The sequence below is a fragment of the Rhizobium sp. FKL33 genome, assembly GCF_005222915.1.
Classification (GTDB): Bacteria; Pseudomonadota; Alphaproteobacteria; order Rhizobiales; family Rhizobiaceae; genus Rhizobium_E.
The window spans coordinates 1-105,673 of the sequence record NZ_STFX01000017.1; the positions used below are offsets into that span (position 1 = coordinate 1).

105 protein-coding genes and 2 tRNA genes are annotated in these 105,673 nt (G+C 63.6%); 60 read left to right on the plus strand and 47 right to left on the minus strand.

Annotated elements, in window-relative coordinates:
• Positions 1-231: 231 nt before the first annotated feature.
• Both E8Q41_RS10045 and E8Q41_RS10050 read right to left on the minus strand, forming a co-directional pair.
• Positions 232-308, minus strand: a tRNA-Arg gene (locus E8Q41_RS10045).
• A 132-nt stretch (positions 309-440) separates the two neighbouring features.
• Positions 441-1,883: a HAMP domain-containing sensor histidine kinase gene (locus E8Q41_RS10050; RefSeq protein WP_137155405.1), complete on the minus strand. Its 1,443-nt coding sequence runs from the start codon at positions 1,881-1,883 to the stop codon at positions 441-443.
• A gap of 276 nt (positions 1,884-2,159) precedes the next feature.
• On the opposite strand from E8Q41_RS10050, the gene rpmH reads away from it, so the two are divergent.
• The 5 genes from rpmH to yihA all read left to right on the plus strand — a co-directional run bounded on the left by rpmH (position 2,160) and on the right by yihA (position 6,286).
• Positions 2,160-2,300 carry a 50S ribosomal protein L34 gene (rpmH, locus tag E8Q41_RS10055; RefSeq protein WP_137155406.1) on the plus strand — a complete coding sequence of 47 codons (141 nt, stop codon included), beginning with the start codon at positions 2,160-2,162 and terminating at the stop codon, positions 2,298-2,300.
• 23 nt (positions 2,301-2,323) lie between these two features.
• Positions 2,324-2,719 carry a ribonuclease P protein component gene (gene rnpA / locus E8Q41_RS10060; RefSeq protein WP_137155407.1) on the plus strand — a complete coding sequence of 132 codons (396 nt, stop codon included), beginning with the start codon at positions 2,324-2,326 and terminating at the stop codon, positions 2,717-2,719.
• Complete coding sequence (gene yidC / locus E8Q41_RS10065) at positions 2,703-4,493, plus strand: membrane protein insertase YidC (RefSeq protein WP_137155408.1); 1,791 nt, start codon at positions 2,703-2,705, stop codon at positions 4,491-4,493. The genes rnpA and yidC overlap by 17 nt, the downstream gene beginning before the upstream one ends.
• 118 nt (positions 4,494-4,611) lie before the next feature.
• Positions 4,612-5,574, plus strand: a complete 963-nt coding sequence (locus E8Q41_RS10070; RefSeq protein ID WP_137155409.1) for a DMT family transporter — start codon at positions 4,612-4,614, stop codon at positions 5,572-5,574.
• 55 nt (positions 5,575-5,629) lie between these two features.
• A complete protein-coding gene (gene yihA, locus E8Q41_RS10075) occupies positions 5,630-6,286 on the plus strand; it encodes a ribosome biogenesis GTP-binding protein YihA/YsxC (RefSeq protein WP_137155410.1) in 657 nt (218 codons plus the stop codon).
• A 99-nt stretch (positions 6,287-6,385) separates the two neighbouring features.
• On the opposite strand, the gene E8Q41_RS10080 is transcribed toward yihA, so the two are convergent.
• The 3 genes from E8Q41_RS10080 to E8Q41_RS10090 form a co-directional block, all read right to left on the minus strand.
• On the minus strand, positions 6,386-6,946 hold the full coding sequence (locus E8Q41_RS10080; protein WP_137155411.1) for a fasciclin domain-containing protein: 561 nt from the start codon (positions 6,944-6,946) through the stop codon (positions 6,386-6,388).
• Positions 6,947-7,109: 163 nt separating this feature from the next.
• The gene (locus E8Q41_RS10085; RefSeq protein WP_137155412.1) at positions 7,110-7,832 is read right to left on the minus strand and encodes an anti-sigma factor; all 723 of its coding nucleotides are present in this window, start codon (positions 7,830-7,832) and stop codon (positions 7,110-7,112) included.
• Entirely contained in the window at positions 7,829-8,362 is a 534-nt protein-coding gene (locus tag E8Q41_RS10090) for a sigma-70 family RNA polymerase sigma factor (protein WP_137155413.1), read from the minus strand. The genes E8Q41_RS10085 and E8Q41_RS10090 overlap by 4 nt, the downstream gene beginning before the upstream one ends.
• A 144-nt stretch (positions 8,363-8,506) precedes the next feature.
• Here E8Q41_RS10090 and argB point away from each other — a divergent pair, with 144 nt between their 5' ends.
• On the plus strand, positions 8,507-9,394 hold the full coding sequence (gene argB, locus E8Q41_RS10095) for an acetylglutamate kinase (RefSeq protein ID WP_137155414.1): 888 nt from the start codon (positions 8,507-8,509) through the stop codon (positions 9,392-9,394).
• 61 nt (positions 9,395-9,455) lie between these two features.
• Positions 9,456-10,190, plus strand: coding sequence for a glycoside hydrolase family 16 protein (locus tag E8Q41_RS10100; RefSeq protein WP_137155415.1), 735 nt, complete (start codon positions 9,456-9,458; stop codon positions 10,188-10,190).
• A gap of 29 nt (positions 10,191-10,219) precedes the next feature.
• On the opposite strand, the gene E8Q41_RS10105 is transcribed toward E8Q41_RS10100, so the two are convergent.
• On the minus strand, positions 10,220-11,107 hold the full coding sequence (locus E8Q41_RS10105; protein ID WP_137155416.1) for an AraC family transcriptional regulator: 888 nt from the start codon (positions 11,105-11,107) through the stop codon (positions 10,220-10,222).
• A gap of 205 nt (positions 11,108-11,312) precedes the next feature.
• Between E8Q41_RS10105 and E8Q41_RS10110 the strand changes: the two genes are divergently transcribed.
• Positions 11,313-11,810 (plus strand): AraC family transcriptional regulator, encoded by a 498-nt coding sequence (locus E8Q41_RS10110; RefSeq protein WP_137155417.1) that lies wholly within the window; start codon positions 11,313-11,315, stop codon positions 11,808-11,810.
• Positions 11,811-11,851: 41 nt separating this feature from the next.
• Here E8Q41_RS10110 and E8Q41_RS10115 read toward each other — a convergent pair whose 3' ends face one another.
• The gene (locus tag E8Q41_RS10115; protein ID WP_246660151.1) at positions 11,852-13,345 is read right to left on the minus strand and encodes an MFS transporter; all 1,494 of its coding nucleotides are present in this window, start codon (positions 13,343-13,345) and stop codon (positions 11,852-11,854) included.
• A gap of 141 nt (positions 13,346-13,486) precedes the next feature.
• Between E8Q41_RS10115 and E8Q41_RS10120 the strand changes: the two genes are divergently transcribed.
• Both E8Q41_RS10120 and E8Q41_RS10125 read left to right on the plus strand, forming a co-directional pair.
• Positions 13,487-13,918 (plus strand): MarR family transcriptional regulator, encoded by a 432-nt coding sequence (locus tag E8Q41_RS10120; RefSeq protein ID WP_137155418.1) that lies wholly within the window; start codon positions 13,487-13,489, stop codon positions 13,916-13,918.
• A 69-nt stretch (positions 13,919-13,987) separates the two neighbouring features.
• Positions 13,988-14,260: a hypothetical protein gene (locus E8Q41_RS10125; RefSeq protein WP_137155419.1), complete on the plus strand. Its 273-nt coding sequence runs from the start codon at positions 13,988-13,990 to the stop codon at positions 14,258-14,260.
• 187 nt (positions 14,261-14,447) lie between these two features.
• On the opposite strand, the gene E8Q41_RS10130 is transcribed toward E8Q41_RS10125, so the two are convergent.
• The 3 genes from E8Q41_RS10130 to E8Q41_RS10140 form a co-directional block, all read right to left on the minus strand.
• Entirely contained in the window at positions 14,448-14,711 is a 264-nt protein-coding gene (locus E8Q41_RS10130; protein WP_137155420.1) for a hypothetical protein, read from the minus strand.
• A 388-nt stretch (positions 14,712-15,099) separates the two neighbouring features.
• Positions 15,100-15,528: an RbsD/FucU domain-containing protein gene (locus E8Q41_RS10135; RefSeq protein ID WP_137155421.1), complete on the minus strand. Its 429-nt coding sequence runs from the start codon at positions 15,526-15,528 to the stop codon at positions 15,100-15,102.
• Positions 15,528-16,751 (minus strand): ROK family transcriptional regulator, encoded by a 1,224-nt coding sequence (locus E8Q41_RS10140; RefSeq protein ID WP_137155503.1) that lies wholly within the window; start codon positions 16,749-16,751, stop codon positions 15,528-15,530. Before E8Q41_RS10140 ends, E8Q41_RS10135 begins: the two co-directional genes overlap by 1 nt.
• Before the next feature lie 235 nt (positions 16,752-16,986).
• On the opposite strand from E8Q41_RS10140, the gene E8Q41_RS10145 reads away from it, so the two are divergent.
• The 4 genes from E8Q41_RS10145 to pyrC all read left to right on the plus strand — a co-directional run bounded on the left by E8Q41_RS10145 (position 16,987) and on the right by pyrC (position 21,326).
• Positions 16,987-18,012: a sugar ABC transporter substrate-binding protein gene (locus tag E8Q41_RS10145; RefSeq protein ID WP_137155422.1), complete on the plus strand. Its 1,026-nt coding sequence runs from the start codon at positions 16,987-16,989 to the stop codon at positions 18,010-18,012.
• 261 nt (positions 18,013-18,273) lie between these two features.
• A complete protein-coding gene (locus E8Q41_RS10150; protein WP_137155423.1) occupies positions 18,274-19,356 on the plus strand; it encodes an ABC transporter permease in 1,083 nt (360 codons plus the stop codon).
• Positions 19,356-20,138, plus strand: coding sequence for an ATP-binding cassette domain-containing protein (locus tag E8Q41_RS10155; protein ID WP_137155424.1), 783 nt, complete (start codon positions 19,356-19,358; stop codon positions 20,136-20,138). The genes E8Q41_RS10150 and E8Q41_RS10155 overlap by 1 nt, the downstream gene beginning before the upstream one ends.
• Positions 20,139-20,285: 147 nt before the next feature.
• Complete coding sequence (pyrC, locus tag E8Q41_RS10160) at positions 20,286-21,326, plus strand: dihydroorotase (RefSeq protein ID WP_137155425.1); 1,041 nt, start codon at positions 20,286-20,288, stop codon at positions 21,324-21,326.
• Here pyrC and E8Q41_RS10165 read toward each other — a convergent pair whose 3' ends face one another.
• The 3 genes from E8Q41_RS10165 to E8Q41_RS10175 form a co-directional block, all read right to left on the minus strand.
• Entirely contained in the window at positions 21,327-21,722 is a 396-nt protein-coding gene (locus E8Q41_RS10165) for a type II toxin-antitoxin system VapC family toxin (protein ID WP_137155426.1), read from the minus strand. It abuts the gene before it with no gap.
• A 5-nt stretch (positions 21,723-21,727) separates the two neighbouring features.
• Entirely contained in the window at positions 21,728-21,964 is a 237-nt protein-coding gene (locus E8Q41_RS10170) for a type II toxin-antitoxin system VapB family antitoxin (RefSeq protein WP_137155427.1), read from the minus strand.
• A gap of 62 nt (positions 21,965-22,026) precedes the next feature.
• Complete coding sequence (locus tag E8Q41_RS10175; RefSeq protein WP_137155428.1) at positions 22,027-22,290, minus strand: BolA family protein; 264 nt, start codon at positions 22,288-22,290, stop codon at positions 22,027-22,029.
• A gap of 92 nt (positions 22,291-22,382) precedes the next feature.
• Between E8Q41_RS10175 and E8Q41_RS10180 the strand changes: the two genes are divergently transcribed.
• The 9 genes from E8Q41_RS10180 to apaG all read left to right on the plus strand — a co-directional run bounded on the left by E8Q41_RS10180 (position 22,383) and on the right by apaG (position 31,556).
• Positions 22,383-22,997, plus strand: a complete 615-nt coding sequence (locus E8Q41_RS10180) for a J domain-containing protein (protein ID WP_137155429.1) — start codon at positions 22,383-22,385, stop codon at positions 22,995-22,997.
• A gap of 143 nt (positions 22,998-23,140) precedes the next feature.
• The gene (gene cobS, locus E8Q41_RS10185; RefSeq protein ID WP_137155430.1) at positions 23,141-24,130 is read left to right on the plus strand and encodes a cobaltochelatase subunit CobS; all 990 of its coding nucleotides are present in this window, start codon (positions 23,141-23,143) and stop codon (positions 24,128-24,130) included.
• 10 nt (positions 24,131-24,140) lie between these two features.
• Positions 24,141-26,039, plus strand: coding sequence for a cobaltochelatase subunit CobT (gene cobT, locus E8Q41_RS10190; RefSeq protein ID WP_137155431.1), 1,899 nt, complete (start codon positions 24,141-24,143; stop codon positions 26,037-26,039).
• 34 nt (positions 26,040-26,073) lie between these two features.
• On the plus strand, positions 26,074-27,090 hold the full coding sequence (locus E8Q41_RS10195) for an esterase-like activity of phytase family protein (protein ID WP_246660152.1): 1,017 nt from the start codon (positions 26,074-26,076) through the stop codon (positions 27,088-27,090).
• 213 nt (positions 27,091-27,303) lie between these two features.
• Complete coding sequence (gene sthA / locus E8Q41_RS10200) at positions 27,304-28,725, plus strand: Si-specific NAD(P)(+) transhydrogenase (RefSeq protein ID WP_137155432.1); 1,422 nt, start codon at positions 27,304-27,306, stop codon at positions 28,723-28,725.
• A 115-nt stretch (positions 28,726-28,840) separates the two neighbouring features.
• Positions 28,841-29,197: a DUF805 domain-containing protein gene (locus tag E8Q41_RS10205; RefSeq protein ID WP_137155433.1), complete on the plus strand. Its 357-nt coding sequence runs from the start codon at positions 28,841-28,843 to the stop codon at positions 29,195-29,197.
• Between the two features lie 190 nt (positions 29,198-29,387).
• Entirely contained in the window at positions 29,388-30,269 is an 882-nt protein-coding gene (locus E8Q41_RS10210) for a LysR substrate-binding domain-containing protein (RefSeq protein WP_137155434.1), read from the plus strand.
• A 70-nt stretch (positions 30,270-30,339) separates the two neighbouring features.
• Positions 30,340-31,038 (plus strand): orotate phosphoribosyltransferase, encoded by a 699-nt coding sequence (locus E8Q41_RS10215; RefSeq protein ID WP_137155435.1) that lies wholly within the window; start codon positions 30,340-30,342, stop codon positions 31,036-31,038.
• A gap of 125 nt (positions 31,039-31,163) precedes the next feature.
• Positions 31,164-31,556 (plus strand): Co2+/Mg2+ efflux protein ApaG, encoded by a 393-nt coding sequence (apaG, locus tag E8Q41_RS10220; protein ID WP_137155436.1) that lies wholly within the window; start codon positions 31,164-31,166, stop codon positions 31,554-31,556.
• A gap of 52 nt (positions 31,557-31,608) precedes the next feature.
• Here the strand turns inward: apaG and E8Q41_RS10225 are convergent, their stop codons facing one another.
• The 3 genes from E8Q41_RS10225 to E8Q41_RS10235 all read right to left on the minus strand — a co-directional run bounded on the left by E8Q41_RS10225 (position 31,609) and on the right by E8Q41_RS10235 (position 34,856).
• On the minus strand, positions 31,609-32,601 hold the full coding sequence (locus E8Q41_RS10225; RefSeq protein ID WP_137155437.1) for an Hsp33 family molecular chaperone: 993 nt from the start codon (positions 32,599-32,601) through the stop codon (positions 31,609-31,611).
• A gap of 86 nt (positions 32,602-32,687) precedes the next feature.
• Positions 32,688-33,605 (minus strand): ornithine carbamoyltransferase, encoded by a 918-nt coding sequence (argF, locus tag E8Q41_RS10230; protein WP_137155438.1) that lies wholly within the window; start codon positions 33,603-33,605, stop codon positions 32,688-32,690.
• A gap of 60 nt (positions 33,606-33,665) precedes the next feature.
• A complete protein-coding gene (locus E8Q41_RS10235) occupies positions 33,666-34,856 on the minus strand; it encodes an aspartate aminotransferase family protein (protein ID WP_137155439.1) in 1,191 nt (396 codons plus the stop codon).
• Positions 34,857-35,257: 401 nt separating this feature from the next.
• Here E8Q41_RS10235 and E8Q41_RS10240 point away from each other — a divergent pair, with 401 nt between their 5' ends.
• The gene (locus tag E8Q41_RS10240; RefSeq protein ID WP_137155440.1) at positions 35,258-35,809 is read left to right on the plus strand and encodes a GcrA family cell cycle regulator; all 552 of its coding nucleotides are present in this window, start codon (positions 35,258-35,260) and stop codon (positions 35,807-35,809) included.
• 63 nt (positions 35,810-35,872) lie between these two features.
• On the opposite strand, the gene ppk2 is transcribed toward E8Q41_RS10240, so the two are convergent.
• On the minus strand, positions 35,873-36,751 hold the full coding sequence (gene ppk2 / locus E8Q41_RS10245; RefSeq protein ID WP_137155441.1) for a polyphosphate kinase 2: 879 nt from the start codon (positions 36,749-36,751) through the stop codon (positions 35,873-35,875).
• A 260-nt stretch (positions 36,752-37,011) separates the two neighbouring features.
• Between ppk2 and phoR the strand changes: the two genes are divergently transcribed.
• The 7 genes from phoR to phoB all read left to right on the plus strand — a co-directional run bounded on the left by phoR (position 37,012) and on the right by phoB (position 44,659).
• Entirely contained in the window at positions 37,012-38,208 is a 1,197-nt protein-coding gene (phoR, locus tag E8Q41_RS10250; RefSeq protein WP_170976442.1) for a phosphate regulon sensor histidine kinase PhoR, read from the plus strand.
• A 193-nt stretch (positions 38,209-38,401) separates the two neighbouring features.
• Positions 38,402-39,436: a substrate-binding domain-containing protein gene (locus E8Q41_RS10255; RefSeq protein WP_137155443.1), complete on the plus strand. Its 1,035-nt coding sequence runs from the start codon at positions 38,402-38,404 to the stop codon at positions 39,434-39,436.
• Between the two features lie 86 nt (positions 39,437-39,522).
• Positions 39,523-41,007, plus strand: a complete 1,485-nt coding sequence (gene pstC, locus E8Q41_RS10260; RefSeq protein WP_137155444.1) for a phosphate ABC transporter permease subunit PstC — start codon at positions 39,523-39,525, stop codon at positions 41,005-41,007.
• Positions 41,004-42,326, plus strand: a complete 1,323-nt coding sequence (pstA, locus tag E8Q41_RS10265; RefSeq protein WP_137155445.1) for a phosphate ABC transporter permease PstA — start codon at positions 41,004-41,006, stop codon at positions 42,324-42,326. The genes pstC and pstA overlap by 4 nt, the downstream gene beginning before the upstream one ends.
• Positions 42,327-42,338: 12 nt before the next feature.
• Complete coding sequence (pstB, locus tag E8Q41_RS10270) at positions 42,339-43,157, plus strand: phosphate ABC transporter ATP-binding protein PstB (protein WP_137155446.1); 819 nt, start codon at positions 42,339-42,341, stop codon at positions 43,155-43,157.
• Between the two features lie 39 nt (positions 43,158-43,196).
• Positions 43,197-43,910, plus strand: a complete 714-nt coding sequence (gene phoU / locus E8Q41_RS10275; protein WP_137155447.1) for a phosphate signaling complex protein PhoU — start codon at positions 43,197-43,199, stop codon at positions 43,908-43,910.
• 65 nt (positions 43,911-43,975) lie between these two features.
• Positions 43,976-44,659 (plus strand): phosphate regulon transcriptional regulator PhoB, encoded by a 684-nt coding sequence (gene phoB, locus E8Q41_RS10280; protein WP_137155448.1) that lies wholly within the window; start codon positions 43,976-43,978, stop codon positions 44,657-44,659.
• 68 nt (positions 44,660-44,727) lie between these two features.
• Here the strand turns inward: phoB and E8Q41_RS10285 are convergent, their stop codons facing one another.
• Entirely contained in the window at positions 44,728-45,984 is a 1,257-nt protein-coding gene (locus tag E8Q41_RS10285; protein ID WP_137155449.1) for a hypothetical protein, read from the minus strand.
• Between the two features lie 215 nt (positions 45,985-46,199).
• On the opposite strand from E8Q41_RS10285, the gene E8Q41_RS10290 reads away from it, so the two are divergent.
• The 3 genes from E8Q41_RS10290 to E8Q41_RS10300 all read left to right on the plus strand — a co-directional run bounded on the left by E8Q41_RS10290 (position 46,200) and on the right by E8Q41_RS10300 (position 47,782).
• Positions 46,200-47,159, plus strand: coding sequence for a nitronate monooxygenase family protein (locus E8Q41_RS10290; protein WP_137155450.1), 960 nt, complete (start codon positions 46,200-46,202; stop codon positions 47,157-47,159).
• 111 nt (positions 47,160-47,270) lie between these two features.
• A tRNA-Thr gene (locus E8Q41_RS10295) sits at positions 47,271-47,346 on the plus strand.
• Positions 47,347-47,518: 172 nt separating this feature from the next.
• Positions 47,519-47,782 (plus strand): PilZ domain-containing protein, encoded by a 264-nt coding sequence (locus E8Q41_RS10300; protein WP_137155451.1) that lies wholly within the window; start codon positions 47,519-47,521, stop codon positions 47,780-47,782.
• Between the two features lie 23 nt (positions 47,783-47,805).
• Here the strand turns inward: E8Q41_RS10300 and E8Q41_RS10305 are convergent, their stop codons facing one another.
• From E8Q41_RS10305 to E8Q41_RS10325, 5 genes are all read right to left on the minus strand, one after another.
• Positions 47,806-49,098: a hypothetical protein gene (locus E8Q41_RS10305; RefSeq protein WP_137155452.1), complete on the minus strand. Its 1,293-nt coding sequence runs from the start codon at positions 49,096-49,098 to the stop codon at positions 47,806-47,808.
• Positions 49,099-49,135: 37 nt separating this feature from the next.
• Positions 49,136-49,864: a histidine utilization repressor gene (gene hutC / locus E8Q41_RS10310; protein ID WP_137155453.1), complete on the minus strand. Its 729-nt coding sequence runs from the start codon at positions 49,862-49,864 to the stop codon at positions 49,136-49,138.
• A complete protein-coding gene (locus E8Q41_RS10315; RefSeq protein ID WP_137155454.1) occupies positions 49,848-50,885 on the minus strand; it encodes an alcohol dehydrogenase catalytic domain-containing protein in 1,038 nt (345 codons plus the stop codon). The genes hutC and E8Q41_RS10315 overlap by 17 nt, the downstream gene beginning before the upstream one ends.
• Positions 50,886-50,892: 7 nt before the next feature.
• Entirely contained in the window at positions 50,893-52,215 is a 1,323-nt protein-coding gene (gene hisD / locus E8Q41_RS10320; protein WP_137155455.1) for a histidinol dehydrogenase, read from the minus strand.
• 96 nt (positions 52,216-52,311) lie between these two features.
• Positions 52,312-53,073 carry a glucose 1-dehydrogenase gene (locus tag E8Q41_RS10325; protein WP_246660153.1) on the minus strand — a complete coding sequence of 254 codons (762 nt, stop codon included), beginning with the start codon at positions 53,071-53,073 and terminating at the stop codon, positions 52,312-52,314.
• 308 nt (positions 53,074-53,381) lie between these two features.
• Here E8Q41_RS10325 and E8Q41_RS10330 point away from each other — a divergent pair, with 308 nt between their 5' ends.
• From E8Q41_RS10330 to E8Q41_RS10345, 4 genes are all read left to right on the plus strand, one after another.
• On the plus strand, positions 53,382-53,882 hold the full coding sequence (locus E8Q41_RS10330) for a DUF1003 domain-containing protein (protein ID WP_246660156.1): 501 nt from the start codon (positions 53,382-53,384) through the stop codon (positions 53,880-53,882).
• A 189-nt stretch (positions 53,883-54,071) separates the two neighbouring features.
• Positions 54,072-54,845, plus strand: coding sequence for an amino acid ABC transporter substrate-binding protein (locus tag E8Q41_RS10335; RefSeq protein ID WP_137155458.1), 774 nt, complete (start codon positions 54,072-54,074; stop codon positions 54,843-54,845).
• 85 nt (positions 54,846-54,930) lie between these two features.
• Positions 54,931-55,611, plus strand: coding sequence for an amino acid ABC transporter permease (locus E8Q41_RS10340; RefSeq protein ID WP_137155459.1), 681 nt, complete (start codon positions 54,931-54,933; stop codon positions 55,609-55,611).
• Positions 55,608-56,369, plus strand: coding sequence for an amino acid ABC transporter ATP-binding protein (locus E8Q41_RS10345; RefSeq protein ID WP_137155460.1), 762 nt, complete (start codon positions 55,608-55,610; stop codon positions 56,367-56,369). The genes E8Q41_RS10340 and E8Q41_RS10345 overlap by 4 nt, the downstream gene beginning before the upstream one ends.
• A gap of 12 nt (positions 56,370-56,381) precedes the next feature.
• Here E8Q41_RS10345 and E8Q41_RS10350 read toward each other — a convergent pair whose 3' ends face one another.
• The 4 genes from E8Q41_RS10350 to E8Q41_RS10365 form a co-directional block, all read right to left on the minus strand.
• Entirely contained in the window at positions 56,382-57,596 is a 1,215-nt protein-coding gene (locus tag E8Q41_RS10350; RefSeq protein WP_137155461.1) for an MFS transporter, read from the minus strand.
• Positions 57,596-59,695, minus strand: a complete 2,100-nt coding sequence (locus E8Q41_RS10355; RefSeq protein ID WP_170976438.1) for a TonB-dependent siderophore receptor — start codon at positions 59,693-59,695, stop codon at positions 57,596-57,598. Before E8Q41_RS10355 ends, E8Q41_RS10350 begins: the two co-directional genes overlap by 1 nt.
• Positions 59,696-59,813: 118 nt before the next feature.
• The gene (locus tag E8Q41_RS10360; RefSeq protein WP_137155462.1) at positions 59,814-61,184 is read right to left on the minus strand and encodes a sigma-54 dependent transcriptional regulator; all 1,371 of its coding nucleotides are present in this window, start codon (positions 61,182-61,184) and stop codon (positions 59,814-59,816) included.
• Positions 61,181-63,037, minus strand: coding sequence for an ATP-binding protein (locus E8Q41_RS10365; RefSeq protein WP_246660154.1), 1,857 nt, complete (start codon positions 63,035-63,037; stop codon positions 61,181-61,183). Before E8Q41_RS10365 ends, E8Q41_RS10360 begins: the two co-directional genes overlap by 4 nt.
• A 246-nt stretch (positions 63,038-63,283) precedes the next feature.
• Here E8Q41_RS10365 and E8Q41_RS10370 point away from each other — a divergent pair, with 246 nt between their 5' ends.
• Complete coding sequence (locus E8Q41_RS10370) at positions 63,284-64,621, plus strand: dicarboxylate/amino acid:cation symporter (protein ID WP_137155463.1); 1,338 nt, start codon at positions 63,284-63,286, stop codon at positions 64,619-64,621.
• Positions 64,622-64,682: 61 nt separating this feature from the next.
• Here the strand turns inward: E8Q41_RS10370 and E8Q41_RS10375 are convergent, their stop codons facing one another.
• The 3 genes from E8Q41_RS10375 to E8Q41_RS25525 form a co-directional block, all read right to left on the minus strand.
• Positions 64,683-64,943, minus strand: coding sequence for a hypothetical protein (locus tag E8Q41_RS10375; RefSeq protein ID WP_137155464.1), 261 nt, complete (start codon positions 64,941-64,943; stop codon positions 64,683-64,685).
• Positions 64,944-65,008: 65 nt separating this feature from the next.
• Positions 65,009-65,200, minus strand: a complete 192-nt coding sequence (locus E8Q41_RS10380; RefSeq protein ID WP_137155465.1) for a hypothetical protein — start codon at positions 65,198-65,200, stop codon at positions 65,009-65,011.
• Between the two features lie 10 nt (positions 65,201-65,210).
• A complete protein-coding gene (locus E8Q41_RS25525) occupies positions 65,211-65,384 on the minus strand; it encodes a hypothetical protein (RefSeq protein WP_170976439.1) in 174 nt (57 codons plus the stop codon).
• A gap of 152 nt (positions 65,385-65,536) precedes the next feature.
• On the opposite strand from E8Q41_RS25525, the gene E8Q41_RS10385 reads away from it, so the two are divergent.
• The 3 genes from E8Q41_RS10385 (at position 65,537) to E8Q41_RS10395 (ending at position 68,958) form a co-directional block, all read left to right on the plus strand.
• Positions 65,537-66,583 carry a zinc-dependent alcohol dehydrogenase family protein gene (locus E8Q41_RS10385; RefSeq protein WP_137155466.1) on the plus strand — a complete coding sequence of 349 codons (1,047 nt, stop codon included), beginning with the start codon at positions 65,537-65,539 and terminating at the stop codon, positions 66,581-66,583.
• Positions 66,584-66,653: 70 nt separating this feature from the next.
• Positions 66,654-68,393, plus strand: a complete 1,740-nt coding sequence (locus tag E8Q41_RS10390) for an EAL domain-containing protein (protein WP_170976440.1) — start codon at positions 66,654-66,656, stop codon at positions 68,391-68,393.
• Between the two features lie 115 nt (positions 68,394-68,508).
• Complete coding sequence (locus E8Q41_RS10395; RefSeq protein ID WP_137155468.1) at positions 68,509-68,958, plus strand: hypothetical protein; 450 nt, start codon at positions 68,509-68,511, stop codon at positions 68,956-68,958.
• Positions 68,959-68,963: 5 nt separating this feature from the next.
• Here E8Q41_RS10395 and E8Q41_RS10400 read toward each other — a convergent pair whose 3' ends face one another.
• Positions 68,964-69,692 carry a response regulator gene (locus tag E8Q41_RS10400; RefSeq protein WP_137155469.1) on the minus strand — a complete coding sequence of 243 codons (729 nt, stop codon included), beginning with the start codon at positions 69,690-69,692 and terminating at the stop codon, positions 68,964-68,966.
• A gap of 129 nt (positions 69,693-69,821) precedes the next feature.
• Here E8Q41_RS10400 and E8Q41_RS10405 point away from each other — a divergent pair, with 129 nt between their 5' ends.
• From E8Q41_RS10405 to E8Q41_RS10425, 5 genes are all read left to right on the plus strand, one after another.
• Positions 69,822-70,571, plus strand: a complete 750-nt coding sequence (locus E8Q41_RS10405; protein WP_137155470.1) for a helix-turn-helix domain-containing protein — start codon at positions 69,822-69,824, stop codon at positions 70,569-70,571.
• Between the two features lie 16 nt (positions 70,572-70,587).
• Positions 70,588-72,507: a PAS domain-containing sensor histidine kinase gene (locus E8Q41_RS10410; protein WP_137155471.1), complete on the plus strand. Its 1,920-nt coding sequence runs from the start codon at positions 70,588-70,590 to the stop codon at positions 72,505-72,507.
• Positions 72,508-72,604: 97 nt separating this feature from the next.
• Entirely contained in the window at positions 72,605-73,051 is a 447-nt protein-coding gene (locus E8Q41_RS10415) for a pseudoazurin (protein ID WP_137155472.1), read from the plus strand.
• Positions 73,052-73,173: 122 nt separating this feature from the next.
• Positions 73,174-73,539 carry a YbaN family protein gene (locus E8Q41_RS10420; protein ID WP_137155473.1) on the plus strand — a complete coding sequence of 122 codons (366 nt, stop codon included), beginning with the start codon at positions 73,174-73,176 and terminating at the stop codon, positions 73,537-73,539.
• A 134-nt stretch (positions 73,540-73,673) separates the two neighbouring features.
• A complete protein-coding gene (locus tag E8Q41_RS10425) occupies positions 73,674-74,693 on the plus strand; it encodes an Ldh family oxidoreductase (RefSeq protein ID WP_137155474.1) in 1,020 nt (339 codons plus the stop codon).
• Between the two features lie 4 nt (positions 74,694-74,697).
• On the opposite strand, the gene E8Q41_RS10430 is transcribed toward E8Q41_RS10425, so the two are convergent.
• The 4 genes from E8Q41_RS10430 to E8Q41_RS10445 form a co-directional block, all read right to left on the minus strand.
• Positions 74,698-74,892, minus strand: a complete 195-nt coding sequence (locus E8Q41_RS10430) for a hypothetical protein (RefSeq protein ID WP_137155475.1) — start codon at positions 74,890-74,892, stop codon at positions 74,698-74,700.
• Positions 74,893-75,120: 228 nt separating this feature from the next.
• Complete coding sequence (locus E8Q41_RS10435; protein ID WP_137155476.1) at positions 75,121-75,582, minus strand: Rrf2 family transcriptional regulator; 462 nt, start codon at positions 75,580-75,582, stop codon at positions 75,121-75,123.
• A gap of 138 nt (positions 75,583-75,720) precedes the next feature.
• A complete protein-coding gene (locus tag E8Q41_RS10440) occupies positions 75,721-75,909 on the minus strand; it encodes a hypothetical protein (protein WP_137155477.1) in 189 nt (62 codons plus the stop codon).
• Positions 75,910-76,268: 359 nt separating this feature from the next.
• A complete protein-coding gene (locus E8Q41_RS10445; protein ID WP_137155478.1) occupies positions 76,269-77,456 on the minus strand; it encodes an acyl-CoA dehydrogenase in 1,188 nt (395 codons plus the stop codon).
• Between the two features lie 95 nt (positions 77,457-77,551).
• Between E8Q41_RS10445 and E8Q41_RS10450 the strand changes: the two genes are divergently transcribed.
• Positions 77,552-78,466: a LysR family transcriptional regulator gene (locus E8Q41_RS10450; protein ID WP_137155479.1), complete on the plus strand. Its 915-nt coding sequence runs from the start codon at positions 77,552-77,554 to the stop codon at positions 78,464-78,466.
• 30 nt (positions 78,467-78,496) lie between these two features.
• Complete coding sequence (gene tam, locus E8Q41_RS10455) at positions 78,497-79,264, plus strand: trans-aconitate 2-methyltransferase (RefSeq protein WP_137155480.1); 768 nt, start codon at positions 78,497-78,499, stop codon at positions 79,262-79,264.
• 4 nt (positions 79,265-79,268) lie between these two features.
• Here the strand turns inward: tam and bcsN are convergent, their stop codons facing one another.
• The 4 genes from bcsN to bcsA are packed head-to-tail and all read right to left on the minus strand — an operon-like array spanning position 79,269 to position 86,917.
• Complete coding sequence (gene bcsN, locus E8Q41_RS10460) at positions 79,269-80,243, minus strand: cellulose biosynthesis protein BcsN (RefSeq protein ID WP_137155481.1); 975 nt, start codon at positions 80,241-80,243, stop codon at positions 79,269-79,271.
• Positions 80,243-82,441 carry a hypothetical protein gene (locus tag E8Q41_RS25745; protein WP_137155482.1) on the minus strand — a complete coding sequence of 733 codons (2,199 nt, stop codon included), beginning with the start codon at positions 82,439-82,441 and terminating at the stop codon, positions 80,243-80,245. Before E8Q41_RS25745 ends, bcsN begins: the two co-directional genes overlap by 1 nt.
• Positions 82,438-84,660, minus strand: coding sequence for a cellulose biosynthesis cyclic di-GMP-binding regulatory protein BcsB (locus E8Q41_RS10470; RefSeq protein WP_137155483.1), 2,223 nt, complete (start codon positions 84,658-84,660; stop codon positions 82,438-82,440). Before E8Q41_RS10470 ends, E8Q41_RS25745 begins: the two co-directional genes overlap by 4 nt.
• A complete protein-coding gene (gene bcsA / locus E8Q41_RS10475; protein WP_137155484.1) occupies positions 84,653-86,917 on the minus strand; it encodes a UDP-forming cellulose synthase catalytic subunit in 2,265 nt (754 codons plus the stop codon). Before bcsA ends, E8Q41_RS10470 begins: the two co-directional genes overlap by 8 nt.
• A gap of 267 nt (positions 86,918-87,184) precedes the next feature.
• Here bcsA and E8Q41_RS10480 point away from each other — a divergent pair, with 267 nt between their 5' ends.
• The gene (locus E8Q41_RS10480) at positions 87,185-87,889 is read left to right on the plus strand and encodes a Crp/Fnr family transcriptional regulator (protein WP_137155485.1); all 705 of its coding nucleotides are present in this window, start codon (positions 87,185-87,187) and stop codon (positions 87,887-87,889) included.
• A gap of 6 nt (positions 87,890-87,895) precedes the next feature.
• On the opposite strand, the gene moeB is transcribed toward E8Q41_RS10480, so the two are convergent.
• A complete protein-coding gene (gene moeB, locus E8Q41_RS10485) occupies positions 87,896-88,651 on the minus strand; it encodes a molybdopterin-synthase adenylyltransferase MoeB (RefSeq protein ID WP_137155486.1) in 756 nt (251 codons plus the stop codon).
• Positions 88,652-88,854: 203 nt separating this feature from the next.
• Between moeB and E8Q41_RS10490 the strand changes: the two genes are divergently transcribed.
• Together E8Q41_RS10490 and E8Q41_RS10495 are read left to right on the plus strand one after the other, a co-directional pair.
• Positions 88,855-89,757, plus strand: a complete 903-nt coding sequence (locus E8Q41_RS10490; RefSeq protein ID WP_137155487.1) for a DMT family transporter — start codon at positions 88,855-88,857, stop codon at positions 89,755-89,757.
• A gap of 118 nt (positions 89,758-89,875) precedes the next feature.
• Positions 89,876-91,408 (plus strand): altronate dehydratase family protein, encoded by a 1,533-nt coding sequence (locus E8Q41_RS10495; RefSeq protein ID WP_137155488.1) that lies wholly within the window; start codon positions 89,876-89,878, stop codon positions 91,406-91,408.
• A gap of 16 nt (positions 91,409-91,424) precedes the next feature.
• On the opposite strand, the gene E8Q41_RS10500 is transcribed toward E8Q41_RS10495, so the two are convergent.
• The 5 genes from E8Q41_RS10500 to E8Q41_RS10520 form a co-directional block, all read right to left on the minus strand.
• Positions 91,425-92,135, minus strand: a complete 711-nt coding sequence (locus tag E8Q41_RS10500) for a GDSL-type esterase/lipase family protein (RefSeq protein WP_170976441.1) — start codon at positions 92,133-92,135, stop codon at positions 91,425-91,427.
• An 88-nt stretch (positions 92,136-92,223) separates the two neighbouring features.
• A complete protein-coding gene (locus E8Q41_RS10505; RefSeq protein WP_137155507.1) occupies positions 92,224-92,631 on the minus strand; it encodes a DUF2177 family protein in 408 nt (135 codons plus the stop codon).
• Between the two features lie 22 nt (positions 92,632-92,653).
• Positions 92,654-93,028 carry a DUF2147 domain-containing protein gene (locus E8Q41_RS10510; protein WP_137155490.1) on the minus strand — a complete coding sequence of 125 codons (375 nt, stop codon included), beginning with the start codon at positions 93,026-93,028 and terminating at the stop codon, positions 92,654-92,656.
• Between the two features lie 49 nt (positions 93,029-93,077).
• Positions 93,078-93,872: a DUF1365 domain-containing protein gene (locus tag E8Q41_RS10515; protein ID WP_137155491.1), complete on the minus strand. Its 795-nt coding sequence runs from the start codon at positions 93,870-93,872 to the stop codon at positions 93,078-93,080.
• A complete protein-coding gene (locus E8Q41_RS10520) occupies positions 93,869-95,230 on the minus strand; it encodes an NAD(P)/FAD-dependent oxidoreductase (RefSeq protein WP_137155492.1) in 1,362 nt (453 codons plus the stop codon). The genes E8Q41_RS10515 and E8Q41_RS10520 overlap by 4 nt, the downstream gene beginning before the upstream one ends.
• Positions 95,231-95,413: 183 nt before the next feature.
• Between E8Q41_RS10520 and E8Q41_RS10525 the strand changes: the two genes are divergently transcribed.
• From E8Q41_RS10525 to E8Q41_RS10535, 3 genes are read left to right on the plus strand one after another with little or no spacing between them, the layout of a single operon-like run.
• Positions 95,414-96,235, plus strand: a complete 822-nt coding sequence (locus tag E8Q41_RS10525; protein WP_137155493.1) for a DUF1295 domain-containing protein — start codon at positions 95,414-95,416, stop codon at positions 96,233-96,235.
• On the plus strand, positions 96,232-97,269 hold the full coding sequence (locus E8Q41_RS10530) for a cyclopropane-fatty-acyl-phospholipid synthase family protein (protein WP_137155494.1): 1,038 nt from the start codon (positions 96,232-96,234) through the stop codon (positions 97,267-97,269). Before E8Q41_RS10525 ends, E8Q41_RS10530 begins: the two co-directional genes overlap by 4 nt.
• Position 97,270: 1 nt before the next feature.
• On the plus strand, positions 97,271-97,801 hold the full coding sequence (locus E8Q41_RS10535; RefSeq protein WP_137155495.1) for a hypothetical protein: 531 nt from the start codon (positions 97,271-97,273) through the stop codon (positions 97,799-97,801).
• Positions 97,802-97,804: 3 nt separating this feature from the next.
• Here the strand turns inward: E8Q41_RS10535 and E8Q41_RS10540 are convergent, their stop codons facing one another.
• Entirely contained in the window at positions 97,805-98,524 is a 720-nt protein-coding gene (locus E8Q41_RS10540; RefSeq protein WP_137155496.1) for a response regulator transcription factor, read from the minus strand.
• The gene (locus tag E8Q41_RS10545) at positions 98,521-99,744 is read right to left on the minus strand and encodes a GAF domain-containing sensor histidine kinase (RefSeq protein WP_137155497.1); all 1,224 of its coding nucleotides are present in this window, start codon (positions 99,742-99,744) and stop codon (positions 98,521-98,523) included. The genes E8Q41_RS10540 and E8Q41_RS10545 overlap by 4 nt, the downstream gene beginning before the upstream one ends.
• Positions 99,745-100,018: 274 nt before the next feature.
• Between E8Q41_RS10545 and E8Q41_RS10550 the strand changes: the two genes are divergently transcribed.
• The 5 genes from E8Q41_RS10550 to E8Q41_RS10570 all read left to right on the plus strand — a co-directional run bounded on the left by E8Q41_RS10550 (position 100,019) and on the right by E8Q41_RS10570 (position 105,378).
• Positions 100,019-101,035, plus strand: a complete 1,017-nt coding sequence (locus E8Q41_RS10550; RefSeq protein WP_137155498.1) for an ABC transporter substrate-binding protein — start codon at positions 100,019-100,021, stop codon at positions 101,033-101,035.
• A gap of 70 nt (positions 101,036-101,105) precedes the next feature.
• Complete coding sequence (locus E8Q41_RS10555; RefSeq protein ID WP_246660155.1) at positions 101,106-102,557, plus strand: sugar ABC transporter ATP-binding protein; 1,452 nt, start codon at positions 101,106-101,108, stop codon at positions 102,555-102,557.
• Positions 102,557-103,498: an ABC transporter permease gene (locus tag E8Q41_RS10560; RefSeq protein WP_137155508.1), complete on the plus strand. Its 942-nt coding sequence runs from the start codon at positions 102,557-102,559 to the stop codon at positions 103,496-103,498. The genes E8Q41_RS10555 and E8Q41_RS10560 overlap by 1 nt, the downstream gene beginning before the upstream one ends.
• Entirely contained in the window at positions 103,495-104,442 is a 948-nt protein-coding gene (locus E8Q41_RS10565; protein ID WP_137155500.1) for an ABC transporter permease, read from the plus strand. Before E8Q41_RS10560 ends, E8Q41_RS10565 begins: the two co-directional genes overlap by 4 nt.
• A 15-nt stretch (positions 104,443-104,457) precedes the next feature.
• On the plus strand, positions 104,458-105,378 hold the full coding sequence (locus E8Q41_RS10570; protein ID WP_137155501.1) for an SMP-30/gluconolactonase/LRE family protein: 921 nt from the start codon (positions 104,458-104,460) through the stop codon (positions 105,376-105,378).
• Positions 105,379-105,673 lie beyond the last annotated feature (295 nt).

Here is a 105,673-nt window from a genome sequence, read left to right on the forward strand (position 1 = left end):
CGCCCCGAGACCCGCGACAGTTGGCTTTGCCACTGCCGCTGAGCTGAACCGGACAGCAGTGGGACAGGCCCGAGCATGACGGCGGAGAGGTTGGAAGGATAACGTCGAGGAGCGGCGAGACGAACGCAAAAGTCTGAAGATGAGCTTCTATTTGTGAAACTGCAATAACAGCGTGGCCGCCATGTCAGCGAGCGACAATGAGCGCTATCAAGATCACGAAATCAGAGAAAGTGGCGCACCCGAAGAGATTCGAACTCCTGACCCCCAGATTCGTAGTCTGGTGCTCTATCCAGCTGAGCTACGGGTGCTTGCCCCAGCGCCGTGTGTGTCCGGCGGTGTGCGGCTCTACTACTGCGGGGCTTTTGGGATTGCAAGCGTCTTTTTCAAAAAAATGCAATAAAAGCGGGGAGTGGGTGCGCGGGCGGCGGGCGAAAAAGGGCTCAAAGCCCTGCGCGATGCGGGATTTCCACCCGGAAGAGGCAGCCGGGATCGGGCTTTTCCACAAGCGCGATCATCCCGCCATGGGCGAGCGCGATGTCGCGGGCGATGACGAGGCCGAGGCCTGCGCCGCCGGCGCGGGTGGAGCCGCGGAAGGCGGAGAACAGGTGGTCGCGGGCTTTGGCCGGCATGCCCGGGCCGTTGTCGTCGATGTCGAGCCGCAGCCGATCGCCGACGATGGAGGCCAGAACACGAATCTGCTTTTCCGCTGCGTCATGAGGTTCGAGCGCCTGCATCGAGTTGCGGCAGAGATTGTAGATCACCCGGAACATCTGTTCGGGATCGGCCTCGATTTCGAGCGAAGGCTCGATGTCGCTTGCGAAGCGGATCGGCCCGTCCACGGTCAGGCCGAGGATTTCGCCGACATCGTCGACGAGGGGGGCAAGCGCAAAGCGGGAGATCTGGGGAGCGGCCTCGCTCGCCCGGCCGTAAGCGAGCACGTCGGAGGAATAGCTGATGGCGCGGCCGAGCGTGCGCACCAGTTTCGCCGACAGGCCGCGGCCGACGGGATCGCCGAGTTCCGCCAGGCGATCCGACATCAGCTGCGCCGAAGACAGGATGTTGCGCATGTCGTGATTGATCTTGGAGACGGCTAGGCCGAGATCGGCGAGGTTCTTCTGCTGTTTGAGCGTGCGCTGCAATTCCGTCTGCATGGCGGCGAGATGGCGGGCGGCGACGGAAAGCTCGTCGCGCCCCTCGGGCGGGGTCATGATCGCGCCGGGATTGCCGGGATCGGCGGCGAAACCCTGCATGCTCGCCGTCATCCGGCCGATCGGCCGGATCAGGATGCGGTTGATGGTGAAGAAGATCAGCGCCGCCGTGGTCAGCGAGATGACGATCGAGAAGAACAGGATTTCGCGGCAATAGACCAGCATGGCCTGCCGCAGCGCCCGGTCGCTCATCACCAGTTCGATCTCCATGCCCGATGCGCCGATGGGGCCGCGGACGCTGAACACCTGGCCGCCGCCCCAGGCCAGCGTTTCGAAGGCGTCATAGGCGTCCGCGAAAAAGTTCTTCGTCGAGAGGTCATATTGCGCATTCACCGCCGGCGGCACTTCCGACACCACGATCATCCGGGTCAGCTCTTCCTTGTGGAGCGCGATCGCCTTGGTGCCGGTGGCCATCAGCGTCGAATCTTCGAGCGAGCGCGGCAGCTTGATGTCGGGCAGGCCGTCGATGACGATGGCGGCGGCGGCGGCGGTGTTCAGCCGGTCTCTCAGCCAAGACAGCCGCATGTCGGTGACCGAGGGCACGAAGATCATGATTTCGGCCAGCATCACGAAAATGACGGTGAGGATGAGGATGCGGGTGGAAAGTCGCGCAGCGGGCGGGGTCTCCGCGGCCGCATCGAATGCAAGGCTGCGGACGGGGGCCTGTGCGGTCATTCCATCCCGGGCCAATCGCCGCTCCGTCGCTTCGCGTTTTCGTTCGGGGCCATTAGGCCTTCCGTGTTCCCGCCCATCATGTAGAGGTCTGGGCGGAATGCGCAAGCCCGCCGGCCCCTCGAAAGTCGGTGGAGCGGTTGACTTCCTTGGCGTCTCTCCCTATAAGCCCGGCCACGTTCGGGACGCCCGCGTCCGCGCAAGCGGCCGAGGCGTATCCGTGCGACATCCAAAAAACACGCTCATCAAGAAGGGCCGCACTCCGCGGTAATTAAATAAATGGCAACAAAGCGTACCTACCAGCCGTCCAAGCTCGTTCGCAAGCGTCGTCACGGCTTCCGCGCTCGTATCGCAACCAAGGGCGGCCGCAAGGTCATCAGCGCTCGCCGCGCTCGCGGCCGTAAGGTCCTGTCCGCTTAATCAGCGGCAGGCCTGAAGGACCGATGACGAACCGAAAAGATGTTCGCACTGCCGGTCGGCTGAAGAGCCGGCCGGAATTTTTGCGTGCGCGCGAGGGCGAGAGGCGCAAGGGCCGTTTCTTCATCGTCGAGGTCCTGGACCGGAAATGCCCAGAAGACGCGCCGCGCGTCGGCTTCACCGTCACCAAGAAGCAGGGCAATTCGGTGGAGCGCAACCGCATCCGCCGGCGCCTCAGGGAAGCGGTGCGACTGAAGGCGCAGTTTGCAATGCAGCCGGGACACGACTATGTGATTGTGGCCCATCGGGAGGCGATGTCCGCCTCCTTCGATGATTTGAGCAAAACCCTTATCGCGCGCATCTCCAGCCGGCAGGACAAGAAGAGCCGGCCACCGGGAAAGAGTGATGGAAAACAACCGTAATTATTATCTCGCGATCGTTCTGTCCGTCCTGATCGTCTTCGCCTGGCAGTTCTTCTACATGGGTCCGAAGATGGAAGCCCAGCAGAAGATCGAGGAGCAGCGCCAGGCCGAACTCGCCAAAGAGCAGAAGGCCAATCCGGCCGCGGCGCAGACGCCCGCGCTCGACCAGTCGGGCCAGCCCATTCCGGGCGCCAACGGCCAGGCCGTGGCGGTGGTGACGCGCGAACAGGCGCTCTCCCAGACCAGCCGCATCGTCATCGACACGCCCGCGCTGACCGGCTCGATCAGCCTGGCCGGCGCCCGTTTCGACGACCTCCGGCTCAAGAATTATCGCGAGACGATCGACAAGGACAGCCCGATCATCACGCTTTTGAGCCCCGGCAACACCAAGGACGGCTATTTCGTCGAACTCGGTTTCCTCGGCGCGCAGAACCTGCCGGGCATGACCACGAACTGGACCGTGGAAGGCAACAATCGCCTGACCCAGACCACGCCGGTGACGCTCACCTACACCAATCCCGAAGGCGTGACCTTCACCCGCAAGATCTCGGTCGACGAAAAATACATGTTCCAGATCGAGGACAGCGTGAAGAACGGCTCGGCCGCGGCTCTGTCGCTGACCCCTTACGGTCGCGTCGTCCGCTACAATCAGCCTACCCACGCCTCGGCCTGGGTTCTGCATGAAGGCTATGTCGGCGTCATGGACGGCAGCCTGAAGGAAGAAACCTTCGGCAACGCCACCAGCGAAGCCGCCAAATTCGAAGCGCCGCAGGGCGGCTGGTTCGGCATCACCGACAAATACTGGGCCGCCACCATCGTGCCCCAGAAGAATTCCGCCTTCACCTCGCAATTCTCTCACGTGGAGACCGGCCAGCCGCTGTATCAAGCGGATTACCGCGAAAACGCCGCCACCAGCGTGGCTGCGGGCGAGACCAAGAGCTTCTCGACCATGGTGTTCGCCGGCGCCAAGCAGGTGCCCGTCATCGAGGGCTATGAGAAGACCTACGGCATCCAGGACTTCAACAAGCTGATCGACTGGGGCTGGTTCTATTTCTTCACCAAGCCCATGTTCTACCTGATGGACTGGTTGTTCCATTACTTCGGCAATTTCGGCCTCGCCATTCTCGGCACGACCGTCATCGTCAAGCTGATCTTCTTCCCGATCGCCAACCGGCAATACGCCTCGATGGCCAAGATGAAGACGCTGCAGCCGAAGATGGAGGAGCTGAAGGCCAAGCATGGCGACGACCGCATGGCGCTGCAGCAGGCGATGATGCAGCTCTACAAGGAAGAGAAGGTCAATCCGGTGGCCGGCTGCTGGCCGGTGCTGCTGCAGATCCCGGTGTTCTTCGCGCTCTACAAGGTCATCTATGTGACGATCGAAATGCGGCACGCGCCGTTCTTCGGCTGGATACAGGACCTGTCGGCGCCGGATCCGACCACGATCTTCAACCTGTTCGGCCTGATCCCCTGGACGCCTCCGCATGCGCTGATGCTCGGCGTCTGGCCGATCATCATGGGCATCACCATGTTCGTGCAGATGCGGATGAACCCGACGCCGCCAGATCCGACCCAGGCGATGATCTTCAACTGGATGCCGCTGATCTTCACCTTCATGCTCGGTTCGTTCCCCGCCGGCCTCGTCATCTACTGGGCCTGGAACAACACGCTGTCGGTGCTGCAGCAGGGCATCATCATGAAGCGCCACGGCGCCAAGATCGAGCTGTTCGACAATCTCAAGGGACTGTTCAAGCGAAAGCCATCATCGGCGTGAATGCGTCTTGAAAAGAATTGATCGATCGCAAATGTCGCAACCGGGGCTTCGCCCCGGTTGCTTTCGTTTATGCTGGGCTTAAACGGGCGAAGGGCAGGGACGACGAATGGACAAGAACATGGCGACTGCGCCGGTCGCGCAAGAGGGAACGGGCGCGCTGCTGGTGTTTCTGTCGGCCGTGGCCTGGAGTTTCGGCGGCGCGCTCGCCCGCTATCTCGATATCGCCGACAGCTGGACCGTGGTGTTCTGGCGCGGCCTGTTCGCCGGGCTGTTCCTGCTGGGCTTTCTGCTCTTGCGCGACGGCCCGCTGAAGACGCTGTCGCTCTATCGCAATATGGGCGTTCCCGGACTGCTGGTCGCTTTCGGCTTCGCCGTGGCCTCGTCCTGCTTCGTCATCGCCATCTCCTACACCACGGTCGCCAATGTCGTGCTGATTCAGGCCGGCGTACCGCTGTTTGCAGCGCTGATCGCCTGGATCCTGTTTCGCGAACGCGTTACCTTCGCCACCTGGCTCGCCATTGTCGCGGTGATCGCCGGCGTTGCGATCATGGTTGCCGGCGGCCCGCTGCTCGCCGTGCTGGCGGGGGATGAGGCGCAAGGCGCGGGCGCCGGCGCCGGCGCAGATTATCCCATGGCCTGGTTCGGCAATCTCCTGGCGCTGGCCATCGCCATCGTTTTCGCCATGACAACTGTCGTCACCCGGCGCTTTCCCAATGTCCGGCAGACGCCGGGCGCAAGCCTCGGCTGTTTTGCGGCCTGCGCCTTTGCCGCCACGCAGGCCTCGGGCTTTGCGGTGACGCCGGGCGAATTCGGGGTGCTTTTCGTGTTCGGCGCGCTCAATCTGGGTCTCGGCATGGCGTTGTTCGTCACCGGCGCACGGCTGATCCCCTCGGCTTTCGCCGCGCTTTTGGGGACTGCCGAAACCATGCTCGGCCCGGTCTGGGTGGCGATCTTCCATGGCGAAGTGCCTGGGCCGGAAACCGTGGTCGGCGGCCTGATCATCCTGGCGGCGCTGATCTTCTACCTTTCGAAAGCGCTGAAACGGCAGGCTCCGGCGCCGGCGATCGCCGCCAAGCCTTGACTTATGCGGGGAATAGCCCAAAAGGCGTGGTTTAGCCGCAAGACAGGATAGAACCATGGCCGACACGCAAGCCGACAAACTCAGCCGCATCTTCACGCGGCCCTGGGTGTTTATTCGCGGCGTGCCGGCGATGAAGTTCCTGCCGCCGGAAGGCCCTGGCGAAATCGCCTTCGCCGGCCGTTCCAATGTCGGCAAATCCTCGCTGATCAATGCGCTTGTCGGCCAGAGCGGGCTTGCCCGCACCTCCAATACGCCCGGCCGCACCCAGGAGCTCAATTATTTCGTGCCGGACGGCTATACGGGCGAAGCGGGCGACCTGCCGCCCTGCGCCATGGTCGACATGCCGGGCTATGGCTACGCCCAGGCGCCCAAGGCGCAGGTGGACGCCTGGACCAAGCTGGTCTTCGATTACCTGCGCGGCCGCACCACGCTCAAGCGCGTCTATGTGCTGATCGACAGCCGCCACGGCATCAAGAAGAATGACGAGGACGTGTTGAAGCTCCTCGATCTCGCCGCCGTCTCCTATCAGGTCGTGCTCACCAAGACCGACAAGATCAAGGCGGGCGAACTCGAGCAGCTCAAACTCGACACGCTCGCACAGCTCGCCAAGCATCCGGCCTCCTATCCGGAAATCCTCGCGACCTCCTCGGAAAAGGGCGTCGGCGTGGACGAAATGCGGGCGGCGATCCTGCATCTCCTGTCTCTCGGCTGATAAGCGCAAAAAAGCCGCCCGGGAGGCTCGGGCGGCAAGAAGGCGGGTCCGGGTTGCGCGAGACCCAAAGGGGAGGACCCGCGCGCGACTGCTCGGGCTTTAGCCCTTCGGCAGCAGCACCTTGTCGATCACGTGAATGACGCCGTTCTTCTGTTTGACGTCGGCGATGGTGACGGTGGCGGTGCCGCCGGTCTCGTCGGTCAGCTGGATCTTGCCGCCCATTTCAGTGGCCTTCAGCGTGCAGCCGCCCACGGTTTTGACGTCGTGGGAGCCGCCGTCATCCTTGATCATCTTGTCGATCGCAGCGGACAGGGCGTCTGCCGCAACCACATGGCAGGTCAGCACCTTGACGAGCTGATCCGTGTTCTCGGGCTTCAGCAGCGTGTCGACCGTGCCGGCCGGCAGCGCGGCGAAGGCTTCGTTGGTGGGGGCGAAGACGGTGAAGGGGCCCGCGCCGTTCAGCGTGTCGACCAGGCCGGCGGCCTTGACGGCGGCGACCAGCGTGGTGTGATCCTTGGAGTTGACGGCGTTTTCGACAATCGTCTTGTTGTCATACATCGGCGCGCCGCCGACTTCCGGGTTGGAAGAGGCATAGGCCACGGCGCCCGCTCCGATCACGGCGGAGAGGAGGGCGGCAGTGCGAAACGTGGTCTTGAGCATGGATCTTTCCTTCCTGTTGAACATCACGCCGGACGTCCCGCCGGCGTCATCCCTCATTGGGGGACACTGCGAACTACGGAAGGGAGAAAAATGAGTTTCAGCGGTGGGGAGATTTTTTTATGTCGCCTTCGATCGCTACCCAGACGGGCTGCGACAACGCCGATTATAGCGTCACCGCGCGTCCTGCCGCAATCACCGGTCCCGTCGGTTTGCCGTCCGGTGAGCCGCCGAGCGGTTCCACCGTGATGGCGATGGTGCGGCCGGCGGTGAAATTGGCGCGCAGCGAGGTCGGGATGACGATGTCGCCGCGGCCGGTTTCCGGCAGAACGCCGACCGAAAGCGGCGGCTTGCCGTCCTCGATCACCCAGACTTCGAGCGATTTCGGTCCGTCCTGACGCAGCGCCGCCGGGATGACGCTGAGGCGGCCGGTGCCGAAGTCATAGGTGGCGACGAGGTTGAAGCCGTTCTTTTCGCTCGCCAGTTCCGCCACCAGCGGGCGGGCGGGCTGCCCAATCCCGAGCGGCGGCAGACGATGGGCGACGCCGAGCCAGCCAGCGGCGACTACGCCCGCAACGGCGAGGCCGCGCCAGAGGAGCAGCGAATTCCAGATGCGCGCGAAACGGCCCTGTCCATTGGCGTCTTCCGCCTCGAACAATTGCGCCTCGATGCGGCGGAACACATGCGAGGGCGGCGCTTCCGCCTCGTAATCGTCATTGAAATCGGCGAGATTGGTCTGCCAGCGGCGCACCTGCATGGCGAATTTCGGATCGATGGCCATGCGGGCTTCGACGCGCTTGCGATCGGCTTCCGACAGGACGCCGAGCACATATTCGCCCGAGATGATCTCATCCCGGCTGCGGTCCCAATCCTGCGGCTTGTCGCTCATTGCCCGAGGCACTCTCTCAATTTCAGCAGGCTGCGGCGCAGCCAGGTTCGCATCGTATTTAGCGGCACTCTATAATGATCCGCCAATTCCTGATAGCTTCGACCTTCGACATAGGCTTTGCGGACGGCGTCTCTCCTATCCGATTCGAGGGTCTGCATGCATCTCTGAATTCTCATCCCTTCGCTTCTCAAAAGCGCCAGTTTCTCCGGGTCCGGATCGGGGCCCGCCAGGTCATAGGCTTCGTCGATCGAACTCGCCTCCGGTCGCCGCGCCCTCAGCGCGTCGATCGCGTGATTGCGCGCCACGGCGGCGAGCCAGGTTTCAGCGGAGCCGGCCTCGCGGTTGAAGCGGTCGGCGCGGCGCCAGACCTTGACGAACACCTCCTGCAAAGCATCCTCGGCTTCCTGCCTGTTTTTGAGGATACGGAGGAGGATCCCGAAAAGTTTCGGGCCGCTTGCGTCATAGAGCGCGGAAAACGCCTTGCGGTCGCCAAGGGCGACCCGGCCGAGCAATCCGTTCAGATCATGCATCATCTCGTCCATTCGATGGTGAGCAGGATGCGCCTCCCCCGCGCGACGCCTGACGAAATTACGGCTTCATGGTCGGCGCGGATCATTCCATCTGTCACGAAGTTGGGCTAAAGAGGCTCGATTTCAGTCCATGCGAGGCCTTTCATGTCCTACACCGAAAGCGAGATCCAGGCGCGGCTCCTGGCCCAGGCGTTGCCCTTCATGCAGCGTTACGAGAACAAGACCATCGTGGTGAAATATGGCGGCCACGCCATGGGCAATCCGGAACTGGGCAAGGCCTTCGCCGCCGATATCGCGCTTCTGAAGCAATCCGGCGTCAATCCGATCGTCGTGCATGGCGGCGGACCGCAGATCGGCGCCATGCTCGCCAAGATGGGCATCGAATCCCGCTTCGAGAATGGTTTGCGCGTCACCGACCAGAAGACGGTCGAGATCGTCGAGATGGTGCTGGCCGGCTCGATCAACAAGGAGATCGTCGCGCTGATCAACCAGACCGGCGAATGGGCGATCGGGCTCTGCGGCAAGGACGGCAACATGGTCTTCGCCGAAAAGGCGCAGAAGAAGGTCAAGGACCCCGACAGCAATATCGAGCGCATTCTCGACCTCGGCTTCGTCGGCGAAGTCGTCGAAGTCGACCGCACCCTGCTCGACCTGCTCGCCCGCTCCGAGATGATCCCGGTCATCGCGCCCGTGGCGCCGGGCCGCGACGGCGCGACCTACAACATCAACGCCGACACATTCGCCGGCGCCATCGCCGGCGCGCTAAGCGCCTCGCGCCTCTTGTTCCTGACGGACGTTCCGGGCGTGCTCGACAAGAACGGCAATCTGATCAAGGAATTGTCGGTCGCCGAAGCGTATGCGCTGATCGCCGACGGCACGATTTCCGGCGGTATGATCCCCAAGGTCGAGACCTGCATCGAGGCCATCCAGGCCGGCGTGCAGGGCGTGGTCATCCTCAATGGCAAGACGGCGCATTCCGTGCTGCTCGAACTGTTCACTGAAACCGGCGCCGGCACGCTGCTGGTTCCCTGATCAGCCTCGCTTCAGCCATTTCCGATATCCAGCGGCGGATTTCGCCGCTGGAGATTATCCGATGAGGCCCTTTCTTCTCGCTGTTGGCCTGATGGCCGCCTTGGTCGCGACGCCTGTCGAGGCTGCCAAGCGCATCCGCTTTTCCGGCTATGATTTCACCATCAAGGTTGGCGCGGGCCTCGGCCCTGGTCCCAATCGCTGGGCCGCAAGCCAGGTGAAGGTCGACGGCCAGGGGCGGCTGCATCTGCATTTTTCAAAGAATGCCGAGGGCCGCTGGACGGCCGGAGAGGTCCAGAGCGTCAGTCGCCTCGGCTTCGGAACCTATGAAATGGAGTTTGAAGGCGATATCGGCGGCCAGGACAAGAATGTCGTCTTCGGCTTCTTCAATTATCCCGCCGCCGATGTCGGCCCCGACACCACCAACGAGATCGACGTGGAATTCGCCCGCTGGGCCGACCGCGCCAACAAGCCGCTCAACTTTACGGTCTGGCCCGCCAAGGACGCGCTCAACCAGACAGGAAAGGCCTTTGCATGGCCGCGCGGCGTCACCCGCAGCCGCCACACATTTGTCTGGAGTCGAAAGTCAGTGGACTACAAGTCTGAACTCCTGAGCAGCAACGGCGACATCCTGAAAACAGTCAAATGGCGCTATGCTCCCACTGATTTCAAGGATCGCATCGGCTCCCAGCCCATGTCGATCTTCTTCAATCTCTGGGGTTTCCGTGGCAAAACGCCGAGTGACGGCAAACCCGTCGAAGCAATCATCACCAAATTCAAGTTCACGCCCGAAAAGTAAGGACTTGTCACAAGATGACGCTGGCTCGTTCAGCCTGAGGCTCGACGCCGAAACGCGCCCGGCGCCTTGCCGGTGTTCTTCTTGAACGCCCGGGTAAAGGCGGCCTGCGAGGAAAAGCAGCAGGTCTGAGCGATCTCGGCGAGAGAAAGAGACTCGTCGCCCAGCATCGTCTTGGCGAATTCCAGCCGCCGGGCGCCGATATAGTCGCTGGGAGCCTCGCCCAACGCCGCCTTGAAGGCGCGGGCGAAATGCGACCGGCTGAGGCAGGCGATCTCGGCCAATTCGCTTACAGTCAGATTTTCAAACAGATGGGCTTCGACATAATCGATCACGCGCCTCATGCGGCGATGATCGAGCGCCGGAGCCTGCTTTTCCGGCCGGATCGAGCCCAGATAGGCGTCGCAATAGCGGCTGCGCAAATGGGTGCCGAGCGCGATCGCCAGTTGTTCGACCAGCAGCGATCCCCCGGAGCTTTCCTCACGAAGCTCGGAGGCGATCCGAAAACAGATCTGCCGAATGAGTTCGTCGTCCACGTCCGCGGCGTAGGCCAGCCGCTTGAGCGCCGAGCCGCCATCTTCGTCCGGGGTGACATCGGGCAAATAGAGGTGGAACACCAGAGGAAGATCCTCGGTGAGCACGATCTCCTCCTCGCGCACGCCGGCCGGGCAGAGCCAGATCGTGCCGCTGCGGGCGGTGGAGCTTTGTGGCCGGCTGTCGCCGCGACGGTGGACCCTGCCGCTTCTCGCGCCGTCGACGGCGAAGGTGATCTCGGTCTGTTGCGCGCAGAAATCGGGGATCTGTCCTTTGGGGTGGCGGCGCAGTTCGGCGGCGATATTGCTCCAGCCCCGCCCCTTCGAGGTGGCCAGCAATCCTGCCTGAGGAAATTTCCGGCTGCCGTGATCGTAAAGCCTGTCCATGACGCCCGTCCGTTCCCCGCTTCGCTCATCCGGCTATTATTGATCCTAGCATATCGGACGAATGCAGCACATGGCGTAAAAAATTCGGCACATCGAGGAAAGACGGCAAGGTGGGAAATGGCGAAATTCGCACCCTCTTCGCCCTCACGTCCAGCATCCTGCTCCTGAGCGCGGGCGAAGCCGCAGACCTGACAGGAGAGGTTCCATGGATTCGCACGTTTCGCTGCATGTCTATTCGATATTGCTGTCAGCCGCCGAGACGATCGGCAACGATGACGAAAAGGCTGTCTCGCTCATCCGGGAAGCCAAGAGATTGCTGGAGCTTCGTTCAGGCGACAGGCGCGCCGCATCCGCGCAAGACGCCGCGGTTGGCTTGGCGAGATGGCAAATGAAGAAGATCGACCTCTATCTCGAGCGTCATCTCGCCCAGACGATCGCGGTGGGGGATCTCGCCGCCGAAGTCGGTCTCTGCGTCAGCCATTTTTCGCGGCTGTTCCGGGCGACCTATGGCGTCTCGCCCTATCGCCATGTGCTCATGCGCCGGGTGGAGGCCGCCAAGCGCCGTTTGCAGCTGTCGAATGCCACGCTCTCGGAGATCGCGCTTGGTTGCGGCTTGTCCGACCAGGCGCATTTCACCCGCGTCTTCCGCCGCTTTACCGGCGTCACCCCGTCGGATTGGCGACGACACAGCCGCAACCATTAGCCTCCCCAGACTCATGGTGTCTGCCAAGCGCCCGGCGCGCTTCACTCAACGGCGACGGGGCCGCCATGGCCGTGCCGGCCTTGCGGGGCCGGCTTGAGGAGAAGGGCGAGAAGCGCGACGACGCAATAGCAGGCGGTGTTGTAGAGCACGGCGGTGGACAGCGCGGTGCGATAGGCGGCGTGCTGGTCGGCTGCGCCGGCCAGGCTTGCCCCGAGCGCGGCGAAGAAGATCTGCGAGATGATCGCAACGCCGAAGGCCCCGCCGATCTGCTGGATCGATTGCAGCGCGCCTGAGCCCGAGCCGGCGTCTTTCGGCGGCACGCCGGCAAGCGCCGTCTGGAACAAGGGCGAGATGGCGAGGCCCGTTCCCAGGCCGCCCAGCGCGAGCGGCAGGATAAACCGCGCCTGATCCAACGTGTCCCCCAGCGTTCCCACGGTCTGCCTGAGCAGGATCATCGCGCAGATCAGCGATGTCGCGCCGAAGATGATGCGGCTGCGGGCGAACTTGCCGCCGGAGCGGCCGGAAATCACCGAAGCGACCAGCACGCCGACCGGGAAGGGAATGGTGGTGACCCCCGACGCCAGGGGATCGAGTCCATAGCCGCTCTGCAGAAAGACAGCGAGAATGAAGAAGAAGCCGGGCAGGGCGGAGAAGAACACCATCGCGCCCACGGAGGCGGCGATGAAGTTGCGGTTGCGCAACAGGCCGAGCGGCACGAGTTCGGCGGCGCCGGCCGCATTCTGCCGCCGTTCCCACCAGACGAAGGCGCCGGCGAGCGGAATGGCGAGCGCCATCACGACGAAGATCCAGGACGGCCAGCCGAAGCCGCGTCCCTCGATCAACGGGAAGATCAGGCAGAGGATGGCCGCACCCGCAAGCGCGATGCCGCCCCAGTCGTTGCGGAGGCCGGGATTGCCGGGGATCGTCGGGATGATTTTCGCCCCGGCCCAGAGCGCCAGCGCCCCGATGGGGAGGTTGATGAGGAAGATCGGCCGCCAGCCGAGACCGAAGAGATCGGCATGGATCAGCGAGCCGCCGGCCACCGGACCGGCGACGGAGGCGAGACCAGCGGTGAGCCCGAACAAAGAGAAGGCCATGGCCCGCTCCTTCGGCGGAAACATCACCTGGGCGATCGCCAGCACCTGCGGCGTCATCACGGCGCCGCCGACGCCCTGGATGATGCGGGCCCCGATCAGCATCTCGATATTGGCGGCCATGCCGCAAAGCGCAGAGGCGAGCGTAAAGCCGCCGACGCCGAGCATGAACATGCGCTTCTTGCCGATGATGTCGCCATAGCGGCCGAACGGCAGCAGGCCGAGGGCGAAAGACAGGATATAGCCTGCCACCACCCATTCGATGCCGCTTTCCGTCGCGCCGAGATCGGCGCGCATGCTGGGCAGCGCCACATTGACGATGGTGACGTCGATCATGTTCATGAAGCTGGCGATCAGCAACACGCCCATCGCCGCCCAGCGGCGGTCATGGGCGCGTGTCTCAGCAGGGCCGGCGGGGCCGGGTCGTGTGGCGTCAGTCATGGCGGGAATCCTCTCCTCTGCGCCGGGACAAGACAGGGGAAAGCGCGCGAGGTCAAGGCTGCGCATCCGGCCATCGGCGCGAAAGCCTCGCACAGTCGCAAGCGTCTACAACAGCGCCAGCACACTCTCACGGCGGCGGTCATGGACTATAAGCTGACGGAATCGGCAACCTATCTGACCAGCCTGCTGGCCAGGGCGTTTTCGCGCTCGCTGCAGGAGCGGGCCGCGGCGCTCGGCTTCTCGCCCGGCCAGTTCCCGGTGCTCTGCGCGCTCTGGGAGGAGGATGGGCTGACCCAGAGGCAGATCCTCGATCGGCTGGCGATCGAGCAGGCGACGCTCGCCAACACGCTGCAACGCATGGAGCGGGACGGCCTGATCCGCAGGCAGGCGCATCCGAGCGACCGGCGCGCCACGCAGAATTTCCTGACCGACCGGGCCAGGGAGATGGAGACGGAGGCGATCGACGCCGCGCTCGCCGCCGACGCCGATCTCTTCAAGGGGTTCCGCCGCTTCGAAAAGGAATTGATGCTCGAATATATGCGCTGGGCGCTGGCGAATTCCGACAGATCGTGATCCCGGCGCATCTCCCTCCGGGAACGACGGCGACGGCGGGGCGTTCTCCTCAAAACGAAGGAGACATCCATGGCCGTCACCAAAACCGCAACCCCAGCCGGCGTCGGCGCCGCCCAGACCGAGCGCGATCCGGGTCTCGGCGCGCCTGTCGACGTTGCGGCCAGGGGCGATGAAAACGACAAGCGCTTGGGCGGGCCGATCGCCAATGGCGCATCGGACAAGAACGCCCATCAGCGACGCACCGGCGGAAGCGCCAATGACCCGATGGCGGCTATGAACAGGATGCGCCGCGTCTCGAGACTGGATCCTATCCGGAGCCGCTTGACGAACTGGCGCGCGTGAATTTCGAAGCGAAGCGGGATGACGGAAAAGACCGTGAAGCGCCGGATTTGCGCGGTGGCGATCAACCGGTGATGCGGTCTGAACGCGAGATCCGAATCAAGAACGAGGCGCTGGAGTCCCGGCGCAAAGTCTAGCCGGGTTCTGATGAAGATCCGCGTGCGGATGAGGCGACGCGCCGGCGCCGTCCTCAGTTCATGAATTCGAAATAGCTGCTTTCGATGGCGTTGCGCGAGGCGGAAGCCAGTGCTTCGTCGTCGGACTGGCGGTTTTCCTGGGCCGCCCAGAGCGCATTGGCGAGACTGGCGCTGAGCACGGCGTTGCTGCCGGTCAGGGCGTTGTCGCGGCGGTCGATTTTCTGCGTGAGCGTTTCGGTCGACACGTCCTGCTGCGGGGTCAGTTCATAGGCGCGCGGCGCTCGGCCGTATCCGCCGACATTCGTGTTGATTTCCATAGTTCAGGCCCACCTTAAATCGTTAACCGATGTTAACTTTCGAGGCTTGCACGGAGCTTGCGCCGGACAATTGGGAGTTTTGCCGCGTCGCCACAAACGCGATCCCGCGCGGGACCGCATGGTTCATGCCCAGCGCTGGCGCGCTGGCTGGACCTTATGGTGATAAACCGGGAAAAGGGGGGCGGACAAAGGCTCGGAGAGGGGGAAGGAGCCTTTGTCCGTCAATGCCTGGCAGGGGCGGGGGACGAGCCATTCAACCAGGCGGCGGGCGTTCGTCATGAGCGCCACGCGACTGATTTGTGGTTCGAATTGCGGCTTTTCAAGGAACGCGTCGATTACAAATCGGTAACCTTGTCGTGAGGCGGTCGTGAGCGCCGGAGGACCGTGATCAGGGGTAGATCACGCCCTTGCGCAGGATGATATTGCCATAGAGCCGCGGCTCCGACGTCTGCACGATCGTATGGGCCTGACGGACGCGCTCGTAGAAATCCTGCGGCGGAAGCGGCGCGACCGTCCGCTCCGGCTCCCATTTGGCGCAAGTCTCGATCATCTCGGCGTGAACGGGATCGACGGCGTCGAGATCGCCGCGCACGGTGGCGCGGAATATGCCGCAGTCGACGAAATCATCGACGGGCATCAGCGAGAGAATGGCGTCGAGAATGCGGATGACCCCGTGACCATCGGCCCTGACCAGCCGGCGGGCATGTTCCAGTCCGGGATAGTTGCCGTCTACGAGCGCGATTTCGTCGCCATGCCCCATGGCGCGCAGGGTCGACAGCAGATCGGGACTCAATACGGGGTCGACGCCTTTGAGCATCAGGCCAGCTCCTTGAACAATACGCTTTGATCGATGTGGTAACGGGAAAACAGCGGCAGGCTGGCGGCGCCGATGGCGCGGGCGGAGGCCCCCACCAGACCCGCCTCGATCACCGGGGCGGCGATGCCCTGGAGATTGACGCGCGCCATCGCCTTGCGGGTGGCTTCGACGATCCTGCCTTTCACCGAGGGGCTGAAGCCGCCGTCGATGATGACGGCTTCGAAATCGATGACAGAGCAGACCGAGGCCGCCGCGAAGGCCAGCGCCTCGCCTGTTTCGTCGATCCATTCGCCTTCGATCGCGCCGAAATCGTCCCAGCGGTCCGGCTCGAGCCAGATGGAGGAGGGATCGCGGCCGGCCCGCACGAGCTTTCGCTCGAGCTGGATGATCGAGGCGTGGTCGATCAACTGGTCGGTGTCGGCGTCCTCGGCGCGAAACGGCATCGAGCCGAAGGCGCCGGCATTGCCGGTCCGGCCGGGATAGAGCGCATGATTGAGCGCCACGCCGCCGCCGATGAAGGTGCCGATGAAGAAATAGGCGAAATCCGCGTAGCGCGGCCCATGGCCGAAGGCGAGTTCCGCCGCACAGGCGGCGGTCGCGTCATTCTGCACCACCACCGGCAGATCCAGGGCTTCGCCGAGAAGTTCCGCGACATCTGTGTTGCGCCAGGCGTCCATATCCGCCTTGGGCGCGCCGAGCGCTTCGACCCAGTTCCACAATTCGAAAGGCAGGGCCACGCCGAGACCGGACACCTTGCGCCATAGGCTGTCCGAGAGTTCGCCCCGGATGCTGGCCACCGATCTTTTGACGAAATCGACGATCTGCCCGGGCGTCGGATAGCGATAGGCTTCGCTGCGGCGCATGCGCACCGCGCCGATGAAGTCCATCAGGATCAGTTCGCAACTGCGCCGACCGACTTTCAGGCCCAGCGAAAACACCCCGTCGGCGTTCAGGCTCATCGGAATCGAGGGCTGGCCGACGCGACCGCGCTGCGGCAGGCCGCGGCTCAGCAGGCCATCCTTTTCGAGCGCGCGCATGATCACCGACACCGTCTGCGCGGACAGGCCGGTGCGGCGGGCGATCTCCGCCTTCGACAAGCTGCCGTGACGACGCACCAGCGATAACACGAGACGTTCATTATAGGCGCGGACGCGGGTCTGGTTGGCGCCGCCCATAGGGTCGACGACAGACGCTTCCGCCGTCCGTTGTTCGGTCAGATTCATATCCGCCATGCCCTTTCTCCTCCCGGGCGTGACTATAACAAGTGCTCCGGACGATGCCACATCTAATAAATAAATCAACTCGATTTATTAATTGACACCGCTTTTGTTTGGTGATTATCTGATGCTCGGCGGTCGCACGAAGCGGGAGGAGCTTTGGGTCGTACCCGATAGTGCGGCGCTCGAAAAGGGCGTCGGATAGTCCGGCGCCGGAGGTCAATTTCCTTGGGAGGAAATCATGAAGTCATCCATTCTTGCCGCAGCTTTCGGCGCCCTCGCGCTCGGCGTCGCCTTCTCGGGTTCCGCGCAGGCTGCCGACGTGTCTGCGTGCCTCATCACCAAGACTGACACAAATCCATTCTTCGTCAAGATGAAGGAAGGCGCTGAAGCCAAGGCCAAGGAACTCGGCGTGACGCTGAAGGCCTATGCCGGCAAGGTCGACGGCGATTCCGAAAGCCAGGTCGCCGCCATCGAAACCTGCATCGCCGATGGCGCGAAGGGCATCCTGATCGCCGCGTCCGACACCAAGGGCATCGTTCCGGCCGTGAAGAAGGCGCGTGACGCAGGCCTGCTCGTCATCGCGCTCGACACGCCGCTCGAGCCGATCGACGCCGCAGACTCCACCTTCGCCACCGACAACCTTCTCGCTGGCAAGCTGATCGGTCAGTGGGCCGCCGCCACCCTCGGCGACGCCGCCAAGGACGCCAAGGTCGCCTTCCTCGATCTCACCCCGTCGCAGCCCTCCGTCGACGTCATGCGCGACCAGGGCTTCATGATCGGCTTCGGCATCGACCCGAAGGACCCGAACAAGATCGGCGACGAAGACGATCCGCGCATCGTCGGCCATGACGTGACCAACGGCAATGAAGAAGGCGGCCGCACCGCCATGGAAAACCTTCTCCAGAAGGATCCTGAAATCAATGTCGTTCACACCATCAACGAGCCGGCCGCCGCTGGCGCCTATGAAGCCCTCAAGGCTGTGGGCCGCGAGAAGGACGTGCTGATCGTGTCCGTCGACGGCGGTTGCCCGGGCGTGAAGAATGTGCAGGACGGCGTCATCGGCGCGACCTCGCAGCAGTACCCGCTGATGATGGCGGCGCTCGGCGTGGAAGCCATCAAGAAGTTCGCCGAAACTGGTGAGAAGCCGAAGCCGACCGAAGGCAAGAACTTCTTCGACACCGGCGTGGCTCTGGTGACCGACAAGCCGGCCGCCGGCGTCGAATCGATCGACGTCAAGACCGGCATGGAAAAGTGCTGGGGTTGATCTGAACATCGACGGTCCGGGCTCTGCGCCCGGACCGTCTCTATGAAAGACTGTTTTGTCCTCGATCAGGCGGACCTTGCGGGCATTGACGCTCGCATGCGAGGCGAAACAGGATTGGAGCCGCGCCGCAAGGCGGGGTTCTCCCGAACCGGATGCGAACGACGCCGGTCGGCAAGCCCTCAGGGCGCGCAGTGAAAAACCGCGACGACATCCGGCCGCAGCCGGAAAACGCGCGCAACCAGAACAATGGGAGGAAGGAAGATGAGTGAGCCTCGCGCTGTCTCACAGCCGTCTCAGGAATTCGAAAAAGTCCTGTCGCAAAGCTCGACGCAGCTTGCGAGTTTCGACACGCATGACAAGACGCCGCTACAGAAACTGCAGCATTTCCTGCATTCCAGCCCGGCCGCTGTGCCGCTGATCGTGCTGGTGTTGTCGCTCGCCATTTTCGGCGCGATCCTCGGCGGCAAGTTTTTCTCGGCCTTCTCGCTCACCCTCATTCTCCAGCAGGTCGCCATTGTCGGCATCGTCGGCGCGGCTCAGACACTGGTGATCCTCACCGCCGGCATCGACCTCTCGGTCGGCGCGATCATGGTCCTGTCCTCCGTGGTCATGGGCCAGTTCACCTTCCGCTACGGCTTGCCGCCGACTTTCGCCGTGATCTGTGGTCTCGCGGTCGGCGCGGCCTGCGGCTTCATCAACGGCCTGCTCGTCTCGCGCATGAAACTGCCGCCGTTCATCGTGACGCTCGGCATGTGGCAGATCGTGCTCGCCTCCAACTTCCTTTATTCGGCCAATGAGACGATCCGCGGCCAGGATATCGAGCAGAATGCCCCGATCCTGCAGTTCTTCGGCGAAAACATCCGCATCGGCGGCGCTGTGTTCACCTATGGCGTCATCGCCATGGTGCTGCTGACCGGGCTGCTGTGGTATGTGCTCAACCGCACCGCCTGGGGCCGCCATCTCTACGCCGTGGGCGACGACCCCGATGCGGCCGAACTCGCCGGCGTCAACGTCAAGCGCATGCTGACGACCGTCTACACCTTGTCGGGTCTCATCTGCGCCTTCGCGGGCTGGGCTCTCATCGGCCGCATCGGCTCGGTGTCGCCGACCGCCGGCCAGTTCGCGAATATCGAATCCATCACTGCGGTGGTGATCGGCGGCATCTCGCTGTTCGGCGGGCGCGGTTCGATCCTGGGCATGCTGTTCGGCGGCCTGATCGTCGGCGTCTTCTCGCTGGGCCTGCGCCTGATCGGCACCGACCCGCAATGGACCTATCTCCTCATCGGCGTGTTGATCATCACCGCCGTTGCGATCGACCAGTGGATCAGAAAGGTGGCTGGCTGATGTCTCGCGAACCCATTCTCACCGCACGCGGCCTCATCAAGCGCTATGGCAAGGTGACCGCTCTCGACAGCGCTGATTTCGATCTCTATCCGGGCGAAATCCTGGCGGTCATCGGCGACAACGGCGCCGGCAAGTCCTCGCTGATCAAGGCGCTTTCGGGCGCCGTGACCCCCGATGACGGCGAGATCCGTCTGGATGGCCAGCCTGTTCGTTTCCGCTCGCCGATCGAGGCGCGCAAGGCCGGCATCGAGACCGTCTATCAGAACCTCGCTCTGTCGCCGGCGCTGTCCATCGCCGACAACATGTTCCTCGGCCGCGAGATCCGCAAGCAGGGTCCGCTCGGCTCGGTGTTCCGCATGCTCGACCGCAAGGCGATGGAAAAGGTGGCGCGCGACAAGCTCTCCGAGCTCGGCCTGCTGACCATCCAGAACATCAACCAGGCGGTGGAAACGCTCTCGGGCGGCCAGCGCCAGGGCGTGGCCGTGGCCCGCGCCGCAGCCTTCGGCTCCAAGGTGATCATTCTCGACGAACCGACGGCTGCGCTCGGCGTCAAGGAATCGCGCCGCGTGCTGGACCTGATCCAGGATGTGAAGGCGCGCGGCCTGCCGATCGTGCTCATCTCGCACAACATGCCGCATGTCTTCGAAGTGGCGGACCGCATCCATGTCCACCGCCTCGGCAAGCGCCTCTGCGTGATCAATCCAAAAGACTACACCATGTCGGACGCCGTGGCCTTCATGACCGGCGCGAAAGCGCCGCCGGAAGCCGCGTTGGCCGCCTGATTTCCTTCCAAGGACTTTTTGAACGCCCGCCTCCACAGCGGGCGTTTCTTTTTGTCCGCCGAACTTCTCGCGGTCTCAGGCGTTGCGCGCTCTGCGGCGTCGCGTTATGGCCGTGTCCATCCCTTCTCTCTTTCGGAACCTCTGACGATGACCGAGATCACCCTGCGCCGCCCCGACGACTGGCATCTGCACCTGCGCGACGGCGATATGCTCAACGCGGTGCTGCCCTATACATCCAGGCATTTCGCTCGCGCGATCATCATGCCCAATCTGGTCCCGCCCGTGGTGACGACGGCCGACGCGCGCGCCTATCGCGACCGCATACTGGCCGCAAAGCCGGAACATCACCATTTCGAACCGTTGATGACCCTCTACCTGACTGAGGGAACAGATCCGGACGATCTCGAGGAGGCGCACCGCTCGGGGCTCGTGACGGCAGCCAAGCTCTATCCGGCCGGCGCCACCACCAATTCCCATTCCGGTGTGCGCGACATGGACAAGGCCATGCCGGTGTTCGAGCGCATGGCCAAGATCGGCCTGCCGCTCTGCGTGCATGGCGAGGTGACTTCCTCGGACGTCGATATTTTCGACCGTGAAGCCGTGTTCATCGAAACGGTGCTCGATCCCCTCCGGACGCGCCTGCCGGAACTGAAAGTGACGATGGAGCATGTGACGACCCAGGACGGCGTCGACTATATCGCCGCCTCCAAGGCCAATCTGGCCGGCTCGATCACCACCCATCACCTGATCATCAACCGCAACGCCATCCTCGCCGGCGGCATCCGGCCGCATTATTACTGCCTGCCGGTCGCCAAGCGCGAAAGCCACCGTCAGGCGCTGCGCAAGGCGGCGACCTCGGGCAACGCCAAATTCTTCCTCGGCACCGATTCCGCCCCGCATGTCGATCCGCTCAAGGAATGCGCCTGCGGCTGCGCCGGCTGCTTCACGTCGATCAATACGATGAGCTGCCTGGCGCATGTGTTCGAACAGGAAAATGCCCTCGACAAGCTCGAAGCCTTCGCCTCGCTCAATGGTCCGGCCTGGTACGGTCTGGCGCCGAACGAGGAGCGCATCACGCTGGTCAAGCGCGCGGAGAAGGTGGAGTTCCCTTCGAAGATCGAAACCGCGGCGGGACCGGTGACGGTGTTCGACCCGATGTTCGACATCTATTGGGAAGTCACGCCCTGATCAGGCGCGCTCGATGTCCGTCCGGCTGAAATCTTCGCCCTTGAACATGAGCGGCAGCCGGTAGTGACGCGCGGCCGCATAGGCGAAGCAATCCCCGAAATTCAGCGCCGCCGGATGCCGCCCCTTGCCGAAATCGCGATGGGCGGCGATGGCGGTCGGGGTCATATCGGCGGAGATGGGAACCAGGGCGATCGACGCTTCGGTCAGGAGAGTTTGGACGAAGCCATAGGCGTCGTCATGGCTGAGTTTGAGGATACGCGCCACATTGATAGCGGCTTCCCAAACAGCGAGCGGCGAAGTCGCACGCTGTGGCGCGTCCTTCATCTTCAGTGCGAAAGCGGCGGCTTCAGCTTCATCCGTCAGCATGGCGCAGAGCGCGGAGGCGTCTATGAACATCGTCGTCACTCATAGAGGCTGTCTCTGAAGGACTTGTCGACCGGAAACCCCTCGTCGGGATTGCCCGTGGCGCGTGCGCGCCGGCAGAGAGCGACGACAATATCAACCAACGCGTCGTCGCCTTCGCGCCGCAATTCATTGCGGAGTGCCTGGCGGACAACCTCTTCCTTCGACTGCTGGCGGCGTTCCGCCAGCGCTTCGGCTAGAGCATCGATTTCTATATCGGCGCCATCAAGTGCCATTACCCGCCTCCGGTTCAGACCGGAGAATAGCACAGGCGATGGGCTTGATCCAATCGTCTCGACTAACCCTTGCCCACCTCGATCGCCAGCGCGTGCAGTCCCTCGTCGAATCCGAAGGCGAGCGCGGCGTTGATGGCGCGGTGCTGGTTGACCCGGCTCATGCCGGAAAGCGTCTCGGCGGTGATGCGGATGCGGAAATGGGTCTGGCCCGTGGCGGCGGCTTCCGGGTTGTGGCCGGCATGCATGCGGCTCTCATTGACGACCTCCAGCCGAGAGGGCGAGAATTCGGCTTTGAGCGCCGCTTCGATCTTGTTTTGGAGGGTCATGGCCAACTCGCGAAAAATACTCTCACAAAGCCAAGAACTTTCCGATTTGTCAATTCTTGAAAGCGGATGGGCCGAAGACCCATAATGAGCGGATGAAACTCGACTCAAAATACTTCGACTCGATCCGGTCCAAGCGCTCCAAGGGTGCGCGGGTCGAGGAAAAACCCGACAAGCCGACCTGCCAATGGGACGGATGCGACGCGCCCGGCGTCCATCGCGCCCCCGTGGGCCGCAACGCCGAGGGCAAGTATTTCATGTTCTGCTTCGAGCACGTCAAGGAATACAACAAGGGCTACAATTACTTCTCCGGCCTGTCCGACACCGAGGTCGCCCGCTATCAGAAGGAGGCGGTGACCGGAAACCGCCCGACCTGGACCATCGGCGTCAACAAGAACGCCAAATGGGCGCCGACCATGAACGATGCGCGCGCCAGCGCCGCCCGCATGCGCGATCCGTTCGGCTTCGCCGCCTGGCGCCAGACCAAGCCCGAGCCGCGCGAACGCAAGCTGAAGCCGCTCGAAGGCAAAGCCTTTGAGACGCTCGGGCTCGCCAGCAACGCCACCTCGAGCGACATCAAGTCGCGCTACAAGGAATTGGTGAAGAAACACCATCCTGACGCAAATGGAGGCGATCGCGGCTCGGAAGAGCGCTTCCGTTCTGTCGTTCAGGCTTATCAGTTGCTCAAACAGGCGGGCTTCTGCTCCTGACCCAGTCAGCGAACACGTATAACGACCCGCGTCGCGGCGCTTTTTCAGGCGTCCGCGAGCATTGATTAATTCGTCGCCTCGGCCTAGGACAATGCCCGAGGAATTTTGCGGCCGAACTCCCCGACGGCCGCGTTGGAGAGATGATGAGCAAGATTGACGTAGATATTGTGAAGCTTCCCGACACCACCGTTTCCGTGCGGGACGTTTTCGGCATCGATTCCGATATTCGCGTGCCGGCCTATAGCGAAACCGACGCCCATGTGCCGGACCTCGATCCGGATTACCTTTTCGACCGCGACACGACGCTGGCGATCCTGGCGGGCTTCGCCCATAACCGCCGCGTGATGGTCTCGGGTTATCACGGCACCGGCAAGTCGACCCATATCGAACAGGTCGCCGCCCGCCTCAACTGGCCCTGCATCCGCGTCAACCTCGACAGCCATGTCAGCCGCATCGATCTCGTCGGCAAGGACGCGATCGTGCTGAAGGACGGCAAGCAGATCACCGAATTCAAGGACGGCATCCTGCCCTGGGCCTATCAGCACAATGTCGCGCTGGTGTTCGACGAATATGACGCCGGCCGTCCGGACGTGATGTTCGTGATCCAGCGCGTGCTGGAATCGTCGGGCCGCCTGACGCTGCTCGACCAGAGCCGCGTCATCCGTCCCCACCCGGCCTTCCGCCTGTTCGCGACGGCCAACACCGTCGGTCTCGGCGACACGACCGGCCTCTATCACGGCACGCAGCAGATCAACCAGGCGCAGATGGACCGCTGGTCGATCGTCACCACGCTCAACTATCTGCCCTTCGAGCATGAAGTGAACATCGTCACCGCCAAGGTGAGGCAGCTGGAAGCCGGCAAGGGCCGCGACACGATCGCCAAGATGGTGCGCGTCGCCGAACTCACCCGCGCCGCCTTCATCAATGGCGATCTCTCGACGGTCATGAGCCCGCGCACCGTGATCAGCTGGGCCGAAAACGCCGCGATCTTCGGCGACGTCGCCTTCGCCTTCCGCGTGACCTTCCTCAACAAATGCGACGATCTCGAGCGCGCGCTGGTGGCTGAACAGTATCAGCGCGTCTTCGGCGTCGAGCTCAAGGAAAGCGCGGCCAATCTGGTCCTGAGCGCCTGAGGTCGATCCGATGGCTGGACCGGGCGACAATTCCAAGGCGAGGCCGGGCGCGGCCGTCGATCTCGAACCCTTCCGCCGGGCGCTGACGGGCTGCATCCGCTCGGTGGCGGAATCGGCTGAAGTCGAGGTGGCCTTCGCCAATGACCGCCCGGGCTTCGCCGGCGACCGCATGCGGCTGCCGGAGCTTTCCAAGCGTCCGACCGCGCAGGAACTCGCAATCGTGCGCGGGCTCGGCGATTCCATGGCGCTGCGCAAGGCCTGCCATGACGAGAAGCTGCACACGCAGTTTGCGCCGCAGGGGCAGGACGCCCGCGCCATCTACGACGCGGTCGAGCAGGCCCGCGTCGAAGCGCTCGGCGCGAGCCGCATGGCCGGCATGGCCGCCAATCTCTCCTCCATGCTGTCGGACAAATACGCCCGCGCCAATTTCCGCGGCGTCTCCCAGCGCCAGGACGCGCCGATCGAAGAGGCGATGTCGCTCTATGTGCGCGAAGCCCTGACCGGCGAGAGGCCGCCGGAAAGCGCCGGCCCCGTTCTCGATCTCTGGCGCGACTTCTTCAATGAGACCGCCGAGCGCGAGGTCGGCTCGCTGAAGAACGTCATCGACGACCAGGAGGGATTTGCCCGGGTCGTCAGGTCGATGCTGGCCTCGATGCAGCTCGCCGAGGATATCTCCAACGAAACGGCCGAGCCCGACGAGGATGAGTCCACGTCCGAGGAAGAGCAGCCGCGCAGCCAGGAGCAGAACGAGGAAGAAAACGAGGAAGAGGCAGGAACCGAAGAGGCTCCCGCCGAGGAGAACGAAGCCGCCGACGAACAGCTCGAACAGGGCGAGACCGACGGCGCCGAGATCTCCGAAGACGACCTCATGGAGGAGTCCGATGAGGATTCCGAGACCCCCGGCGAGGTCAAGCGGCCCAACAATCCGCTGTCGGATCTCAACGAGAAGGTCGACTACACCGTTTTCACCCAGGAATTCGACGAGGAAATCTCCGCCGATGAGCTGTGCGACGAAGCCGAGCTCGATCGTCTCCGGGCGTTTCTCGACAAGCAGCTCGCCCATCTCCAGGGCGCGGTCGGCCGTCTCGCCAACAAGCTGCAGCGCCGGCTGATGGCGCAGCAGAACCGCTCCTGGGATTTCGATCTCGAGGAGGGCTATCTCGACAGCGCCCGGCTGGTGCGCATGGTGATCGACCCCATGCAGCCGCTGTCCTTCAAGATGGAGCGCGACACAAAATTCCGCGACACCGTGGTCAGCCTGGTGATCGACAATTCCGGCTCGATGCGCGGTCGCCCGATCACGGTCGCCGCCACCTGCGCCGATATTCTCGCTCGCACGCTGGAGCGCTGCGGCGTGAAAGTCGAGATCCTCGGCTTCACCACCAAGGCCTGGAAGGGCGGCCAGAGCCGCGAGAAGTGGCTGGCGAGCGGCAAGCCGCCGCAGCCGGGCCGCCTCAACGATCTCCGCCATATCGTCTATAAGTCGGCGGACGCCCCCTGGCGCCGCGCCAAGCGCAATCTCGGCCTGATGATGCGCGAAGGCCTGCTCAAGGAAAACATCGACGGCGAGGCGCTGATCTGGGCGCATAACCGCCTGCTCGGCCGGCCCGAACAGCGCAAGATCATGATGATGATCTCCGACGGCGCGCCGGTCGACGATTCCACCCTGTCGGTCAATCCCGGCAACTATCTGGAGCGGCACCTGCGCGCGGTGATCGAGGAGATCGAAACCAAGTCGCCGGTCGAGCTTCTGGCCATCGGCATCGGTCACGACGTCACCCGCTATTATCGCAAGGCGGTGACGATCATCGATGCGGACGAACTGGCGGGCGCGATGACCGAGCAATTGGCGGCATTGTTCGCCGACGAGGCGGAACAGGCGCGCGGCGCAAAGCGTAAGGGCCGGTAAGCCGGCCCTGAACCCTTACGGATAGGAAGCCGCCTTGGCGTCGAAAAAACTGCTCTCGCTTCTGGCTTACCTGCCCTTCGTCATCGCCGGGCTCGGCTTTCCCATGGCCTTCGGCGGACGACCTGCGGAGACCGGCCAGCTCTTGCCGGTCAAGGCCATGGCGATCTCGGAATTCCGACCCGGCGCGGGCAAACTGTTCGGCCGACTGGAGTTCATGGGCGGATTGTCGCTTGCAACGCCCAAGGGCGAAATGGGGGCCGTCTCCTCCATCCGCCTCATCGATGGCGGCAAGCGCTTCATCTCGGTGATGGACACCGGCCATTGGGCCACCGGCGCGATCGATCGCGACGGCAAGGGCGCGCTCTCGGGTGTTTCCGATTACCGCATCTACGACATGCTCGGCCGCAATGGCCGGCCCGGCGACAAGCAGCATATGGACGCCGAAGGCATGGCGCTCGATGAGAGCCATGTCTATGTCAGCTATGAGGGCGATCACCGCATCGACGCCTATCCGCGGCCCGGTTTCGAGACGGCCAAGCCGGTGTCGACCGAGCGCCCTGTGCTCACCGCCGGCCGGCTGAGAAACAATGGCGGCATGGAAACCTTGCTGAAGGCGCCGGATGACAGCGCGCTCCAAGGCGCACTGTTCTACGTCGCGGAGCGCAGCTACGACCGCATGGGCAATTTCATCGCCGGCGTGCAATCGGGTTCTTTGAAGGGCAATTTCTCGATCGAACGGGCGGCGCCCTATGACGTCACCGACGGCGTCGTGCTGGACGATGGCAGCTTCCTGCTGCTCGAACGGAAGTTCGGTCTGCAGTCGGGCATCGGCATGCGCATCCGCCGCTTCAAGCTCGACGACATCAAGCCCGGCGCGCTGGTGAAAGGCGATGTCGTGATGGAAGGCGTGTTTCCCGCCCAGATCGACAATATGGAAGGCATCGACGCCTACAAGGCCGACGATGGTTCGACGCGGCTGATCGTCATCTCCGACGATAATCACAACCTGCTCGAACGCAATCTGATGCTGGAATTCAAGCTGATGCCGTAAGGCGCGGCGACGCCATTTCTTTGCATTTGCGAAATTATGGATGCCGCACTGCGGGAAAAGGTCTAAGATGGACAGTGCAGGCGCTTCGGCCGCCTGCCGCATTCGGCGCCGCGCTCAGGCGCGCGTCTATCATTCAGTAACATTGCGTTGCTAAGCTTGCACAACGGCCTGCGCTCTCGCAGCGCAGCAAGATTCGAAAATCGGGGCGGCAAGATGATGAATTATGACCTGATCGTGATCGGCAGCGGACCGGCGGGACGCCGGGCCGCGATCCAGGCGGCGAAACTCGGCAAGAAGGTGTTGGTCGTCGAAAAGGGCACCCGCGTCGGCGGCGTCTCCGTCCACACCGGCACCATCCCCTCCAAGACCCTGCGCGAGACCGCGCTCAACCTCACCGGCTGGCGCGAACGCGGCTTCTACGGCCGCTCCTATCGCGTCAAGCAGGAGATCAGCGCCGAGGATCTGCGGCGCCGCCTGCTCATCACGCTCGACCATGAAGTCGAGGTGCTGGAGCATCAGTTCGCCCGCAATCGCGTCCATCACCTGCGCGGCCGCGCCGAATTCGTCGATCGCAACACGCTGTCGATCGAGAAGAACGACGGCGAAGTGCTGCGGGTGACGGCGACCTCGATCCTGCTCGCCATCGGCACGCGGCCCTATCGTCCCGAGAACATTCCCTTCGACGGCGAAAAGATCATCGACAGCGACGAGTTGCTGGAAATTCAGGAGATTCCGCGGTCGATGATCGTCATCGGCGCAGGCGTCATCGGCATCGAATATGCGACGATCTACAGCACGCTCGATACGGTGGTGACGGTGATCGAGCCGCGCGCCAGCATGCTGGATTTCATCGACAAGGAAATCGTCGAGGACTTCTCCTACCAGCTCCGCGACCGCAACATGAAGCTGCTGTTCGGCGAAACGGCCGAAAAGGTCGAGCGTGAGCCGAACGGCAAATGCAAGGTGACGCTGGCGAGCGGCCGCTCGCTGCATGCCGACATGGTGCTCTACGCCGCCGGCCGCTCCGGCGCCACCGCCCAACTCAATCTGGAAGCCGTCGGCCTGAAGCCGGATTCGCGCGGACGCATCAAGGTCAATCCGGAAACCTTCCAGACCGACGTGCCGAACATCTACGCCGCCGGCGACATTGTCGGCTTCCCGAGCCTCGCCTCCACCTCGATGGAGCAGGGTCGTATCGCCGCCCGGCATGCCGTCGGGGCGCCGGCGTCGGATCCGCCGCAATTCTTCCCCTACGGAATCTATGCCGTGCCGGAAATCTCGACCTGCGGCCTGACCGAAGAAGAGGTCAAGGCGCGCCACATTCCCTATGAATGCGGCATCGCCCGTTTCCGCGAGACCTCGCGCGGCCATATCATGGGCCTCGACAACGGCATGCTGAAGATGATCTTCTCGCTGAAGACGCGCCGTCTGCTCGGCGTCCATATCGTCGGCGAAGGCGCGACCGAGCTCATCCATATCGGCCAGGCGGTGCTGAACCTGAAGGGCACGGTGGATTACTTCGTCGAGAACACCTTCAACTATCCGACCCTCGCCGAAGCCTACAAGATTTCTGGCCTCGACGCCTGGAACCGGATGGGCGAATTGCACGAGCAAATCGTCGAAGCGGCGCAGTAATCGCGCCGTTATATGTCCCGCTAATCTTGCGCGTTTCGACGCGCGAGATATGAATAATGCCGGATGCCGATCCGTTTACTCCATCGACAGGCAATCGGCACCACAGGGGGACGCCATGACATTTCAGGATGCAGTCAAATCAGTTCTGACCACCAATTACGCCACGTTTTCCGGCCGCGCGCGGCGCTCGGAATATTGGTGGTATGTGCTGTTCGTCTTCATCGCTTCGCTCGTGCTGGGTTTCATCGACCAGGAAGTCATCGGCATGGGGCTTCTCGGCGGCATATTTGGTCTTGCGACCCTGATCCCCGGCATCGCTGTCGGCGTGCGTCGCCTGCATGACCGCGACATGTCCGGCTGGTGGCTGCTGATCAGCCTCGTGCCGTTGATCGGCTGGGCGATCCTCATCTATTTCCTGGCGACGCCGGGCACTGCGGGGGAAAACCGCTTTGGGCCGGAACCCGTAGTCTGACGCCGGCTCCGCGATCGGGCGCGACAGCGGCGGGCGAGCGGTGAAGGTCAACAGACGGATCGTCTCCATCAGCACATCGTGAATGGCGGTCAACATGGCGTATCTCCTTTCGCCAGTGTTATCCGCCGGTTGCCGCGCGGGCTCAAACGACTATAGTCGGGCCTTCAGATAACCTGAGGTTATGAGAGCCATGAAGCGCGCCCGCCTGCCTTTGACCGCTTTGCGCGCCTTCGAATCCGCCGGCCGGCTCGGCGGGTTCTCCAGGGCCGCCGAAGAGCTCTATGTCTCGCAGGCGGCGATCAGCCGGCAGATCCGCGAGCTCGAAAGCCTGATCGGCCAGCCGCTCTTCACCCGCATTCATCGCGGCGTCGAACTGACGGAGAAGGGTAGGGCGTTGCTCGCCGATGTGACGCTGAGCTTCGACAGGATCGATGCGGCGCTCGCCGATGCGGGCCAACAGCTGGCGGGTTCGGTGAAAGTCAGCGCCGAGCCGACCTTCGCCGCGCTTTGGCTCGCGCCGCATATCCAGGAGTTCAGGCATCTCCATCCCGAGATCGATGTCGAGATCGACGCTGATCCGCGCCTCGCAGAATTTCGCGGCGGCGGCCTCGATCTTGCGGTCCGCCATAGTCGCGGTGAGACAAGGTGGGCGAGGGTGGAATCAAACAGACTTATGCAGACACGCAGCCGGCCGGTCATGACGAAGGACTTCATCGACCGACATCACATCGCTTCCGCAGCCGACCTCGCCCTCCATCCACTCCTGCACGAAGAAAGCCGGAGCGGATGGAGCGATTGGTTTCGCATCGTCGGCGTCGAGCCGCCGGCGGAAAAGGGCACGGTGTTCGCCGATGGCGGCATGGCGCTTCAGGCGGCGTTGCGCGGCCATGGCGCGGCTCTGTTCGATCCACGGATGATCGACGGAGAACTGGTCTCGGGCGCGCTGGTGGCGCCTTTCAATAGGGAATGCGATTGCGGCGCCTATTTCATCGTCGCGCGCTCGTTCGCCGCTCTGTCGCCCGCCGCCCGCGCCTTCGCCGACTGGATCGAAGCGGCCTTCGATGAAGTTTGAACCGCTTCGGCTTCCATCCCGCCGAGCTTCCTGCTAAGCGCGGTCAGTCCACCCCAGCAGGAGCCCGCCAATGTTTTCCAACGCCTTCAACGACAAATCCACGAATGCTCGCCTGATGGCGCGGATGCTCTGGGAAATCAAGGCGGTGCATTTCCGGGCGGACGACCCCTACAAGCTCGCTTCGGGCATGCGCAGCCCCGTCTATATCGACTGCCGCAAGCTTCTGTCCTATCCGCGCATCCGCTCGGCGATCATGGATTTCGCCGCCGCCACCATCACCGCCGAAGCCGGCTTCGAGGCCTTCGACTGCATCGCGGGCGGCGAGACGGCCGGCATTCCCTTCGCGGCCCTTCTCGCCGACCGGCTGTCGCTGCCGATGATCTACGTCCGCAAGCAGCCCAAGGGCCATGGCCGCACTTCGCAGATCGAAGGCGAGATGAAGCCCGGCGCGCGCGTGCTGGTGATCGAGGACCTGACCACCGCCGGCGGCTCGATGTTCACCTTCATCGAAGCGGTGCGCAAGGCGGGCGGCGTGGTCGATCACGGCATGGCGCTGTTCTTCTACGGCATCTTCCGGGAAGCCGAGGCGCGCTTCGCCAATGGCGGCGTCAAGCTGCACCATATCGCCACTTGGCGGGACGTGCTCGCGGCGGCGCGCGAGCAGGACCTGTTCGATAAAGAGACATTCGCCTCCGTCGAAACCTTCCTGAATGATCCTTTGTCCTGGTCTGCGGCCCATGGCGGCGTTTCCGAATTGCCAACCGCCTGAATTTGCCGCATTTCTCTCAATGTGTAATCGGCGCGGCCTCGAAGGCTACGCCGAATATTGACCTTTGCCCGATAAAGACGTTAGGAAATTTATACCATGAAAATTGCGTATCTCGGATGACCGGCATGTATCAAGCGACGACCAGGGGCATTGAAGTCACTGTCGAGCCTTATTATCTGGCCGAGCAATCGGATCCGGCCGACAGCCGCTATGTCTGGGGCTACAGGATCGTCATCGCCAACAATTCCGTCGCAACCGTCAAGCTGATGAACCGCTACTGGCACATCACCGACGAGAATGGCCAGATCGACGAGGTCACCGGCCCCGGCGTGGTCGGCGAACAACCGGTTCTCGGACCTGGCGACACCTATGAATACAATTCCGGCTGCCCGCTCGACACGCCCTCGGGCATGATGTTCGGCCACTACCAGATGCTGGCCGACACAGGCGAAATGTTCGATGTGGCGATCCCCGCCTTTTCGCTGGATGCGCCGGGCCTGCAGCGGACGCTCAACTGAGCCTCAGGCCAGGAAAAACGCGCGCCTCGGGTCCCAAAGCGCGCGTTGGTGATCAGTTGGCGACGATGAACTCTTCCGGCTTGAAGCGATACTGCGTCGCGCAGAATTCGCAGGTCACCCGGATTTCGCCGTCTTCGATGGTCGAGGCGATCTCTTCGGCCGAAAAGCCCGTGAGCACGCTGCGGATCTTGTCTTCGGAGCAGCTGCAGCGGTCATAGACCGGTTGGGCGTCATAGACGCGCACGCCGCGCTCATGGAACAGCCGGAACAGCAGCCGTTCGACGCCGACATCGGGGTCTGTCAACTCTTCCGGACCGGCGGTTGCGGCCAGGGTCTGGGCTTCCGCCCAGGTGTCGTCTTCCTCGAAGTCATGGCCATTGTCGCCGTCGCCGCCATGCAGGTCTCTCTGGCGCATGCGCTCGGGCGCTTGCGGCAGGAACTGCACGACGAGGCCGCCGGCCCGGTAGCTGTGGCGCGGCTTGCCGTCGGCGTCGCGGTCGAACAGCTCCGCCGAGGCGAGCTTCACCTTGGTCGGGATCTGCTCGGACTGGCGGAAATAGGCTGCGGCCGCCTCTTCCAGCGTCTCGCCGTCGAGCGCCACGATGCCCTGATAGCGCTGCGTATGCGCGCCCTGATCGATGGTGAAGGCGAGAACACCCTTGCCCAGCAATTGATGCGGCTCGGTCTCTCCGGCCTTCACGGCGGCGTCGAGCGCGTCCTCGTCGAAGCGGGCGTAAGCGCGCACGGCTTCCGGCGCGGTGAAATCCGCGACCAGGAAGTTGACCGGCCCGTCCGTCTGGGTCTGCACGATCAGCTTGCCCTCGAATTTCAGCGAGGTGCCCAACAGCACGGTGAGCGCGATGGTCTCGGACAGCAGCCGCGCCACCGGAGCGGGGTAGTTATGGCGCGACAGGATGGCGTCGGTCAGCGGGCCGAGCGTGACGGCGCGGCCGCGCACATCGAGCCCTTCCACCTGAAACGGCACGACCCGGTCATCGCCGGCGAAGGGGGCGGCGCCCCCGGGATTGGAAATGTCCACTGTCATGATGGTCTCGATCTTGCGGCATGCGATGTCATGCCCTTCGTTTGAAGGGAGGTAAATAAGCGATCACCGAACCGTTTCAAGAGTGTTCAGATGGCGCCGAGGCACCAGGCGAGCACCGATTTCTGCGCATGCAGACGGTTCTCGGCTTCATCGAACACCACCGATTGCGGCCCGTCGATCACCTCGTCGGTCACTTCCTCGCCGCGATGGGCGGGCAGGCAATGCATGAACAGCGCCTTGGGATCGGCCTTCTTCATCAGTTCCGGATTGACCTGGAACGGCATGAACACATTGTGGCCGCGCGCCTTGTGCTCCTGGTTCATCGACACCCAGGTGTCGGTGATCACGCAGTCGACGCCGTCCACGGCGCGTTCGGCGTCATGGCAGAGCATGATCTCGCCGCCATTGTTGCGCGCCCAGTTGAGATATTTGTCGTCGGGCTCGGAGCCGAGCGGCACGGCCATGTTCATGCGGTAGCCGAAGCGGGCCGAGCCCTCGACGAGCGAATGCAGCACATTGTTGCCGTCGCCGGTCCAGGCCAGCGTCTTGCCCTTCACGGGGCCGCGATGCTCCTCGAAGGTCAGGATGTCGGCCATGATCTGGCAGGGATGCGTGGAGTCGGTCAGGCCGTTGATGACAGGCACGGTCGCATGTTCGGCGAGTTCGAGCAGTCGGTTGTGATCGGTGGTGCGGATCATGATGGCGTCGACATAACGCGACAGAACCTTGGCGGTGTCGCCGATCGTCTCAGCACGGCCGAGCTGCATTTCCGTGCCCGACAGGAACAGCGTCTCGCCGCCGAGCTGGCGCATGCCGACATCGAAGGATACGCGGGTGCGGGTCGAGGGCTTTTCGAAGATCATCGCCAGCATCTTGCCGGCCAACGGCTTGCCGGCCGTGCCGTCGCGGGTGGAGGCCTTGCGGGCCTTGGCGTCGTCGAGGATGTGCCGGAGGTCGTCTGCGGAAACGGCGGAAAGATCGAGAAAATGCCGGTGGGAAGTCATCATGAGGTCCTTGGACTGCGAAAAAGAAAGACTAGCGGGAAAGGAAGAGGCGACCAAGCCTCATCGCAGCTTTTCCGCGCGCAGTTTTTCCGCAGCTTTTTCGAGCCGCGCCAGGCCCTCGCGGGCTTCGTCAGCCGTGGTGATCAGAGGCGGCAGCACGCGCACGACATTGTCGCCCGCCATCACCGTCAGCACATGTTCGGACCGCAGCGCCTGCAGGAGGTCGGCAGCGGGAACCTTGGCCTTGATCCCGATCATCAGGCCCCGACCGCGGATTTCCTCGATCACGTCGGGGAAACGGTCCTTCAGGCCTTCCAGCCCCTGGCGGAACTGCAGGCCGAGACCCTTCACATTCTGCAGGAAGCCGTCCAACAGCACGACGTCGAGCACGGCGTTGCCGACCGCCATGGCGAGTGGATTGCCGCCATAGGTCGAACCATGCGTGCCGGCCACCATTCCGGACGCCGCGTCCGCCGTCGCCAGGCACGCGCCCATCGGAAAGCCGCCGCCGATGCCCTTGGCGACCGCCATGATGTCAGGCGTCACCCCCATCTGCATATAGGCGAACAGCGTGCCGGTGCGGCCGACCCCGCATTGCACTTCGTCGAAGATCAGCAGCAGGCCATGTTCGTCGCACAGCGCGCGGATCTCCTTGAGGAATTCCGGCGAGAAGGTGCGCAGGCCGCCTTCGCCCTGCACCGGCTCGAGCAGAATGCCGGCCGTGGCGTCGGTGATCGCCGCCTTGACGGCGTCGAGATCCTCGAAGGGAACCTGGTCGAAACCCGGAGCCTTGGGGCCGAAGCCGTCGATATATTTCTGCTGGCCGCCGGCGGCGATGGTCGCGATGGTGCGGCCGTGGAAGGCGCCTTCGAATGTGATGATGTGGTAGCGGTCGGGCTGGCCCTTGGAATAATGATAGCGACGGGCCGTCTTGATCGCGCATTCCAGCGCTTCCGCACCGGAATTGGTGAAGAACACCTTGTCGGCGAAGGTGTTCGCGATCAGGCGCTCGCCGAGCTTTTCCTGACCGGGGGCCTGGTAGAGATTGGACGTGTGCCACAATTTCTCGGCCTGCGCCTTCAGCGCCTCGACGAGATGCGGATGGCTGTGGCCGAGCACATTGACCGCGACGCCTGCGGCGAAATCGAGATAACGCTCGCCGCCTTCGGTGATCAGCCAGACGCCTTCGCCTCGCTCGAAACGGAGGGGCGCGCGGGCGTATGTCTCGTAAAGGGGCGAGGTAGCGGCCATGGCTGTCATCCTTCCGTCATGTTTCAGGCAGGCGGCGCTTGTGTTTTCCACAAGCGAAAACGAAAAATGCCGCCCTATCGGGCGGCGCGGGCAAATTGCACATTTCCCGTGGTTCCGTCAACAAAAACCCTTAATTGGCGACCATCGGAACGCCTCGAACTGACGTTACGTGCGTCTCGAAACGGGCCAGCGCGAATCTGATTGACAAATCAATCTTGGGGATAACTCGAAAAACGATTCCCCCGGAATCGCCGCGGCCTTGTCACGGAGTCACGGGGTCACTACCTTACAAACAGATTACTAGACCTGCATGCGGCGGAACTAGTCACCGGAAATGTAGAGCGTTTCGAGCTTCGGCGACGCCGGGCCTCGGTGAGGGATTCCGCAGAAGGAACATCCCAATGGATAACAGCGTAAACTGGACTGACGAACGCGTCGAAAGGCTGAAAAAGCTTTGGTCCGAAGGCTTGAGCGCCAGCCAGATCGCCGCCCAGCTGGGCGGCGTCAGCCGCAATGCGGTCATCGGCAAGGTTCATCGCCTCAATCTTCCCGGCCGCGCCAAGTCGGGCGGCGCAGCACCGTCCCGGGCCCCCAAGCGTCCGGCCGTGGCGCAGCCGACCGCGGCCCGTCCGGCGCAGACTTCTTTCGCGCAACAGCGTCCGGTCACCCGCACCGTGGCGCGCCCGGCGGGCGCGACCATGCTGAAGGAAGAAGTGGAAATGGATGCGATGGAGGTCGTCGAGACCTCGTCGGACAACAATGTGGTCGTGCCGATCTTCCGGCGCGTGCCGCTCATCCGTCTCACCGAGCGCACCTGCAAGTGGCCGCTGGGCGATCCGCTCAAGGAAGATTTCTGCTTCTGCGGCAACGACTCCCCCGACACCTCGCCCTATTGCACCTTCCATCAGCGGCTGGCCTATCAGCCGTCCGCCGAGCGCCGCCGCGTGCGCTGACCGGCGAATGTATGGAGATGATCAAAAGCGGCCCCTGGGCCGCTTTTGTCGTTTCGGGGCAGGTTATTTCAGGATCTTCGGGCCGCCGAGGATCTTGTCGTCGATCTCGCCGATCGCCTTCTTGTCCTTGCCCTTGTAGTCGAGCGCGCCGAGCACGGAGCGGATGATGTTGAGCCGTGCGCGGCGCTTGTCATTGCCGCGCACCACGGTCCAGGGCGCATGGTCGGTGTGGGTTTCCTTGAGCATGCGGTCGCGCTTTTCGGTGTAATCGTCCCATTTCGTCAGCGCCGCGATGTCCATCGGCGACAGTTTCCAGCATTTCAGCTTGCTGTGACGGCGGTCATGGAAGCGCTTGAGCTGCATCTCCCGGCCGATATCGATGTAGAATTTGAAGAAATGGATGCCGTCGCCGGTGATCAGCTTTTCCAGCCGCGGCGCGCTTTCCAGAAAATGCTCGTAGTCTTCGGGCGCGCAGAAGCCCATGACCGGTTCGACGCCCGCGCGGTTGTACCAGGAGCGGTCGAAATTGACGAATTCGCCCCGGGTTGGGAAGGTCGAGATGTAGCGCTGGAAATACCACTGCCCCTTTTCCGTCTCGGTCGGCTTGGTCAGCGCCACGACGCGGGCGTTGCGCGGATTCATATAGGACATGATCGCCTGGATCGCCCCGCCCTTGCCGGCGGCGTCACGGCCTTCGAACAGGCAGATCACCCGGGCGCCGGTGTCCTGCTGCCAGAACTGCACCTTGACCAGTTCCTCCTGCAGTTCTTCGAGCGTCTTGGCGTATTCGACCTCGTCGAGCTTCTTCTTGTAGGGATATCCGCCCGACCCCAGCGCTCCGGCTTCGATCCAGTCGGGCAATTCTGGGTTCTCGATGTCGAACACGCGCCGTTCCCCGCCGATATCGAGGGGAACGGGCTTGTGAACTTCGTCTTCGGCCATGCGGCTTCCTCCATGCAAACTGTCTGAAATGTGAGACTGGACACATGCGCCTTGCGATTTCAAGTTCGCCATGAAAAAACCTGTCACAATCCAGCGTTAGGAAGGGAGACCGGCTCTAAGCCAGGTGGCGATTCTGTGAGACGCTCGCGGCGGTCAGACATGCACGATGTATGTCGTCCGCCAGCGAAAAGAACCGCAAGACCTGGGGAAGACGAGATTTCGGCATGGGAAAACAGATGGGAAAAGCGGTGAAGGAATGGATGGCGCGCCACTTTTTCAGTCTGTTGATGGCTGCCGCCGGCGTGGCGGCGCTCATTGCGGCGGGAACGAATTCCTGGATCGCGGTCGCCGTGATGACCCTCGCCGTGCTGCCGAGCCTGGCGGCGCGCGCGCCGGTCGTCGCCCCGCCCCCTGCGGTCGAGACGCTGATCGACACCGATCCGCTGCGTGAGGTCAAGGCCGCCTTTGCTGGTTTTGACAGCCCGGTCTATGTTCTCGATCTCAAAGCCAACGTCCTCTATCAAAACCCGTCCGCACGCCACATTTTCGGTCCGATCGATCAGGGCCAGCATATTTCGGTGAAGGTGCGGATGCCGGTGGTGGCCGACATGATCCGCGATGCGCTCGCCAGCGGCCGTAACGGGCAGGTGGAATTCGCCGGGACCGTGCCGTCCGAAAGCGTCTATCTCGTCCGCATGGTCCGGGCCGAGGCGACCGACGGCGCCGGCGCCTTCTATGTGCTGATTTTCCGCGATATTTCGGAGGCGCGCCGCATCGACCGCATGCGCTCGGATTTCGTCGCCAACGCCTCGCATGAACTGCGCACGCCGCTCGCCTCCCTGCGCGGCTTCATCGAGACGCTGCTCGGTCCCGCCAGGAACGACGCCAAGGCGCAGGAGCGCTTTCTGAATATCATGCTGGAGCAGGTCACCCGCATGAGCCGCCTCGTCGACGACCTCATGTCGCTGTCGCGGCTGGAGCTCAAGGCGCGGCTCGCGCCCGGCGACGAAGTGGATCTCGTACCCCTGCTCGGCTCGGTGACGGACGCCTTGTCGCCGCTGGCCGGCGATCTCGGGGTCGATATTCGGCTGAAGCTGCCGGAGGAGCCGGTGCTGGTGATGGGCGATCGTGACGAACTCACCCAGGTCTTCGAAAACCTGATCGAGAACGCCTGTAAATATGGTCAGGAAGGCAAGGTGGTCGATGTCACGCTCGAGCCGCCCGCCAAAGGCCAGGCGGTTCAGGTGAGCGTCGTCGACTATGGACCCGGCATCGCAGAAGAACATGTGCCGCGTCTGACCGAGCGCTTCTACCGCGCCAATGTCGAGAGCAGCCGCTCGAAAAAGGGCACCGGCCTCGGCCTGGCGATCGTCAAACATATCCTCACCCGGCACCGCGCCCGGCTGGTGATCAAGTCGGAATTGGGCAAGGGCAGCACATTCACCGTCCGTTTCTGACACAAAAGCCGGAACACCCACGGCGAACACAGAAAAAATATTGAAATTCCAATAAATTAGGCTGTCACAAATCTTTCACTGAATTGACATAAAAGCGGTGGTGTCCGGGGTCTAATGAGGTGCCGGCCGGACAGGAAAAGGCCGAGGGCGCCGCGCCAGGCGCGATCCATCAAGCCCGAACGGGAGAACCACTATGAAACTCGCACACACCACCATGGCGGCGCTGGTCGCCTCCGTCGCTTTCGCAGGCGCTTCTTTCGCCGCCGACCAGATCCACGTCGCCGGCTCTTCGACCGTTCTTCCCTATGCGAAGATCGTTGCCGAAAACTTCGCCGAAACCTATCCGAACTTCAAGGCTCCGGTCGTCGAGTCCGGCGGCTCCTCCGCTGGCCTGAAGGAATTCTGCAAGGGCGCCGGCCCGGAGACCATCGACATCGCCAACTCTTCGCGCGCGATCAAGAAGTCCGAAATCGAAACCTGCGCCGCGAACGGCGTCAAGGACATCACCGAAGTGAAGATCGGTTATGACGGCATCGTGTTTGCGACCGACAAGTCGGCCGCCGACATGGCCCTGACCCCCAAGGACGTCTACCTCGCCCTCGCCGCTGAAATTCCGGTCGATGGCAAGATGGTCAAGAACCCGAACGCCAAGTGGAAGCAGGTCAACGCCTCTTTCTCCGACGTCGACATCCAGGCCTTCATCCCCGGCGAAAAGCATGGCACCCGCGAAGTGTTCGAGCAGAAGCTCCTGCTCGCCGGCTGCAAGGAAACCGGCGCGATGGAACTGATCGAAAAGGCCGGCGCCGATGAAAAGGCTGCTGAAAAGGCCTGCGTCGCGATCCGCAAGGACGGCAAGGCTGTCGATATCGACGGCGACTACACCGAAACGCTGGCTCGCATCGACGCCAACAAGACCGCCGTCGGCGTGTTCGGCCTGTCCTTCTACGAAAACAACGCCGACAAGCTGAAGGTCTCGACCGTCAACGGCATTCAGCCGACCGTCGAAACCGTCGCCAAGGGCGAATATCCGGTGTCGCGTCCGCTGTTCTTCTATGTGAAGAAGGCGCACCTCGACTCCGTTCCTGGCCTCAAGGAATATGTCGAATTCTTCACCTCCGACCAGATGATCGGCCCGGACTCGCCGCTCGCCGAATACGGCCTGATCCCGGCTCCGGACGCCGAGCGCGAAGCTGTTCGCGCCGTCGTCAAGGAATGGAAGAACATGTAATCGCCTTTCGACCGGCGGCGAAAGCCGCCGGTCGTTCCGCCTGTAGTCCTGGGGGCATGAGGCCCTGAACTCGGTTAGGAATGACAATGGGTAGCGCCTTAACTCTCCTGATCATTCTGCTCATCGGTGCAGCCGCGTATTTTCTGGGCAGGTCCCGGGCGCTGACCGTCGCGGCGGGTGATGAATCCAAATTGCACTCGCGGCCGGGCTATTTTGGCGCCCATGCTGCGATTTTCGCTATTTTGCCAGCACTGTTGATTTACGCAGCCGGCGTCGTGATCGGCGGCAACATCGTCGAGCGCTCGACCTATGCAGCGCTTCCGTCCGACGTTCAGTCCATGACCGTTCCCGAACAGAACGTCGTCTATCACATGATCACGGGCATCGCCGGCGGTCTGTCGCGTCTGACGCCCGAGGAAGGCGCCCAGATCCGCGAAAATATCGACAGCGCCAAGCAGATCCTCGGCGCGAAGGGCGTTCCGCTCGCCCAGGCTCCGCAGCCCTATATGATCGACGCCGCCTATGTTTATGCCGCATCCGCGGGCCGGGCAGCGACGATTGTCGGCATTCTCGCCGTTCTCGCGTCTCTCGCCGGCGGCGCCTATTCGGTGTCGCGCGTGTCGCTCGCCTTCCGGGCGCGCAATCAGGTTGAAATGGTGATGCTCGGCGCGCTGATCCTGTCGTCGACGATCGCCATCCTCACGACATTCGGCATCATCGGTTCGCTGATCACCGAAACCATCCACTTCTTCACTGTCGTGCCGCCGATGGACTTCTTCTTCGGCACCGTCTGGGATCCGCGCTTCTCGGCTGCCGGCGACGCGAATTCGGCTGGTCAGTTCGGCCTGATCCCGCTGCTGCTCGGCACGCTCTACATTGCCCTGGTGGCCATGCTGATCGCCGTGCCGATCGGTCTCTTCGCCGCGATCTACATGTCGGAATACGCCTCCAACCGGGTGCGCTCCACCGTCAAGCCGCTGCTCGAAATTCTCGCCGGCATCCCGACCATCGTCTACGGCTTCTTCGCCCTGGTCTCGGTCGGTCCAGGTCTGCGCGATTTCTCCGCGGCGCTCTGGGGCGCGCTGACCGGCAATGGCGTGCCATTCATCGAGGCGCAGAGCGTTCTGACCGCCGGCTTCGTGATGAGCATCCGTCTCATCCCCTTCGTCTCCTCGCTGTCTGACGACATCATCACCGCCGTGCCCCGCGCCATGCGCGACGGCTCGCTCGGCCTCGGCGCAACGCGGTCCGAGACGATGAAGAAGGTTATTCTGCCGGCTGCGCTGCCGGGCATCGTCGGCGCGTTGCTGCTGACCGCCTCGCGCGCCATCGGCGAAACCATGATCGTGGTGCTGGCCGCCGGCGTCGCCGCCAACCTGCAGTTCTCGCCCTTCCAGCCGATGACCACCATCACCGTCAAGATCGTCAACCAGCTGACGGGCGACCTTGAATTCACCTCGCCGCAGACGCTGGTGGCCTTCGCGCTCGGCATCACGCTGTTCGTGCTGACGCTGGCGCTCAATGTCTACGCGCTCTACATCGTGCGCAAATACCGGGAGCAGTACGAATGACCGACGCGATCCTGACACAGGGCGGCGTGAGCGCCGCCGTCACCTCCGGCCCGCGCGACATCGGCATCAAGAAGCGCCGCGCCGCCGAATCCCGCTTCCGCGCCTATGGCGTGATCGCCATCACGCTCGGCCTGTTCTTCCTGGTCATGCTGCTGGTCAGCATCGTCTCGAAGGGCTACACCTCCTTCTTCCAGACCATGATCACCGTCCCGGTCGAATTCTCCGAACAGGTCATCGACCCCAGCAACGAGCGGGCGACCAATCCGCAGGTGCTGGTGACGGCGAATTACCCGGTGCTGGCCCGCAATGCGGTCGCCAAGCTCGCCGGCGTCGACACCAAGGACCGCAAGGCCATGGCGGCGATCAAGGATATCGTCTCCGACAGCGTCCGCGTGCAGCTGCGCAATGTCGTTGCCGCCAACCCGCAGGTCATCGGCCAGACCGTGCCCGTCACCTTCCTCGCCGCCGCCGACATCGACTCCGCCTATAAGGGGCAGATCGACCTGACGGTGCCGGAAGCCGACCGCAAGGTGAAGGACAGCCAGATCGCCATCATGGACAAGCTGAAGGCCGAGGGCGCCATGCAGCTGAAGTTCAACCCCGACTTCTTCACCTCCGGCGCGTCCTCGCGTCCCGAGGCGGCGGGTCTCGGCGTGGCGATCATCGGCTCGATCTTCACCATGGTGATCGTGCTGGCGCTGGCGCTGCCGATCGGCGTCGCCGCCTCGATCTATCTCGAGGAATTCGCGCCGAAGAACCGCTGGACCGACCTGATCGAGGTCAACATCAACAACCTCGCCGCCGTTCCCTCGATCGTCTATGGTCTGCTCGGCCTCGCCATCTTCATCAACATGTTCGGCATGCCGCGTTCGGCCTCGATCGTCGGCGGTCTCGTGCTGGCGCTGATGACCCTGCCGACCATCATCATTGCCACGCGCGCCGCGCTGAAGGCGGTGCCGCCGTCGATCCGCGCCGCAGCGCTCGGCCTCGGCGCTTCCAAGATGCAGTGCGTGTTCCACCACGTGCTGCCGCTCGCCATGCCGGGCATCCTGACCGGCACCATCATCGGTTTGGCCAATGCGCTCGGCGAAACCGCGCCGCTGCTTCTGATCGGCATGGTGGCTTTCGTGGTGGACTTCCCCGCGACCCCCTTCGATCCCGCAACCGCTCTGCCCGTGCAGATCTATATGTGGGCCAATGAAGCCGAGCGCGCCTTCGTGGAGCGCACCTCTGGGGCGATCATCATTCTGCTGATCTTCCTGATCCTGATGAATCTGGGCGCAATTCTGTTGCGTCGGCGCTTTGAACGCCGCTGGTGAGGAGCCGAGACAATGAATATGCTGACCGATATCGAAGTTGAAAAAGCCCTGGTAAAACCGATGAGCGATACGCCCGAACTGAAGATGATCGGCAAGGATGTTTCCGTCTATTACGGCGAGAAGCGCGCCCTGTTCGACGTCAATCTCAACATCCGCAAGAACACGGTCACCGCTCTGATCGGTCCGTCGGGTTGCGGCAAGTCCACCTTCCTGCGTTCGCTCAACCGCATGAACGACACGATCGACGGCTGCCGCGTCACCGGCAAGATCACGCTCGACGGTCAGGACGTGTACGCGGCTCATCTCGACGTCGTCGAACTGCGCGCCCGCGTCGGCATGGTGTTCCAGAAGCCCAATCCCTTCCCGAAGTCGATCTACGAGAACGTCGCCTACGGTCCGCGCATCCATGGCCTTGCCCGCACCAAGCAGCAGCTCGACGCGATCGTCGAGCAGAGCCTGCAGCGCGCCGGTCTGTGGAACGAAGTCAAGGACCGTCTGCTCGAAGCCGGCACCGGCCTGTCCGGCGGCCAGCAGCAGCGCCTCTGCATCGCCCGCGCCGTGGCCGTCAGCCCGGAAGTCATTCTGATGGACGAGCCCTGCTCGGCGCTCGACCCGATCGCCACCGCCAAGGTCGAGGAACTGATCCACGAATTGCGCGAGAACTTCACGATCGTCATCGTGACCCACTCGATGCAGCAGGCCGCCCGCGTGTCGCAGCGCACCGCCATGTTCCATCTCGGCTATCTGGTCGAGGAGAACGACACGGACAAGATCTTCACCAATCCGGATGACCAGCGCACCCAGGATTATATCATGGGCCGCTTCGGCTAATCATTGTGACGCCGGCTCCGCCGGCTGGAGGATACATTCATGGGCGCATCCCATATCTACTCCGTCTTCGACGAAGAGCTGAAATATCTCGCCCGCCGCATCGCGGAAATGGGCGGCATGGCCGAACAGATGGTGTCCGACGCGGTTCGCGCGCTCGTCAACGCCGATGCGGCGCTGGCCCAGCGCGTCATCTCCCAGGACGTGGTGATGGACGACGCCGAGCGTGAGATCGGCGAACAGTCCGTGCTGATGATCGCCAAGCGTCAGCCGGTCGCCGCCGACCTGCGCGAGATCATCGGATCGCTGCGCATCGCCTCCGATCTCGAGCGCGTCGGCGACCTCGGCAAATCCACCGCCAAGCGCGTCATCGCGGTCCAGAGCACCGGCATTCCCCGTCCGCTCGCCCGCGGCATCGAGCATCTCTCCGAACTGGCGCTGACCCAGCTCCAGGACGTGCTCGACGTCTATGCGACGCGTTCGGCCGAAAAGGCCGAAGCCATCCGTCTGCGCGACGAAGAGATCGACGCAATGTATACCTCGCTCTTCCGCGAGATGCTGACCTATATGATGGAAGATCCGCGCAACATCACGCCCTGCACGCATCTCCTGTTCTGCGCCAAGAACATCGAGCGCATCGGCGATCACGCCACCAATATCGCCGAGTCCATCTACTACATGACCACGGGCGCGCAGCCGGTGGGCGAACGTCCCAAGGACGACAACACCGCCACCGTCGTGCAACAGCCCGCCTGATGACCCGAGACCTGCGCGCCCGGCTCGCGCCGGGCGTCGCTCGACTGCGAATGGAGTAAGAACTCATGCAGCCCCGTATCATGGTGGTCGAAGACGAAGAAGCGCTCGGCACCCTGCTCAGCTACAATCTCGAAGCCGAAGGTTACGACGTCGAAGTGATCGCCCGCGGCGACGAAGCCGATATCCGCCTTCAGGAGCGCGTTCCCGATCTTCTTCTGCTCGATTGGATGCTGCCGGGCGTCTCCGGCATCGAATTGTGCCGGCGCCTGCGCATGCGACCCGAAACCGAGCGCCTGCCGGTGATCATGCTGACGGCGCGCGGCGAGGAAAGCGAACGCGTGCGCGGCCTGTCCACCGGCGCCGACGACTATGTCGTCAAGCCCTTCTCCACGCCGGAACTGATGGCCCGCGTCAAGGCCATGCTGCGCCGTGTCAGGCCGAACGCCATCTCCTCGGTGCTCAAATGCGGCGATGTCGAACTCGATCGCGAGACCTATCGCGTGCATCGTCGTTCGCGCGAAGTCCGGCTCGGGCCGACCGAGTTCAAGCTGCTCGAATTCTTCATGTCGTCGCCGGGCCGGGTGTTTTCGCGCTCGCAACTGCTCGACGGCGTCTGGGGGCACGACATCTATGTCGACGAGCGGACTGTCGACGTGCATGTCGGCCGCCTGCGCAAGGCGCTGAACCTCACCAATATGCCCGATGTCATCCGCACCGTGCGCGGCGCGGGCTATGCGATGGAAGCCTGATCCATTCTGGCTCGAAGATCTGTCGAAGCGCCGGCGAAAACCGGCGCTTTTCGTTTGAGCGTTTCAACTCACGAACCCGGCAGCACGCGGACGCCGTAGAGTTTCAGCTTGCGGCCCTTGCCCATCACGTCGCTGTTGATGATGATCTGGCCAGCCTCCGAAGGCGCCATCTTGCCGTCGAAGGTGACATGGATCAGTTCGTCGGCCCGCTCGTTGCCGACGGTGAAGCGATGACGGCCGCAGCCGCCCATCGCGCCGAAGGCGCATTCGACATAGATCTGCGTCGGCGCGTCGCCATCGGCCTTGACGGTGAGGGCGATGGTCGCGGTCTTGCCGGCAAGCGTCTGCAGAAGCTCTTCCGGCGTCTCCACCGTTACCTCGCCATTCTTGCCGGACGCGTTCGAGGCGATCGTCACGCCGTCGCCGTCGCTGTCGCTGAAGGAGGCGACGAGCGCCGCTGCGCGCGGTGAAATCGCATTGGCTTCCTTGCCGGTATAGACATTGACCCAGTCGCCGGAGAAACGGCGCAAGGGATCCAGCGGCTCGGACTGCTGCGCCGCCGGCGCGGCGGTCTGCAATTCCTTGGGCACCAGATCGAAATTGCCTTCGCCCTTCAGCGCCACGTCGATCATGCCGGTGGCGTAGACCCACCAGACGCCGAAGCCGATGGCGCCGAGGAAACACGAATACACGAAGAGCGATATGAAGAAGGAGGCGACGCCGCCTCGCTTCCGGCGCTGCGATTTTTCGACCTTGGCCTTGTTTTTGCGATGTTTGATTTTGCCGACCTTGGCGTGCTCATGCGCAATCGGCGCGCTGGCCTGGGACCGGCGATCATCCGCCACCAGCCGCGCCATGGGCTCGTTGACGCGCGGCGCGACGTCGTCGAGCGATCCCGCATCGGCGCGTGTCTCGCGCGCTGCGCGGTCGTCGCGGTCGAGTTCGATGTTCGGCGCGGCGCGGCCCGTCGCGGGCGCCGCATCGAGATCGGGCGCATTCACGGAGAAATCGTCGTTGGCGTCGCGACGGGGAGATCGCGGCTCCGGCGCGATCTCCGGCTCGGGATCCGGTTCGCGCTCGATCAGCACTTTTTCGAGCCGCGCCATGGCGCGTAGTCTCTCGCGCTCTTCCTCCTCGATCGTCTGGATCGTGGCGTCGAGCCGCTGGCGTTGCCGGGCGATGACCTCTTCGTCCTCGACCTCCTGCTTGGCGAGGCCGGCGTCGAGCGCGTGCCGGGCGGATTGATAGATGCGGGCGCGGATCTCCGGATCGGAGCGATCGGCGCGTTCGAGCGCGTTGCGGATAGCGTGTTCGAGACCGCTCACTGTCGTCTTAATCCCGTGCTCGTTACAAAAACCGTGCATTTCGGTAAACATTCCCCGCCGCACTTGCAAGCGCGCTTCAGGGCCCGATCCCCGGCAAACACCGGCAATGCAGCCAAAAAAGGGCGGCGTGAGGAGTTGCGAGAAAATTCAAGGTTGAACAATTCCTCCGGCTTGGCCTATCATGGCGGCAAAACAGGTCCATCATGGGAGTGAATATGAGCCTGCCCGCTATCCTCACCGACAATCTCCGCCTGCCGGTCGTCGCCTCGCCGCTGTTCATTATTTCGCATCCAGAACTGGTGATCGCCCAATGCAAGGCCGGCGTAGTCGGTTCCTTTCCGGCGCTGAATGCGCGGCCCGCCAGCCAGCTCGACGAATGGCTGGCCGAAATCACCGAAACGCTCGCCGCCCATGATGCCGCCAACCCTGCGCGCAAGGCCGCGCCCTTTGCGGTCAATCAGATCGTGCACACGACCAACAAGCGGCTGGAGCAAGATCTGACCCTTTGCGTGAAATACAAGGTGCCGATCGTCATCTCCTCTCTCGGCGCGGTGCCCGAGGTCAACCAGGCGATCCACTCCTATGGCGGCGTGGTGCTGCATGACGTGATCAACAATCGCCACGCCAACTCCGCCATCCGCAAGGGCGCCGACGGGCTGATCGCGGTGGCGACCGGGGCAGGGGGCCATGCCGGCAAACTTTCGCCCTTCGCGCTGATCCAGGAAATCCGCGAATGGTTCGACGGCCCGCTCCTGCTGTCGGGCGCGATCGCCAATGGCGGCGCCATCCTCGCCGCCCAGGCCATGGGCGCTGACATGGCCTATATCGGATCGCCCTTCATCGCCACCAAAGAAGCCCGCGCGGTGGACGCCTACAAGCAGATGATCGTCGAAAGTTGCGCCGACGACATCGTCTATTCCAACTATTTCACCGGCATTCACGGCAATTACCTAAAGGGCTCGATCCGCGCGGTCGGCATGGATCCCGACCACCTGCCGGAAGCTGAACCCTCCAAGATGGATTTCGAAAAGGCGACCGAAGGCCCCAAGGCCTGGAAGGAAATCTGGGGCTGCGGCCAGGGCATCGGCGCGGTCAAATCCGTTCTCCCCGTCGCCGACCTCGTCGATCGCTTCGAGCGCGAATACAAGGCCGCCCGCGTGCGCATCTGCGGCTGAGACCGCCTTCGCTTTTTTCCGCGAAAACCGTCCGCCCGCGTCTTGCATTCCTGAAACTTTGATTGTATCAGCCCGTCATCGCCCGAACAGGCGATGACGGCGCTTCGCCGGGCCGCTTTAGCTCAGTCGGTAGAGCACATCATTCGTAATGATGGGGTCACGTGTTCGAGTCACGTAAGCGGCACCATTTTCCCTGACAATGTCCATTGATATCGCTGGCTCTCTGCGTGCCGCGTGCATGTTCGACAAAGTCCTGCGTTGAGCAAAACTGCTGCAAGCGGCTCAAATTACCTTAATTTTATGCGCTTATAATGTCTGCCGGAACGATGCAGCGCAGAGCATGTGCGACGAGGGTGGCGATGGCGGCGGAGCAGGGCGAAGACAAGCGCAAGACGCCGAGGCTCAAAGCATTCAAGGCCGGGCGTATCGTGTTTCATCATGGTGGGTCGACGATCGATTGCACCATTCGCAACCTGTCGGACGCCGGCGCAAAGCTGACGCTGGAACAGGCCCTGCTCGCGCCGGATCGGTTCCAGCTTCAGTTCCAGGATGGGACGATGCGGCCTTGCACCGTTCGCTGGCGCAAGCTCACCGAGATCGGCGTCAGTTTCGACGACGCCTGAGCCGGGCGCGATCCGTTCTGGCCTCAGTCCGGCGTCACCGCATCGAGAAAGCGGCTCAACCGATCGCCGTCTCCGAGCGGCTCCGATCCCATCTGCAGCGCCACCGAAAAGGCGATCGCCGAGGAGATGTCGTTATGCGAGGCGGCGCCGGCGCGGAGGTTCATCACAAGCGTCGGGCAGAGGAACAGCGCCAGTTTCAGCGTTTCGCGCCAGTCGTCCGGCAGCATGTCCCGGCTTTTGAGCAGCGCGAGCAGCGGCCGCCACAGCCGTTCGGCCTTCGTCTCCAGCAGCGCCTGCCGGACGGGGCTCAGATCCCAATCCGTCTCGAAAGCCAGGACGCCGTCGCGATAGGATGCGCTTGCCGAATAGCGCTGCGCCGCTTCCTGGGGGTCATAGAGCCATAGGGGATGGGCGAAGATATTGTGGAAGGTCGCCTTGGCTTCGGCGAGTAGCGTCGGCACATGCTCGCCGGCGAAAGCGGGGTCGAAGAAGGACAGGCTGGCGCCGCCCGCCTCGCGGCGTGAATACCAGACATTGGCGTTGTGCGCGTCGCCATGGGCGACCACGCCGCCCGCGTCGGCCAGACGGATCGGGTTCAGCCTCTCCGCAGCGCGGGCGAAGAGCGCGCCGAACGTGTCGCGATAGGCCTGGTCGTTGACCGTCACCTGCGCTGTCGAGAACGTCTCCCAGTCGAGGCTTGCGCCTGGGAACCGGAAGGTCTGGCCGATATAGAAATCGCGATAGCGCCCGCCGGGCGCCTGTCGCGTCGCGGGCTCGATCATCCGTTCGAAAAACAGCCGGTTGATCGGCTCGGCCTGGGCTTGAGCCGGGGTGATCGGATTCAGCGTCTCGTGATAGACGGCCAGCAGTCGGTCGTTCAACTCGCCTTCGGCAGCGACTGCCTCGGCGTCCGCGCGCGCGTCAGGCGCAAGATCGAGACCGCGCAGCACGTCGGAAAAGCGCGGATCGGAGCGCCTGGCATAGACGAGGATCTGCTCACCCGGCAGAACCGACATCATCACAGGTTGATCGACCGGCAAACCGGCCCGGGCAAGAATGTCGGCGCGGTAATATTCGCCCGTCATCGCCTCCTCGCCCTCCTCCTGATGGAATTTGAAGAAATAGGCCTGGCCATCCGCCTCGAAGAAGCCGTTCAGCGAATTGAGGCTGTATTGGTCGTGATTGATGGCCAGATTTTCCGGCGCGATGTCGAAGAGTTCGGACAGGAGCGCCGTCAGTTGCGCCAGCGCGCGCGGCTCGTCGCTGCGGGCCAGCGCGCGGATTTCGGCGGTGCGGCTTTTCGGCGTTTCGGACATGAACCGCTCCTAAAAAGATGGTTGGGATGACAACGGCTTATCGGAAGGAGCCGGGTGCATAACGGCTGCCGAGCGTATAGCGGCTGCTATAGGTGAAGCGGTTGACGGTGGCGACCGTCGAGCCCGTCCAGGTGCGGCGATGCAACAGCAGACAGGGCGCGCCGGCTTCGAGCGCCAGCATCCGGGCGGTCTCTTCGTCGGCGGTGATGGCGGCGATCACCTGTTCGACTTCGGTGAGCGGCGTGCTCTTCTGCAGGAAGTCATAGGTCGTGATCGCGGAAAAATCCTGCTTGTCGTAATCGGGGGCGAGGTCGGAATTGACGAAGCGCTCCTCGATCATCACGGGCATGTCGTTCTCATGATGCAGGATCATCGAATGGCCGACGGCTTTGCGCGTGGCGAAATCGAAGGCGGCCAGCAATTCCTGGCTGGGCTGCAGGCTTTCGAGCAGCAGGATGTCAGCCCGGTAGCGCGCCCCGCGCGTCCGGATCTCGCTGGCGATGTCGACGATTTCGATCAGCGTCGAATAGGGTTTTGGCGGCGCGACGAAAGTGCCGACCCCCTGGATGCGGACGAGATGGCCGTCCGAGGTGAGTTCGCGCAGCGCCCGATGCACGGTCATCCGCGACACGCCAAGCATCGACACCAGCTCGTGCTCGGACGGCACGCGCTGATCCTTGCCCCAGGCGCCGCTGATGATATGGTCGAGTATATACTCCTTGACCTTTTCATAGAGCGGGCCGGCCGTTTCAGGCAGGTTGGCCATGATCGCCTCCCAGTTCCGGGATGATGATGGTCTTCAGCCCTGCGGCGTGTCCGTCCAGTAGCCGGCGATAGGCGTCGGGGGTTGCATCGAGCGAAATGCGCGTTTCGATCAGCTGTCCGAGCGCGTCGGCGAGATCGGGCATCATCGCCACCGCCTCCGGCAATTCGTCTTCGAAGGCATGGCAGCCGATCAGCGCGATCTCGCGCTCCACCAGCAGGTTGGGATCGAGCGTGAGCTGGCCATGGGAGATGCCGACCAGCGCCAGCGCCCCGCCGCCGGAGAGCAGGTTGATCAGCGCGTCAAGCGCGCCAATGCTGCCGGTGGCGTCGAGCGCATAGCGCAGAGGCCGTCCGTCGAGCGCCGCCTCGATCAATGCGGCGTCGAGATCGACGCTGCGGGCGCCGGCGACATCGCCCACCAGCGCGGCCCGCGCCGTATTGCGCTCGGCGATCAGGATCGGCCCGTCATGCAGCCGGGAAAGCAGCAGCGCCGCCAATCCGCCGATCGGACCGCAGCCGGCGACCAGAACCGGCTCGCCGCCGGGCAGGCGCAGCCGCTTGACCGCATGCAGCGCCACCGCCAAGGGTTCGGCCATGGCGGCGATCTCGGGGGCGAGAGCCGAGGGGCATTGCGTCACCAGCCGGGCAGGCAGCACGCATTCCTCGGCGAAGCCGCCATCGCAGACCTCGCCGACAAAGCCGAGCTTTTCGCAGACATTGCGGCGGCCGGAGCGACAGGCGGCGCAGTCGCCGCACCAATAGCGGCTGTCGGCGGCGACGAGATCGCCGACTCTGAGACCCATGACATCAGCAGCGATTTCGGTGATCACGCCTGCAAATTCATGGCCCGCCACCGAGGGCGATCGGCTGATCCACTGGCCGGTGCGGAAATTATGAAGGTCGGAGCCGCAGATGCCGGCGGCCTTGACAGTGATCCGCACCGAGCCAGAAACGAGCGGCCCCGGCGCCGGGATGTCCTCGACGCGCAGGTCGCCCGCTTTGTAGAGCCTGACCGCCTTCATACCGGCCTCACTTCGGCAAATAGGCGTCGCGGACAGACGACACAGCGAGCTCATGCGAGGAGAAGCCTTCGTAGCGCGCCAGCAGCCGGGCATTATGGGCGAATTCCGGATAGGCGGAGGCGGTGACATAGCCGATTGACGAGCGCTTGACGAAGTCGGTGACCGACAGCGGCCCATAGGTGCGCGCCCAGCGGCTGGTCGGCAGCACGGCGTTGGGGCCGAGACCGAAATTGCCGATGGAGACAGGCGTATGCGGCCCCATCAGGATTTCTGCCGCCTCGGTGATCTTGCCGAGATGGGCGAAGGGATCGGTCGACAGGATTTCCAGATGTTCCGGCGCGTAATCATTGACGAAGCGATAGCTCTCTTCGAGCGACGGCGTCAGCACGATGCCGCCATAGGCGCCGCCGAGCACGGCGGAGGAGAAGGCCACCCGCTGTTCGGTCATGCGCGCCCAGTGTTCGGGCAGCGCCGCTAAAGCTTCCTCCGCCACCCGGCGCGAATGAGTGACGAGATAGGCTGAGGAGTCGGGGCCATGTTCGGCCTCAACCAGCAGGTCGAGCGCGGCGAGGCCGCCATGCACGGTGTCGTCGGCGAAGATCACCGCTTCGGAAGGGCCGGCCGGCAGGCCGGGATCGATAACGCCCGAGAGCAGACGCTTGGCGGCAACCACCCAGGGGCTGCCAGGGCCGACGATCTTCAACGCCGGCTTGATGGTTTCGGTGCCATAGGCGGCGGCGGCCACTGCCTGGGCGCCGCCGCATTTGTAGACGGTTTCGACGCCTGCGAGCCGCGCCGCGATCAGCGTCGCCGCATCCACGGAGCCGTCGGGCGAGGGCGGCGTGAAGATCGCCAGCTCCGGCACGCCTGCCACGACCGCCGGAACGGCGGTCATCATGGTCACCGACGGGAACGCGCCCTTGCCGCGCGGAATATAGAGCGCCACCGACTTGATCGGCGTGAAGCGGTCGCCGGCGAATGCGCCGGGGCGCATTTCCTTGAGCCACATGGCTTCGGGCTTCTGCTCTTCGTGGAAGCGCCTGATGTTGTCGATGCCGAAGCGGATTGCCCCGATCACCTCTTTGTCGACCAGGTCGAAAGCGGCGTCGAATTCGGCTTCCGTCGCCTTCAGGCGGTCTTCGGTGATGTCGGCGCGATCGAGTTCGCGGCCGAAGCGGGCGAGCGCCGCGTCGCCTTCGGTGCGGACGGCTTCGATGATCGGCCGCGCTCTGTCCATGAAGCTGGAGAGATCGGCTTCGGAGCGGCGCAGGAGCGCCGCGCGCTGGCTGGCGTCGAGGCTGGCGAGTTCGTGAAAGGAAACCTTGGTCATGGGAATGCCCTTGCAGACTGTTCTGGGAAGATGTCTATACATGTCTCGGCAGGACGTCAATGGAATGCCTAAAATTCCATCCTGCCTCTTGATTGATCAGATGGAGGCGAGATAGCCGCCGTCGATGGGAATGCAGACCCCCGTTACATAGCGTGACGCGTCGCTGGCGAGGAAGATGACGCTGCCTGCCACATCCTCCATCGCGCCGAAACGGCGTTGCGGGATCTTCTGCAACATGGAGGCGGCCCAGTCCTCGTTCTCATAGAAGACGTCGGTCATGGCGGTGCGGAAATAGCCGGGCGCGATGGCGTTGACCCGGATGCCGAGACCGGCCCATTCGGCGGCGAGCGCATGCGTCATGCCCATCAGTCCCGATTTCGACGAGCCATAGGGGGCAGCGGTGGGGACGCCGACATAGGAGGTCAGCGAGCAGAGATTGACGATCGCCCCGCCCTTCTCCATCCGCCGCGCCGCTGCCTGCGCCATGAAGAAGGCGCCCTTCAGATTGGTGTCGACGATCCGGTCCCAAAGCGCCTCGTCGACATCGAGCGAGGGGCGGATTTCCTCATAGCCGGCATTGTTGACGAGAATGTCCACCCCGCCAAGCGCCTCAATGGCCCGATCGACCGCAAGGGCGCAGGTGGACGCTTCCCGCACGTCGAGCGCAACCGCCGCCGCCTTGCGCCCGGCAGCCTCGACCGCAGCAACCGTATCCGTCAGCGACTGGACGTCGCGCGCCGTGACCACGACATCGGCGCCCGCCTCTGCGAGGCCGATCGCAATGGCCTGGCCAATGCCTCGGCTTGCGCCGGTGACGATTGCCTTGCGGCCGGTGAGATCGAATTGCCTGAGCGACATGGCGGCTTTCCCTGTTCTAGCAGGCGTGCAGGCTAAAACGGCGCCGGGCCTCATGCAAGGCCTTTGCTGTACATGCCTATACAACCGAAGCCGCATTTCCGGCGCGACTGTTGCGCCTGACCCGTTCGGCAGGAGCAAGAAAAGTCGATTTCATCACGTGTTATTCGCATTCGCGGCTTCGAAAGCGGAACAGCTTCGAAAGATCGGCGTTGTGGGTTCGCCAGGCAATTGGAGCCCCGCGCATGACCCAGCACATCGCCGCGACCCGAGCAGACGCCAGTTTTCCGAAAGGCGAGTTGCAAGACGACATGTCGGCCGTCCTCGATAGAAACATCGAAGCGCTCATCCGCAAGAAGGCGGACGACATTCGAAAGCAGTCGCAGGAAAGCCGCATCGCCGCAGCCATCAGCGCCTTTGCCGGCAGCATGACATTCGTCTATCTGCATATCGCGATTTTCGGGGCGTGGATCCTCGTCAATCTCGGCTGGCTGCCCTTCATTCCACCCTTCGATCCCACATTCGTGGCGCTGGCGATGATCGCTTCGGTGGAGGCGATCTTCATATCCACCTTCGTCATGATCAATCAGAACCGGATGGCTGCGCTGGAGGACAAGCGCTCGGAACTCAGCCTGCAGATTTCGCTGCTGGCCGAACATGAGACGACGCGGCTGATCAGTATGGTCGAGGCGATTTCGCGCCATCTCGATGCGCCTGCCGCAGTCGCCGACCACGAACTCGAAGATCTCAAGAAGAACATGCCGCCGGAACAGATCCTTGCCGAAATCGAAAAGAAGCAAGACCGAGACTGATGCGGGCGACTTCAGGACTGCGTCCCAATCCGGTCCGGTCCGGGAGGATGACGAGATGGATCGATCGCATCCATCGCTGTTGTTGATAAAATATTTTGCATTTGCTCAGAAATTCGGCGGAATTCTCCGCTCCCTTTCTGTCCTGCGCATGCGAAAACACTGCTGCAACGCAATATTCTGGAGTGTGAGATGAACTGGTTGAAAACAATCGCCGCCGCGGCCCTTCTGCAGGCTGGCCTTTTCGCGGGCGCGCAGGCCGGGGAGAATCTCGACGCCGTGAAATCCGCAGGTGTGCTCCGCATCGGCACCGAAGGCACCTATGCGCCCTTCACCTTCCATGACGCCAGCGGCAAGCTCGTTGGCTTCGACGTGGAAATCGGCCAGGCCATCGCCGCCAAACTCGGCGTGAAAGCCGAATTCGTCGAAGGCAAGTGGGACGGCCTGATCGCCGGCCTCGACGCCAACCGTTACGACGCCGTGATCAACCAGGTCGGCATCACCGAAGCCCGCAAGCAGAAATATGATTTCTCCGAGCCCTATATCGCCTCCAAGGCGGTGCTGATCGTCAAGCAGGGCAATGACGAGATCAAGGGTTTCACCGATCTCAAGGGCAAGACGTCGGCCCAGTCGCTGTCCTCCAATTTCGGCAAGATCGCCGAGCAGAACGGCGCCGAACTCGTCGGCACCGACGGCTTCGACCAGTCGATCCAGCTCGTGCTGACCGGCCGCGCCGACGCCACCATCAATGACAGCCTGTCCTTCCTCGATTTCAAGAAGCACAAGCCGGATGCGCCTGTCGCCGTGGTCGCCGAACAGAAGGACGCCGATTATTCGGGCGTGATCATCCGCAAGGGCGAGCCGGAACTGCTGGCCGCGATCAACAAGGCGCTCACCGACATCAAGGCCGACGGAACCTATCAGAAGATTTCCGACACCTATTTCGGTCAGGACGTCTCCAAGTAATCGTCTCCCAGACGATGTGATCTGATCAACGCATGCGCAAGCGCCCGGCGATCTCCGTCGGGCGCTGTTTCACGAGGATAAGACCGTGCCGCATTGGCTGCAATTGATGGCGGATTCGCTGCCGACCCTGCTTTGGGCGGGGTTGATCTTCACCATTCCGCTCACTTTGCTTTCCTTCACATTCGGAATGGCGCTCGGTCTTGCGACGGCGGTGGGGCGCCTGTTCGGCCCGGCGCCGGTGCGCGCCATCGCCCGCTTCTATGTCTGGATCATCCGGGGAACGCCGCTTCTGGTGCAGCTCTTCGTGATCTTTTACGGCCTGCCGAGAATCGGCATCCTGCTCGACGCCTTTCCGGCGGCGCTGATCGGCTTCACGCTCAATATCGGCGCCTATAGTTCCGAAATCATCCGCGCCGCCATCTCCTCGGTCCCCAAAGGACAGTGGGAAGCCGCCTATTCCATTGGCATGAACTGGCGCCAGGCGATGACCCGCACCATCCTGCCGCAGGCGTCCCGCGTCGCGGTGCCGCCGCTGTCCAACACCTTCATTTCGCTGGTCAAGGACACCTCGCTCGCCGCCGCCATCACCGTGCCCGAACTGTTTCAGGCCGCCCAGCGCATCGTCGCCACGACTTACGAGCCGCTGATCCTCTATATCGAGGCGGCGCTGATCTATCTCGTGTTGAGCTCAGTGCTGTCAGCGCTGCAGGCCCGGCTGGAAACACGCTTCGCCCGCTATGGCGGCATGATGGAGGCTCAGCGATGATCGAACTCCGCAATATCGAAAAACGCTTCGGCGACGCCGTGATCCTCAAAAATGTCAGCATCAGCGCGCCCGAAAGCGGGGTGACCGCGCTGATCGGTCCTTCGGGCGGCGGCAAGAGCACGCTGTTGCGGTCGATCAATCTCCTCGAACAGCCGACATCGGGCGTGGTGCGCATCGGCGCCGATGAAATCACCTTCTCGCAGGACAAGCGTCCCGGCTGGGCTGAAATCCAGAAAATCCGCCGACAGACCGGCATGGTGTTTCAGAATTTCCAGCTCTTCCCGCATCGCACGGCGATCGAAAATGTCATGGAAAGCCTGCTGACGGTGCTGAAATGGCCCAAGGATAAGGCCCGCGCCCGCGCCGTTGAACTGCTGGCCAAGGTTGGCATGGCGGCCAAGGCCGATGCCTGGCCCGCCACGCTTTCGGGCGGCCAGCAGCAACGCGTCGCCATCGCCCGCGCGCTTGCGCCCTCGCCGAAGGTGCTGCTCTGCGACGAGCCGACCTCGGCGCTCGATCCAGAACTCGCCGCCGAAGTGGTGGATGTGCTGGGTCAGCTCGCCAGGGAAGGCACGACCATGGTCATGGCCACCCATGATCTTCGCCTCGCCTCCAAGATCGCCGACAAGGTGGTGTTCCTGGAAGCGGGCAATGTGGTGGAGACCGGCCCCGCCCGCACGATCTTTGATGCGCCTGCCCACGAGCGCACCAAACGCTTCGTCTCCGCCATCATCGGCGGCGGTGACTATTCGATCTGACGGCGGTTTATCTCAGACCTCGCGGCAGAGCCTGATGATGATGGGCACAGCCGCCGCGGCGATCGCGGTGGCCAGTCCGAAATAGACCGTATAGCCGAGACCTTCGGCGATTTGTCCCGCCGCGACGCCGCCGATGATGCTGAGGCCGGAATCCATGCATTGGAACAAAGTGAAATCGACGCCCGCCTGGCGGGGATCCGACCAGCGCATGAACAGCGCGTAAAGCGCAGTGAAGCCGAGCGCCAGCATGGCCGACGAGCTGAGCAACGCAGCGCCGACCATCAGCCAGCGCGGAATGATGGCGGGGTCGCTCGCGGCGATGGTGAACAGGCTAAACGCGACGATCTGAAATCCAAGGCTGATCAGCAATGCGGCGCGGGCGCCCATGAGGCGGATCACCACGCCGCCGATCAGCGCGCCTGCTGCGCCCAGAAACAGCGAGCCCATGCCGTTGATCAGGCCGATATCCGACAGGCTGAAGCCGAGATCGACGAGAAATGGCGACAGCATTTGCAGGCCGAGCTTCTGGGCGGCGACATAGACGGCTGAGACGATCAGGCCCTTGCGGATCTCCGGCCGGGCGAGCGCTGCGCGGATCGATGGCGTGTGGGACCGCGCGCCTGACTGCGCAAGCCCACGGGTGATCAGGAAGAAGGGCAGGCCGAACAGCGCAAGCGATGCGGACATGGCGACAAGCGCGCCGCGCCAGTCGATGACGTCGACCAGCACCAGAAACAGGCCGCCGCCGATCGCCGCGCCGAGATAGGCCCCGCCGACCTGGGCGGTGTTGCCCCAGGCGTGATCGGCCTCGCGGAGATTTTCGACCGCGAAACCGTCGCAGGCGATATCGACCGTGGCGGCCGCGAAAGCGGTCAGGGCGAAGGCGGCGATGGTGACGGGCGAGAGAACGGGGCCCGCAAAGGCGACTGCCAGGAGAGCGACGATCGAGATCAGGCCGCCGATCAGGATGATCGAGCCCGAACGATTGCGACCGGAGGCGGGCAGGCGGAAGCGTTCGATCGCCGGCGACCACAGGAATTTCAGCGCCCAGGGCAGGGCGATCAGCGACAAAAGCCCGATCTGGTCGAGGCTTGCGCCCCGGTCGCGCATCACCGCCGGCAGGCCGGTCCAGGTCACGCCGCCGATGACGCTCTGGCTGATATAGAGACCCCCGATCGCCGTGGTGACGGCGACCGGGGAGAGTTTTGGCTTCAGGCTCGCGCCCATCAGAAGCGATACCGCAGCGAACCCATGATCGAGCGGCCTTCATCGCGGTAGCAATAGCCCGCCGAGCATGTCTGCTCGCGCTTGTTGAAGACGTTCTTGGCGTTGATCTGCAGGCTCAGGCCTTCCATCTTCTTGTCGATCGCCGCGAAATCATAGGAGACCGAAGCGTCGACCAGCGCGCGGGCGGAGTTCTTGAAGCTGTTGATGTCGTCGCCATAGCTCTCGCCGATGAAGCGGACGCCGGCGCCGGCGCCAAAGCCCTTAAAGGTTCCGTCCTGGACCTTGTAGTTGCCCCACAGCGCGAAGATATGGTTCGGCGTCGCCGACAGCTCATTGCCGTCGGTGCCTTCGGCGCCGTCGACGATCTTCATGCGCAGATAGGTGTAGGAGGCGATCCAGCCAAAGCCGTTGTCGAGGCTGCCGTTTGCCTCGATTTCGAAGCCGCGCGAATTCAGGTCGAGCTGGCGCTGTTTGTTGACGCCGGTCGAGGCGTCGAACACCACGCCGTTGTCCTGGTCGATGTCGAACACCGAGGCGGTGACGACGGCGTTCATGTCGGGGATTTCCTGCTTAACGCCGATTTCTATCTGCTCGGCTTCGGTCGGCCGCGCCACCCGCTTTTCATCGCTCGTCACGTCGTCATAGACGAAGCCGATATTGGGCGAGAAGGAGGTCGAGTAATTGGCGTAGGGCGTCGTGCCCCACTGGCTTTCATAGGAGAGGCCGACGCGCCAGGAGAAGGCGTCGTCCTTCTGGGTGGTCTTGACCGAAGACGCGTCCCAGCTGTCGGTGCTCACCCAGTCGTAGCGACCTGAGGCGAACAGCGTGAAGTCGTTCCACTTCAGCTGGTCGTGCACATAGGCGCCGACGCTGTCCATGTCCTGCTTGCCGGAAAAGGGCGCGCCGGCGGCCTCCATCGAGGCGGCGGAGGTGTAGTCGACGCCGCTATAGGCCGTGTAGGTCGCCCAGGAATAGTCGACGCCCACAAGCGCGGTGTGTTCGACCGGTCCGGTGTCGAACTGGAACTCCGCCGAATTGTCGACGGTGAAGTTCTTCATATGCTCCTTGTAGAGGCCCCAATAACGGGCGAGATCGGTTCCCGAGGCGTAGTGGCCGCTATATTGCAGGTCGGCGTCGGACTCGTCATAGCGGAGGTTCTGCCTGAGAGTGACGACATCGCTCAGTCGGTGCTCGATCTCATAGCCGATGCGGCCCTGTTCCTGGTCGAAATCGTTCCAGTTCTTGTCGCCTTCATAGAGGTGCGACACCTGGCCATAGGAGGGGTTATAGAAGGCGGCGGTGCCGCCGACGCGGAACTTCGAATATTCGCCGAGCAGGGTGATCTTGGTGTCTTCGTTCGGCTTGAAGGTGATGGCGGGCGCCAGATAGAGCTTGTCGTCGGGGTAGAAGGGTAGCTCGGTATTGCTCAGCCGACCCATCGAGGTGAAGCGATAGAGCAGGTCCTCGTTGCCTGCGACTGGACCGGAGAGATCCATGCCGACCTGATAGCGGTCATGCGTGCCGACCTGGGCCTCGATTTCGCGGAATTCCTCGTCCTTGGGACGCTTAGTCACCACATTGACGATGCCGCCCGGACCGGAGACGCCGTACAGCGAGGAGGCCGGACCCTTGAGGATCGTCACGCCTTCGATGCCATAGGGCTCGGTCTTGAACCAGGCGGAGGGGCCATTGTATTGGCGCAGCCCATCGCGGAACTGGCCATTGTAATAGGCCTGGAAGCCGCGCAGGAAGAAGGCGTCATAACGGCTGTCGGCGCCATAGCTGTTGGGATTGGCGCTGGCCGTATAGCCGAGCGCTTCATTGAGCGAGCGCGGCTTCTGGTCTTCGATCTGGTCCTGCGTCACGACCGAAATCGCCTGCGGGATCTGGATGAGCGGTGTGTCCACCTTCGAGCCGATGCGGTCTTCCTTGGCGACGTAGCCGTCCTGCACAAGGATGTCGTCGCTTTCGGATTCGATCACCAGCTTCTTGAGCTCTGTCGGCTGGCTGTCCTGCGCTGCCGCCCATTGCGGCGCGATCAGCGCGGCCCCGCTCATCAGCCAGATCGTGGTCGCTCGAATGGTGAAATGTCGCCCCATATCCTTCACTCCTTAGTCATGTTTTGACTGATTTGCGAAAGATGATGAAAACGATCAACTTATGGGCTCGATTTTCATGTGAACATGATCAAAATTGTCCGGAATTTTGACATATTTGTCACGGTTTAAAATCAGCCCGCGCATTGTCCGGGACGTAATCGGTGCGGTTGATGCCATGTCTGGTCAGCTTGTCGTAAAAGGTCTTGCGGGGTATGCCGAGCGCCTCGATCGTGCAACGCACGTCGCCGCCATGGTCGATAAGCGCCTTTTTGATCTCTTCGGCTTCATACTGCTCCAGCCGCTCGGGCAGGCTGAGCGTCTGACGTAACGAAGCCGAAGCCGCGACGGATTGGTCCGTTTCGAGGCCCAGCACGAAACGCTCGGCGAAATGATGGAGTTCGCGCACATTGCCCGGCCAGGACCGCGCCTTGAGATCGGCGGTCAGCCCGGCGGGACTATCCGGCGTCTGCCGCCCGAAACGCGCCGACGCCTTGGCGACGAAATGCGAAAACAACAGCGGAATGTCCTCTGCCCGTTCCCGAAGCGGCGGGATCGACAGCGTCACCACATTCAGCCGGTAATAGAGATCCTCGCGAAAATCCTTGCGGGCCGTGGGATCGCCGAGATCCACTTTCGCCGCCGCCACCACGCGCAGATCGACGGGCCTGACCTCGTTGACGCCGAGCGGCGAGATCTCCCGCATCTCCAGGACGCGCAGCATCTTCACCTGGGTGGCCAATGGCATGCTTTCGATTTCGTCGAGAAACAGCGTGCCGCCGCTCGAATATTCGATCCGGCCGACGCGACGTTTTTGCGCGCCGGTGAAGGCGCCCTGTTCATGGCCGAACAATTCGCTTTCGATCACGCTTTCCGGCAGCGCGCCGCAATTGAGCGCCACGAACTGGCCGCGACGGCGCTTGCTCCAGCGATGCAGCAGGCTCGCCACGACTTCCTTGCCGCTGCCGGTTTCGCCCCGCACCAGCACGTCGACATCGGTGTCGGCGATCTGGCGGATCGTGCCGCGCAGCCGCTCCATGGCCGGCGTCTGGCCGATCAGAGGGAGGTCGTCGGCGCTTTCCTCGAGACTGCGGCGCAGCGCCCGATTCTCCAGAATGAGCGCGCGCTTTTCCAGCGCCCGCATCAGGCTCTGCACCAGCCTGTCGGCCGCAAAAGGCTTGGCGATGAAATCGTAGACGCCGTTCTGCAGCGCCGCCACCGCCATGGGGATGTCGCCATGGCCGGTCATCAGGATCACCGGCAGATCGACATCGCGCGCCTTGATCGCGGCGTGCAGTTGCAGCCCGTCCATGCCCGGCATGCGGATGTCGCTGACCACCACGCCGGCGAAATCCTGCGTGATCGCCGCCAGCGCCGGCGCGGCCGCGCCAAACGCCATGACGTCGAGGCCAGCGAGTTCAAGCGTTTGCGTGAGCGCCGCTCTGAGATCGGCGTCGTCATCGCACAGGATCACGGAGCGGGTTGAGGTCATGCCTGATCCTTTGACAGGTGAATGGTGAAGCAGCTTCCCGCCGGGCCGGTTTCGACCGAAATCTCGCCGCTATAGTCGGCGAGGATTTCCTTGGAAATCACCAGCCCCAGGCCCAGTCCGCGCGGTTTCGAGGTGTTGAACGGCGTAAACAGCTGTTCGAGAATGTCGGGCGCGACGCCCGGCCCGTTATCCGCCACCAGAACGGCGACGCGTTCGCCGCGATCTTCCGCCCGCACGCTGACGCGCGGCGCCGGCGTATGTTCGATGGCTTCGAGCGCATTCTGCATCAGGTTGATCAGCACTTGTTCGAGCCGGATGCGGTCGACCTTGAGGCGGATGTCGGGCTCCGGCTTTTCGAGGATCAGTGCGTCGAGCCGATGGGAAAACCGGCTCTTGAGCAGCATCAGCGCGCCCTCCATTGCCTCGCCGAGGCTAACGGCGGCAGCCGGTCCGCGTCCCTTGCGCGCCAAAGCCTTGAGGTCTTCGGTGATGGCGCCGATCCGTTCCGTCAGGCCGGCGATCGCCTCCATATTGCCGCTGGCCTTGTCGAGGCTGCCGCGATCGAGAAACACGCGGGCATTGTCGGCATAGGCGCGGATGGTCGCGACCGGCTGGTTGATTTCATGCGCCACCCCGGCGGCCACTTGGCCGAGGATCGCCAGCCGGTTTGCCGCCACCAGATCCTGCTGCACCACCTGCAGCCGCTTTTCGGTGTCGTGGTGATCGGCGATCTCGGCCTCCAGCCGGTCGCGCGCCAGCGTGAGGTCGCGGGTGCGGGCCTCGACCCGGGCTTCGAGCGCCGCGCGTTGCGCCTGCGCGGCAGCGAGCCGCGCCGCCGCTCGGCGGCGTCGTTCGAAGAAAATCCCGGTGAGCGCGATCAGCGGCGCAAACAGCGCGAAGGCCGCCAGCATGTTCTGCCGCGCCGCCGCCGGCACGGGATCGGTGGAGACCAGATATTCCAGCACCCAGGGCGTCGTCGGCGCCTGGGCGCGGAGCCTGAGATAGGAGCTCTCCCGCCCGTCCGGCAAGGCGACGCGGATTTCAGCGGCGTCGCCGGTGATACGGTCGTCCTTGCGGAAGGGCAGGGGCGTCAGCGGCGCGTCGCCGAATTGCAGGCTCTCGCGAATGGCGGCGATCCGGTCTCCGGGCAGCGTCGTCATGGTTCGGAAACGCCAGTCGGGAACCGTGGTGATCAGCGCCACGCCGCGACCGTCGACCACCAGCGCCGGCCGTCCACTGTCGCGCCAGTCGGCTTCCAGCCGGTCGAACTCCATCTTCACCACCACCACGCCCAGCGACCGTCCGGCTCCGTCGATGCGGCGGGAAATATAGAGGCCGGGCCGGCGCGACACATTGCCGAGCGCGAATTGCTCGGCGACGCCCGTCGACATGGCGCTGCGGAAATAGTCGCGGAATCCGTAATTGCTGCCGACGAAGGAATCCGGTTGCCGCCAGTTGCTCGACGCTACGGTCTGGCCCGAATGCGCGATCACGTAGATCACCGACACCTGGCTGCCGCCCACCAGGCTTTCGAGCTTGCGGTTGACGCGGTCGATCCCTTGCGGTTCGGGCGCTGCGAGCATGTCGCGGATCTCGCGATCCTGCGAGAGCACCAGCGGCAATGCGCGCGGCCGCTCGAGCACCGCCCGCAACAACGCCACCTTGAGATTGGCTTCGGTCACGCCCTGGCGCTTGAGATCCTGCGTCGCGGTGACCCGGCCATAGACGCCCGCAGCATAGATCACCGCGATCAGGGCGAGGACGCCGGTGATGGCGAACAGGCTCAGCGCCCGCCGCGCGGATCGCGCCTCGGCCATCGACTGATCATGTCCGTCTCTATCCCTCTCGATCATCCAGTTATTGTGCGTAAATCCGCACGAATATCAAGGATCTATGTGTGAAAATCCGCATGAGGCGATGGCCGATCCTGGGGAAGGTGTCTGCAATAGTGAATTAAAACAATGATGTAGTCCAATTCACGCATCTTGGCACGCCCCTTGCAATTCCTCTGGCGGACGCCCGGAAAGGCCGTCGACCCGTTAACGTCTCTGCCCCGGGAGGCCGCTCGAAGCGGTTGGGGCGCGCTGGAGGATACGCACATGCATGCATCTTTCGCATCGGCTGAAGAGCCGGTCGCCAAGCGGCCGTTCTATCGCCAACTCTATGTCCAGGTTCTCGCGGCCATCGCCGCCGGCATCCTGCTCGGTCATTTCTATCCGGAGCTCGGCGCCAGCCTGAAGCCGCTCGGCGACGCCTTCATCAAGCTGGTGAAGATGATCATCGCTCCGGTGATCTTCCTCACCGTCGCCACGGGCATCGCCGGCATGTCGGATCTCAAGAAGGTCGGACGCGTCGCGGGCAAGGCGATGATCTACTTCCTCACCTTCTCGACGCTCGCGCTGGTCGTCGGCCTCATCGTGTCCAATATCGTCCAGCCCGGCGCCGGAATGCATATCGATCCGGCCTCGCTCGACGCCAAGGCGGTGCACGACTACACGGAGAAGGCGCATGATCAGTCGATCGTCGGCTTCCTCATGGGCGTCATCCCGAAGACGATCGTCGGCGCCTTCGCCGAAGGCGACATCCTGCAGGTTCTGTTCTTCTCGATCCTGTTCGGCGTCTCGCTCGCCATGGTCGGCGACAAGGCCAAGCCGGTCACCGATTTCCTTCAGGCCGTCACGGCGCCGATGTTCAAGCTCGTCGCCATTCTGATGAAGGCCGCCCCGATCGGCGCTTTCGGCGCCATGGCCTTCACCATCGGCAAATACGGCATCGGCTCGATCGCCAATCTGGCGATGCTGATGGGCACCTTCTACGTCACGTCTTTCCTGTTCGTGGCGGTCGTGCTCGGCGCTGTCGCCCGTTACAACGGCTTCTCGCTGCTCGCGCTTCTTCGCTACATCAAGGAAGAACTGCTGCTGGTGCTCGGCACATCCTCGTCGGAAGCGGCGCTGCCGGGCCTGATGAACAAGATGGAGCGCGCCGGCTGCAAGCGCTCGGTCGTGGGCCTGGTCATCCCGACGGGTTATTCCTTCAATCTCGACGGCACCAACATCTATATGACGCTGGCCGCTTTGTTCATCGCCCAGGCAACCGACACGCCTCTGTCGCTCGGCGATCAGGTTCTGCTGCTTCTCGTGGCGATGCTGAGCTCCAAGGGCGCGGCTGGCATCACCGGCGCGGGCTTCATCACGCTCGCCGCCACGCTCTCGGTCGTCCCGACCGTGCCGGTGGCCGGCATGGCGCTGATCCTCGGCATCGACCGCTTCATGTCGGAATGCCGCGCGATCACCAACTTCATTGGCAATGCGGTGGCGACCGTCGTGGTGGCGCGTTGGGAGAACGAGCTCGACGTCGAGACGTTCAACGCCGCGCTCGCAGGTCATCCGCAGCCCGTTGAAGACTTCATCGAAGCGCGGCCCGTTCCTGCCGAGTGATCTCAAGTCTCCCAAGACGCGGCAAGAGGAAGGCGGTCTCCCCGGAGGCCGCCTTCATCGTTCAGGGATGCGGCCAATAGGCGTCGTCGGTGAAATCTTCGGGCGGCGCGGCGAGCGCCGAGAGAGTCTGCGCGACGAATTCGATCTGCATCCGCACCCGGTCGATCGCCTTGGGTATGGGCTCGTCGGTCGCCAGCTTCCTGATCCGGTAGGCGTCATAGCCCAGCGAGGCGATGCGCCGTCTGGCCTCGTCTTCGATGGTTCGGGACGGAGAGCGTTGCGGCCGGCTCTCCAATCCGCCTTGAATGATCCTGAAATTCATGCGCCCCTCGCATGGTCGTCAAAGGGGCATCATGGACGCGGCGCCTTGCGCGGCGCTCGACGAGCTTAGGGATCGATCTTGGCCTCCGGCGGGCGTTCGATATGGATGCCCCCGCTGCTCTGCCTGTCGACGGGCGGAATGTCGCGTTCAGCCAGTCTGTCGGTCATCACCTCGCGCCGGCCTTCTTCCTGCAGCCTCTGGCTGCCGAGGATTTCGGCCGTGAACTGTTTGAAAAAACCGCGGATCTTCAGCAACATATCGGCCTCCTCAGGTCGCGCCGCCGGGGCTCTGCTCGATGGCGTGCGGGCTCGGTTGGGTCGGCGCTGCGCTGTCGGAGCGAAAGAGATCGTTGCTCGAAAACATCGCGACCAACAGGATAACAGCCACCACGGCGGCGAAGAAGAACCACAGCGCCCGGTTAGATCCGCGTTCATTCTGCATTTTTCGCTCCTTTTTCACTATGAGCGACTAACCGGCGAGACGGTGAGGCGTTCGACACATCTTGCAATCGGCCCTGGATGTCGTCCGAAAGACTTTGGAACGCGCCGCCGCCGTGATAGGACTGCTTCGTAAGCATCAGGAAGTGAATCAGCATGCGCGCAATGTATTACGAACGTTTCGGCGAGACACCGGAAGTGCGGACGCTCGCCGATCCGACGCCGTCTCGGTCCGGCGTCGTCATAGAGGTCAAGGCGGCTGGCCTGTGCCGCAGCGATTGGCATGGCTGGAAAGGTCACGACCCCGATATTCATCTGCCGCATGTCCCTGGTCACGAATTCGCCGGCGTCATCGCCGCCGTCGGCTCCGAGGTGAAAGCCTTCCGTCCCGGCGACCGGGTCACCGTTCCCTTCGTCTCCGGTTGCGGCCATTGCCGCGAATGCCGATCCGGCAATCAGCAGGTCTGCGAAGAGCAGTTCCAGCCGGGCTTCACCCATTGGGGATGCTTCGCCGAATATGTTGCGATCGACTATGCCGAAAACAATCTCGTCCGGCTGGACGAGCGAATCGATTTCGCCACCGCCGCCAGTCTCGGCTGCCGCTTCGCCACCTCCTTCCGCGCCGTGGTCGACCAGGGTCGCCTCCGGGGCGGCGAATGGCTCGCGGTGCATGGTTGCGGCGGCGTCGGCCTCTCGGCGATCATGATCGGCGCGGCGCTGGGCGCCAATGTCGTCGCCATCGACATCGCCGAGGACAAACTCGACTATGCCCGCCGCCTCGGCGCGTCCGTGACGCTCAATAGCCGCGAAGTCGACGATATCCCGTCCGCCGTGAAGGATGTCACCCAGGGCGGCGCGCATGTCTCGATCGATGCGCTCGGCCATCCGCAGACCTGCTTCAACTCCATCGCCAATCTCCGGCGGCGCGGCCGGCATGTCCAGGTCGGCCTGATGTTGGCCGATCACGCCCGCCCGATGATCCCGATGGCGCAGGTGATCTCGCATGAACTGGAAATCTACGGAAGTCACGGCATGCAGGCCTGGCGTTACGAGGATATGCTGGCGATGATCCTGTCGGGACGGCTCGATCCTTCGGCGCTGATCGGCTCCCGCCTGACGCTGACGGAGGCTGCGCAGGCTCTCGTCGAGATGGATCGCTTCGCCGACAAGGGCATTCAGGTGATCGAGAAATTCGCCGCGTAAAAATTGACAAAGCGCAAAGACGGTGATGGATCGGTCACTTATTGATAGAACAATAAGGTTTGAAACAGGGATGACGGGTTCGTTGGTTGAGCTCCAGCAGATGAAGTCGCCGGCGAGCGTCGAAGACGAGGCGAAGCGGATTGAAGGCGTGCGTCGCCTTCTGGCTCTCGGTTTGCGTGACGACAAGAGCCTTCAGGCCATCGTCACCGCGCTCGCGACCCTGTTCGGCGCCGCGAACGCCATCCTCACCCTCGTCGATCGCGATCGGTTGATTTTCGTCGTGCAAGAGGGTCGCCGCCGCCAGGAATTGCCGCGCAAGGGCTCATTCTGCGCGGCGACCATCCAATCGACCGAGGTCCTGGTCGTGCCGGATGGCGACGCCGATCTGCGTTTCGCCGACCGTCCGATCGTCGATGCGCAGCCGCGCATGCGCTTCTATGCCGGCGCGCCGTTGATCACGCGGGACGGCCATGCCGTCGGCGCGCTTTGCGTCGTGGACCCCAAGCCCCGGCCAGGAATCTCCGAGCATCAGAAAAACGCGCTGACGGTTCTGGCCACGCTCGCCATGGACCGCATTTCCGAATTGGAAGACGCCTGGAGCCGGGCGAGCGCGCTCGATTGTTTCGAGACCGAGACGCGGCCGATGCTGGCGGTCAATGCCGCAGGCGCCATCGAATACGCCAATGGCGCCGCCGCCGGGCTGCTGGGGCGCGCGCAAGCCGAGCTTTGCGGTCTGGCCTTCGACGCCGTCATCGCGCCGGGACCGCTCAACGCCGGCTGCGAGACGCTGATGTCGGTCTATGCGCATGGCCGCGACAGCCATATCAGCAAGCCCCTGTTCCGCACCGCCAATCTCGGCGGCGGCCGCGAAAGGCCGGTCGAAATATCCGTGCAGTCCTGGGCGGCTCCCGACGGCGCCGGCATGATCGCCTTTCTCGAGCCCGCCTCGGCGCTGGCCGCGCCCGCCCAGACGCTCGGCTTTGTCCGATCGGCGGCGGGCCGCAACACCCAGGCCGATCTGGCCCGCGCGCTTGATCACGACGAATTCCTGCTCCATTATCAGCCGCAGGTCTCGATCGAGACCGGCAGGGCGCATGCGGTCGAAGCGCTCGTGCGCTGGAGCGATCCGCAACGCGGCCTCCTTTTGCCCAAGGCCTTTCTGATCGACGTCGAGGAAAACGGCTTCGCGCTGCCGCTCGGCTGGTGGATTCTCGACGAGGCCGCGGGCCAACTCGCCGAATGGCGGCGCCAGGGTCTGCCGCTCGAGCGGGTCAGCGTCAACCTCTTCACCGCCCAGTATCGATCCGACGCGCTGGTGCGGCGCGTCCTGAACGCTTTGTCGGTCAACGATCTCGCGCCCGAGATGATCGAACTCGAAGTCACCGAAACGATCGCGCTGCTGAACGACGAATGCGGTTTGCGTTCGCTCCGCTGTCTCGCCGATCTCGGCGTTCGCATCGCCTTCGACGATTTCGGCACGGGCTACGCGTCCTTGAGTTCGCTGCAGCAGTTCCCGCTGACGACGTTGAAGCTCGACCGCAGCTTCATCCAGCATATCCAGACCAATCGCAGCGATGCGGTCATCACCAAGTCCATGATCGCGCTCGCTCGCGATCTCGGCCTCGAAAGCGTGGCCGAGGGCATCGAAACGCCGGGCCAGCACGACATGCTGGCCGAGATGGGCTGCGCGGTGGGCCAGGGTTTCCTCTATGGCCGGCCGGTGGCGCAGGAGCATCTGCCGGATCTCATCTTGCGCCGTGAGAACGACGCCCTGGCGGCGGTCGTGAACACTTCCTTTTTTCATGCCTGATTTTTGCTTGATTTGACATTGATCAAACAAGAAAACGCCATGGCGCCCCAGGATGTCATGATGCCGCGCAGTCTGCGCGACGACCTATTGTTCGAGCCCATCTGCGGGAGCAGGCATGGCAGCCTATTCAGTGAGACCCATCGCGGAGTCCGATATACTTTCGACGCAACTGCTCGTCGAGGGTGGCCGTATCGGCGTCGGAGCCGAGGAATGGCGCATTTTCATTCGCCGCATCATCGAATGGCGCGGCGCCACCGGCCTGCATGACGAGGTGCATGTGGCGGTCGATCTGGGCGGCGTGATCAAGGGTCTCGTCGTGTCGCAAGCCATCCAGAGCCTGCTCTATGGCCGCACACTCGACGCGCCGGTGTTCCTGACCGCGAGCGCCATCGATGAGGACGGAGTGATCATCGCTCTCCTGGAGAAATTGTCGGAGCGGGCGCGCGCTGCGGGCTGCCGGCAGACGCGGATCTGGTCGCCGGGCGGTCAGGCCTGGCGACGCGTAGCCGAAAAGGTCGAGGGGGCGGTCTCTTTTGAAGGGCTCTGCGTCAATGTCGCGGTTTGACCGTTTCAGAATTGGTCCAGCCTGGATGTGAAGACATAGCCCACGCCCCGCACGGATTTGATAATCTGCGGATTGGCGGGGTCCAGCTCGATCTTCTTGCGCAGCCGGGCGATCTGCGCGTCGATGGTGCGGTCGAAGGCCTCGAGGCTGCGGCCGCGAGTCAGGTCCATCAGCCGGTCCCGGCTCAACACGCGGCCGGCATTGCGGGCCATCACCGCGAGCATGTCGAATTCCCCGGTGGTGAGATCGATCATCTGCCCGTCCTGCCGGGTGAGCGAGCGCCGCGACAGGTCCAGCGTCCAGCCTTCGAAGATCACCTGGTCGCTCTCGGACGGCGTTTCCTGCCGTGCGGGGGCGCGTCTGCGCAGCACGGTGCGGATTCGCGCCAGCACCTCCCTGAGGTGGAAAGGCTTGCTCATATAGTCGTCGGCGCCGAGCTCCAGCCCGACGATGCGGTCGAGCACGTCGTCTTTGCCGGTCAGCATGATGATCGGCGTTTCGGAGCGCGCCCGGATGTCGCGCGCCAGCTCCAGCCCGCTTTCGCCGGGCAGCATCAGGTCGAGCAGGATGATGTCGAAGGCGTTGATTCTCAACGCGTCCCGCATGGCCCCGCCATCCGCCACCGCCGTGACGCGATAGCCCTCGTCTTCGAAATAGCGAGACAGCATCTGTCGGATTCGGGGGTCGTCGTCGACGACGAGAATGTGCTCCTTCTGACTGGACGGCCCGGTCATTCTCTTATGGCTTTCCGTTGGAATCGGCTTGTTACAATCCGTTACACAATTGCACGTTTCATAACAGACAAATCGTCCGCGTGTAACGGGGCGCATGGATATTGGCGACAACAGACGAGGAGAATTCACATGTTGTCGGAAGCCGTTTCCCATCGCCGCCCCCTGAATGCCGCCAAGAACATGGCGCCTGATGTTACGCTGTCGTCGATCTTCTCCGACCGGCCGACCGAATCCTTCGCCGCCGGCTCGGGTTTGGTCTGGGAGGGCGATCCCGCCAATCATGTGTTCGAAGTCGTCGAAGGCGTTCTGCGCATCTTCCGGATCATCGGCGATGGCCGCCGCGCCATCACCGGCTTTCTCTATCCAGGCGACATCCTCGGCGTCTCCATGCGCGACCGCTATCTCTACAGCGCCGAAGCCGTCAATTCGGTCAAGGTCCGCCGCTTTTCGGCCACCTCGTTTCAGCAGGCCATCAATCTGTCGCCGGAACTGCGGCCACAGTTTTTTGCCAAGCTCTGCGACGAAATGGCTGGCGCGCAGGAACAAATGGTGATGTTATCGCGCAAAAACGCCGAAGAGCGGATCTGCACCTTTCTGTTGCGCCTGGCGGACAAGGGTGCGAAGGATCGCTGCGACAATCTGGAGATCGAAGTGCCGATGACGCGTCTGGACATGGCCGACTATCTCGGTCTGACCATCGAGACCGTATCGCGCACGATCACCAGCCTGATCGGTCGAGGCGTCATTTCCCAGCGCGGCCGTCACGACATGCGCATCAACAAAATCGCCATGCTCGCGCGCCTTGCCGGCGATGGCGATTGCATGGGAGCCAACGGATCCGGCGGACCTTATGCGCGCCAGGCCGTTTGGCCTGCCTGAGCCTGAGAGGACGTCGATGTCGCCAGCCCCGCATTCGCCCACCACCGAGGCGGCATTGAACGAAATGATGCGGCTGCTCGATCAGTCGAGCGTCATCGTCCACACGATGCAGGGCGTCATCCGGCGCTGGTCGTCGGGCTCGGAGCGCCTGTTCGGCTGGACCGAGCAAGAGGCCATCGGCCAGGAAGTGCAGACCCTTCTTCAGACCGTGCTGTCGAAACCGCGCGAGGTCATCCGCGCCGCGCTTCAGGACAATGGCGTCTGGACGGGTGAGCTGGTGCACAAGCGCCGCGACAAGTCGCCGGCGCCCGTGTCGAGCCAGCTCGTGGTGGTGTCGCTCGAAGGCGACAGCGAGCCGCTCGTCATCCAGATCATCACCGAAATCAGCGAGATCAAGGATATCCAGGTCGATCTCGCCGCCCGCGAAGCGCATCTGCGCTCCATTCTCGACACGGTTCCCGAGGCCATGGTGGTGATCGACGAGGTCGGCCGCATCACCTCCTTCAGTTCGGCGGCGGAGCGTCTGTTCGGCTATGCGGCCGAGGAGGTCGAGGGGCAGAACGTGCGCATGCTGATGCCGAACCCGCATCGCGACGCCCATGACGGCTACATTTCGAACTATCTCCGCACCGGCGAACGCCGCATCATCGGTTTCGGACGGGTGGTCAACGGCCAGCGCAAGGACGGCACCACCTTTCCGATGGAGCTCGCCATCGGCGAGGCGATCGCCAATGACCGGCGCATCTTCACCGGCTTCATCCGTGATCTCACCAGTCGCCACAAGATCGAGGAGGAGCTGAGACAGGCGCAGAAGATGGAAGCGGTCGGCCAGTTGACCGGCGGCATCGCCCACGACTTCAACAATCTCCTGACCGTCATCAGCGGCAATCTCGAAATGCTGGAGTCGCGCCTGTCCGATTCCGGTCAACGCAGCCTGCTGCGGGAAGCGCAGGAGGCGGCGGAAGACGGCGCGAAACTCACAGGCCAGCTTCTGGCCTTCGGACGCCGCCAGCCGCTCAGCCCCAAGCTTGCCGATATCGGCCAGCTCGTCTCCGGCTTCGCCGATCTCCTTCGCCGCGCCGTGGGCGAAAGCATCGAATTGCGGCTGGTCATCAAAGGCGGTCCGAACCAGACGCTGGTCGACGGTTCGCAGCTGCAGAACGCCCTTCTCAATCTCGCGCTGAATGCGCGCGACGCCATGCCGCGCGGCGGCGTGCTGACGCTGGAAATCGGCCGTGTCAGGCTCGATGTCGACTATGCTCAGATGTACCCGGAAGTGCGCACCGGCGATTATGTGGCCATCTCCGTCACCGACACCGGAGTCGGCATGAGCGAGGAGGTCAAGGCCCGCGCCTTCGAACCCTTCTTCACCACCAAGCAGGTGGGCGCGGGCTCCGGTCTCGGCCTCAGCATGGTCTATGGCTTCGTGAAGCAGTCCGGCGGCCATATCCAGATCTATAGCGAGCCCGGTCTCGGCGCGAGCGTCCGGCTGTTCCTGCCGGTCGTCGGCGCGACGGAAGGACCGGGCGACGATGTTCGCTCGGGAAGCAGCGCGCCCCAACCGGCGCCGCGCGGTTACGAGACGATCCTGGTCGTGGAAGATGATCCCCGGGTGCGCCGCGTCACCGTCGGCCGCCTCTTGTCCGCCGGCTATGACGTGGTCGAGGCCGGCAATGGGCCGGAGGCGATCGAAATTCTGGAGACCCATCCGGATATCAGCCTGCTCTTCACCGATATCGTGATGCCCGGCGGCATGCATGGCGGCGAACTCGCGGAAATCGCCCGCAAGCTTCGCCCCGAATTGAAGGTGCTGTTCACCTCCGGCTATGCCGAGCCGAGCATCGCCGGCCGCGAACTGGTCAATGAGGAAAGCTGGCTGAAGAAGCCCTACACCGCCAACGAACTGGCGTTGCGTCTTCGCCAACTTCTCGATTGATCCCGGAAATGGCCGGCAGTCGTTTGCGCCATGTCAAGGCGCAGGCGATTTCGCCTGCCTATTCAGCCTTTTGGCAATATGCTGAAAGGAAATCGAAATGCATGCATTCGTCAAAGCCGCCGCTGGCGCCGTTCTCTTCGCCTCCTTCATGGCCGGCTCGGCTTTCGCCGCCGATGTCGAGGTTCATATGCTCAACAAGGGCAAGGACGGCTCCATGGTGTTCGAACCCGGCTTCGTGAAGGTCGCTCCCGGCGACAGCGTCACCTTCGTCCCCACCGACAAGAGCCACAACGCCGAAAGCATCAAGGACATGATCCCGGCTGGCGCGGAAGCCTTCAAGGGCAAGACCAACGAGACGATCAAGGTCACCTTCACCACCCCCGGCGCTTACGCCGTCAAATGCATGCCGCATGTCGGCATGGGCATGGTGGCGCTGGTGGTGGTCGGCGATGCGCCTGCCAATATCGACGCGATCAAGACGGCCAAGCTGCCCAAGAAGGCGCGCGAACGCCTGAATGCCGAAATCGCCGCCGCCGGGCTCTGAATTTCGTCTCCGGGGCGTCGTCTTGCCGTCGCCTCGCCCAGATTGATCCGCATGATCGCTCCTGCCGTAGCAAAACGGCGAGACGCAGCGTAAACTGCCGTCAGCGATTCAATGGATGCGGCATGCGGATCATTCTCATCATTCTCGGCTGGCTTTGTGTGGTTTTGGGCGTCATCGGTATTTTCCTGCCGCTCTTGCCGACCACACCCTTCATCCTGCTGGCGGCCTGGCTGTTCGCGCGCGCCTCGCCGCGCTTCGAACGCTGGCTCTATGAGCATCGCATCTTCGGCCCGCCGCTGCACGCCTGGCGCGACAACCGCGCAATTCCCCGCCGGGCCAAGGTCTTCGCCATTTCCATGATGGCGTTGAGCTTCGCGAGCATCCTCCTCATTCTGCATCCGCCGCTCTGGGTGATGCTGATGGTCGGCGCCTTCCTTTCGGCCTGCGCCTTGTTCGTCGCGACCCGCAATGAAGGCCGCGCCGGCTGACGCTTCTGCCGCAATGCCCTCGAATGCGCCGATTCCTGGCAAATCCCGCGGATTGATTCGTCTCCGGGGCTTGAAGCCGTCCCTCCCGCCGTTTATCGCCTTGCAGGACTTTGGACGTCTGACAGGAGAGCACAATGAGCGGCGTGGTGAAATTGAGCGTGGACAAGGCGTCCGACCTGATCTTCGACGCGCTGATCGGCGCAGGCGTAGCCGCCCGCAACGCCCGCTACTTCTCCGACGCCATTCTCGAGACGGAACTGTCGGGGCTCGAAGGCCATGGACTGGATTGGCTGCCGACCTATTGCGCCCATGTCGAAAGCGGCAAGGTCGACGGCGCCGCCAATCCCGCCGTCAAGCGCATGTCGCTCGTCTCCTTCCGCGTCGACGCCAAGAATGGTTTCGCCCATCCCGCCATCGAGAAGGGTTTCTCTCACCTCGTGCCGGCGGCGCAGGAATATGGCGTGGCGGCCATGGCCGTGCACAATTCCTATAACGCCGCCACGCTGGGCTTCCACACCGGCTATCTCGCCCAGCAGGGACTGGTCGCGCTCGGTTTCGCCAATTCGCCGGCGGTGATGGCCCCGGTCGGCGGCCGCAATCCGGTGATCGGCACCAATCCCTTCTCCTTCGCCGCTCCTGGCCGCAAGGGCCGCGTCGCCTTCCTGGTCGACATGGCCTCCTCGGCCTCGTCCTGGACCGCCGTGAAGCAAGCCGCCGAAAAGGGCGAGGCCCTGCCGCCCGGCGTCGCGTTCGAACGCGGCGGCCAGCCGACCACTGACGCCAAGGCGGCATTGGACGGTCTGCTCGCGCCTGCGGGCGGTCCCAAGGGGTTTGCGCTCGGTCTCGTGGTGGAAGCCATGTCGGCGGCGCTCGCCGGCGCCAATCGCGGCGTCGAAATGGGCTCGATGACCGACGACGACGGTCTGCCGGTCGGCTCCGGTCAGTTCTTCATCGCGCTCGAGCCGAAGATGTTCTCGGGCGGCCTGTTCGAAAAGCAGATCGAGCGCCTGATTGCGTCCGTGACGTCTCAGCCTGAAGCGCGCATGCCCAACGATCGTCGCGCCGCCAATCTGAAGCGCGGCCTGAAAAACGGCCTGACGATCGACAAGGCGCTCTACGAGCGCATCAAGGCCTATACCGAGCGCAATATCTGATCGCTCAGAAGAAGCGATAGGCGTAATGGAACAATGGCGACGGCTCCTGGACGTCATCGTCCGGGGAGGGACCGGTCGTGTCCCGCGTCGCCGGTTTCGCATCCTTGTCATCGACGGACTTGGTCGCTCTGACGGCCTTCTGTTCCGATTCCTGCTTGGGAATGAAGAAACCCAGTGTGAAGCCATTCATGCTGATCATTGCCGATCTCCTAGCGGATGATGAACAATGTCATAATGCCGCCATAATTGCTGCTGTAAAGCGCAAATTTGGCGTATCGCGACGCCTGAGGGGCGTCTACGCTGTGGCCGGCCTCCTCAAGCGTCGGTCGGAGATCCCTTTAACACTCGGTTAACCTCTGAAAACGTCAAGGAAAAAGCCGCATGGCCAGCAGGCGAAGCGGCTTGGGATTCCATCCATAGAAAAAGCTCAGGACGCTTCTTTTTCCAGCATCAATCCGGTGTCGGATTCGGCGTAATCGCCGGACACCAGCCGCTCAAGCGTCATGTTGTCGAGGATTTCGGCGACGGCGTCGCGGACTTCCGTCATCGACTTCCGCACCAGGCAAGCAGCCGGATCGGGACAATCGTCGCAGGATTCGAAAGCGGTGCGGCTGGCGCAACGGATCGGCGCGAGCGGTCCGTCGATGACGCGGATGGCGTGACCGACGCGTATATCGGAGGCGGGACGCGACAGCGAGTAGCCGCCGGTCGGACCCTTCTTGGAGCGCACGATTCCGGCATTGCGCAGTTCCAGCAGGATCGTGTCGAGAAACTTCTTAGGTATATTGTTGGCCAGCGCAATTTCGCCGCTGAACAAGGTTTCGCCCGGAGGCAGCTTCGCCAAGGCGATCAGCGCCTTCAGCCCGTATTTTCCCTTATTCGTCAGCATCCCGCACCAATCCAACCACGAACGCCGCCTTCATAGAACGGCACACGCCATCTATGAAGGCCTCTTATCTTAATTAAGGCGCCGACAGTTGTTTTTATATGAAATCACGCGAAAAAATGTGCTTTTTCACGACGATTCTCATGCAGCGCTGCGTCTGTGCAGCGCTCCGAGTTGCGAGATCGCATTTTTGATGGCCGCCATCGACGGAAACACCTGTCCGTCGACGCCCATGGCGTGAAATTTAACTGCGAGAAATCTCAGTGATTCCCCATCACGAATGGCGATTCCGACTGGCTCACCGGCCAGTTCGACGACCTGTTTCTGCATGATCCGTCTCCATACCCGGGTCCACAACGTGGGTCTGCCCGGCTTGTTCCTGCGTTGAATGTGGTCATTTCAAACCATTCCGCGCATTCGACAGGAGATCGTGACAACGAGGTGAGACTGTAAGCCTTGGCGATTGTTCCCTGGCATGGCGTCATCCTTTCCCGTTCCGCTCCGGACCATCCGAAGACAGGGAGAGAATAGCAGAGATTCGCAAATACACAAATTTAGTAGAATTCCAAAAATCAACCCTGGGGGATTATTTGTCTAAATTCCAGCCGCCGAGCGGAAAATTACCTCGACGAAAAGCGAATGGCGGCCGCAAGGGCCGCCATGGAAGGTGCTGGATGAGCAGGGTCGGATCAGAAGAAGGCCTGAATGCCCGTCTGCGCCCGTCCGAGGATCAGCGCATGGACGTCATGCGTGCCCTCATAGGTGTTCACCGTCTCCAGATTCTGCGCATGACGCATCACGTGATATTCGATCTGGATGCCGTTGCCGCCATGCATGTCGCGGGCCTGGCGGGCGATGTCGAGCGCCTTGCCGCAATTGTTGCGCTTGACGATCGAGATCATCTCGGGGGCGAACTTATGCTCGTCCATCAGCCGGCCGACGCGCAGCGAGGCCTGCAGGCCCAGCGCGATTTCGGTCTGCATGTCGGCGAGCTTCTTCTGGAACAACTGCGTGCCGGCGAGCGGCTTGCCGAACTGGTGGCGGTCGAGGCCATATTGACGGGCGCGCAGCCAGCAATCCTCGGCGGCGCCCATCACGCCCCAGGAAATGCCGTAGCGGGCGCGGTTGAGGCAGCCGAACGGACCCTTGAGGCCCGACACATTCGGCAGCAGCGCGTCTTCGCCGACTTCCACGCCGTCCATCACGATTTCGCCGGTGATCGAGGCGCGCAGCGACAGCTTGCCGCCGATCTTGGGGGCGGAGAGGCCCTTCATGCCCTTTTCGAGAATGAAGCCGCGGATCTGGCCGTCATGCGCCTCCGACTTTGCCCAGACCACGAAGACGTCGGCGATCGGCGCGTTCGAGATCCACATTTTCGAACCGCGCAGGCGGTAGCCGCCATCGATCTTCTCGGCGCGTGTCTTCATGCCGCCGGGGTCCGAGCCGGCGTCGGGCTCGGTCAGGCCGAAGCAGCCGATCAGCTCGCCCGAGACGAGGCCCGGCAGATATTTGTCCTTCTGCGCTTCCGAGCCATAGGCGTAGATCGGATAGATCACCAGCGAGGACTGCACGCTCATCATCGAGCGGTAGCCGGAATCGATGCGCTCGACCTCACGCGCCACCAGGCCATAGGCGACATAGGAGGCTTCCGCCGCGCCGTATTTCTCCGGCAGCGTCACGCCGAGCAGACCGGCTTCGCCCATCAGCTTGAACAGGCCGGCGTCGGTCTTCTCCTCGAGATAGGCTTCGCTCACGCGCGGCAGCAGTTCCGCCTCGGCGAAGGCCTTGGCGCTGTCGCGGATCATCCGCTCTTCGTCGGACAGTTGGTCGTCGAGCAGGAAAGGGTCTTCCCAGTTGAAGGCGGACATGGCGCTCATCTCTCACTCCTGAAAATTTTGCCCGAACATGCCTTTCCGCGTCCTGCGCGACAAGCCATATTTACTCTGCCGGATATCAGATTTAGGAATAACCGATGTCCATGACCCAGCGCCGCCTCCTGCCGTCCACCGCTGCTCTCGCCGCCTTCGATTCCGTCGCCCGGCTCGGCAGCTTTTCGGCGGCCGCCGATGAATTGTCGCTCACACAGGGCGCGATCAGCCGGCAGATCGCCATTCTCGAGGAGCAGCTGGGCGTGCGCCTGTTTCACCGCAACGGCCGCGGCGTGGTGCTGACGGACACCGGCAAGACCTATGCCGAGGGCGTCGCCGAAGTGGTGCGCAAGATCAGGCTTTTGTCGCTGGAAGCGATGTCGAATTCGGCGGGAAACCGCCTCAGCCTCGCCATCCTGCCCACCTTCGGCACCCGCTGGCTGATGCCGCGCATTCCCGATTTCGTGGCGAGAAATCCCAAGGTCATCATCAATTTCGCCACCCGCATCCGCCGTTTCGATTTCGAAGCCGAGGAGATCGACGCCGCCATCCATATCGGTCAGCCGGATTGGCCGGGCGCCGATTGCCAGTTTCTGATGCATGAGGATGTGATCCCCGTCGCGAGCCCGGATTTTCTGGCGCGCAATCCGGTGGTCAGGCCGGAGGACATGATCAACCTGCCGCGCGTGGAGATGGCCTCGCGGCCCGGCGCCTGGGAGCACTGGTTCGGCAGCCTCGGCGTCGACATCCGATCGAGCGGCGGCATGCGGTTCGAGCAGTTTTCCAATGTCGCCCAGGCCTGCATCGCCGGCCTCGGCGTGGCGCTGATGCCGGTGTTTCTCATCGAGGCGGAACTGGCGAGCGGCCAGTTGGTCAAGGCCTATGATCACAAGGTGCGCAGCCAGAGCGCCTATTATCTGGTCCGCCCCCTCGCGAAAGTCTCATATCCGCCGGTCAAGGCGTTTTCGGATTGGCTGATCGGCCAGGTCCGAGCCTTCGAGGCGGAGCGTCAACAGTAAAGCCGGCGGCGGCCGGCCAAGGAGGTTCACATGGCCTGGTCGGCAGAGCGCTATCTGATATTCGAGGATGAACGGACGCGACCGGCTCGCGAACTCCTGTCGCGCGTCCCGGAGATCGGCGAGGCCTCGGTCTTCGATCTCGGCTGCGGCCCCGGCAATTCCACCGAATTGCTGGTCGACCGTTTCGGCGCGAGCCGCGTGTCCGGTCTCGACAGCGACGACGACATGCTGAGCGCCGCCCGGCGCCGGCTGCCGGACACGCCGTTCCTCAAGGCCGATCTCGCCGACTGGCGCCCCGAAACGCTCGCCGGTCTGCTGTTCGCCAATGCGGTGTTCCAGTGGCTGCCCGATCATCCCGCCCTTCTCGAGCGGCTGATGGATGATCTCGTCCCCGGCGGCGCGCTCGCCGTGCAGATGCCGGACAATCTCGATGAGCCCAGCCATCTGATGATGGAGGAGAGCGCCCAGGCCGGCCCCTGGCGCGCGAATTTTTCCGCGAGCGTGCGCCGCTCTCCGTTGCCCTCGGCCGAGAGTTACTACAATCGTCTCGCGCCCAAATCGGCGCGCGTCGATCTCTGGCGCACCACCTATTATCACATAATGACGGGTCCCGACGCGATCGTCGACTGGGTGCGCGGCACAGGCCTTCGGCCCTATCTCGATCGGGTTCCGGAGGAGATGCGTGCCGATTTCCTCGCCGATTACACGGCGCGCATCGCCGGCGCCTATCCCGCCCAAGCCGATGGCCGGGTGTTGCTTGCCTTTCCCCGGCTGTTCATCGTCGCTGTCAGGGCGTGAGGGATCATTCCGGAAGAGGCACGGGCGCCGCAGGCGAGGCCGGAGCCGCCACGGATGTCTCTGCCGGCTTGGCGGTTGCGCTCGCGCCGTCCTCCGGCAAGGGCACCAGCGCTGCGGCTTGCGTGACGGGTCCCGCCTGTTCGCCGCCCGGAACCGTCACCGGCGCCGACTCAGTGTCCTGACGCCAGTCGTCGCTTGTTTGTTGAGGCTCGACCCGCGCCGTGCGGATGCGCGGCTTGGACACAACAGGCTTGGTCGCCGCCACAGGCGTGATGATCGCCAGCTGCGGCGCGATGGCGGCATTGACGCCGCTGCCCGCCGCATAGCGCAGCATGTCGATCGTCGCGCCGCTGATCGGCCGCATCGAAAGGCCGTCCATCAAAAGACGGATCTGGGCCTCGTTCAGCGCCGGATCGCAATAGCGCAGCCGGATCTGCGCGGCGATGCGCTCATCGGTCAGGCCGGCAAAACCGGTCTTGTCGCCGGCATTGACGCTTTTGATCCGCTGCCAGGCATAGAGGCAGGCGCCGCCGCCCGGCAGGCTCGCGGTCGCATAGCCATAGCGTCCGTTGATATTGGCGCCGAGCACCGCGCCCATTTCGGGGGAGACGCCGGCGGGCAGCATGGCGCGCATCTCTCGGCGCACCTCCGCTGCGCTCGGTGGCTGCAAGAGGTTCGCCTCCTTCGGCGGCCCCGCCATCACCGTCAGCAGGTTTTCGCCCGAAAGCGCCGTGCGGTTGGCGTAGACGATCTCCTGTCGGAAACGGTCGCCATCCAGCGATTGCCGCACGAGCAGGGCGGGGCCTGCGAGTTGCGGCAATTGCGCGGCGGCGAATTGCGGCGCGACCGTCGACACCGACGATTGCGGCTTGGCGGAGACGGCCTGCGTGGTCAGATAGGGATCAGGTCCAGCCATCGAGCAGCCGGCCAGCAATGAGAGCGCAGCGATTACAGCGCCATGATGAAAAAACCTGGCCATCAGCGTCCTCCCGTCGGTCCACCGGTCGCGGCGGCCAGCCCGCGCCGCACCCCGCTGTCATCGACATAATCGGCGAGCGTTTCGAAGATCGCCTTTGCCTCGGCCTTGTTGCCGAGATTGTAATGCGCCCAGGCGCGCAATTGCGTCATGCCCACCGGCTCGGGGGCGAGCCGGATGCGTTCGTTGAGCGCGTCGAGCGACTGGCGGTAATCTTTGCGGTCGAAGGCGGCGCGCGCCATCTGCCAGTAGATTTCCAGCCGGATTTCCTTGTCGCGGGCGGCGCCGAGCGGATAGAGCGAGATCACCGATTGCGCCTCGCTGGTCATCTGATTGCGCAGAAGCGTCAACGCCAGGCCGTAAGCCGCGTCGCTCTGGGTCTTGCCGCCGCCGGAAAGGGCTGCGCTGAAGGCGGCCTGCGCTTCGGAATTGCGCTTCAGGCCCATCATGCACCAGCCCTTGACCAGTTGGTCGCCCGGCCTCAATCCTTGCGAGGCTTCGCGCGATGCGATCGCCGCGACGCAGTCGCCATAGCGTTTCTGTCCCAGAAGCGCGTCGAAGCCGCTCGCAGCCACGACACGGCTGCCGCGCCTCGGTTCCGTCCGCACGGGTTCTTCCCGTCGGGGAGCCGCCTCGATGAAATCAGGTTCGCGCGTCTCGGTTTTCGTCTCGACCGCGCCCACCTGCATCCGGTCGATGACGGGCCGCACGGCGGCGCGTCTTGCGCCCTTCTTGACGAGATGCACGTCGTCCCAGATGGTCGGATAGGTCTTGCCATAGGCCTTGTAGAGCGCCACCAGCGCTGCGCGATCGCCCAATTGCCCTTCCGACAGCGCGAGACCCTTGAGCCGCGCTTCACTCGGCTCCCAGGCGAAAGCCTTGTCGAACCAGGCGCGGGCGGCGGGAAACTGGCCGCTGTTATAGGCGTACCAGGCGAGGATTTCGGCATGCGGCCCGCTCTTGGCGGCCAGGATCGCCTCGGCATAGGCGGCCACGGCCTCGGGTTTGACGCTGTCGGCATGCGGTCCGGAGATGCGGGCCGCCAGCGCATTCATCAGGAAGACGGGGTCGGAAATCAGCGCATCCTTGTAAGCGACGGCGAGTTCGTATGCCTCCTGATCGCGCGCCTGTCCCATCAGCGCCAGATAAAGACCCTTGGCGTGATCGACGGTCGGCTCGGCCTCGATGGCGCGGCGGAACCAGGCGCCGGCATTGGCGGGCTCCTTGATTTTCAGATAGTACCAGCCGAGAAGCGAGAAATCAGCCGGCGCCTTGCCCTCCGTCGCTGCTGCCGACAGCGCGTCGATATCGGCCTTCGGCAGAGGCTCGGTCTTCGTCTCGTCGGTATTGAACTCCGCCACAGCCCTGCGGGTGAGGTCGGTGGTGACGCTTGCGAGGCCGGCGCTGATCACCGGATCGGCGGCGAAGACTGCCATCACGCCGCGCACATCGTCCGGGGAAAAGTCGCGGGTGGATTTCTTGATCGTCGCGACGATGGCCGCCTTGGAGATCTGATGGGCCGGATCGCGGAACATCAGCGCGCGATAGAAACGCGCCAGCCTGTCGCGATCGCCGAGCGCCGAATAGGCGTCGATCATGTCCCAGACCAGATCGACCTCTTTTTCGGTCGCCGGATCGATCGTAGCGCCGGCGGCGGCGGCGCCCTGCCAGTTGCGGGCCTTGACGGCCGCCGTCACCGCAAAACGCATCTTCTTGCGCGCCAGTTTTGTCTGGAAATCGGCGCTCGGCTTCCATTCCGGGCGCTCCGCAATAAGTCGCGCCAGTTCCGCATCGATGCCGGCGAAGTCATCTTTGCCGTAGAGCGTCCAGAGCTTGCTCTCGTCCACCGGCTTGGCCGCCGGCTGGTAGAGATCGGCGGGCATCTCGAAGCCGGGATATTTATATTGCAGCCGGGCGAATTCGGCCTTCAGCCGCGCCTCTTCCTTGTTGCGGGCATAGTAGTAGAGCGCGGCGAGCTCCACCGCGTTCGGCCCCTCGACAGCCTGGGCAGGCGCTGCTGCCGCTTGCGGAGCAGCGGCTGGAGCCACGATCTTGGCCGCCTCCGGAGCTGGGGCCGCGACCGCAGGAGCTTGAGCCGACGGCGCTGCGGTCAAGAGCGGGCTGGCCGGATCGGCGGCATGAACTGCATTGGCCGACAGGCAGAGAGCGCAGACGCTCGCAAACAGGATGGAACGGGTCATGCGTCGCTCCTTGTGCCCTTGCGTTGAACGACGAAACCCAGCCAGGCGGCGAAGACGCCGATCAGCGCGATCACCAGTCCGACATAGATCTTGAAATTGTCCGACAGCCAGGCGGCGGCGATGCGGCGATAATTGCCGACGCTCTGCTCGGTCACGTCGCTGAACCGGGGCGCTGCGCTGTCGAGCGCGGCAAGCGTCGCCGCATCCGAGGAGATGGCGGCCGCGCCGCCCGAAAGCCGCGGCCAGATCTCCGAACTCGCCAGCCTCTGGACGCCGAACGCCAGGTCTTCGGGCGTGTTGGCGCGGATTTCCGTCGTCGCGCCGTCGCCGGCGGAGGCCGTCTGCGCAATGGTCACCAGAGCGTTCTGGAGGTCCGGCGCGCCTGATGTTTCCGACTGATAGTTCAGCCAGCGCTTGAAGCGGGCGCCGAGCCTGTCCGCCATCGCGCCGAAGCGGCTCGACCAGGAGAGTTCGGTGTCCGCGTCGCTTGCCGATTGCCGGAATGCGGCGATCAGTTGGTCTTCACCGCCGGTCGCAGCAATGTCGATCGCGCCGGTTTCCTCGAAGCTCACCGAGGAGGGAGCCGCGCTCCCGATAGCGTCGTTCTGTTCCTGAGAATCGCTTGAACCGATCAGCACCAGCGCGTCGCCCGCAATCGGCCCACTCGGCTTGCCGATCCTGAAATCGGCGTTGATGGGAGATTGCGCCGATTGCGCGAGCCGGGTCAGAAGCGTCAGCGCTGCGCCCGCCGCCTGCGGCGTCGCCTGATCGAGATAAACCGGGAAGGCCTTGCCATCCCCATAGGGATAGGCCGTGCCCGCCATGGCGCCGAGATCGGGCAGGCGGGTGACGCGGGCGAGTTCGGGAACGCTGATGCTGGTCTTGTCGAGCAGCATATAGCGCGGCTTGTCGTCCTCGCGGGCGTCGGGCGCGCAAGCCTGGTCGGAGGCGCGCGGCAGTTCCGCCAGCATTTCCACCCGGTTGACGCCGGGCCGGAAGGCGCGCAGCGGCAGTTCGATCAGCTTTTCGTCGAAATTCTGGCCGTCGGTGTCGCGAAACGGAAAGGCGTTGACCACGACGTCATTGACGCGCACCAGCATCTGCGATTGCGGCTCAAGCCCGGGCGCGGTCGCCGCGCTCAGCTTGAGCGCCACCGAGCCGTAATCGGCGGGATAGAAGTCCGCCGGCATCCTCATCTCGAAACGCGTCCGCATCATCCGCCCGGAGAAGGTTTCGCTGCGGATGCCCATGTCTTTCAGCGTCGCTGTCTGGCCGGCGTCGAGCGTGACGTCCGCGAAGCGCTTGCGGGCGTTGAGATCGCGCAGGCCCGCCATCATCTCCTTCTTCACCGTGGCGACCAGCAGATCGTGAAGGCCGGCGGCGGACGGCGCGCGGAAGGTCAGCGCGATGCGACCCGGCTCCCCGCCCGGTCCGACGCTGACGCCCGCGTCTCCGGAAATCATCAGATAGAGATCAATGCCCGGACCCTGGCCCGGACGATCAGACAGGCTCACGGCGAGATCCGGCCGTCCCAGATAGAGGCCGACGGCCTGCGCCACGCTCGATGCGGCGTTCATGAGACCGGCGTCGTTCTTGGCGGAGGTGACGATGCGCAGGTCGGTCGCGCCGTTTTCCAGCCGTCCGGCCTTGGCGAGATCGGCCAAATCGGTGACGATGCCGGGATCGATCGGCTTGAAGCCGCTGCGCGCCGGGTTCACGTCGGTCCAGAGCTCGTAGCTCGCCTGCAGAGAGCAATCCACCCGGTGATGCTGGGTCACCTTGAGACGCACGACATTGTAGCCGGCGCGCAGCATGCCCGGCGCAGCTTTGAAAGTCTGGGCGGTGAAATCGAAAGGCGAGCCGATCCGGAAGTCGCCCGCCGGCTTGCCGTTGATCTCGACGCTGGCAAGACCGGTGTCCGGCAGCACCGAGACCGCGTTCTTGTAGGCGAGCACGACGTCGCCGCCGGCTTGCGCCTCGGCCTTGCTGGCCCAGAAGGTGAATTCCGCCGTGTCGCTCTCGCCGCTCAGGCGAAACCGCGTCGAGGCTTCGATAAAGGGCGTGAGACCATTTCCGGCGGCAGCGATCGCGGCCTTCGGTGCGGCGGCCTGGGCAGGCGCGGCGCCCGAGGGCAGCAGCGGATTGTCTGAAGCCATGGCCTGCGCCGACAAAGCGGACGCGAGGAGGGCGGCGCTGATGACCGTTGTCGACTTACGCACGGGCGCCTCCTGCAACTTTAGACAGTTCGGCCTCGATCTCCACCGGCGTCATCTTGGCGCTGACGGGCGTGATCTGGATGGGCGCATCGGGTTCGGACGCGACCTCGCTCTCGCCGATCCAGCCCAACGAATAGCGCAGCGCCCTGAAGGTTTCCGAGAAGGTCCAGGCGGCGAATTTCAGCGTGCCGGCGAAGAAGCCCAGCCGCACCTGCCGCCGGTTCAGCCGGTCCTGCAGCACGGCCTGTTTCGAATACATGAGGTCGGCGATCACGGCGAAGGTCGACGGCGTCCGTTCGCGATAGGCGAAGCCCCAGGCGGTCGGCGCATCGCTGGAACGGCGCACGCCGCGCAGCACCATGTCGGCCGAAATCGCCTCGCCGCCGCGTCTCAGTTCGAGCTGGCCGGAAAGCTGGCCGATCTCGGCGCTCTGAGGTTCACCGTCGAGGAATTCCACCGCGACCCCGCCGCTCGAGGCGTCGCGCACGATCACCGAATGCAAGGTCTCGCCGATGCGCATCAAGGCGTGACGCTTGACCGGCAGGCGCTGGTTGCGCCTGAGTTCGCGCCGTTCGGCCACCACGCCGAGCGCTGCGCCCGCCAGCGCCAGATTGATGAGGTTCCAGCCGGCCACGATCATCAGCAGATCGCCCGACAGCGGCTCGGTCATGTAGCGGAAGCCGGAATAGAGAGCGGCGACCAGCAGGATGAAGAAGATGGCGAAATAGGGCTTGGCGATCGGGCTCATGCCGGATTTGTCCAGCGTCTGGCCTTTTGCCGTCACGTTGAAGGTTGGCTTGCGCGGATTGCGCACCACCGACACGATCGAGCCGAACAGCATCACCGACTGCACATATTCATAGAGCTCGGACACCCAGGGCCAGCGCACCCGGCCGTAGAGATAGCTCTGCAGCGCATAGGACGCGACCAGATAGGTGAGCGCATAAGACGCGAATTCGGTGATGTTGGACTGGAACACTTCCAGCGAGAAGAAGATGTAGAGCAGCGGCGAGAACATGAAGGCCAGCCGCGACAGCGGAAACAGCCAGAACAGGTTGATGCCGGCATAGCAGATGCGTTGCTGCATCTTCAGCCCCTTGGCCAGGAAGGGACGATTAAGAATGAGGATCTGCAGCATCCCCTGGCACCAGCGCGCCCGCTGGCCGATGAAGGACACGAAGGTCTCGGGCTGCAGACCGGCGATCAGCGGCTTGTCGACATAGATCGAATGCCAGCCTTGCGAATGCAGCGCCAGGGCCGTCTCGCAATCCTCGGTGATCGACTGGCCGGCGAAACCGTTGGTGGTCTCCAGCGCCTTGCGCGACAGAACCGCCGCCGAGCCGCAGAAGAAGGACGAATCCCATTTGTCCAGCCCGCGCTGCATGATCGAATAGAACATCTCGTTCTCCGACGGCATGCGGGCGAATGTCTGCAGGTTCTTTTCGAGCGGATCGGGATTGAGGAAGTAATGCGGCGTCTGGACGAGGAACAGCTTTTCCGTTTCACGGAAGAAGCCCACGGTCTCCTTGAGGAAATCCCGGACCGGCGCATGGTCGGCGTCGAACACCACCACCAGTTCGCCCTTGGAGATCTTCAGGCCTTCGTTCAGGTTGCCGGCCTTGGCATGGCTGTTTTCCTTGCGGGCGTGATAGATCACGCCCATGGCGTCGCACAGCGCCTTGAGTTGCTCATGGCGATGGATGGCGGCGAGCGCCTTGCGCGGGTCGCGGTCGTTGCGCTTGGCGTCCGTGCCGCCGTCGTCGAGCAGATAAATGGTCAGCTTGTTCTTGGGATAGGCCATCGCCTTGGCTGCGGCGAGCGTCACCGCGAGCAGTTCGGCGTCCTCGTTATAGCTCGGCACGAAGACGTCGACGGTCGGCAGGTCCTCGATCTTGGGCAGGCTCGGCGACTGCCGCTTCAGGGGATCGGCGAGCATGAACAGCGAGACGAACAGCATCGCCAGGCAGTACATTTCGGCGAGATAGAGCAGGAAGCCGGGAATGAAGTTCCAGGGCTCGTAGATGCTCGGCAGCGTGTCGACCGTGCGCCAGTAGCCGTAGCGCAGCGCCAGCAGGCCCACGAAGCCGAAGGACATCATGCGGAAGATCTTGTTGTCAGGGCGGCTCATGGTGAAGAACATGCAACCAAGCGCGCCGAAGCTCAGCACCAGCTGCGCCTGAAGGCTGATCGGCAAAAACAGCAGCGATAGCCCCGCTATGCCGGATACTATTCCCAAAATCGAGAAAAACACGCGCGCCATTGGCTCTCCATGCCCCATCACTCAAGAGGCCTTCATGGCCCATTCCGAGACAGCATGATCCTATGTCGGCAAAAGCTCCCTAAAAGGTAAATCGGCTGGAAAGGTTCATCGGAGACGGCTAAAACAAAGCGAAGTGGTAAAGCTTCGGTTAATTCGGCGCCTCTAACAGAGAATCGCGCAAGACCTTGTAAAACCATTGTAAACCATAAGTAATTTCCTCCGGCGTCCGCGGTGCGGCGCCCCTCGCCAGCATCAACGGAGCCCCGCATGGCCGAAAGTCCCAAAAGCGTCGCCTTCTGGCGATCCTTCCCGATCTTCGAAGAGTTCACCGCTGCTCTGATCGAGGAGGTGCGCAGCCTTGCCCAGCAACGCAGATGGACGGCGGGGGCGGTCATCTTCCAGCGCGGCGACCCCGGCGATTACATGATCCTCGTCGCATCGGGCCGCATCAAGCTGTCGCTCATCACGCCGCAAGGCCGCGAACTGACGCTCCGGCATATGGAGGAAGGCGGTCTGCTCGGGGAAATGGCCGTCATCGACGGCGAGCCCCGGTCGGCGGATGCGACCGCGTCGGTGGCGACCGAAGGCTATGTCATTTCCAAGGGAGATTTCTCAGCCTTCCTCGCCAAGACCCCCGCCGCCATGCAGGCGGTCATGCGCTTTCTCTGCCGCCGTCTGCGCGAGACCAACGAGCAGCTGGAAACGCTGGCGCTTTACGATCTCGATTCCCGCGTCGCCCGCTTCTTCCTCCTGACCATGCGCCAGGTGCTCGGCGAGGAGCCGCCTGAGGAGGCGACGCTGAAGATCGGCCTGTCGCAATCGGAAATCGCCAGCGTCGTCGGGGCCTCCCGGCCGAAGATCAACCGCGCCATCCTGTCGCTGGAAGAGAAGGGCGCCATCGAGCGCAAGGGCGCAGCCATACTCCTGCGCACCCGCAAGCTCCGCGCCGTGGCCGAACCGGACGGGGATTGAGGTCGGCTACTTCCGTCTGTAGCGGATCGTGTCGAACCGGGCGGCCAGCGCATCATAAAGCAGGAGCCGCCCGATCAGCGGTTCGCCCGTTCCGGTCAGAAGCTTGATCGCCTCCATCGCCATCAACGTGCCGATGACGCCGGTCAGCGCGCCGATCACGCCGGTTTCGGCGCAGACCGGAAGCATGCCCTCGGGCGGCCGTTCGGGGAAAAGATCGGCATAGCGCGGATTGGGCTTGCCGTCGGCGCCGGTGAGATGCGGGGCGAGCACGGTCACGGATCCGTCGAAGCGGCCCACCGCGCCCGACACCAGCGGCACGCCGGCGCGTTCGGCGGCGTCGGCGGCGCAGTAGCGCGTGTCTATATTGTCGGATCCGTCGATCATCAGGTCGTAGCCGAACACCAGTCCCGGCGCGCTGTCGGCGTTAAACCGCGTCTCATGCCGGTTGACGGCCACATGCGGATTGATCTCGCGCACGCGCGCCGCCGCGCTCCGGGTCTTCTTCTCCCCCACCTTGTCCGTGCCGTGGATCACCTGCCGCTGCAGATTGGAGAGCGACACCCGGTCGTCGTCGACGATGCCGATCGTGCCGACGCCCGCGCCCGCGAGATATTCGATGACGGGCGAGCCGAGCCCGCCTGCGCCGATCACCAGAACCGCCGCCGCCTTCAGCTTCTGCTGCCCCTGGCCGCCGATCTCAGGCAGCAGGATATGGCGCTGGTAGCGCTCGATTTCGGCGGTTGAAAGCGGATCGTCTGTCATATCGGTCTCAGGTCGGGCGCGATTAAATTCGAGCCTGTTAACAAGCGCGGGGAGGGCGTCGCGTCAACAAGAAAAGCGCAGGAAAATCAAGGAACGATCATCTCAGCGCGACCTGCGGAGATTTATTTCTCGCTTATGTCGGTCGCGGCTTGCCTTTTGCCGGGATCGACAGCATGGACTGATGATCCCGAAAGGCGTTTTTCATGTCGCTTCCCCGCCCGCAGGCCGTCACGGCCACCGCAGTCGCCGCCATGCTCCTGGGCATGCTGATGTTCTCCATCAATGACGTGATGGGCAAATGGCTGGTCGCCACCTATTCGGTCGGCCAACTGCTGTTCCTGCGCAGTCTCGCCGCCGTGCTGGTGCTCCTGCCCTTTTTATGGCGCAGCGGCTTTCGTCAGGTCGTGAATGTCGAGCGGCCCGGCCTGCAGATCCTCCGGGCATCGCTCGCCACCGCGGAAGTCTTCGCCTTCTATCTCGCTGTCTCCTATCTGCCGCTCGCCGATGTCATGACCTATTGGCTGGCCGCGCCGATCTATATCGCCGCGCTCTCGCCGCTGTTTCTCGGCGAACATGTCGGCTGGCGGCGCTGGCTGGCCATCGCCATCGGCTTCTCGGGCGTGCTCGTCGCGCTCAATCCGTCGAGCGCCATGTTCACCATGCCGGCGATCATCTCCATCGTCGGCACCATGTTCTTCTCGGTCATGCTGATGCTCGGCCGCTTCCTGCGCAACACCTCGGGCACCGTGCTGGTGTTCTGGCAGATGGCGGGGGCGACGATCGCCGGCGCCGCGACGCTGCCGTTCGACTGGGTGACGCCGACGCCGTTCGACCTGCTCTGGATGGCGCTTCTCGGCGTCGTCGCCATGCTCGCCCATATGCTGATGACCTATTCGTTGAAGATCGCGCCCGCCGCCACCGTCGCCCCGCTGCAATACACGCTGCTGTTCTGGGCGATCGTGTTCGGCTGGCTGGTGTTCGGCGACACGCCGACGCTGCCGATGATGCTGGGCGCCGCTCTCATCGTCGCCTCGGGCCTGTTCATCTTCTTCCGGGAGCAGCGGCTGAAAAAGACCGAAACGGTGTTGCCCTCTGTGCCGGAGTGATGATTTCCTGTATTGAATAGAACAATAAAAACAAGCGCCTGTGCGGCTGCGCCGGCCTTGACGCGCGACCCTCCGGATCTAATTGTCTTCTATGGACAAAAAACAGGGAGGAGTCGCCATGACCTCGGCATCGGCGCCCATCATCATTCTCAACCCGCTCGACGATGTCGGCGTGGCCCGGGTCAAGATCGGCAAGGGCGAAGCAACCGGCTATCAGGATCTCCTGGCGAAGGACTTCATCGGTCGCGGCCATAAAGTGGCGCTGAAAGCCATCAGGGCCGGGCAGGAAGTGCTGAAATTCGGCCAGGTGATCGGCGTCGCCACCGCCGATATTGCGCCCGGCGAGCATATCCACCTGCACAATCTGGCCATGGTCCCCTCCGAGCATGATTACCAGATGGGCGCAGGCGCGCTCACAGAAGATCTGCTGCCGGTCGCCGAGCGTCGCACCTTCATGGGCTTCGATCGCGGCGGCGGCCATGTCGGCACCCGCAATTATATCGGCGTCATTTCCTCGGTGAACTGTTCCGCCACGGTGTCGCGTTACATCGCCGATCATTTCAACCGCATGGGCGGGCTCGAAGGCTTCGGCAATGTCGATGGCGTCGTCGCGCTCACCCATGGCGGCGGTTGCGCGATCAACACCAAGTCCGAAGGCTATCGCATTCTCACCCGCACCATCCAGGGTTATGCCCGCCATCCCAATTTCGGCGGCGTGCTGCTGATCGGGCTCGGTTGCGAGACCAACCAGATCGCTCCGATCCTCGAGCACTACCAGATCGCCGAGGGGGCGCTGCTGCGCACCATGACCATCCAGCAGACCGGCGGCACCCGCAAGACCATCGAAACGGCGATCGAGATCATCAAGGAAATGCTGCCGACCGTGAACCAGGCGGTGCGCACCGAACAGCCGCTGTCGGGCCTGAAACTGGCGCTGGAATGCGGCGGCTCGGACGGTTATTCCGGCATCTCCGCCAATCCGGCCCTCGGCGTCGCCTCCGACCTTCTGGTCCGCCATGGCGCGACCTCGGTGCTGGCCGAGACGCCTGAGATCTACGGCGCCGAACATCTGCTCACCCGCCGCGCCGTCAGCCCCGACGTCGCCAGGAAGCTGCTCGACCGCATCGACTGGTGGCGCGATTACACGGCGCGCAATGGTGACGAACTCAACAACAATCCGTCCTACGGCAACAAGCAGGGCGGCCTGACCACGATTCTCGAAAAGTCGCTGGGCGCAGTCGCCAAGGGCGGTTCGATGCCGCTGAAGGCGGTCTATGAATATGCCGAACCGGTCACCGAATCCGGCTTCGTCTTCATGGATACGCCCGGCTATGACCCAGCCGCGGTCACCGGCCAGGTCGCCGGCGGCTGCAATGTCATCTGTTTCACCACCGGCCGCGGCTCCGTCTCCGGCTTCAAGCCCGCTCCCTGCATCAAGATCGCCACCAACACCGACATGTATGACCACATGGAGGAAGACATGGACATCAATTGCGGCGCGATCGTCACCGGCGAGGACACGATCGAGGCTGCGGGTTTGCGGATCTTCGAAGACATCATCGCCGTCGCCTCGGGCAAGAAGACCTCCAGCGAGATCTACGATTATGGCGACAACGAATTCGTGCCCTGGCAGGTGGGCGCGATTACCTGAGCGTCAAAGCCGGCGCTCAGCGCGCGAGAGCCGAGAAGATCACTTCATAACCGGCGCGGCGGAAATGGCCGTAGTCGTCGGCATAGTTGCCGCAGGCCGGACGCGCCTCGGCTGATGTCGCCCGGTCGCCGCCGCAGGTCAGCTTGAGCGCGTCGATCTCGATATAGCGTAGGCGTGAGCGACCGGCGGCCCAGGCGGCCAACCCGGCGTTGAGCGCCTTGCGGTCGGCGTCGCGGAAACGGAAATCGGATCCGCGCGGCGGCACGGCGACGAGATCGAGCCGCGCCTTCGGCCAGATCGCCAGCGCCTTTTCGGCCACGGCCTCAATGCCGGCGGCAATCGCGCAGGGCGGCATATAGTCATGCGTGAGATTGTTGGTGCCGACGAGCAGGATGACGCGATCCGCCTTTGGCGCGCGCCCTTCGAGGCGGTTCAGCAGCCACAGAGCATGCTGGGTCATCGCCCCGCCAATGGCCGCGTTCCACACTTGTCGAGTGCCGAATTGCCGGCGGATCTGATCCCCGGGCCAGTTGGCGAGCAGGGAATCGCCGATCAGCACGATATCGGCGCGCCCGGGCGGATTGGCGAGCAGGTCGTCGGCGCGTTTGAGCCCATGCGGCCATTGATAGGGCACGGGATCGGTCGCCACCCTGATCGCATAGGGATCGCAGGCGCGCTCGCCGGCCAATGCTCCGCCCGCTGCCGCAAGCCAGACAAGGGCGGACAACAGCGCTTTTTTCAGCGGGTTTGGCAGACGGGACAGGATCTTTCGCATGTGCGAAAGATGGATCGGACGCAGGCGTTTCGCAAGAGGCTCAACCGCCCGTCAACAGGCGCGTCGCCTTGTAGCCGATGACTGCTGATGACGCAGACAAGACCGTGCCCCAGAAGAGATCGGCGATGGTCAGCAGCGTTGACCAGTTGCGCAGCACCGCCTGATTGGTGAGGTCATAGGTGGCGTAGGCGGCAAAGCCGAAGAAGGCGCCATGCAGCAGCGCCACTTTCCAGTCGCCGGCGGCAAGCGCCGGGCGGATGGCGAAAAACACCAGAGCGGCGATGAAGATCAGGTAAAACGCGATCGCCGGGCCGAGACGGAACTGGTCGGCCAGCATGTCGCCCATGACGGGCCGGTAGAGCCGGCTCGTCATGGTGGAAAGCCAGATGGCGTCGATCACCGCGAAGGCGATGCCGGTGGAGAAATAGGCGACGGCGGCGGTCTTGATCGACAGGGTGGCCATGGGATCCTCAGTTGATGCGCGTCCAGCCGACGCCCTTGCACAGGAGACCGCCGAGAATGCAGCCTTCCGTGGTCATGGACGTCTCGTTGACGGTGAGATTGATGCGGTAGCTGCGGTCGCGCTGCGGGTCGAAGGCGGTGCCGGACAGTTTGCCGGGGCCGGTCGGCTTGACGCTCATCACCAACCTGTCGCCGGCCTTCTCGTCCTTGGTGCCCGGCTTGATCCAGGTGTTGATGGCGCAGAGATCGCCGCCGCAGCGAACGATCTTGACGCGCGCCTTGCCGTCGCCGCGGGCCCAGTCTCCAAACAACTGGTCATCGGCCGCATGGGCGGACGCGCTCATGGCGGCAAGCGCGACAAGGGTCGAAATCAATGCTTTCATGACGCTTCTCCTCTTTGGTCGCAGATACGACGGCATGCGCATGGGCGGATCACTCCGCGGGCTGCGCCGGCAGGTCGCCCACCGAAACGGCGTCGCTCGGCGGGGCAGGGCGCGGACGCAGGCGAACGCCTTTCAGCCAGATCTTCAACGCCTCCCAGTGGATGCCGCCGACCACGCGCAGCGTGAGAAGCGGGATCATGAAGAAGGCCTTCAGAAGCGCCGCGTCGGTCAGTTCCGTGCGTTTCGCCAGATGCCGGGCGGTCAACACCAGGCCCTCCGCATCCGACACGTCGATCTTGACCGCGAGACGCTCGTCTGGAGGCATAACGCGGAAGCGGTATTTCAGATCCATGTCCATGAAGGGCGAGACATAAAAAGCCTTGTCGCAGCTCTGCTCGATCTCGCCGGAGGCGTCGCCATGGACCGGGATGATATAGGCGTGGCGCTGGCCGAACGTGTTGTCGACCTCCCAGAGGATTGCGGCCAGTGCGCCATCCGCGCGATAGCAGAAGAAGATGCTGAGCGGATTGAAGGCCCAGCCCAGTAGACGAGGCATGGTCAGAAGCGTGATGCGTCCGCCGTCCGGTTCGACGCCGCAGAGCCGCATAGCGTCTTCCACCTGTCCGCGCAGATCGCGCCCCGACCGATCGCCGCGGTCCTTTCTTCGGAAGGAAAACAGGTTGAAGCGGTCGACGGAGAAGAATATCAGCCCTTTGTCGAGCGTCTCGAGCTCGTCGAGGTCGATGAGCAGCGAGTAGATCCGATAGGCGAGGCTGTGCCGGCGCGGCTTGACGCGCAGATGCGTGACATGGCCAGGAAAGAGCGCCGAGCGAAAAGCCGTCACGCCATCGCCTCCGTCCTGATCGGCAGCGCCAGCGGCCTGCGCACGATGCGGGCCGATTCCGCCTGCACCTGCCAGGGGCGCCGGAGACCGCCGAGATCTTCGGCGACCGCAAGACCTGCCTGCAAGCCGTCCTCATGGAAGCCCGCTCCGAAATGGGCGCCGCAGAACCAGGTGTTGCCATGGCCCTGCAACGACCAGAGTTCCTGTTGGGCGCGCTGCGTGCCGACATCGAAGATAGGATGTTCGTAGGTTTGGCGGACATGCACGCTGCCGGAACGCGGCTCACGGCAGGGGTTGAGCGTGACGAAGGTCGGCGGCGCCTCCCCAAGCGGCTGCAGCTTGTTCATCCAATAGGTGACGGAAAGCGAGCGCTGACCGTCATGGCTGTCGGCCAGGTAATTCCAGGCCGACCAGGCGAAGCGGCGTTTCGGCATCAGGTTCGGGTCGGAATGCAGAACGGCCTCGTTGCGCGAATAGCGGAAGGCGCCGAGCAGGCGACGTTCGTCCTCGCTGGGATCGGCGAGCATGGAGAGCGCCTGATCGGCATGCGTCGCCACCACCACGTCGTCGAAGCGGCGGACGCCGCCGCGAGCGTCGCGGATTTCGACTGCGCCGCCGAGACGCTTGATCGAGGCGACCGGTGTGGAGGTGAGGATGCGGTCGGCGAAGCGGGCGCTGAGGCGCGAGACATATTCGCGGCTGCCGCCCTTCACGGTCCGCCATTTCGGACGGTTGACGACATTGAGAAGACCGTGATTGCTGCAGAAGCGCACGAAGGAGGCGGCGGGATAATCGCCGACATCGAGCGCTGGCGTCGACCAGATCGCAGCCGCCATGGGATAGAGGTGATCCTCGCGGAAGCTGCGGCTATAGCCGTTGCGCTCGAGATAGGCGTCGAGCGTGATGTCGCCCATTTCGGGCAGGTCGCGCGGCGCGTTGCGGTAGAAGCGCAGGATGTCGGCCAGCATGCGCCAATAGCGCGGCTTGAACGCATTGGACGGCTGGGCGAACAGTCGGAAGGCGTCGGTTCCAGAATATTCGAAGGCGCCGTGGTTCATCGATACGGCGAAGGACATGTCGGTTTCGACATTCGGCGCGTCGAGCGTTTTGAACAGCGCGGTCAGATTGGGATAGGTGCGTTCGTTATAGACGATGAAACCGGTGTCGACGGCGACGCGTTGTCCGGCGTGTTCGAATTCTACCGTGTTGCTATGGCCGCCGACGCGGTCGGCCGCCTCATAAACCGTGACGCTGTGGCGATGGGAGAGCAGCCATGCGGCCGAAAGCCCCGAAATGCCGGTTCCGATCACTGCGATCTCCAGCGGTCGTTCGCCGAGGCGTCGTTCCATAAAGGCCATGAGGTCTGCGCTCCCTTGTCATGCAACGCCAATCTCTACGCAGCGGCTTGCGCGACAGTTTCATCGCAGGCGAATTTTTCAGAGAAATCCGCGATGAGGTCGGAAAGGCAGGGGAAGAGAACCAAGCGCCGCGGGGCTGCGTACCTATCTCCGACGAAACCCATCAGCCTGATGAGGCGGACAATGACTTTCAGCGGCGTGATACTCCTGGCGATCCTGATGAGCGCGTTGATGGCGCTGGCCTGGGCCGCCCAACGCAAGACGGGATCGAGCGGCTGGATCGATTCGATCTGGTCCTTCGCCGTCGGCATCGGCGGCGTCACTGCCGCGCTGATCGCCGAGGGCGGCGACGGGACGCGACGCTGGCTGGCGCTCGGCGTAGTCGGGCTGTGGTCGCTGCGGCTCGGCCTGCACATCGCCATGCGGACGCGCGGCGCCGGCGAAGACCCGCGTTATCAGGCATTGATCGACGAATGGGGCGACCGCGCCGGCTTGCGATTGTTCCTGTTTCTGCAGGTTCAGGCGGTCTGCGCTTTGGTTCTGGCGCTCGCCGTTTACGCGGCGGCGGCCAACCCGGCTGAATTCGGTCTTCTCGACATGATCGCTCTTGCCGTCGCGGTGATCGCGATTGCAGGCGAAGCCCTGTCGGACTGGCAGTTGACCCGGTTTCGCGCCGCCAACCGCGGCAAGGGCAGGATCTGCGAGGCCGGGCTCTGGGCTTATTCCCGGCATCCCAACTATTTCTTCGAATGGCTGGGCTGGTGCGCCTGGCCGCTGCTGGCGCTTGATGTCGCCGGCGGCCACCCGCTCGGGCTGACAGCGCTCGCCGCGCCGGCGCTGATGTATTGGCTGCTGGTGCATGTCTCGGGCATCCCGCCGTTGGAGGCCCATATGCTGCGCTCGCGCGGCGAGGCCTTCCGTTCCCTGCAGGCCCGCGTCAACGCCTTTTTTCCCGGTCCCCGCCGCACCCAGTCTCAAGCCGTCATCAAGGAAGTCCGCTCATGAACCTGATTGCTCTCGCCATCAATGCCGCCGAACGCGTCGCCCTTCCGGACTCGGTCACGTTGGCCGGCATCGATTTTCTCTGTGGCCGCACCAAGCGCAGGCTGGCGGAAACGCCTGCCAGCGACGAGGAAGCCTTCGCCGCCTCGATGAAGTATTACCCCGTCGCCACCCATACCGGCGAAGCCAATGAGCAGCATTACGAGGTGCCCTCGGAATTCTTCGAGCTGGCGCTCGGTCCGCGGCGGAAATATTCGAGCTGTTTCTATCCGATGGAGACGACCACGCTGGCCGAGGCGGAAATCGCCGCGCTCGCCGAGACCGCACGGCACGCCGATCTCCAGGATGGGCAGGAGATCCTTGAACTCGGCTGCGGCTGGGGGTCTCTGTCGCTCTACATGGCGGAACACTTCCCCAATTCGCGCATTACCGCCGTCTCCAACTCGCGCACGCAGCGCGCCTATATCGAAAGCCGGATCGAGGCGCTGGGTCTCAAAAACCTCACTGTCATCACCAAGGACATGAACGAATTTTCTCCAGACGGCGGCTATGACCGGGTCGTCTCGGTGGAAATGTTCGAGCACATGTCCAACTGGCAGGCGCTTCTGGAACGGGTGCGCGGCTGGCTGAAGCCGGATGGTCGGCTGTTCCTACATGTCTTCACCCACAAGTCCCGCTCCTACCGCTTCGACCACAACGATCCGGCCGACTGGATCGCCCAGCATTTCTTCACAGGCGGCATCATGCCGGCGCATGATCTGCCCAAGCGCTTTTCCGACCTGTTCGAGATCGATGAGGAATGGCGCTGGTCGGGCATGCATTATCGCCGCACCGCGCTGCATTGGCTGGAGAATTTCGACGCGCATTCCACCCGCATCGATACGATCTTCCGCGACGTCTATGGCGCCGACGCCAATCTCTGGAAGCGTCGCTGGCGGTTGTTCTTCCTGGCGACCGCCGGCCTGTTCGGCCATGCGGGCGGCGATGAATGGGGCGTGGGCCATTACCGGCTGAAGCCGGTCCGGGCGAGCGCCTGACATGGCTCTGCCGCAACAAGCGAGCGCGCCTGACGACGCGGCGCTGACCCAGGCGAGCGTCACCGTCGCCTGGGTGATCCTGCTCAACAAGCCGTTTTACCCGCTCTATGTCTGGTGGTTCGTCGGCGAGGGGACATTGACCTCCTGCCTGACCATGCTCGGAGCGCCACTTTTTGCGCTGGTGATCTGGCTTTCCAGGCGCAACGGCCTCCATGCGCGGATCGCCCTGCCGATCGCCGGCTCGATCGATACGATTGCGGAGACTTACCTTTTTGGCGCTGCGTCAGCAACGGAACTGTTCCTCGTCGCCTGCATGATGATCATCGCGCTCTCCTTCCGGCAGAGCGAGGCGCTCATCAAGCGCGGGCTGGCGATCGCCCTGTTCGTCGCCTTCGTCCTTTTCCATGGCCGCACCGGCGGGCCGCTCTATCCCTGGACGGAAGAGCAGATCGCAACGCTCCGCAACATCAACATCTTTGCGGTGGCCGGCCTGACCGCCTTCTTGGCGCTGCGCTATCCGAACCGGGCCTGATGTTCAGCGCGTGGCGAGCCACTCGGCAAGCTCGGCTTCGGCGCGTTCCAAAGCCGAATAATTCAGGAGCTTGCGCAGGAAGGCGACGGTGACGGCGCGGGCGCGGAGATTGAAGCGGCTTTCCTCGCTGTCGGTCATCGGCTGGTAGACGTCGAGCTTCTCATAGAGTTGCTGCAGCCGGTTCTGCACGGAGCGCAGCGAGAGATTGCGCCGTTTGGCGATGGCGCGGTCGGTCAGCCCCAGCGCGATGTCCATCAGCACCTCATATTCGCTGTCGGTGAAGCCGTTGGCGTGGCCGAGGCTCTTCTGCTGCAGCCCGCGCACTTCGCGGTCGATCACGCATTGGCTCTCGATGAAGATGCTGCGCAGCGCCAGTTTCAACCGGTCGTCGGAGGCCGATTTCAGCACATAGCCATAGGCCGCGCCGGGCGGCACGATGCGGGAGACGCCGCGCACATAGGCCTCGTCGGCATAGTTCGACCAGAACAGGATGCGGGTGTCGGGCCGCTCCTTCCAGATGGTCCGCGCCGCCTCGATGCCGTTGCGGGCGCTCATCTGCAGATCCATCACCACATGGGCGGATTTGTTTTCGCGGGCGAGCTTTTCGCCGGCGCCGCCGTTCTCGGCTTCCAGCACCTGTTCGCATTCCGGCAGCGCCGAGCGCACCGCCTCATGCAGATAGGACCGGTGCAGCGGATCATCCTCGACGATCAGGACCTTCATGCCACCGTCTCCGGAGCGGCGAGCGGCAGGCTGACCTGCACGGTCGAGCCGCGATTGTCGCGATTGCGCATGATCTCGAAGCGCGCCGAGATCAGCCGGGCGCGGGTGCGCATATTGTCGATGCCCGCGCCGCTGCGTTTGGCGGCGGGGGGAATGCCGACGCCATTGTCGCGCACCTCGATGATCAGCGCGCGGCTGGTGCGGCGCAGCCTGACCGTGATCCGGTCGGCATGCGCATGGCGGATGGCGTTGTTGATCGCCTCCTGGGCGATGCGGAACAGCGCAGTGGCGACCGGCTGGTCGAGCGCGTCGATCGCGCCGGGCGAATCCTCGATCAGCTCCCAGTGAATGGCAAGCCCGCTGTCGCGCGTCGAGCGGTCGAGATGGTTCTCCACCGCCTGCGCAAAGCCGAACAACTGCAGCACGGTCGGCCGCGCCGTTTCGATGATTTCGCGGAGATCCTGCATGCAATGCTGCAGACCGCGAAACAACGGCTCGAGCGCCTCGCCCGCGACGTCGGGCTGGCGGGTCAACTGCTCCATCCGGCGGGCGAGCCGGGTGAGATCGGCGAGCGTCTGGTCATGCAGGTCCATGCCGATGCGCTGGCGTTCTGCCTCCAGCGCCTCGGTGAGTTTCAGCGCGCCCTGGCGCAGTCCCTCTTCGCGGGCGCGGGCCTCCGCCTCGACGATCGCCGAGCGCTTGGCCTGTTCGGCGGCGCGCAGCGCAAAGAAATAGGGCGCGAGCAGATCGGCGATGGCGCGGGCCTTTTCGACATCGGCGGCGCTATAGAGCCCGGCCTGCAGGCTCGAACAGGAGAAGACGCCGATGATGTCGCCGCGAACTTTGAGCGGCACATGCAGCCGGCTCTTCAGCCCCGCTTCGAGGATCGGCCCGTCGAAGGCGCCTTCGAAATGAAAGCGCGGATCGGCGCAGGCGTCATCGGTCAGCAGCATGTCGACTTCGCCGAACAGCAGGCTGCGGATCGGGCTGCCGTCGAGCGGCGCCGGCGGCCGGCGTCCCCAGTCGGTCTCGAACCCGCTTTCGTAAGCCGTGTGAAACAGACCGTCCGGCGTGGTGATGCAGACATCCATGTGATCATGCGGGATGATATGGCTGATTTCCTGCGCCACCGCATGGATGGCCGAACTGAAATCCAGCTGCCCGGCGAGCAGGCGCGATATGGTCAGGTACTGGCCGAGCAGCGGCGTCGTGTCGAGCATCGCTTAAATCCTCCCTGCATCCGGCGTCTCTCCTCCCGCCGGTTGCGAACAGCCGGAACATAGCGCCTCGGGGGGCGCATCCGTCTTGCAGGATCCCGCAAATTTTCTGCGTTTTCCCGCAAGGCCGCTGCCGTGAACCGCCTATACAGGCCGCAGCTTATGCTCCATCATGGCTTTACTGAGAGCGACAGCCTCAGTGCAAGAACTATTTCGGACGCCGGGAGGACGGCGCCGGAAGCCGGCAAGAGGAGCCGGTTCAACAGGGAGGAAGATGATGACGTTCAGGACGCTACTCCTGGCGACAGCCGCTATGCTGTCCGCCGCAATGCCGCTTTCCGCCTCGGCCGACACGTCGGGCAAGAAGATCGCGCTTTCCAACAATTACGCCGGCAATTCCTGGCGTCAGGCGATGCTGACGAGCTGGGACAAGGTGACCAAGGAAGCCGTCAAAGCCGGCGTGGTCGCAGCCGCCGACCCCTTCACCACCGCTGAAAACCAGGCCACAGAACAGGCCGCGCAGATCCAGAACATGATCCTGCAGGGTTACGATGCGATCGTGATCAACGCCGCCTCGCCCACCGCGCTCAACGGCGCCGTGAAGGAAGCCTGCGACGCCGGCATCACCGTGGTGTCCTTCGACGGCATCGTGACCGAGCCTTGCGCCTGGCGCATCGCCGTCGACTTCAAGGAAATGGGCCGCAGCCAGGTCGAATATCTCTCCAAGCGCCTGCCGGAAGGCGGCAATCTGCTTGAAATCCGCGGCCTCGCCGGCGTTTTCGTCGATGACGAGATCTCGGCGGGCATCCATGACGGCGTCAAGCAGTTCCCGCAGTTCAAGATCGTCGGCTCCGTGCATGGCGACTGGGCGCAGGACGTGGCCCAGCGCGCGGTGGCCGGCATCCTCCCAAGCCTGCCCGAAATCGCCGCTGTGGTGACCCAGGGCGGCGACGGCTATGGCGCCGCCCAGGCGTTCGAAGCCGCCAAGCGCAAGACGCCGATCATCGTGATGGGCAACCGCGAAGACGAACTGCAATGGTGGAAGAAGGCCAAGGACGCCAATGGCTATGAGACCATGTCGGTCTCCATCGCGCCGGGCGTCTCCACGCTCGCCTTCTGGGTCGCCCAGCAGATCCTCGACGGCAAGGAAGTGAAGAAGGACCTCGTCGTGCCGTTCCTGCGCATCGACCAGGACAATCTCGAGCAGAACCTCGCCAACACCCAGAAGGGCGGCGTCGCCAATGTGGAATATTCCCAGGCCGACGCCCAGAAGGTGATCGAAGCCGCCAAGTAAGGCGTCGCTATCTCACGGCTCGGGCCTCCACGCCCGGGCCGTTTCCGTCTCTCGTCAATGGATCAGTATGATGGCCGAACGTCCCGCCGTGGTCGCCGCAAAAGGCGTCAAGGTTCATTTCGGCGCGGTGCGCGCGCTCGACGGCGTCGATCTCGACATCCGCCCGGGTGAATGTCTCGGCCTGGTCGGCCATAACGGCGCCGGCAAATCGACGATCGTCAATGTCATCAATGGCGGTCTGACCCCGCAGGAGGGCGAACTCGCTTATAACGGCGCGGCCAGCGCCGGCGGCATCGCCGCAGCCCGCGATAACGGCGTGCGCTGCGTCTTCCAGGAACTGTCGCTCTGTCCCAATCTCACGGTCGCGGAAAACACTCGCGTCATGCATGCCGATCTCGGCGGCTGGAACTGGCGTAGCCGGGCGCTTACACTGGTGCGCGAGAAACTCTCGGACATATTCCCCGGCAATGCAGTGGATTGCACGTCGGCTGTCGGCGATCTCTCGATCGCCGAGCGGCAGATGGTGGAAATCGCCATCGCCTTCACCAGCGTCTCCAAGCCGGCGCGCCTCGTCATTCTCGATGAGCCGACCTCCTCGCTCGACGCCGGCCTCGCCGCGCAGCTGATGGCCTATGTGAAGCGCTTCGTGGCCGAAGGCGGCGCCGTGCTGCTGATCTCGCATATTCTCGGCGAAATTTTCGAGGCCTCCAACCGCATCGTGGTCATGAAGGATGGGCGCGTGGTGACGAGCCGTCCCACGCAAGAGTTTTCCGTCAACACGCTGGTCGAAGCCATGGGCAGCGTGGTGCGCGACAATGCCCGCGGCGCTCGCGCCGAGCGCGCCAAAACCGACACCGTCATTTCGCTTGCGCCCCGTCACGGCTCGACCATTCCCTTCTCGGCAAGTCGCGGTGAGGTGATCGGTCTCGCCGGCCTCGGCGGCCATGGCCAGACCGACATGCTGCTTTCACTGCACAAGGCCTTCAGCAGCGACTGGATTCCGGGCCGCGGTCGCGACATCGCCTTCGTCGCCGGCGACCGGGCGCTGAACGGCACGTTTCCGCTCTGGAGCATTCTCAAGAACCTGTCGATCGCTTCGCTCGGCGGCCTGTCGAAAGCAAGTTTCGTCGATTCCAACAGCGAAAGATCGGTCGGCGACAGCTGGAAGAAGCGTATCGAAATCCGCACGCCGGATATGGACAACGGCATCCTGTCGCTGTCCGGCGGCAACCAGCAGAAAGTGCTGTTCGCCCGCGCTCTGGCGACGCCGGCCCGCATCGTGCTGATGGATGATCCCATGCGCGGCGTCGATGTCGGCACCAAGCAGGAGGTCTATTCCATCCTGCGCAGTGAAGCCGAAGCCGGTCGCACCTTCATCTGGTATTCGACCGAGATGGATGAAATCTGTCTCTGCGACCGGGTCTATGTGTTCCGCGACGGACGCATCGCCGCCGAGCTGACCGGCGACGAGGTGACCGAAGAACATGTGCTCACCGCCTCATTCGAAGGAGAAGCCGCATGATGGGCCTTTCGGCCAATACGATCCGCCAGATCGTGCCGGCGCTGTCGCTCGCGGCGCTCTTGGCGGCGGTGTTCTATCTGCAGCCCCGCGCCATGAGCTATGTCGGGCTGAACCTGTTGTTCAATCTCGCCGTGCCGATCGCGCTGGCGACGCTCGCGCAGATGATGGTGATGGCGGTCAATGATCTCGACCTGTCGATCGGCACATTCGTGAGCTTCGCAGCCTGCGTCGCCGCCACCTATCTGCAGACGTCGCCAGTGCTGGGCATCGCCATTCTCCTGGGCGCCGTCGCCGTCTACGCCGCGATCGGGGTGATCATTCACCTGCGCGACCTGCCGGCCATCGTGGTGACGCTCGGCATGAGCTTCGTCTGGGGCGGGCTCGCGGTTCTCATCCTGCCCGCGCCGGGCGGCTCCGCGCCGGAGTGGGCCCGCTGGCTGATGACGTCGAAGCCGCCGCTGGTTCCCATGGCGATCGTGGCGAGCCTGCTGATCGCGCTCATCGCCCATCTCGTGGTGATGAAGTCGAGCTTCGGCGTGCTGGTGCGCGGCGTGGGCGGCAATGCCCGCTCGGTGGCGCGTTCGGGATGGTCGGTGATCTCCATCCGCGCCGGCGCCTATGCGCTCGCCGCCGTGCTCGCCATTCTCTCCGGCATCGCGCTGGTCGGGCTCACCACCTCGGCCGACGCCAATATCGCGCTGCGCTACACGCTTCTGTCCATCGCCGGCGTCATTCTCGGCGGCGGCGAGTTCGTCGGCGGCCGCGTCTCGCCCGTGGGCGCGATGATCGGCGCGCTGACGCTGACGCTCGCCGGCTCGTTCCTCTCCTTCCTCAGGATCTCGCCGGACTGGCAGATCGGCGCGCAGGGCGCGATCCTCATCATCGTGCTGGGCTTGCGCCTGCTGCTCAATCGCGCCGAAAAACGGGAGAAAAGCCAATGAGTGCGCTCGGCTTGATCCGCCGTCCCTGGATCTGGTCCTTCCTGGCCACGATCCTGGTGTTCATCGTCACTGTTCTGTTCACCGGCGGCGCGAGTTCCTTCGGCTTGGGACAGGCGGCGCTGACATTCGCGGCCTTTTCGGTGATCGTCGGGCTCGGCCAGATGTTCGTCATCACGCTCGGTCCGGGCAATACCGATCTCTCCGTGCCCGCCACGATGACGCTCGCCGGCACGCTGTCGCTCAAATTTATGAACGGCGTCGAAGGCACGATGCTGTTGGGTCTCGGCGTCGCCATTCTCTGCGGCCTCGCCATCGGTGTGGCCAATTACGCGTTGATCAAGGCGCTGCGCATTCCGCCGATCATCGCCACGCTGTCGATGAGTTTCGTGGTGCAATCGACGGCGATCTGGTCGAATCGCGGATTGCGCATCAAGCCGCCGGACAGTCTCGCCGCCTTCACGACCTCCGACATCGGCGGCGTTCCGAATGTGGCGATCGTGGCGCTGATCTTGACCATCCTCGGCTGGCTGTTGCTGGAAAAGACCATTTACGGCCGCTGGATCTCGGCGATCGGCCAATCCCCTTTCGCGGCCCGCATGGCCGGCATCCCGGTCGATGGCGCGCGCTTCGTCACCTATGTGCTCTGTGCGGTGCTGGCCTCGATCGCCGGTTTCCTGCTCGCGAGCTTCTCGGGCGGCGCGGCGCTGAACATGGGCGCGGAATATCTCTTGATGTCGATCGCCGTGGTGGTGATCGGCGGCACGGCGGTGGCGGGCGGCAATTCGAATGTGCCGGGCATCTGGGGCGCGTCGCTCTTCATGTTCCTCGTCGTCTCCATGCTCAACACCTATGGGTTCGGCGCCGGCGCGCGCCTGATCCTGACCGGCCTCATCATCATCGCGGTCATTCTGGTCGCGAGCGGCGGCGTATTGAAGCGGCGATAGCATCTGGGGGACATTATGGCGTCGGACAAGCCGTCCATCTACGAAATCCATGACGACCGTTTCCGCTTCCTGACGGTCGGCATTGCGGAACTCGACGAACTCTATTCCGCCTGCCGCTGGGCCGAAGGCCCGGTCTGGCTCGCCGATCAGAACTGCCTGGTCTGGAGCGACATCCCCAATCAGCGCCTGTTGCGCTATGCGCCTGATGGAACCGTGTCGGTGTTTCGCGACAACAGCAATTTCGTCAACGGCAACACCCGCGATCGGCAGGGACGGCTCGTCTCCTGCGAACATGGCGGCCGCCGCGTCATCCGCACCGAGCCGGACGGCACGATCACCACGATCGCCGACCGCTACAACGGCAAGCCTCTCAATTCCCCCAATGACGTTGTGGTGAAATCGGACGGCTCGATCTGGTTCACCGATCCCACCTACGGCATCCTGTCGGATTACGAGGGCTATCGCGCCGACCCCGAACAAGAGACCCGCAACGTCTATCGCGTCGACGGGACGACGGGCGTGATCAGCGTGGTCGTCGACGACTTCCTGCAGCCCAACGGCCTCGCCTTCTCGCCCGACGAGACCAGGCTCTATGTCGCCGATTCCGCCATCAGCCATGATCCGACCGCGCCCAGCATCATCAGGGTGTTCGATGTCGAGGACGGCGCGCGCCTCACCAATGGCCGGGTCTTTTGTCATATCGACAAGGGCCTGCCGGACGGCTTCCGCGTCGATGTCGCCGGCAATGTCTGGACCAGCGCCGGAGACGGCGTGCATTGCTTCAGCCCGGACGGCGATCTTCTCGGCAAAATCCTGATCCCGCAGACGGTGGCCAATCTCTGCTTCGGCGGTCCTCGCCGCAACAGGCTGTTCATCACCGCGACCAGATCGCTCTATGCGGTGTATGTGGCGACATCAGGCGCGCAATATCCGTAAGAATATTCTAACTCTTTGAATGGTGACCTGTTGCTCCGCCCCTCATCCCCCTGCCGCGCAATGCGGGGCGAAGGCGGATGTGGCAAGGACGGCGCTCCATCGCCCTTCTCCCCGCAGGCGCGGGGAGCAGGTGGCGGCAGCCGGATGAGGGGCCGCGCACGCCGTCAACCGCATATGGAACAAAACCCTCGCGGCCGTCATGCTCGGGCTTGTCCCACTGCTGTCCGGTTTAAATTTCTGGACAAGGCGCATGACATTGATTCTACTCGGTTTCAGACGTTTCGCGGCGTTCTGG

Bases quoted from the DNA above. Each gene is read 5' to 3' on its own strand.
- E8Q41_RS10050 (WP_137155405.1), bottom strand. From the start codon at position 1,883: ATGACCGCACAGGCCCCCGTCCGCAGCCTTGCATTCGATGCGGCCGCG.
- rpmH (WP_137155406.1), top strand. From the start codon at position 2,160: ATGGCAACAAAGCGTACCTACCAGCCGTCCAAGCTCGTTCGCAAGCGT.
- rnpA (WP_137155407.1), top strand. From the start codon at position 2,324: ATGACGAACCGAAAAGATGTTCGCACTGCCGGTCGGCTGAAGAGCCGG.
- yidC (WP_137155408.1), top strand. From the start codon at position 2,703: ATGGAAAACAACCGTAATTATTATCTCGCGATCGTTCTGTCCGTCCTG.
- E8Q41_RS10070 (WP_137155409.1), top strand. From the start codon at position 4,612: ATGGCGACTGCGCCGGTCGCGCAAGAGGGAACGGGCGCGCTGCTGGTG.
- yihA (WP_137155410.1), top strand. From the start codon at position 5,630: ATGGCCGACACGCAAGCCGACAAACTCAGCCGCATCTTCACGCGGCCC.
- E8Q41_RS10080 (WP_137155411.1), bottom strand. From the start codon at position 6,946: ATGCTCAAGACCACGTTTCGCACTGCCGCCCTCCTCTCCGCCGTGATC.
- E8Q41_RS10085 (WP_137155412.1), bottom strand. From the start codon at position 7,832: ATGAGCGACAAGCCGCAGGATTGGGACCGCAGCCGGGATGAGATCATC.
- E8Q41_RS10090 (WP_137155413.1), bottom strand. From the start codon at position 8,362: ATGCATGATCTGAACGGATTGCTCGGCCGGGTCGCCCTTGGCGACCGC.
- argB (WP_137155414.1), top strand. From the start codon at position 8,507: ATGTCCTACACCGAAAGCGAGATCCAGGCGCGGCTCCTGGCCCAGGCG.
- E8Q41_RS10100 (WP_137155415.1), top strand. From the start codon at position 9,456: ATGAGGCCCTTTCTTCTCGCTGTTGGCCTGATGGCCGCCTTGGTCGCG.
- E8Q41_RS10105 (WP_137155416.1), bottom strand. From the start codon at position 11,107: ATGGACAGGCTTTACGATCACGGCAGCCGGAAATTTCCTCAGGCAGGA.
- E8Q41_RS10110 (WP_137155417.1), top strand. From the start codon at position 11,313: ATGGATTCGCACGTTTCGCTGCATGTCTATTCGATATTGCTGTCAGCC.
- E8Q41_RS10115 (WP_246660151.1), bottom strand. From the start codon at position 13,345: ATGACTGACGCCACACGACCCGGCCCCGCCGGCCCTGCTGAGACACGC.
- E8Q41_RS10120 (WP_137155418.1), top strand. From the start codon at position 13,487: ATGGACTATAAGCTGACGGAATCGGCAACCTATCTGACCAGCCTGCTG.
- E8Q41_RS10125 (WP_137155419.1), top strand. From the start codon at position 13,988: ATGGCCGTCACCAAAACCGCAACCCCAGCCGGCGTCGGCGCCGCCCAG.
- E8Q41_RS10130 (WP_137155420.1), bottom strand. From the start codon at position 14,711: ATGGAAATCAACACGAATGTCGGCGGATACGGCCGAGCGCCGCGCGCC.
- E8Q41_RS10135 (WP_137155421.1), bottom strand. From the start codon at position 15,528: ATGCTCAAAGGCGTCGACCCCGTATTGAGTCCCGATCTGCTGTCGACC.
- E8Q41_RS10140 (WP_137155503.1), bottom strand. From the start codon at position 16,751: ATGAATCTGACCGAACAACGGACGGCGGAAGCGTCTGTCGTCGACCCT.
- E8Q41_RS10145 (WP_137155422.1), top strand. From the start codon at position 16,987: ATGAAGTCATCCATTCTTGCCGCAGCTTTCGGCGCCCTCGCGCTCGGC.
- E8Q41_RS10150 (WP_137155423.1), top strand. From the start codon at position 18,274: ATGAGTGAGCCTCGCGCTGTCTCACAGCCGTCTCAGGAATTCGAAAAA.
- E8Q41_RS10155 (WP_137155424.1), top strand. From the start codon at position 19,356: ATGTCTCGCGAACCCATTCTCACCGCACGCGGCCTCATCAAGCGCTAT.
- pyrC (WP_137155425.1), top strand. From the start codon at position 20,286: ATGACCGAGATCACCCTGCGCCGCCCCGACGACTGGCATCTGCACCTG.
- E8Q41_RS10165 (WP_137155426.1), bottom strand. From the start codon at position 21,722: ATGTTCATAGACGCCTCCGCGCTCTGCGCCATGCTGACGGATGAAGCT.
- E8Q41_RS10170 (WP_137155427.1), bottom strand. From the start codon at position 21,964: ATGGCACTTGATGGCGCCGATATAGAAATCGATGCTCTAGCCGAAGCG.
- E8Q41_RS10175 (WP_137155428.1), bottom strand. From the start codon at position 22,290: ATGACCCTCCAAAACAAGATCGAAGCGGCGCTCAAAGCCGAATTCTCG.
- E8Q41_RS10180 (WP_137155429.1), top strand. From the start codon at position 22,383: ATGAAACTCGACTCAAAATACTTCGACTCGATCCGGTCCAAGCGCTCC.
- cobS (WP_137155430.1), top strand. From the start codon at position 23,141: ATGAGCAAGATTGACGTAGATATTGTGAAGCTTCCCGACACCACCGTT.
- cobT (WP_137155431.1), top strand. From the start codon at position 24,141: ATGGCTGGACCGGGCGACAATTCCAAGGCGAGGCCGGGCGCGGCCGTC.
- sthA (WP_137155432.1), top strand. From the start codon at position 27,304: ATGATGAATTATGACCTGATCGTGATCGGCAGCGGACCGGCGGGACGC.
- E8Q41_RS10205 (WP_137155433.1), top strand. From the start codon at position 28,841: ATGACATTTCAGGATGCAGTCAAATCAGTTCTGACCACCAATTACGCC.
- E8Q41_RS10210 (WP_137155434.1), top strand. From the start codon at position 29,388: ATGAAGCGCGCCCGCCTGCCTTTGACCGCTTTGCGCGCCTTCGAATCC.
- E8Q41_RS10215 (WP_137155435.1), top strand. From the start codon at position 30,340: ATGTTTTCCAACGCCTTCAACGACAAATCCACGAATGCTCGCCTGATG.
- apaG (WP_137155436.1), top strand. From the start codon at position 31,164: ATGTATCAAGCGACGACCAGGGGCATTGAAGTCACTGTCGAGCCTTAT.
- E8Q41_RS10225 (WP_137155437.1), bottom strand. From the start codon at position 32,601: ATGACAGTGGACATTTCCAATCCCGGGGGCGCCGCCCCCTTCGCCGGC.
- argF (WP_137155438.1), bottom strand. From the start codon at position 33,605: ATGACTTCCCACCGGCATTTTCTCGATCTTTCCGCCGTTTCCGCAGAC.
- E8Q41_RS10235 (WP_137155439.1), bottom strand. From the start codon at position 34,856: ATGGCCGCTACCTCGCCCCTTTACGAGACATACGCCCGCGCGCCCCTC.
- E8Q41_RS10240 (WP_137155440.1), top strand. From the start codon at position 35,258: ATGGATAACAGCGTAAACTGGACTGACGAACGCGTCGAAAGGCTGAAA.
- ppk2 (WP_137155441.1), bottom strand. From the start codon at position 36,751: ATGGCCGAAGACGAAGTTCACAAGCCCGTTCCCCTCGATATCGGCGGG.
- phoR (WP_170976442.1), top strand. From the start codon at position 37,012: ATGGCGCGCCACTTTTTCAGTCTGTTGATGGCTGCCGCCGGCGTGGCG.
- E8Q41_RS10255 (WP_137155443.1), top strand. From the start codon at position 38,402: ATGAAACTCGCACACACCACCATGGCGGCGCTGGTCGCCTCCGTCGCT.
- pstC (WP_137155444.1), top strand. From the start codon at position 39,523: ATGGGTAGCGCCTTAACTCTCCTGATCATTCTGCTCATCGGTGCAGCC.
- pstA (WP_137155445.1), top strand. From the start codon at position 41,004: ATGACCGACGCGATCCTGACACAGGGCGGCGTGAGCGCCGCCGTCACC.
- pstB (WP_137155446.1), top strand. From the start codon at position 42,339: ATGAATATGCTGACCGATATCGAAGTTGAAAAAGCCCTGGTAAAACCG.
- phoU (WP_137155447.1), top strand. From the start codon at position 43,197: ATGGGCGCATCCCATATCTACTCCGTCTTCGACGAAGAGCTGAAATAT.
- phoB (WP_137155448.1), top strand. From the start codon at position 43,976: ATGCAGCCCCGTATCATGGTGGTCGAAGACGAAGAAGCGCTCGGCACC.
- E8Q41_RS10290 (WP_137155450.1), top strand. From the start codon at position 46,200: ATGAGCCTGCCCGCTATCCTCACCGACAATCTCCGCCTGCCGGTCGTC.
- E8Q41_RS10300 (WP_137155451.1), top strand. From the start codon at position 47,519: ATGGCGGCGGAGCAGGGCGAAGACAAGCGCAAGACGCCGAGGCTCAAA.
- E8Q41_RS10305 (WP_137155452.1), bottom strand. From the start codon at position 49,098: ATGTCCGAAACGCCGAAAAGCCGCACCGCCGAAATCCGCGCGCTGGCC.
- hutC (WP_137155453.1), bottom strand. From the start codon at position 49,864: ATGGCCAACCTGCCTGAAACGGCCGGCCCGCTCTATGAAAAGGTCAAG.
- E8Q41_RS10315 (WP_137155454.1), bottom strand. From the start codon at position 50,885: ATGAAGGCGGTCAGGCTCTACAAAGCGGGCGACCTGCGCGTCGAGGAC.
- hisD (WP_137155455.1), bottom strand. From the start codon at position 52,215: ATGACCAAGGTTTCCTTTCACGAACTCGCCAGCCTCGACGCCAGCCAG.
- E8Q41_RS10325 (WP_246660153.1), bottom strand. From the start codon at position 53,073: ATGTCGCTCAGGCAATTCGATCTCACCGGCCGCAAGGCAATCGTCACC.
- E8Q41_RS10330 (WP_246660156.1), top strand. From the start codon at position 53,382: ATGTCGGCCGTCCTCGATAGAAACATCGAAGCGCTCATCCGCAAGAAG.
- E8Q41_RS10335 (WP_137155458.1), top strand. From the start codon at position 54,072: ATGAACTGGTTGAAAACAATCGCCGCCGCGGCCCTTCTGCAGGCTGGC.
- E8Q41_RS10345 (WP_137155460.1), top strand. From the start codon at position 55,608: ATGATCGAACTCCGCAATATCGAAAAACGCTTCGGCGACGCCGTGATC.
- E8Q41_RS10350 (WP_137155461.1), bottom strand. From the start codon at position 57,596: ATGGGCGCGAGCCTGAAGCCAAAACTCTCCCCGGTCGCCGTCACCACG.
- E8Q41_RS10355 (WP_170976438.1), bottom strand. From the start codon at position 59,695: ATGGGGCGACATTTCACCATTCGAGCGACCACGATCTGGCTGATGAGC.
- E8Q41_RS10360 (WP_137155462.1), bottom strand. From the start codon at position 61,184: ATGACCTCAACCCGCTCCGTGATCCTGTGCGATGACGACGCCGATCTC.
- E8Q41_RS10365 (WP_246660154.1), bottom strand. From the start codon at position 63,037: ATGATCGAGAGGGATAGAGACGGACATGATCAGTCGATGGCCGAGGCG.
- E8Q41_RS10370 (WP_137155463.1), top strand. From the start codon at position 63,284: ATGCATGCATCTTTCGCATCGGCTGAAGAGCCGGTCGCCAAGCGGCCG.
- E8Q41_RS10375 (WP_137155464.1), bottom strand. From the start codon at position 64,943: ATGAATTTCAGGATCATTCAAGGCGGATTGGAGAGCCGGCCGCAACGC.
- E8Q41_RS10380 (WP_137155465.1), bottom strand. From the start codon at position 65,200: ATGTTGCTGAAGATCCGCGGTTTTTTCAAACAGTTCACGGCCGAAATC.
- E8Q41_RS25525 (WP_170976439.1), bottom strand. From the start codon at position 65,384: ATGCAGAATGAACGCGGATCTAACCGGGCGCTGTGGTTCTTCTTCGCC.
- E8Q41_RS10385 (WP_137155466.1), top strand. From the start codon at position 65,537: ATGCGCGCAATGTATTACGAACGTTTCGGCGAGACACCGGAAGTGCGG.
- E8Q41_RS10390 (WP_170976440.1), top strand. From the start codon at position 66,654: ATGACGGGTTCGTTGGTTGAGCTCCAGCAGATGAAGTCGCCGGCGAGC.
- E8Q41_RS10395 (WP_137155468.1), top strand. From the start codon at position 68,509: ATGGCAGCCTATTCAGTGAGACCCATCGCGGAGTCCGATATACTTTCG.
- E8Q41_RS10400 (WP_137155469.1), bottom strand. From the start codon at position 69,692: ATGACCGGGCCGTCCAGTCAGAAGGAGCACATTCTCGTCGTCGACGAC.
- E8Q41_RS10405 (WP_137155470.1), top strand. From the start codon at position 69,822: ATGTTGTCGGAAGCCGTTTCCCATCGCCGCCCCCTGAATGCCGCCAAG.
- E8Q41_RS10410 (WP_137155471.1), top strand. From the start codon at position 70,588: ATGTCGCCAGCCCCGCATTCGCCCACCACCGAGGCGGCATTGAACGAA.
- E8Q41_RS10415 (WP_137155472.1), top strand. From the start codon at position 72,605: ATGCATGCATTCGTCAAAGCCGCCGCTGGCGCCGTTCTCTTCGCCTCC.
- E8Q41_RS10420 (WP_137155473.1), top strand. From the start codon at position 73,174: ATGCGGATCATTCTCATCATTCTCGGCTGGCTTTGTGTGGTTTTGGGC.
- E8Q41_RS10425 (WP_137155474.1), top strand. From the start codon at position 73,674: ATGAGCGGCGTGGTGAAATTGAGCGTGGACAAGGCGTCCGACCTGATC.
- E8Q41_RS10430 (WP_137155475.1), bottom strand. From the start codon at position 74,892: ATGATCAGCATGAATGGCTTCACACTGGGTTTCTTCATTCCCAAGCAG.
- E8Q41_RS10435 (WP_137155476.1), bottom strand. From the start codon at position 75,582: ATGCTGACGAATAAGGGAAAATACGGGCTGAAGGCGCTGATCGCCTTG.
- E8Q41_RS10440 (WP_137155477.1), bottom strand. From the start codon at position 75,909: ATGCAGAAACAGGTCGTCGAACTGGCCGGTGAGCCAGTCGGAATCGCC.
- E8Q41_RS10445 (WP_137155478.1), bottom strand. From the start codon at position 77,456: ATGAGCGCCATGTCCGCCTTCAACTGGGAAGACCCTTTCCTGCTCGAC.
- E8Q41_RS10450 (WP_137155479.1), top strand. From the start codon at position 77,552: ATGTCCATGACCCAGCGCCGCCTCCTGCCGTCCACCGCTGCTCTCGCC.
- tam (WP_137155480.1), top strand. From the start codon at position 78,497: ATGGCCTGGTCGGCAGAGCGCTATCTGATATTCGAGGATGAACGGACG.
- bcsN (WP_137155481.1), bottom strand. From the start codon at position 80,243: ATGGCCAGGTTTTTTCATCATGGCGCTGTAATCGCTGCGCTCTCATTG.
- E8Q41_RS25745 (WP_137155482.1), bottom strand. From the start codon at position 82,441: ATGACCCGTTCCATCCTGTTTGCGAGCGTCTGCGCTCTCTGCCTGTCG.
- bcsA (WP_137155484.1), bottom strand. From the start codon at position 86,917: ATGGCGCGCGTGTTTTTCTCGATTTTGGGAATAGTATCCGGCATAGCG.
- E8Q41_RS10480 (WP_137155485.1), top strand. From the start codon at position 87,185: ATGGCCGAAAGTCCCAAAAGCGTCGCCTTCTGGCGATCCTTCCCGATC.
- moeB (WP_137155486.1), bottom strand. From the start codon at position 88,651: ATGACAGACGATCCGCTTTCAACCGCCGAAATCGAGCGCTACCAGCGC.
- E8Q41_RS10490 (WP_137155487.1), top strand. From the start codon at position 88,855: ATGTCGCTTCCCCGCCCGCAGGCCGTCACGGCCACCGCAGTCGCCGCC.
- E8Q41_RS10495 (WP_137155488.1), top strand. From the start codon at position 89,876: ATGACCTCGGCATCGGCGCCCATCATCATTCTCAACCCGCTCGACGAT.
- E8Q41_RS10510 (WP_137155490.1), bottom strand. From the start codon at position 93,028: ATGAAAGCATTGATTTCGACCCTTGTCGCGCTTGCCGCCATGAGCGCG.
- E8Q41_RS10520 (WP_137155492.1), bottom strand. From the start codon at position 95,230: ATGGCCTTTATGGAACGACGCCTCGGCGAACGACCGCTGGAGATCGCA.
- E8Q41_RS10525 (WP_137155493.1), top strand. From the start codon at position 95,414: ATGACTTTCAGCGGCGTGATACTCCTGGCGATCCTGATGAGCGCGTTG.
- E8Q41_RS10530 (WP_137155494.1), top strand. From the start codon at position 96,232: ATGAACCTGATTGCTCTCGCCATCAATGCCGCCGAACGCGTCGCCCTT.
- E8Q41_RS10535 (WP_137155495.1), top strand. From the start codon at position 97,271: ATGGCTCTGCCGCAACAAGCGAGCGCGCCTGACGACGCGGCGCTGACC.
- E8Q41_RS10540 (WP_137155496.1), bottom strand. From the start codon at position 98,524: ATGAAGGTCCTGATCGTCGAGGATGATCCGCTGCACCGGTCCTATCTG.
- E8Q41_RS10545 (WP_137155497.1), bottom strand. From the start codon at position 99,744: ATGCTCGACACGACGCCGCTGCTCGGCCAGTACCTGACCATATCGCGC.
- E8Q41_RS10550 (WP_137155498.1), top strand. From the start codon at position 100,019: ATGACGTTCAGGACGCTACTCCTGGCGACAGCCGCTATGCTGTCCGCC.
- E8Q41_RS10555 (WP_246660155.1), top strand. From the start codon at position 101,106: ATGGCCGAACGTCCCGCCGTGGTCGCCGCAAAAGGCGTCAAGGTTCAT.
- E8Q41_RS10560 (WP_137155508.1), top strand. From the start codon at position 102,557: ATGGGCCTTTCGGCCAATACGATCCGCCAGATCGTGCCGGCGCTGTCG.
- E8Q41_RS10565 (WP_137155500.1), top strand. From the start codon at position 103,495: ATGAGTGCGCTCGGCTTGATCCGCCGTCCCTGGATCTGGTCCTTCCTG.
- E8Q41_RS10570 (WP_137155501.1), top strand. From the start codon at position 104,458: ATGGCGTCGGACAAGCCGTCCATCTACGAAATCCATGACGACCGTTTC.